100 protein-coding genes and 2 pseudogenes (2 of these 102 only partly in view) are annotated in these 113,161 nt (G+C 66.6%); 48 read left to right on the top strand and 54 right to left on the bottom strand.

Translation table 11 applies throughout. The annotated features are described in order from the left end of the window. On the bottom strand, positions 1-732 hold the 5' portion of the coding sequence (locus AC3WVS_RS03140) for a LysR family transcriptional regulator (RefSeq protein ID WP_492317440.1). 288 nt of this gene lie to the left of the window's left edge; 732 of the gene's 1,020 nt are visible here — the first part of the coding sequence; it begins with the start codon at positions 730-732; the stop codon falls past the left edge of the window. Positions 733-1,103: 371 nt separating this feature from the next. On the opposite strand from AC3WVS_RS03140, the gene AC3WVS_RS03135 reads away from it, so the two are divergent. The 3 genes from AC3WVS_RS03135 to AC3WVS_RS03125 all read left to right on the top strand — a co-directional run bounded on the left by AC3WVS_RS03135 (position 1,104) and on the right by AC3WVS_RS03125 (position 3,541). Next, positions 1,104-2,120 carry a GlxA family transcriptional regulator gene (locus AC3WVS_RS03135; RefSeq protein WP_492317337.1) on the top strand — a complete coding sequence of 339 codons (1,017 nt, stop codon included), beginning with the start codon at positions 1,104-1,106 and terminating at the stop codon, positions 2,118-2,120. Between the two features lie 144 nt (positions 2,121-2,264). Then, on the top strand, positions 2,265-3,023 hold the full coding sequence (locus AC3WVS_RS03130; protein WP_492317439.1) for an SDR family oxidoreductase: 759 nt from the start codon (positions 2,265-2,267) through the stop codon (positions 3,021-3,023). Between the two features lie 17 nt (positions 3,024-3,040). After that, a complete protein-coding gene (locus AC3WVS_RS03125; protein WP_492317336.1) occupies positions 3,041-3,541 on the top strand; it encodes an Ohr family peroxiredoxin in 501 nt (166 codons plus the stop codon). A 72-nt stretch (positions 3,542-3,613) separates the two neighbouring features. On the opposite strand, the gene AC3WVS_RS03120 is transcribed toward AC3WVS_RS03125, so the two are convergent. After that, positions 3,614-4,024 carry a cupin domain-containing protein gene (locus AC3WVS_RS03120; protein WP_492317335.1) on the bottom strand — a complete coding sequence of 137 codons (411 nt, stop codon included), beginning with the start codon at positions 4,022-4,024 and terminating at the stop codon, positions 3,614-3,616. Between the two features lie 4 nt (positions 4,025-4,028). Next, complete coding sequence (locus AC3WVS_RS03115) at positions 4,029-4,508, bottom strand: carboxymuconolactone decarboxylase family protein (protein WP_035820952.1); 480 nt, start codon at positions 4,506-4,508, stop codon at positions 4,029-4,031. A 364-nt stretch (positions 4,509-4,872) separates the two neighbouring features. Here AC3WVS_RS03115 and AC3WVS_RS03110 point away from each other — a divergent pair, with 364 nt between their 5' ends. Beyond that, entirely contained in the window at positions 4,873-5,364 is a 492-nt protein-coding gene (locus tag AC3WVS_RS03110; RefSeq protein ID WP_492317334.1) for a polyhydroxyalkanoate granule-associated phasin, read from the top strand. A gap of 132 nt (positions 5,365-5,496) precedes the next feature. Here the strand turns inward: AC3WVS_RS03110 and AC3WVS_RS03105 are convergent, their stop codons facing one another. Then, positions 5,497-5,799 carry a DUF1330 domain-containing protein gene (locus AC3WVS_RS03105; RefSeq protein ID WP_492317333.1) on the bottom strand — a complete coding sequence of 101 codons (303 nt, stop codon included), beginning with the start codon at positions 5,797-5,799 and terminating at the stop codon, positions 5,497-5,499. 65 nt (positions 5,800-5,864) lie between these two features. Here AC3WVS_RS03105 and AC3WVS_RS03100 point away from each other — a divergent pair. From AC3WVS_RS03100 to AC3WVS_RS03050, 11 genes and pseudogenes are all read left to right on the top strand, one after another. Further along, positions 5,865-6,932 (top strand): annotated as a pseudogene (locus AC3WVS_RS03100) (CaiB/BaiF CoA transferase family protein); the annotation flags it as partial. Next, positions 6,929-7,939: an NADPH:quinone oxidoreductase family protein gene (locus AC3WVS_RS03095; RefSeq protein ID WP_492317332.1), complete on the top strand. Its 1,011-nt coding sequence runs from the start codon at positions 6,929-6,931 to the stop codon at positions 7,937-7,939. The pseudogene AC3WVS_RS03100 and the gene AC3WVS_RS03095, both read left to right, overlap by 4 nt. Positions 7,940-7,992: 53 nt before the next feature. Next, positions 7,993-8,940 carry a tripartite tricarboxylate transporter substrate binding protein gene (locus AC3WVS_RS03090; protein WP_492317438.1) on the top strand — a complete coding sequence of 316 codons (948 nt, stop codon included), beginning with the start codon at positions 7,993-7,995 and terminating at the stop codon, positions 8,938-8,940. A 433-nt stretch (positions 8,941-9,373) separates the two neighbouring features. Next, positions 9,374-10,549, top strand: a complete 1,176-nt coding sequence (locus AC3WVS_RS03085; protein WP_492317331.1) for a branched-chain amino acid ABC transporter substrate-binding protein — start codon at positions 9,374-9,376, stop codon at positions 10,547-10,549. Between the two features lie 81 nt (positions 10,550-10,630). Next, positions 10,631-11,560 (top strand): branched-chain amino acid ABC transporter permease, encoded by a 930-nt coding sequence (locus AC3WVS_RS03080; protein ID WP_013953596.1) that lies wholly within the window; start codon positions 10,631-10,633, stop codon positions 11,558-11,560. Next, positions 11,547-12,758 carry a branched-chain amino acid ABC transporter permease gene (locus AC3WVS_RS03075; RefSeq protein ID WP_492317330.1) on the top strand — a complete coding sequence of 404 codons (1,212 nt, stop codon included), beginning with the start codon at positions 11,547-11,549 and terminating at the stop codon, positions 12,756-12,758. Before AC3WVS_RS03080 ends, AC3WVS_RS03075 begins: the two co-directional genes overlap by 14 nt. Continuing rightward, complete coding sequence (locus tag AC3WVS_RS03070) at positions 12,755-13,537, top strand: ABC transporter ATP-binding protein (RefSeq protein ID WP_492317329.1); 783 nt, start codon at positions 12,755-12,757, stop codon at positions 13,535-13,537. The genes AC3WVS_RS03075 and AC3WVS_RS03070 overlap by 4 nt, the downstream gene beginning before the upstream one ends. Continuing rightward, positions 13,534-14,247 (top strand): ABC transporter ATP-binding protein, encoded by a 714-nt coding sequence (locus tag AC3WVS_RS03065; protein WP_492317328.1) that lies wholly within the window; start codon positions 13,534-13,536, stop codon positions 14,245-14,247. The genes AC3WVS_RS03070 and AC3WVS_RS03065 overlap by 4 nt, the downstream gene beginning before the upstream one ends. Positions 14,248-14,262: 15 nt before the next feature. Next, positions 14,263-15,567 carry an amidase gene (locus AC3WVS_RS03060; RefSeq protein WP_492317327.1) on the top strand — a complete coding sequence of 435 codons (1,305 nt, stop codon included), beginning with the start codon at positions 14,263-14,265 and terminating at the stop codon, positions 15,565-15,567. 15 nt (positions 15,568-15,582) lie between these two features. Next, positions 15,583-16,899: a M20 family metallo-hydrolase gene (locus AC3WVS_RS03055; RefSeq protein WP_492317326.1), complete on the top strand. Its 1,317-nt coding sequence runs from the start codon at positions 15,583-15,585 to the stop codon at positions 16,897-16,899. Between the two features lie 57 nt (positions 16,900-16,956). After that, positions 16,957-17,547, top strand: coding sequence for a helix-turn-helix domain-containing protein (locus AC3WVS_RS03050; RefSeq protein ID WP_492317325.1), 591 nt, complete (start codon positions 16,957-16,959; stop codon positions 17,545-17,547). Between the two features lie 75 nt (positions 17,548-17,622). Here the strand turns inward: AC3WVS_RS03050 and AC3WVS_RS03045 are convergent, their stop codons facing one another. Beyond that, entirely contained in the window at positions 17,623-17,826 is a 204-nt protein-coding gene (locus AC3WVS_RS03045; RefSeq protein ID WP_010812739.1) for a hypothetical protein, read from the bottom strand. 142 nt (positions 17,827-17,968) lie between these two features. On the opposite strand from AC3WVS_RS03045, the gene AC3WVS_RS03040 reads away from it, so the two are divergent. Further along, a complete protein-coding gene (locus tag AC3WVS_RS03040) occupies positions 17,969-18,277 on the top strand; it encodes an EthD family reductase (RefSeq protein WP_492317324.1) in 309 nt (102 codons plus the stop codon). A 75-nt stretch (positions 18,278-18,352) separates the two neighbouring features. Here AC3WVS_RS03040 and AC3WVS_RS03035 read toward each other — a convergent pair whose 3' ends face one another. Beyond that, positions 18,353-18,922: a phasin family protein gene (locus AC3WVS_RS03035; protein ID WP_492317323.1), complete on the bottom strand. Its 570-nt coding sequence runs from the start codon at positions 18,920-18,922 to the stop codon at positions 18,353-18,355. A gap of 1,020 nt (positions 18,923-19,942) precedes the next feature. Here AC3WVS_RS03035 and AC3WVS_RS03030 point away from each other — a divergent pair. The 3 genes from AC3WVS_RS03030 (at position 19,943) to AC3WVS_RS03020 (ending at position 21,388) form a co-directional block, all read left to right on the top strand. Then, positions 19,943-20,317 (top strand): PHA-granule associated protein 4, encoded by a 375-nt coding sequence (locus AC3WVS_RS03030; protein WP_492317322.1) that lies wholly within the window; start codon positions 19,943-19,945, stop codon positions 20,315-20,317. A 249-nt stretch (positions 20,318-20,566) separates the two neighbouring features. After that, positions 20,567-20,770 (top strand): cold-shock protein, encoded by a 204-nt coding sequence (locus tag AC3WVS_RS03025; protein WP_010812734.1) that lies wholly within the window; start codon positions 20,567-20,569, stop codon positions 20,768-20,770. Positions 20,771-20,947: 177 nt separating this feature from the next. Then, on the top strand, positions 20,948-21,388 hold the full coding sequence (locus AC3WVS_RS03020) for a hypothetical protein (RefSeq protein ID WP_492317321.1): 441 nt from the start codon (positions 20,948-20,950) through the stop codon (positions 21,386-21,388). Positions 21,389-21,484: 96 nt separating this feature from the next. Here the strand turns inward: AC3WVS_RS03020 and AC3WVS_RS03015 are convergent, their stop codons facing one another. Together AC3WVS_RS03015 and AC3WVS_RS03010 are read right to left on the bottom strand one after the other, a co-directional pair. After that, positions 21,485-21,823: a penicillin-binding protein gene (locus AC3WVS_RS03015; protein ID WP_492317320.1), complete on the bottom strand. Its 339-nt coding sequence runs from the start codon at positions 21,821-21,823 to the stop codon at positions 21,485-21,487. A gap of 167 nt (positions 21,824-21,990) precedes the next feature. Then, a complete protein-coding gene (locus AC3WVS_RS03010) occupies positions 21,991-22,938 on the bottom strand; it encodes a pseudouridine-5'-phosphate glycosidase (RefSeq protein WP_492317319.1) in 948 nt (315 codons plus the stop codon). Between the two features lie 255 nt (positions 22,939-23,193). Here AC3WVS_RS03010 and AC3WVS_RS03005 point away from each other — a divergent pair, with 255 nt between their 5' ends. The 7 genes from AC3WVS_RS03005 to AC3WVS_RS02975 all read left to right on the top strand — a co-directional run bounded on the left by AC3WVS_RS03005 (position 23,194) and on the right by AC3WVS_RS02975 (position 31,656). After that, positions 23,194-23,961 (top strand): ParA family protein, encoded by a 768-nt coding sequence (locus tag AC3WVS_RS03005; RefSeq protein ID WP_492317437.1) that lies wholly within the window; start codon positions 23,194-23,196, stop codon positions 23,959-23,961. A 212-nt stretch (positions 23,962-24,173) separates the two neighbouring features. Continuing rightward, a complete protein-coding gene (locus AC3WVS_RS03000) occupies positions 24,174-26,162 on the top strand; it encodes a thioredoxin domain-containing protein (protein ID WP_492317318.1) in 1,989 nt (662 codons plus the stop codon). A gap of 847 nt (positions 26,163-27,009) precedes the next feature. After that, positions 27,010-27,873 carry a branched-chain amino acid ABC transporter permease gene (locus AC3WVS_RS02995; RefSeq protein WP_492317317.1) on the top strand — a complete coding sequence of 288 codons (864 nt, stop codon included), beginning with the start codon at positions 27,010-27,012 and terminating at the stop codon, positions 27,871-27,873. Positions 27,874-27,886: 13 nt separating this feature from the next. After that, positions 27,887-28,918, top strand: coding sequence for a branched-chain amino acid ABC transporter permease (locus AC3WVS_RS02990; RefSeq protein WP_492317316.1), 1,032 nt, complete (start codon positions 27,887-27,889; stop codon positions 28,916-28,918). Continuing rightward, a complete protein-coding gene (locus AC3WVS_RS02985) occupies positions 28,911-29,675 on the top strand; it encodes an ABC transporter ATP-binding protein (RefSeq protein ID WP_492317315.1) in 765 nt (254 codons plus the stop codon). Before AC3WVS_RS02990 ends, AC3WVS_RS02985 begins: the two co-directional genes overlap by 8 nt. Further along, entirely contained in the window at positions 29,662-30,369 is a 708-nt protein-coding gene (locus tag AC3WVS_RS02980; protein ID WP_492317314.1) for an ABC transporter ATP-binding protein, read from the top strand. Before AC3WVS_RS02985 ends, AC3WVS_RS02980 begins: the two co-directional genes overlap by 14 nt. A 114-nt stretch (positions 30,370-30,483) precedes the next feature. Continuing rightward, positions 30,484-31,656, top strand: a complete 1,173-nt coding sequence (locus AC3WVS_RS02975) for an ABC transporter substrate-binding protein (RefSeq protein WP_035824303.1) — start codon at positions 30,484-30,486, stop codon at positions 31,654-31,656. A 103-nt stretch (positions 31,657-31,759) separates the two neighbouring features. Here AC3WVS_RS02975 and AC3WVS_RS02970 read toward each other — a convergent pair whose 3' ends face one another. Then, a complete protein-coding gene (locus tag AC3WVS_RS02970; RefSeq protein ID WP_492317313.1) occupies positions 31,760-34,615 on the bottom strand; it encodes a DUF6600 domain-containing protein in 2,856 nt (951 codons plus the stop codon). Positions 34,616-34,903: 288 nt separating this feature from the next. Further along, on the bottom strand, positions 34,904-36,232 hold the full coding sequence (locus tag AC3WVS_RS02965; protein ID WP_011617609.1) for a putative bifunctional diguanylate cyclase/phosphodiesterase: 1,329 nt from the start codon (positions 36,230-36,232) through the stop codon (positions 34,904-34,906). A 245-nt stretch (positions 36,233-36,477) separates the two neighbouring features. On the opposite strand from AC3WVS_RS02965, the gene AC3WVS_RS02960 reads away from it, so the two are divergent. From AC3WVS_RS02960 to AC3WVS_RS02925, 8 genes are all read left to right on the top strand, one after another. Then, positions 36,478-38,133 (top strand): methyl-accepting chemotaxis protein, encoded by a 1,656-nt coding sequence (locus tag AC3WVS_RS02960; RefSeq protein WP_492317312.1) that lies wholly within the window; start codon positions 36,478-36,480, stop codon positions 38,131-38,133. Between the two features lie 18 nt (positions 38,134-38,151). After that, on the top strand, positions 38,152-38,628 hold the full coding sequence (locus tag AC3WVS_RS02955; RefSeq protein ID WP_492317311.1) for a chemotaxis protein CheW: 477 nt from the start codon (positions 38,152-38,154) through the stop codon (positions 38,626-38,628). Further along, entirely contained in the window at positions 38,625-39,896 is a 1,272-nt protein-coding gene (locus tag AC3WVS_RS02950; RefSeq protein ID WP_492317310.1) for a CheR family methyltransferase, read from the top strand. The genes AC3WVS_RS02955 and AC3WVS_RS02950 overlap by 4 nt, the downstream gene beginning before the upstream one ends. Continuing rightward, positions 39,889-40,575, top strand: a complete 687-nt coding sequence (locus AC3WVS_RS02945) for a chemotaxis protein CheW (RefSeq protein ID WP_492317309.1) — start codon at positions 39,889-39,891, stop codon at positions 40,573-40,575. Before AC3WVS_RS02950 ends, AC3WVS_RS02945 begins: the two co-directional genes overlap by 8 nt. Then, the gene (locus AC3WVS_RS02940; RefSeq protein ID WP_492317308.1) at positions 40,572-42,827 is read left to right on the top strand and encodes a hybrid sensor histidine kinase/response regulator; all 2,256 of its coding nucleotides are present in this window, start codon (positions 40,572-40,574) and stop codon (positions 42,825-42,827) included. The genes AC3WVS_RS02945 and AC3WVS_RS02940 overlap by 4 nt, the downstream gene beginning before the upstream one ends. Next, positions 42,824-43,843, top strand: a complete 1,020-nt coding sequence (locus AC3WVS_RS02935) for a chemotaxis response regulator protein-glutamate methylesterase (RefSeq protein WP_492317307.1) — start codon at positions 42,824-42,826, stop codon at positions 43,841-43,843. The genes AC3WVS_RS02940 and AC3WVS_RS02935 overlap by 4 nt, the downstream gene beginning before the upstream one ends. Positions 43,844-43,897: 54 nt before the next feature. Continuing rightward, on the top strand, positions 43,898-44,917 hold the full coding sequence (locus tag AC3WVS_RS02930; protein ID WP_492317306.1) for a diguanylate cyclase domain-containing protein: 1,020 nt from the start codon (positions 43,898-43,900) through the stop codon (positions 44,915-44,917). A gap of 331 nt (positions 44,918-45,248) precedes the next feature. Continuing rightward, a complete protein-coding gene (locus tag AC3WVS_RS02925) occupies positions 45,249-46,028 on the top strand; it encodes a DUF4397 domain-containing protein (RefSeq protein ID WP_492317305.1) in 780 nt (259 codons plus the stop codon). A gap of 97 nt (positions 46,029-46,125) precedes the next feature. Here AC3WVS_RS02925 and AC3WVS_RS02920 read toward each other — a convergent pair whose 3' ends face one another. From AC3WVS_RS02920 to AC3WVS_RS02905, 4 genes are all read right to left on the bottom strand, one after another. Continuing rightward, entirely contained in the window at positions 46,126-46,428 is a 303-nt protein-coding gene (locus AC3WVS_RS02920) for a helix-turn-helix transcriptional regulator (protein WP_035824204.1), read from the bottom strand. 224 nt (positions 46,429-46,652) lie between these two features. Continuing rightward, on the bottom strand, positions 46,653-48,155 hold the full coding sequence (locus tag AC3WVS_RS02915) for a tripartite tricarboxylate transporter permease (RefSeq protein ID WP_010811082.1): 1,503 nt from the start codon (positions 48,153-48,155) through the stop codon (positions 46,653-46,655). 12 nt (positions 48,156-48,167) lie between these two features. Continuing rightward, entirely contained in the window at positions 48,168-48,629 is a 462-nt protein-coding gene (locus tag AC3WVS_RS02910; protein WP_010811081.1) for a tripartite tricarboxylate transporter TctB family protein, read from the bottom strand. Positions 48,630-49,079: 450 nt separating this feature from the next. Next, entirely contained in the window at positions 49,080-50,570 is a 1,491-nt protein-coding gene (locus tag AC3WVS_RS02905; protein ID WP_492317304.1) for an MATE family efflux transporter, read from the bottom strand. A 228-nt stretch (positions 50,571-50,798) separates the two neighbouring features. Here AC3WVS_RS02905 and AC3WVS_RS02900 point away from each other — a divergent pair, with 228 nt between their 5' ends. Both AC3WVS_RS02900 and AC3WVS_RS02895 read left to right on the top strand, forming a co-directional pair. Next, complete coding sequence (locus tag AC3WVS_RS02900) at positions 50,799-51,587, top strand: MHYT domain-containing protein (protein ID WP_492317303.1); 789 nt, start codon at positions 50,799-50,801, stop codon at positions 51,585-51,587. A 132-nt stretch (positions 51,588-51,719) separates the two neighbouring features. Further along, entirely contained in the window at positions 51,720-53,147 is a 1,428-nt protein-coding gene (locus AC3WVS_RS02895) for an NAD-dependent succinate-semialdehyde dehydrogenase (protein ID WP_492317302.1), read from the top strand. Positions 53,148-53,213: 66 nt separating this feature from the next. Here the strand turns inward: AC3WVS_RS02895 and AC3WVS_RS02890 are convergent, their stop codons facing one another. The 6 genes from AC3WVS_RS02890 to AC3WVS_RS02865 form a co-directional block, all read right to left on the bottom strand. After that, on the bottom strand, positions 53,214-53,597 hold the full coding sequence (locus AC3WVS_RS02890) for a cytochrome C oxidase subunit IV family protein (protein WP_010811077.1): 384 nt from the start codon (positions 53,595-53,597) through the stop codon (positions 53,214-53,216). Positions 53,598-53,602: 5 nt separating this feature from the next. Next, positions 53,603-54,310, bottom strand: coding sequence for a heme-copper oxidase subunit III family protein (locus tag AC3WVS_RS02885; RefSeq protein WP_492317301.1), 708 nt, complete (start codon positions 54,308-54,310; stop codon positions 53,603-53,605). A 26-nt stretch (positions 54,311-54,336) separates the two neighbouring features. After that, positions 54,337-54,984, bottom strand: a complete 648-nt coding sequence (locus AC3WVS_RS02880; RefSeq protein ID WP_492317300.1) for a bb3-type cytochrome oxidase subunit III — start codon at positions 54,982-54,984, stop codon at positions 54,337-54,339. Beyond that, positions 54,981-56,738, bottom strand: coding sequence for a cytochrome c oxidase subunit I (ctaD, locus tag AC3WVS_RS02875; RefSeq protein ID WP_010811074.1), 1,758 nt, complete (start codon positions 56,736-56,738; stop codon positions 54,981-54,983). Before ctaD ends, AC3WVS_RS02880 begins: the two co-directional genes overlap by 4 nt. A 10-nt stretch (positions 56,739-56,748) precedes the next feature. Further along, positions 56,749-58,107: a cytochrome c oxidase subunit II gene (locus AC3WVS_RS02870; protein WP_492317299.1), complete on the bottom strand. Its 1,359-nt coding sequence runs from the start codon at positions 58,105-58,107 to the stop codon at positions 56,749-56,751. Between the two features lie 263 nt (positions 58,108-58,370). Next, complete coding sequence (locus tag AC3WVS_RS02865; protein WP_011617622.1) at positions 58,371-58,874, bottom strand: membrane protein; 504 nt, start codon at positions 58,872-58,874, stop codon at positions 58,371-58,373. A 283-nt stretch (positions 58,875-59,157) separates the two neighbouring features. On the opposite strand from AC3WVS_RS02865, the gene AC3WVS_RS02860 reads away from it, so the two are divergent. Next, positions 59,158-59,337: a hypothetical protein gene (locus AC3WVS_RS02860; RefSeq protein WP_010811071.1), complete on the top strand. Its 180-nt coding sequence runs from the start codon at positions 59,158-59,160 to the stop codon at positions 59,335-59,337. 43 nt (positions 59,338-59,380) lie between these two features. Continuing rightward, positions 59,381-59,545, top strand: a complete 165-nt coding sequence (locus AC3WVS_RS02855; RefSeq protein WP_010811070.1) for a hypothetical protein — start codon at positions 59,381-59,383, stop codon at positions 59,543-59,545. Positions 59,546-59,601: 56 nt separating this feature from the next. Here the strand turns inward: AC3WVS_RS02855 and AC3WVS_RS02850 are convergent, their stop codons facing one another. Then, the gene (locus tag AC3WVS_RS02850; protein ID WP_492317298.1) at positions 59,602-60,618 is read right to left on the bottom strand and encodes a LysR family transcriptional regulator; all 1,017 of its coding nucleotides are present in this window, start codon (positions 60,616-60,618) and stop codon (positions 59,602-59,604) included. A 131-nt stretch (positions 60,619-60,749) separates the two neighbouring features. Here AC3WVS_RS02850 and AC3WVS_RS02845 point away from each other — a divergent pair, with 131 nt between their 5' ends. Genes AC3WVS_RS02845 through AC3WVS_RS02835 form a run of 3 tightly spaced genes read left to right on the top strand, consistent with a single transcriptional unit; the run spans position 60,750 to position 64,357 of the window. Beyond that, positions 60,750-62,060: an MFS transporter gene (locus AC3WVS_RS02845; protein WP_492317297.1), complete on the top strand. Its 1,311-nt coding sequence runs from the start codon at positions 60,750-60,752 to the stop codon at positions 62,058-62,060. 27 nt (positions 62,061-62,087) lie between these two features. Further along, positions 62,088-63,119, top strand: coding sequence for a histone deacetylase family protein (locus AC3WVS_RS02840; protein WP_492317296.1), 1,032 nt, complete (start codon positions 62,088-62,090; stop codon positions 63,117-63,119). Beyond that, the gene (locus tag AC3WVS_RS02835; protein WP_492317295.1) at positions 63,116-64,357 is read left to right on the top strand and encodes a Zn-dependent hydrolase; all 1,242 of its coding nucleotides are present in this window, start codon (positions 63,116-63,118) and stop codon (positions 64,355-64,357) included. Before AC3WVS_RS02840 ends, AC3WVS_RS02835 begins: the two co-directional genes overlap by 4 nt. 39 nt (positions 64,358-64,396) lie before the next feature. On the opposite strand, the gene AC3WVS_RS02830 is transcribed toward AC3WVS_RS02835, so the two are convergent. Next, entirely contained in the window at positions 64,397-64,579 is a 183-nt protein-coding gene (locus AC3WVS_RS02830) for a rubredoxin (protein ID WP_010811065.1), read from the bottom strand. 121 nt (positions 64,580-64,700) lie between these two features. After that, positions 64,701-68,714: a DUF748 domain-containing protein gene (locus tag AC3WVS_RS02825; protein ID WP_492317294.1), complete on the bottom strand. Its 4,014-nt coding sequence runs from the start codon at positions 68,712-68,714 to the stop codon at positions 64,701-64,703. A 271-nt stretch (positions 68,715-68,985) separates the two neighbouring features. Here AC3WVS_RS02825 and AC3WVS_RS02820 point away from each other — a divergent pair, with 271 nt between their 5' ends. Continuing rightward, the gene (locus AC3WVS_RS02820) at positions 68,986-70,296 is read left to right on the top strand and encodes an MFS transporter (RefSeq protein ID WP_492317293.1); all 1,311 of its coding nucleotides are present in this window, start codon (positions 68,986-68,988) and stop codon (positions 70,294-70,296) included. An 81-nt stretch (positions 70,297-70,377) separates the two neighbouring features. Here the strand turns inward: AC3WVS_RS02820 and AC3WVS_RS02815 are convergent, their stop codons facing one another. Continuing rightward, a complete protein-coding gene (locus tag AC3WVS_RS02815) occupies positions 70,378-71,466 on the bottom strand; it encodes an extracellular catalytic domain type 1 short-chain-length polyhydroxyalkanoate depolymerase (RefSeq protein WP_492317292.1) in 1,089 nt (362 codons plus the stop codon). Positions 71,467-71,706: 240 nt separating this feature from the next. On the opposite strand from AC3WVS_RS02815, the gene AC3WVS_RS02810 reads away from it, so the two are divergent. After that, the gene (locus AC3WVS_RS02810; protein ID WP_492317291.1) at positions 71,707-72,486 is read left to right on the top strand and encodes a Crp/Fnr family transcriptional regulator; all 780 of its coding nucleotides are present in this window, start codon (positions 71,707-71,709) and stop codon (positions 72,484-72,486) included. 30 nt (positions 72,487-72,516) lie between these two features. On the opposite strand, the gene AC3WVS_RS02805 is transcribed toward AC3WVS_RS02810, so the two are convergent. The 4 genes from AC3WVS_RS02805 to AC3WVS_RS02790 all read right to left on the bottom strand — a co-directional run bounded on the left by AC3WVS_RS02805 (position 72,517) and on the right by AC3WVS_RS02790 (position 75,520). After that, positions 72,517-73,386 carry a DUF2950 domain-containing protein gene (locus AC3WVS_RS02805; RefSeq protein ID WP_492317290.1) on the bottom strand — a complete coding sequence of 290 codons (870 nt, stop codon included), beginning with the start codon at positions 73,384-73,386 and terminating at the stop codon, positions 72,517-72,519. Between the two features lie 3 nt (positions 73,387-73,389). After that, the gene (locus AC3WVS_RS02800; protein ID WP_492317289.1) at positions 73,390-74,736 is read right to left on the bottom strand and encodes a DUF3300 domain-containing protein; all 1,347 of its coding nucleotides are present in this window, start codon (positions 74,734-74,736) and stop codon (positions 73,390-73,392) included. A 49-nt stretch (positions 74,737-74,785) separates the two neighbouring features. Continuing rightward, positions 74,786-75,160 (bottom strand): hypothetical protein, encoded by a 375-nt coding sequence (locus tag AC3WVS_RS02795; RefSeq protein WP_492317288.1) that lies wholly within the window; start codon positions 75,158-75,160, stop codon positions 74,786-74,788. A 69-nt stretch (positions 75,161-75,229) separates the two neighbouring features. After that, a complete protein-coding gene (locus tag AC3WVS_RS02790) occupies positions 75,230-75,520 on the bottom strand; it encodes a transposase (RefSeq protein WP_492317287.1) in 291 nt (96 codons plus the stop codon). An 828-nt stretch (positions 75,521-76,348) separates the two neighbouring features. Here AC3WVS_RS02790 and AC3WVS_RS02785 point away from each other — a divergent pair. Both AC3WVS_RS02785 and AC3WVS_RS02780 read left to right on the top strand, forming a co-directional pair. Continuing rightward, entirely contained in the window at positions 76,349-77,308 is a 960-nt protein-coding gene (locus tag AC3WVS_RS02785; protein WP_492317286.1) for a LysR substrate-binding domain-containing protein, read from the top strand. A gap of 400 nt (positions 77,309-77,708) precedes the next feature. After that, complete coding sequence (locus tag AC3WVS_RS02780) at positions 77,709-78,374, top strand: response regulator (protein ID WP_010811055.1); 666 nt, start codon at positions 77,709-77,711, stop codon at positions 78,372-78,374. Between the two features lie 26 nt (positions 78,375-78,400). Here the strand turns inward: AC3WVS_RS02780 and AC3WVS_RS02775 are convergent, their stop codons facing one another. After that, a complete protein-coding gene (locus AC3WVS_RS02775; protein ID WP_492317285.1) occupies positions 78,401-78,862 on the bottom strand; it encodes a MarR family winged helix-turn-helix transcriptional regulator in 462 nt (153 codons plus the stop codon). A 34-nt stretch (positions 78,863-78,896) separates the two neighbouring features. Then, on the bottom strand, positions 78,897-80,492 hold the full coding sequence (locus AC3WVS_RS02770) for an MDR family MFS transporter (protein WP_492317284.1): 1,596 nt from the start codon (positions 80,490-80,492) through the stop codon (positions 78,897-78,899). A gap of 108 nt (positions 80,493-80,600) precedes the next feature. Between AC3WVS_RS02770 and AC3WVS_RS02765 the strand changes: the two are divergent. Beyond that, positions 80,601-80,756, top strand: a pseudogene (locus tag AC3WVS_RS02765) (DHA2 family efflux MFS transporter permease subunit); the annotation flags it as partial. 98 nt (positions 80,757-80,854) lie between these two features. Here AC3WVS_RS02765 and AC3WVS_RS02760 read toward each other — a convergent pair. The 20 genes from AC3WVS_RS02760 to AC3WVS_RS02665 all read right to left on the bottom strand — a co-directional run bounded on the left by AC3WVS_RS02760 (position 80,855) and on the right by AC3WVS_RS02665 (position 104,990). Beyond that, complete coding sequence (locus tag AC3WVS_RS02760) at positions 80,855-81,862, bottom strand: bestrophin family protein (protein ID WP_035824225.1); 1,008 nt, start codon at positions 81,860-81,862, stop codon at positions 80,855-80,857. A 275-nt stretch (positions 81,863-82,137) separates the two neighbouring features. Then, a complete protein-coding gene (locus AC3WVS_RS02755; RefSeq protein ID WP_035824145.1) occupies positions 82,138-82,542 on the bottom strand; it encodes a cupin domain-containing protein in 405 nt (134 codons plus the stop codon). A gap of 4 nt (positions 82,543-82,546) precedes the next feature. Next, complete coding sequence (locus AC3WVS_RS02750; RefSeq protein ID WP_035824143.1) at positions 82,547-83,026, bottom strand: carboxymuconolactone decarboxylase family protein; 480 nt, start codon at positions 83,024-83,026, stop codon at positions 82,547-82,549. A 73-nt stretch (positions 83,027-83,099) separates the two neighbouring features. After that, positions 83,100-83,852, bottom strand: coding sequence for an SDR family oxidoreductase (locus AC3WVS_RS02745; RefSeq protein WP_492317283.1), 753 nt, complete (start codon positions 83,850-83,852; stop codon positions 83,100-83,102). Next, positions 83,849-83,995 (bottom strand): hypothetical protein, encoded by a 147-nt coding sequence (locus AC3WVS_RS02740; protein ID WP_161786873.1) that lies wholly within the window; start codon positions 83,993-83,995, stop codon positions 83,849-83,851. The genes AC3WVS_RS02745 and AC3WVS_RS02740 overlap by 4 nt, the downstream gene beginning before the upstream one ends. After that, complete coding sequence (locus AC3WVS_RS02735; RefSeq protein WP_492317282.1) at positions 83,992-84,429, bottom strand: GNAT family N-acetyltransferase; 438 nt, start codon at positions 84,427-84,429, stop codon at positions 83,992-83,994. Before AC3WVS_RS02735 ends, AC3WVS_RS02740 begins: the two co-directional genes overlap by 4 nt. Positions 84,430-84,547: 118 nt before the next feature. Continuing rightward, positions 84,548-84,778 carry a DUF2798 domain-containing protein gene (locus tag AC3WVS_RS02730; RefSeq protein ID WP_035824137.1) on the bottom strand — a complete coding sequence of 77 codons (231 nt, stop codon included), beginning with the start codon at positions 84,776-84,778 and terminating at the stop codon, positions 84,548-84,550. Positions 84,779-84,868: 90 nt separating this feature from the next. Next, entirely contained in the window at positions 84,869-85,594 is a 726-nt protein-coding gene (locus tag AC3WVS_RS02725; protein WP_492317281.1) for a cysteine hydrolase family protein, read from the bottom strand. 68 nt (positions 85,595-85,662) lie between these two features. Beyond that, entirely contained in the window at positions 85,663-86,652 is a 990-nt protein-coding gene (locus tag AC3WVS_RS02720; protein ID WP_035824135.1) for an alpha/beta fold hydrolase, read from the bottom strand. A gap of 209 nt (positions 86,653-86,861) precedes the next feature. Then, positions 86,862-87,452 carry a TetR/AcrR family transcriptional regulator gene (locus tag AC3WVS_RS02715; protein WP_492317280.1) on the bottom strand — a complete coding sequence of 197 codons (591 nt, stop codon included), beginning with the start codon at positions 87,450-87,452 and terminating at the stop codon, positions 86,862-86,864. Between the two features lie 78 nt (positions 87,453-87,530). Next, positions 87,531-88,964: a MocR-like pyridoxine biosynthesis transcription factor PdxR gene (gene pdxR / locus AC3WVS_RS02710; RefSeq protein WP_492317279.1), complete on the bottom strand. Its 1,434-nt coding sequence runs from the start codon at positions 88,962-88,964 to the stop codon at positions 87,531-87,533. A gap of 462 nt (positions 88,965-89,426) precedes the next feature. After that, positions 89,427-92,747 (bottom strand): hybrid sensor histidine kinase/response regulator, encoded by a 3,321-nt coding sequence (locus AC3WVS_RS02705; protein WP_492317278.1) that lies wholly within the window; start codon positions 92,745-92,747, stop codon positions 89,427-89,429. Between the two features lie 90 nt (positions 92,748-92,837). Beyond that, positions 92,838-93,449: a LuxR C-terminal-related transcriptional regulator gene (locus AC3WVS_RS02700; RefSeq protein WP_492317277.1), complete on the bottom strand. Its 612-nt coding sequence runs from the start codon at positions 93,447-93,449 to the stop codon at positions 92,838-92,840. 279 nt (positions 93,450-93,728) lie between these two features. Next, positions 93,729-94,370, bottom strand: a complete 642-nt coding sequence (locus AC3WVS_RS02695; protein ID WP_492317276.1) for a response regulator — start codon at positions 94,368-94,370, stop codon at positions 93,729-93,731. Positions 94,371-94,506: 136 nt separating this feature from the next. Continuing rightward, the gene (locus tag AC3WVS_RS02690) at positions 94,507-97,836 is read right to left on the bottom strand and encodes a hybrid sensor histidine kinase/response regulator (protein WP_492317275.1); all 3,330 of its coding nucleotides are present in this window, start codon (positions 97,834-97,836) and stop codon (positions 94,507-94,509) included. Between the two features lie 466 nt (positions 97,837-98,302). Then, a complete protein-coding gene (locus AC3WVS_RS02685; protein ID WP_492317274.1) occupies positions 98,303-100,867 on the bottom strand; it encodes a fimbria/pilus outer membrane usher protein in 2,565 nt (854 codons plus the stop codon). A gap of 116 nt (positions 100,868-100,983) precedes the next feature. Beyond that, positions 100,984-101,754: a fimbrial chaperone gene (locus AC3WVS_RS02680; protein ID WP_492317273.1), complete on the bottom strand. Its 771-nt coding sequence runs from the start codon at positions 101,752-101,754 to the stop codon at positions 100,984-100,986. A 102-nt stretch (positions 101,755-101,856) separates the two neighbouring features. After that, the gene (locus tag AC3WVS_RS02675; RefSeq protein ID WP_492317272.1) at positions 101,857-102,405 is read right to left on the bottom strand and encodes a fimbrial protein; all 549 of its coding nucleotides are present in this window, start codon (positions 102,403-102,405) and stop codon (positions 101,857-101,859) included. Between the two features lie 417 nt (positions 102,406-102,822). Next, complete coding sequence (locus tag AC3WVS_RS02670) at positions 102,823-104,271, bottom strand: sensor histidine kinase (protein ID WP_492317271.1); 1,449 nt, start codon at positions 104,269-104,271, stop codon at positions 102,823-102,825. Beyond that, positions 104,268-104,990 (bottom strand): response regulator transcription factor, encoded by a 723-nt coding sequence (locus tag AC3WVS_RS02665; RefSeq protein ID WP_492317270.1) that lies wholly within the window; start codon positions 104,988-104,990, stop codon positions 104,268-104,270. Before AC3WVS_RS02665 ends, AC3WVS_RS02670 begins: the two co-directional genes overlap by 4 nt. 250 nt (positions 104,991-105,240) lie before the next feature. On the opposite strand from AC3WVS_RS02665, the gene AC3WVS_RS02660 reads away from it, so the two are divergent. Then, positions 105,241-107,211 (top strand): ligand-gated channel protein, encoded by a 1,971-nt coding sequence (locus AC3WVS_RS02660; protein WP_492317436.1) that lies wholly within the window; start codon positions 105,241-105,243, stop codon positions 107,209-107,211. Positions 107,212-107,636: 425 nt separating this feature from the next. On the opposite strand, the gene treF is transcribed toward AC3WVS_RS02660, so the two are convergent. From treF to AC3WVS_RS02640, 4 genes are all read right to left on the bottom strand, one after another. Then, the gene (gene treF / locus AC3WVS_RS02655; protein ID WP_492317269.1) at positions 107,637-109,424 is read right to left on the bottom strand and encodes an alpha,alpha-trehalase TreF; all 1,788 of its coding nucleotides are present in this window, start codon (positions 109,422-109,424) and stop codon (positions 107,637-107,639) included. A gap of 123 nt (positions 109,425-109,547) precedes the next feature. Next, positions 109,548-110,972: a multidrug transporter subunit MdtD gene (gene mdtD / locus AC3WVS_RS02650; RefSeq protein WP_492317268.1), complete on the bottom strand. Its 1,425-nt coding sequence runs from the start codon at positions 110,970-110,972 to the stop codon at positions 109,548-109,550. 117 nt (positions 110,973-111,089) lie between these two features. Further along, positions 111,090-112,193 carry a metal-dependent hydrolase gene (locus AC3WVS_RS02645; protein WP_492317267.1) on the bottom strand — a complete coding sequence of 368 codons (1,104 nt, stop codon included), beginning with the start codon at positions 112,191-112,193 and terminating at the stop codon, positions 111,090-111,092. Further along, positions 112,169-112,792, bottom strand: a complete 624-nt coding sequence (locus AC3WVS_RS02640) for a hypothetical protein (protein ID WP_492317266.1) — start codon at positions 112,790-112,792, stop codon at positions 112,169-112,171. The genes AC3WVS_RS02645 and AC3WVS_RS02640 overlap by 25 nt, the downstream gene beginning before the upstream one ends. Before the next feature lie 278 nt (positions 112,793-113,070). Between AC3WVS_RS02640 and AC3WVS_RS02635 the strand changes: the two genes are divergently transcribed. Next, on the top strand, positions 113,071-113,161 hold the start of the coding sequence (locus AC3WVS_RS02635; RefSeq protein WP_492317265.1) for an AMP-binding protein. Its footprint extends 2,756 nt past the window's final position; the window shows 91 of its 2,847 coding nt (coding positions 1-91); its start codon is at positions 113,071-113,073; its stop codon lies off the right edge, out of view.

The raw sequence follows: 113,161 nt of genomic DNA, 5'->3' as shown, positions 1-113,161 counted from the left end.
ATTGAACGTCAGCCTTGCGGCAGGCACAACCTTGCGCACATGCCCCTCGACCTTGAATTCCCATTCAAGGATGCGCGCGCCGGCGATGCGGGTGTTGATGCATTCGTGCCGGGCGAGATCCTCCAGCGTCGACGGTAGTCCATGCCGCGCCGCGTAGGCAGGAGACGCGCACACAGCCATCTGCATCGGGATCAGCTGCTTCGCAACGATGCTTGAATCCTCGATGCGGCCATTGCGGAACGCGACGTCGATGCTCCCGGCCGCGAAGTCCGTTGGCCGGTCATCGAGCACCAGGTCCAGGGAAATGTCCGGATAAGCCGCCGAGAACCTCGACAGCAGCGGCGCCACCACCTTGCGCCCGAAGCCGGCCGTCGCGCTGATGCGAAGCAGGCCGCTTGGCGGCCCAAGGCGCAGTTCCAGCATGTCGTTCATGGCCTCGACGATATGCGCCACGCCCTGGTGGCAGTTCTCGAAGAAGCGCTCGCCCTCGCGGGTCAGTTGGGTGGTGCGCGTGGTGCGCAGGAACAACCGGGTGCTCAGCTGCGTTTCCAGCTTCAGGACATTGCGGCTGACCGCTGAGCGGCCGATGCCCAGCCGCTCTCCGGCCTTGGAGAAGCTGCCCTCGGTGGCGACCGCCATGAAGGCGATGATGCCGGCGTAGCTTGCCGCGAAACTGGCGGACAATCCGTCCGCGCGATCCGGCGGGCCGGGGCGAAAGCCCCGCTGCGGCATACCGGTTACGTCTCTATCCGCCCCCCCGCGGTTGACAGGGGACGCCGGGCGAACGTCTGGAACGACGATGTCCATGTCAATGCCTTTCGGAGCGGCGCAACGAATGAGAGTCCACGCTGTGCGGTGCACAACCATGGCATGATCGTAGTGACACGCCATGCCCGGGTAAATGACAGATGCCCCTGGTTTTCTGCCAGCCGGCCCGGCGCGAACGGCGACAATGCAGACATGAGGAGCGGAACGAGCCGGCCCACAAAGCCTTCGGGTGCGATCCGTGGCGATGGCGTCGCACCGCGGGTGCCTGCCGGCAACATGCCTTGCGCGGAATCGCGCCAGCGGCATAACATCCACCGACTTTCAAGATCCCTGCCATGGTTCCCTCTGCGCCTGCGCCCTCTTCCCGGACAATTGACGACCCGCCGCGCAATCTTCTGTTCGTGGCCTTCCCGGACATGAGCCTGCTGGATCTCACCGGACCGCAAACCGTGTTCTGGGCTGCCTCCCGGTACGCACGCGAGCGGGGATTCGCCGGCTACCGGAGCCATCTGGCAAGCGAGCACGGCGGCCTGGTTGCCTCGGCCGAAGGCACCGCCGTGCAGGCCATCGCGCTCTCGGAAATCGATCTGCAGCACATCGATACGATCATCCTCCCCGGTGCCCCCGAGATGGTCAGGGTGCTCGACAGCGCCTCCTCGCTGGTCGCCTGGCTGCAGCAGGCCGCCGGACAGGTACGCCGCGTTGCCTCGGTCTGCAGCGGGGCCTTCCTGCTTGCGCAAGCGGGCTTGCTTGACGGCAGGCGCGCTGCCACGCACTGGGCGATGCATGCGCAGTTCCGCGCGCGCTTTGCCGCGGTCGAACTGGACCGGGACGCCATTTTCGTCCGCCAGGACCGCATCTGGACCTCGGCCGGCGTGACCACCGGCATCGACATGGCGCTTGCGCTGGTCGAGGACGACTATGGCCACGATATCTCGCTGAGCGCGGCCAGGGAGCTGGCGGTCTTCATCAAGCGGCCGGGCACGCAGCCACAGATCAGCGAGATCCTGCTGGCGCAGAGCCGGCACGTGCCGCTGTTCGAGGCGCTCCATCTATGGATCATCGAAAACCTGTCGCGGGAAGGGCTGTCAGTGGAACAGCTCGCCGAACAGGTCGGAATGAGCCCCCGCAACTTTGCCCGGGTGTACAAGCAGAAGACCGGGCGCACCCCGGCCAAGGGGGTTGAGCATTTCCGGCTGGAAGCCGCACGCCGGCTGCTCCAGGACCTGCATCTGCCGGTGGAGCAGATCGCAAGGCAGTGCGGCTTCGGCAGCGAGGAACGGATGCGCCTTACGTTCCAGCGCAACCTGGGCTTCTCGCCCAGCGAGTATCGGTCGAGGGTGACCGGCTGAGAAAACGCCACAACCCGGCCGCACCATTGGTGCCGAACGGGAAACACCATGCGTCCGCCGCCGGCGCTACCGTCACTGCACCCCTTCGCCTAGCATGGGACATGGGTTGAATGCCCATCCCTTCCACCAGAATCGAGGTGCATGATGAAGATCGTTGTGATTGGAGGTACTGGCCTGATCGGCAGCAAGGTCGTCGCCCGGCTTGCCGGGCAAGGCCATGAAGTCGTTGCCGCGTCTCCGCAGACCGGCGTGAATGCGCTGACAGGCGAAGGCCTGAGCCAGGCACTTGCCGGGGCGCAGGTTGTCGTGGACGTGGCCAACTCGCCATCGTTCGCGGATGATGCCGTCCTGCATTTCTTCGAGACGTCGGGCCGCAACCTTGCGGCGGCGGAGAAGGCAGCCGGTGTCGCGCACCATGTGGCGCTGTCAGTGGTCGGCACGGACAAGCTCTCACAAAGCGGCTACTTCCGCGGCAAGATTGCGCAGGAAGCGCTGATCCGGAACGCCGGCATCCCTTACACCATTGTCCGCTCCACGCAGTTCCTCGAATTCCTTGGCGGCATCGTCCAGTCGGGCGCCGATGGCGATTCCGTGCGCCTGTCATCCGCATCGATCCAGCCGATTGCCTCGGATGACGTGGCCGAAGCCGTGGCCGACCACGCCCTTGCCGATCCCGTCAACGGCATCGTCGATATCGCCGGGCCGGAACGCTTCCACCTGAGCGACCTCGTGCAACGCTATCTCGATGCCACCAAGGATCCGCGCAAGGTTGTCGTCGATGGCAAGGGCCGTTATTTCGGCGCCGAACTGCAAGACGATACGCTGGTACCGGAAGGCCCGGCACGCCTGGGCAAGACCGGTTTCGAAGCGTGGCTGCGACAGAGCCAGAAGCCGAAGGCCTGACAACGCGGGCGGGCCATATGGACAACAAGGGGCTGCAAGCCCCCCCGCTGAGCCTGCTCGACAAGTATCGCGGGCAGGGCTTCCACGCCCTCTACACCACCACCGTCACCGTCTCGGGCGGGGAAACCGGACACGGCCGCGCCTCGGGCGTGGCGCGTTCCGATGACGGCAATCTTGTCGTCGACCTGCGGCTGCCGGCGGCGCTGGGCGGCCCCGGCCACGGCACCAATCCCGAGCAGTTGTTCGCCGCGGGCTACGCCGCCTGCTTTCATGGGGCGCTGTACCTGCTGGCCCAGCGATCCAATGTCAGCGTCGACAACCTCGCAGTGGAAGTGGAGATAGCGTTCGGCCGCGATCCCGTTGACGGCGGCTTCGCGCTGGCCGCGGACATCCGGGTCAGGATGCCTGGCGTGCAACGACAGGTGGCGGAAGAACTGGTGCGCAATACCGAGCGCTTCTGCCCCTATGTGAAGATGGCCAGGCAGGGCATCGTCAGCGTCGTGGCGGTGGTTGACTGAGCTGCGCGCAACGACGGGCCCGAGGATGCGATCCCTGAACCTTAGGGGTCGCATCCGCAGCCGGCCAATGTGCTACTTCGTTGGCGTCAGGATCGGAGCGCCCTTGTTCTTCAGCAACAGCACCATGAACTTCGCGGGCCTGGTGTTGCTGGCGTTGCGCCCGACAGTATGAATATCGTCAGGGCCTTCGTGGAAGGTCTGCCCGGCAGTGAGCGTGACTTCCTTGCCGCCCCGGACACCCATCACGATACTGCCCTCAAGGACATAGACGAATCCGTGCGCGTCATGGCGGTGCACCGGGTCGGCGCCGCCGGGCGGGTATTCCACCACGATCATCTGCACCTCCTTGCCGGGATATTCCGGAAGCGCCTCTGTCGACAGCAGCGTCACCTTGGGCTCTGGCGGCGCAGCCATGGCCGGTCGCGCCGCCAGCAGGACGGAAAGCAGCAGCGGGGCCATGCCCAGCGTTCTGGTGATCTTCATGATGTCACTCCAGCTTTGCCTTATCTAGGCCATAGGCCTTGTCGGCCGAGCCCGGCACGGTCCGGAAGGCCACGTTCAGCCGGTTCCAGCCATTGATGGCCATGACCAGAAAGGTCAGGTCCGAGAGTTCCTTTTCCGACAGATGCGCGCGCACGCGCTCGTACAGGTCATCCGGCACACCGTGCGCCGGGATGTTGGTCAGCACCTCGGTCCACGCCAGCGCGGCACGTTCGCGCGGCTGGAACAGCGTCGATTCGCGCCAGATCGCGACATGGTGAAGGCGGAGCTCTCGCTCGCCATGGATGCGCGACTGCTTGACGTGCATGTCCAGGCAGAAGGCACAGCCGTTGAGTTGCGAAGCGCGAATCTCGACCAGGTCACGGATGGTTGGTTCGATCGCGCTGTCCTGCAGCAGGGTGCTGAACTCCAGGTACTTCTTGAAGAGTTCGGGGGACTGCTTCAAGGCATTCACGCGTTGGGTCATGACGGCTCCTGAGGAAGGAGAATATTGAAGGGATGACGGGGCACTCACCACCGCGTGCCGCGGCATGGAGCAAATCGTAGACCGCAGCGGCGCAACGCGGTAGGCGCGCCAAGGTACCCACACTGTTGAGGCTTCGACACCAATCAGCGCTTTGGCGTGGCGCGGCTCGGAGGAAGCCGGGTCCTGTCGTGTCGTGCCCGATCCAGCGCAGAAAACCAAAAGAAATGGTGCAATGCAACATAAATGCACCTATGCTTGGAGGAATGCCGGCCGGCCACGCCTTCGAAAAGCGACCCGGACGCCGCTCGCCTCCCAAGAATTTGCCAGGTGTCCGTTTTTCAGCGGATGCCGAAGGAAAACCCGCGTGCCCTCCTCCGTTATTCCGCAGCCTGTCCTCGACGTTTCCGCAAACGCCTCCCGCCTCTTTAGTGACATGTGCGAACTGCTCCAGGCAGCAATGCATGTCGTCAGCATTCGCACCACGCGCATGGCGATCGCCGGTCCGGCGCCTGACGAGCAGGACCAGCGCGAATTCAGCCTGATGAGCATTGAGAAGGGAGAGGCCGCGTCTGAATCGTTGCTTGCGATGGGTTCGGGATGGATCAACCTGACCATGACCCTCGCAAAGGACACCAGCGATCATCTTTGGGCGACCTCCGCGGCCGCGGCGACGCTGGCGTCCAGTCGATCCGCCGCGCAATGGTTCGAACGCCACGCCGACCTTCTGCAATTGGCCGCCGGGTTCCCCGGCAACCCGCTGCAGCTGGCAGACCTGGCGACAAACCTGATGCAGCAGATCCTCGCGCCGATCCACGGCCGTGCGATGGCGAATGCGAAGCGCCTGAGTGCAGCGTGAAGGGCGCCAGGCCCGCGGTTGCATCGCCACGGAACGAATCAGACAGCACCCGCACGCGGGCGCGCGAACAGGAAACCGCCGACCAGGCCGACCCGGTCGAGGCCAGACCCCGGCAACGCTTGCGCCGATTTCCTAGACGGTGACGGCCGCGACCCCTTCCAGCGCGATAATCCTTGTTGTCGCACACCTTTCCCGTATCGCCTTGAGGCGCGCGTACTCTGGCGAGTCATACCAGGCTATCAAGGCATCCATGTCCGGGAACTCGACAATGACGAGACGATGCGGCTGCCAGTCTCCTTCGAGCACTTTGGTTGCACCGCCACGGCCCAGATATTTCCCACCATAGCGCACCTCGGTAGCGGGTACGTCTCGTTTGTACTCTTCAAAAACGGCGGGGTCCGTGACGTCAACATCGGCAATCAGGTATGCAGCCATGGCACGCTCCTATCTGCGGTCGTTCCCCGCTTGATTGTAGTTGCCACAATCGCCAGTACAGGCCGGGACGCGAGGTCGGGGTCGTGCGCGGCGATACCAGCGCGCTGGCGATCGCCTATAACGCCGGCAAGCGCAGCGTCTGCGTCGACGCCACCACTGACGCGGGCAAGGAAGTGCTGCTCGGGCTTGCGCTGCAGGCCGACATCGTCGTGCAGAACTTCCGCCCCCAGGTGGCGGAACGGCTGGGCGTGGGCTATGCGGCACTGGCCGCGCGACGGCCCGCGCTGGTCTATGTGTCGATCAGCGGCTATGGCCCGGATGGTCCCTATGCCGACTATCCCGCTTCGGACTCGGTGATGCAGGCCGACTCCGGGCTGATGTTCGCCAACCGTGGCGCCGACGGTGGCGCGCGCCGCATCGGCATGCTGCTGGCCGACGCCGCCACCGGCCTCTATGCCGCCCAGGCCTGCGCCGCGGCGCTGTGCCGGCGCTTTCGCGGCGGGCGCGGCGGCCACGTCGAGCTGAACCTGTTCGATGCCTGTTGTGCGCTGCAGGCCAACAACCTGCTCGAGCATGCCATCGGTGGCCCGGCGGCCGCCGGGCCGGTGAGCGCGCCCAATGGCGTCTATGCCAGCAGCGACGGCAGCGTGACGCTGCTGGCGCTGAACAACGCGCAGTTCGCCAAGCTATGTCATGCGCTGGACCGCACCGACTGGCTGGAAGACCCGCGCTTTGCCGACAATGCGGCGCGCATGGCCCACGCCGCGCTGCTGAACCAGCACATGGCCGAGCAGATCGCCACGCGCACGACCGCGCAATGGCAAGACATCCTCAGCCGGCACGACGTGCTGCATGCCCCGGTGCGCAGCTATGACGACGTGCTGGCGCACCCGCAGGCGGCACACCGGCAGACCTTCCAGACAATCACGCAGCCGGGGCTCGGACCGCTGCCCTTCGCCGGCATCCCGGCGCGCGACATGCGCCGGCCAGCCGGCCCGGCGCCGGCCAACGGCGAACATACCGTGCAGGTCCTGCACGAGGCCGGCTTCGGCCAGCAGGCCATCGACGCATGGCTGCAGCAGGGTGTGGTGCGACAGGCGGCGGCCCCGGCGGCCAAGGCAGGTGCGCAATGAAGGCGCTTGTCTGCAAGCAGTTCGGCGGCGTGCAGGACGTGGCGCTGCAGGCCATTCCGGAACCGGCGCTGGCCGACCCGCATGCGGTCACGATTGCCGTCGAGTACGCCAGCGTCAGCCATGCCACCGGCCTGATGATCGCCGGCCAGTACCAGCGCCGCCCCCCGTTGCCCTTCGTGCCCGGCACCGAAGCGGTCGGCCGCGTGGTGGCCTGCGGTGACGCGGTCACGCGGCTGCGTCCCGGCGACCGGGTGGTGGCGATCGCGGACTGGGGCTGCTTTGCCGAGCAGGTCATCGTGCCCGAGTACACCGTCTACCGCGTCCCTGACGCGCTGCCGTCAAAGACTGCGCTGCCGATCCCAATTTCCTATGGCACGGCGTATTGCGGGCTGGTGTGGCGCTGCGCGCTGCGCCCGGGCGACACGGTGCTGGTGCTTGGCGCCGGGGCCGGGGTCGGCCTGGCTGCCGTGGAGATTGCGCGCCAGCTCGGCGCCACGGTCATCGCCTGCGCCAGCACCGAGGCCAAGCGTGCCGACGCGCTACGGCGCGGCGCCACGCACGCGCTGGCCCCGGCGGACCTGGCGGCATCGGTCAAGGCGCTGACGGACGGCCGTGGCGCGGACGTGGTGGTGGACCCGGTCGGCGGCGACCTGTTCAGCCAGGCGCTGCGCGCGGCGGCGGCGAACGCACGCATCCTCAGCATCGGCTTTGCCAGCGGCACCATCCCGCAGGCCCCGGTCAACCTGCTGCTGGTCAAGAACCTCACGCTGCACGGGTTCTTCTTTGGCCGCTACATCGGCTGGACGCCCGCCAACGAGCGGGCCGAGCATGCGGCGGCGCTGCAGGAGGTCATGGCGACGCTGTTCGATTGGGCCGCGCAGGGCAAGCTGGATCCGACCGTATCCGCGGTCTATCCGATCACCGGCCTGGGCGACGCCCTGGCCGCGCTGGAATCCCGCCAGGTGGTGGGCAAGGTAGCGATAAAAATCAAGGAGACAGAGACGTGAACACCCGATACCAGAAACGACTTCCTGCGTGGCCGCGGCTGCGCGCCGCACTGATGCTGGCGGCAGCCGCTGCCGCGCTGCCGGCCGCCGCGGGCGCGCAGGACTTTCCGCAGCATCCCGTGCGCATGGTGCTGCCCTACCCCGCCGGCGGCCCCACCGACCTGCTCGCGCGCGTGGTCGCGGTCAAGATGGGCGAGAGCCTGGGCCAGAGCGTGGTGGTCGACAACAAACCCGGCGCCAGCGGCATGATCGGCGCCGAAGCCGTGGCGCGCGCGCCCGCCGACGGCTACACCATCCTGGCCAATGCCTCGCTGCATGTGATCAACCCCAGCATCCAGCCGAAGATGCGCTATGACTCATTCAGGGACTTCGTGCCGATCACGCAGCTGGCCGACGTGCCGCTGGTGCTGGTGGTCAACAACGCATCGCCGGTGAAGACCGTGCAGGACCTGATCGCCTACGCCAATAGCCAGGGCGGTGCGCTCAATTTCGGCTCGGCGGGCAATGCCTCGGCCCAGCACCTGGCCGGCGAATCGTTCAAGCTGGCGGCAAAAGTGCCGATGCAGCATGTGCCGTACAAGGGCAGCGCGCCGGCGCTGACGGACCTGATGGGCGGCCAGATCCAGCTGATGTTTGATTCCATGCCGTCGGCGATGCCCTTCATCAAGTCCGGCAAGCTGCGTGCCGTTGCCGTGACCACCGAGCGCCGCGCGAGCGCGCTGCCAAACGTGCCCACTGTCGCCGAGTCCGGCCTGCCCGGCTTCGACATCAGCACCTGGTACGGCCTGTGGGCGCCGCGCGGCACGCCGGCCCCGGTCGTGGAAAAGCTGGCCGCGCATGCGGCCAGCGCGCTGAAACGGCCCGATGTGCGGCAGCAATATGCCGACATGGGCGCCGAGCCGGTCGGCTCTTCACCCGGCGACTTTGCCCGCTACAACGCTTCCGAAGGCAGGAAATGGGCGGAAATCGTGCGGCGGTCGGGGGCGAAGGCAGACCAGTAGCGCACGGCGGTTGCCGCAGGGCTGGCCGATGCCGGGTGTCGGCCAGACGCGCGGTTGGCGGCCATCACTACCTACCGCTACCTGCATCTGTGTGGGTGCCTGCGAGATGCAATGAAAGTGCCCCAAACAGCACCTACGTACGGCCCTATGTTTCTTCCCTTGTTTTGCTCCCCGGCGCACCGCAACCGTGCGCCCATGCGCCCAGATTGAGCATGGGGTCCCCCTCATTTCCCCAGACCCCCATGCAAGCTACGGGTTTTCGCTCGTTGAAAGGTGGCATGGCTGTTGCATAGTATTCAAGTGACTTGAATATGGTGCAGGCAGCTTTCCAAGAGCTTTCCCGGGCGTCCGCGGGCGCCTTGCATCGGTTCGGGTCCGTGACGCCGCGCCAGCGGTTCGTCCAATTTGTCCATGCAACCCAGGGGGAAAGAGAGTGCGCAAGAAACACACTGCAGTAGCCGCCGCCATGGCAGCCGCGGCGACCGGAATGGTCCTGACGGCAGCACCGGCGCAGGCCAAGGATGTCGTCAAGATTGCCTTTGTCGGTCCGCTGACCGGTGGCGTGTCGTCGATCGGCCTGGGCGGACGCAATTCCGCGGACCTGGCCGTGCGCTTGCGCAATGCGGACCCGAAGGCCAGGTACACCTATGAACTGGTGGTGCAGGACGACGAATGCCGGCCGAACGTCGGCGTGCAGGTGGCGACCAAGATCGCGGCGGACAAGTCCATTGTTGCCGGCGTGACGCACTTCTGCTCGGCCGTGGCCATGGGCACAGTGGGCGTCTACAGCCGCTTCGGCATGCCCGCCGTGGTGTGGGGCGCCGTGCTGCCCGAGGTCACCTACGGCAACAAGTTCAAGGAGATCCATCGCGTCAACGGCACGATGATCAACCAGAGCGAAGTGGCGGCCAAATTCATGACCGGGCTGGGCTACAGGAAGTGGGCGATCATCCATGACACCACCGACTACGGCAAGGGCCACAACAAGTATTTCAGCGAGTTCCTGAAGAAGGACGGCGGCACCATCGTCGGCACGTTCGGCGTCACAGCCGATCAGCAGGACTTCACCACGGAGCTGACCAAGATCCGCGAACTGAAGCCCGACGTGGTGTATTTCGGCGGCCTCACGCCGCTGGGCGTGCGCATCCGCACGCAGATGGACAAGCTCGGCATCAAGGCCCAGTTCGAGGGCACGTCGGGTATCAAGTCCGATGCCTATATCGAAGGCGTGGGCAAGTCGCTGTCGGAGGGTTCGCTGGCGTTCATCGAAGGCGCGCCGGTAGAGAAGCTGGCGGGCGGCCAGTTCTTCATGGAACGCTACACGCAGCAGAAATACGGTGAACCGCCCGAAGCGTACGGACCGTTTGCGTTTGCCGCGGCCAACCTGATCATGGACGCCGTGGAAAAGGTGGGCCCGGACCGCAAGAAGGTGCGTGATGTGCTGAACGGCACCAGGGACGTGAACACCATCATCGGCAAGGTCACCTTCGACGACCACGGCCAGAACGTGGTGCCGCTGATCACCAAGTATGTGGTGGAAGACGGCAAGTGGGTGATCTGGGAAGACAGCACCTACGGCAAGGGCAAGAAGAAGCTGACCGGCCTGTAAGCATGGCGGCCGGGTTCGGGGCGCTCCTGCCCCCCGCCCGGCCCCGCGCCCGCCTGGGCATCCGGAATTCGGGGGATACCGATGAGTGTATTAGGGCAGTATGTCTTTAACGGGCTGATGCTCGGGATGATCTACGCAATGGTGGCGGTAGGGTTCACGCTGTTCTTCGGCGTGCTCGACGTGATCAAGTTTTCTCATGGCGATGTGCTGATGGTGGGCGCGTTTGCCGGGCTGGCGGCATCAGCCGGCGTGGTGGCGATGCACGTGGATTCCCCGTGGCTGCAGCTGCTGGCCATCGTGGTGTGCGCGGTGACGGTGACCGGCCTGCTGGGCGCCGGCATCGCCCGCGTCCTGATCCTGCCGCTGCGCCGTGCGCCGCCGCTGAACACGCTGCTGGCCACGCTGATGCTGGGCACGGTGCTGCGTGAGGCGGTCCGGCTGTTCTACCCGGACGGCTCGAACCCGAAGCCGTTTCCCGCGCTGCTGCCCGCTGGCGAGTTCACCATCGGCGCGCTCTCCATCCGCGCGGACAACCTGATCCTGCTGGCCGCCGGCGTGGCCATCATCCTCGGCGTGCATCTGCTGATCACCCGCACGCGCTTTGGCATGGCCATTCGTGCCGTGGCCCAGGATGGCGAAACGGCCCGGCTGATGGGCATCAACTTCGAGGTGGTGGTACTGGTCACGTTTGCGCTGGGTTCCGCCATGGCGGCACTGGCGGGCGTGATGAACGGCCTCTACTACAACGAGATCAACTTCAACGTCGGGCTGCTGCTCGGGGTGATCGGCTTTGCCGCTGCCATCCTGGGCGGGCTCGGCAATATCTACGGCGCCATCCTCGGCGGCTTCCTGTTTGCGGCGCTGCAGGTACTGGGCAGTGCCATGCTGCCGGCCCTGGTGCCCGACATCCCGAGCGCCTACAAGGACGTATTTGCCTTTGCCGTGGTCATCGTGCTGATGGCCTGGAAGCCGACCGGACTCATCGCGGAGAAAGCCAGTGAACGTGTCTGACAACGTCTCGAAGCCGCTGCCGGCGGCCTCCGCCGCCACGGCCGAGGGCCCGCAGCGGCGCCCGGCCATGGTGCTGGCCATCTCGGCCATCGCCATGGTGGCCTATCTCTACTTCTTCCTGCATGCGGAATCGCAACTGGCGGTAGCCGTGCTGCTGGCGCTGGCCGGGGCCGCGGTGTTCGCGGCGGGCCGGCTGGGCCTGACGCAGGCCGTGGAGCAGGCAGCAGCGCGGCGGCCAGGCCAGTCCAGGCTATGGGCGCTGGCCGGCACGCTGGCACTGGTCGCGCTGTTCCATGAGAGCCATTTCGTCCTGCTGATGCTGTGCGCGGTGCTGCTCTACACCACCGCCTGCCTGGGGCTGACCGTCCAGTTCGGGTTTTCCGGCGTGTCCAATTTCGCGGGCGCGGCGTTCTTTGGCATCGGCGCCTACACCACGGCCGTGCTGGCCACGCACACGGGCATTCCCCACGTGCTGGTGATCGTGCTGTCCGGCCTGGCAGCGGCCGTGATCGGCTCGGTGCTGGTTGCGCCCGTGCTGCGCACGCGCGGCCACTATGCGGCGCTGGTGACCATCGCGTTCGGCATCCTGTTCAAGACCTTCCTTGAGGTCAACGACGTGCTGGGCGGGCCGCAGGGGCTGCAGGTTCCCGGGATGACGCTGTTCGGCTTCGCGTTCAATGAGGGCGTGACACTGTTCGGCGTGGACGTGTCGTTCTACGCCAGCTATGCGCTGCTGAGCCTGCTGATCTGCGCGGGCACCTTTGCCGTGGTCAAGGCGCTGGAGCGCTCGTGGGTAGGCCTGGCGATGGACGTGGTGCGCACCGACGAGACCGCCGCCGCCGCGTTCGGCCTGCACATCGCCCGGTGGAAGGTGATTGCGTTCATGCTCGGCAACTTCTTTGCCGGCATCGCCGGCAGTGTCTACGGCATGGTCACTGCGTTCGTGGCGCCCAACAACTTCACCTTCGCCGACTCGCTGCTGATGCTGTCGATCGTGATCCTGGGCGGCCTCGGCAACGTGGTGGGCCTGGTGCCGGCGGCCATCATCGTGCTGGTGCTGCCCGAAAAGCTGCAGTTCATCCAGGAATACCGCTTCCTGTTCTATGCGGCGCTGGTCATCGCCATCCTGCTGTTCCGCCCGGACGGCCTGATGCCGCGCAAGACCCGCCTGTTCTTTCCCCGGGAGGATGCGCAATGAGCGACGCAATGATCCAGGTGCGCGGCCTGACCATGCGCTTTGGCGGCCTGACCGCGCTGGACAACCTCCAGCTCGAGATCCGCCGTGGCGAGATCCTGGGCCTGCTGGGCCCCAACGGCTCCGGCAAGACCACGTTCTTCAACGTGCTGACGGGACTGTACAAGGCCAGCGCCGGAACCATTACCTATGACAGCAACAACGTCATCGGCAAGACGCCGCAGCAGATCTACCGCAGCGGCGTGGCGCGGACGTTCCAGCGTTCGCGCTTGTCGCTGCCGCTGACGGTGTTCGACAACATCGTGATCGGCGATTACCAGAACATGCGGCACGGGCTGGTCTTCAACCTGTTCCGGCGCAAGGCGTTCCGCGCCGAGTACGAACGCTACGTGGAATCGGTGCGCGAGCTGCTGGGCATCTTCAGCCCGCCGCTGGTGGCGCGGCTGTTCGAGCCGGTGGAAACGTTCACGATGATCGACCGCCGCCGCATCGAGGTGTGCCGGGCCCTGATGAGCCGCCCTCGCCTGCTGCTGCTCGACGAGCCTTCGGCGGGTATGACGCATGACGAGACCCACGAGCTGATGGACGACATCCTGCAGGTGCGCGGCAAGCTGCAGGACCTGTCGGTGGTGCTGATCGAGCACGAAATGAACGTGATCGAGCGCATCACCGACCGCTGCATCGTGCTGAATTACGGCAAGAAGATTGCCGAGGGAACCTACGCCGAGATTACCGCCGATCCCGACGTGCAGACCGCCTATCTGGGGGAGGAAGCCGCATGAGCGACAGCACACTGCGCGTGGAAGGGCTGACCACGGGCTATGACAAGGTCAACGTCCTGCACGATGTCTCGATCGAGGTGCCGCCGGGCAAGATCACCTGCATCCTTGGCGCCAACGGCGCCGGCAAGAGCACGCTGATCCGCTCGATCCTGGGCCTGACGCCGCCGCGCCAGGGGCGCATCCTGTGGGACGGCACGGACATCGCGGGAGAGAAGACCCACAACATCATCGCACGCGGCATCTCCTGCATTCCCGAAGGCCGCAAGGTGTTCCCGCGCATGACGGTGGCTGAAAACCTTGCGCTGGGCGCCTTCCTTGAGGCGGACCCGGCCAGGGTGCGCGAGCGCATCGAGCGCGTGTACACGATCTTCCCCCGGCTGCGCGAGCGCGCGGGCCAGCTCGCCGGCACCATGTCCGGCGGCGAACAGGCGATGGTGTCGATCGGGCGCGGACTGATGGCGCAGCCGCGGCTGCTGGTCATCGACGAGCCGTCGCTGGGCCTGTCGCCGCTCTATGTGAAGGAGAATTTCAAGGTCATCCAGCAGATCAACGAACTGGGCATGACGGTGCTGCTGGTGGAACAGAACGCGCGCCAGACGCTGGCCATCTCACACCAGGGCTATGTGCTGAGCCAGGGCCGTGTCGTGGCCCAGGGCACCGCGCAGGCGCTGCGCGAGAACGATGAGGTTCGCGCGGCCTATTTCGGCTGACCTGGAGAACAGGCGATGGACGACTTCCTCGATCTTCCGGTCCGCACCCTGGCGCAGATGGTGTCCCGGCGCGAACTGAGCGCCGAAGCGGTGGTCCGTGCGGCACTGGCCCGCATTGCGGCGCAAGACTCAGGCATTCTGGCCTGGCAGCATGTGGGTGCCGACACCGCCCTGGCGCAGGCGCGGCGGCTGGATGCCGGCGGCGCGTCAGGCGCGTTGCCGGGCGTCCCGCTTGGCGTCAAGGACCTGATGGATACCGCCGACATGCCGACCACTTATGGTTCGCCGATATACGCCGGACATCGGCCGGGCGTGGATGCGGCGGCGGTGGCACTGGCCCGGTCGGCGGGCGCGGTCGTGGTCGGCAAGACCGTCACCACCGAATTCGCCACGTTTCAGCCGGGGCCGACCCGCAACCCGCGCGCGCCGGCGGACAGGCCCCGCACCCCCGGCGGTTCGTCGAGCGGATCGGCCGCCGCCGTCGCCGCAGGCATGGTGCCGCTGGCCTTCGGCACACAGACCGCGGGCTCGATCATCCGGCCGGCCGCCTATTGCGGCGTGGTGGGCTACAAGCCCACCCATGGCACGCTGCCGCTGGCCGGCATCAAGCCACTGGCACCGAGCCTGGATACGGTGGGCGTGCTGGCCCGCCGCGTGGACGACGCGGCCCTCTTCATCGGCACCCTGGCGCGCGATGCCGCGGTAGCGGACGCGTCCACGCTACACCACGCGCCGCTGCGCATTGGCATTTGCCGCACGCCGCATTGGGAACGCGCCAGTGCCGATACCCAAGCCGCGCTGGACACCGCGATCCGTGCGCTCGAATGCATCGGTGGCACGGTGCGCGACTTCGACCTGCCTCAGGCTTGCCACGGGCTGACTGAAGCCCAAATGGACATCATGGCATTCGAGGCACTCGCCGCATTCGCGCCGGAAGCACGCGAGCACGCAGAAGGCTTCAGCGCGGCTTTCGCGCGCCAGCTCGAAGCGGGCCGCGCCGTCACCGGCCAGCGCTTCCACTTCGCGCTGGCCCACGCGGAAGCGGCGCGCACGGCGTTCAACATGGCGATGGCCGGATTCGACGTCGTGCTGGCCCCGAGCGCCGAAGGCGAAGCGCCAGCTGGCCTGGGCGCCACCGGCGATCCAATCTTCTGCCGCATGTGGTCGCTGCTGGGCACCCCGTGCGTCCATGTGCCGACGGGCACCGGCGCCACCGGCATGCCGGTTGGCGTGACCGTGACCGGGCCGCGCCATGCCGATGCCCGCGTGCTCGGCGTGGCTCATCGCCTTGAGCAGGCGCTTGGCACCAGCCTTGCCTGATATCTGGAGACCAAATTGACCGTATCGAACCCGCCCACCCTCGTCAACGCACAAGCCATTGCCGAACGCGCGCAGGATCATGTGGGCGCCGGGCGCCTGGCCGCATCGCTGGCAGCCCTGGCCCGCTTTGGCCTGCGCCACGACGGCGGCGTTTCCCGCGAAACGCTGACCGCGACCGACCTGGCCGCCCGGCGCCACCTGATCGACCAGGCACGCGCGCTGGGCTGCACCGTCGGCATCGACGATTGCGGCAACCTGTTCTTCCGCCGCCCCGGCCGCGAAGACCTGCCGCCGGTGCTGACCGGCAGCCACGCCGATACCCAGCCGGTGGGCGGCAAGTACGACGGCGCGTACGGCGTGCTGGCCGGCCTGGAAGTGATTGCTGCGCTCAACGCGGCCGGCATCGAGACCTTGCGCCCCATCGAGGTCGTGTCCTGGACCAACGAGGAAGGCAGCCGCTTCGGTCCCGGCGCGATGGGTTCGAGCGCCTTCGTCGAACCGGCCCGGCTGGCAGGCTATCGCGACGTGGCCGACGCGGCCGGCATCCGCTTCGGCGAGGCGCTCGATGCCGCGCTGGCGCAAAGCCACGACGTGAACAGGGTGCCGATGGCGCGGCCCATGGCGGCATGCGTCGAACTGCACATCGAACAGGGGCCGGTGCTGGAAGGCGCAAATGTGCCGCTGGGCGTGGTCACCGGCATCCAGGCGGTGCGCTGGTTCCGCGTGGAATGCACGGGTACGATGGCCCATGCCGGCACCACGCCGATGGCGGTACGATGCGATGCGATGGCCGCGGCCGTGGCCATCGCGCAAGACCTGTACGCGCTGGCGCCGCGCCATGCGGCCGCCCCCGGCACTCCCGAACTGCGCCTGACGCTGGGCCGCTGGAGCGTGGCGCCAAACTCGGTCAACACCATTCCCGGCCACGTCACGTTCACGGTCGATATGCGCTGCCTTGACGACGCCGCGCTGGACCGCGCCGAAGCGGCACTGCGCGCGGCGTGCGTCAGGCATGCGCATGCGCCCGAAGCGGTTACGGTCACGCGCTTCTTCCATCGCGAGCCGACGCATTTCCCCGAGGCCATGCTGGGCACCATCGAACGCGCCTGCGCGCGTGCCAGCGGCAACGCCGGCCGCGCGCTGCCGATGCGGCTGACCTCCGGCGCGTTCCACGACGCCATGTACCTGGCCGACCATTGCCCCACGGCGATGATCTTCGTGCCGAGCAAAGGGGGCATCAGCCACAATGCCGCCGAAGATACGGCAGGTGCCGACCTGTTCCTTGGGGCCCAGGCACTGGCTTACACTGTCGCCGAACTGGCCAGCCGCTGAACACATTGACGTACGGCGCCTGGCGGCCGATCCAAGTCCAATCAATTCCGAGCCTGCATGGCAAAGACCGAGCAACCCACACCTGAAGCGGCCGACAGCAAGTCGGCCACCCTGACGCTTGGCGTCAAGCTGCGCCACGCCCGGCTGGTGGCCGGCTACACGCTGCTGCAGCTCGCCGGGAAGGCGGGCTGCTCGGAAAGCCTGATTTCAAAGATTGAGCGCGGGCTGGCCACCCCGTCGTTTGCCACGCTGCACCGGCTGGCCGTGGCGCTGGACACCAATATCGGCGCGCTGACCAGCGACGGGGAGCCAAACCAGTCGCCGATCCTGCGGCATGGTGAACGCCCTGTGATCCGGGCCGGCGGCGTCGCGCTCGAACGCGTGGTGCTGCCCAAACGTGGCGGCCTGCTCCAAGCCAACATCCACATCGTCTGGCCTGGCGAGGCCAGCGACGGGCAGATCGAGCACCAGGGCGAGGAAGTGGGCTACGTGCTCGAAGGACAGCTCGAACTGATGCTCGGCGACGACGTCTACCTGATCGGCCCGGGCGATGCTTTCACGTTCTCCAGCCAGGTGCCGCATGGCTACCGCAATGTGGGCGACGTGGTGGCCAGGGTGCTGTGGGTGAACTCGCCAGCCACCTTCTGAGACAGGTGGGACGATCGAAACGATTTGGCCTAGCCGCAAAAGGCTGCAAGCCGGCCTTGGTGAGTTCGGAAGGGTTCAGCCGTGATCATCTACCCACGCTTTCGCCCAGGCAATGCCGGCTGCCGCAGCACGCTCAAACGAGGGGTAGTACCCCAACGGATCCGATCCCTCCTCGATGCGGCCGTCCTTCTCAACCGCACCGGATGCCTCGAACGATCCATCGCCAAGCTGCTTGGCAAAGCCGCGGACGATGTAGCCCTGGTAGCTTTCGATTGTCATGACGACCTCCGCTTCAGATAGGAAAATCGTAGCATGAAGAAACTGGCCAGCCCGATCCTCTGACAGAAATGGGTTCACCCGCTATAGGGACGATACACTTGCAAGCTTGCGCTATATCAAACCCACGTTTTGAGGAACAACGATGGCAAAGCTAATGGTGCTTTACAAGAAGCCTGCGGACACGGCGGCGTTTGATTCATACTACTTCTCGACCCATATTCCGATCGCAAAGAAGATCACCGGCCTGCGACGCTACGAGGTCAGCAGCGGCCCGGTTGCAAGCCCGGCCGGTGCTTCGCCGTTTCACCTGGTTGCGGTGCTGAGCTTCGATTCGCTGCCGGCGCTCCAGCAGGCGATGGCTTCGCCTGAGGGCGCCGCAGCAGCAGCTGACCTGGCCAATTTTGCCCAGGCCGGCGTTGACATGCTTATATTCGACACGAAGGAAGTTTAGGCCGGCGGCGGTGCAAAGCACATGACCGCCCCCAGCGCTCCACCTCGTCTGGCTCCCTCAGGAGCCAAGGCCGACTTAGTTCGCAGCTGCCTTTGAGGCGTGGGATGCACGACGTTGCATGCCTTTCGAGGCCACCTGCGCAGCAGTATTGAAACTGCTCTCGGCCACTTGCGCGGCCTGTTTTACCGTCGTTTGCATCGACTCATAGAGCGTCGTGGTCGCGTTGACGGCCTCCTGCCAGGCAGCAAATGGCGCCGCCGCCGTGCCGGCAGGTGTTTGGTTCACCACGCTGCCAAGGAAGTCGTTCAGACCCTGCTTGCCTGCCGTGTATTGAACCTCGGCGACTTTCTCGAACTCCGCCCGGGTGGCGGCGAGGATTTCGTACAGTTGACGGCGATACGCCAATACATTGGCGGCCGCGGGTTGGAATAGCTCGATTTGCAGTTCGACCAGTTCTTGCGGGTCCTTGACTGAAAGCGCCTTCTTTGCGCCTTCTCGTGAATCAGCCAGCGCCGTCTTCATCGTCTGCAGATTCAACTCCAGCAGTTTTTCGAAGCCCTCAAAGGCCTTGCCGGTCAGCCCGGTCAAGGCTTCGATACCTGCCATCTGGACCTTCATGAATTGCTCGGGGGACCACTGAGTCATGTTGCGTCTCCTAAGTGCGACCCGCCACCTGAGCCATCCGATGGAGCTCCGACGGGACGGAAATCGAGTGGATAACGATTGCTGCATCGCGACTCTGGCAGGCCACGCCGATCAGGCGAAAGCGCACCAACGCCGGCAGGCGCTACCAGCTAAGGCATACGCTCATAAGGAGGCTTGGCGAGCTCGACCTTCCCTTGCGCGAACTTGGTCGACGGCCTTCAGAAAAGCGTAGCCCTGGATTGTCACCCGAGGGCGGCTGTGGTTTGGCCCGAGGCGCTCAAGCGTAACCAGTTGATGCGCGAGCAGCGCGTCCATATCCGCGCGGTCAAGCTCCATTGGGTCGGAGCTGCCGCTTACCAGCACAAGCGTGGCGAATTCATGATGACTCAGCACAGTCGTCTCCCAAGCTGTAGGTGTACTTTTGCTACGGGACTTCACTACCGTCCGTGACAGTCGGCCTGAGTTGCACAGGCCGCTTGTTTCGCCTCGGACGCGAGGTTCTGGCTGGCGGGTGCTTGGTCTCGCACCCGGAACGTTCATCTTAGTTGCTCGCCACCTTGTGTTCAATACGATTGGAAGCATGTCTGCCGTAATCCCCGGCATTTTTTCCTTTGCCAAAACGTGCGCGGCGGCGGCTCAACGAATATCGCAACATGATATGCATCCAGGTTCAGGAGCAGCCATTCGCCGACCGGCCGGACGGCTTGCATTAGCACCACTCGCCGAGGTCTGCTACCAATATGTCGCTACTGGGGAAAAGGCGTTGAGCTTCAGGCCGAATGGGGACCGCTCGGTGTCAAAAAAAGAACCCGCGTCGCCGGAGCGGTTGCGCGGGTGGTAGCAGGACTACAGGGCGATTCTATATTGACTTAGATTTTTCTTACGTCAGAATTAAGCTGGATCTTGACTCCAAATCTGAAGCCAAGAGTCAAGGTGAGCGGGGCGACGTTGAGTTGAGTTCAGTAGCACGTTGAACCAGACCGGCGACCCGCGCGCGGGAAGGTGTGAGTGGAGGCAGAAATGACAACGGCTCGGGCTGGAACCAAAGGGGAAGCCATCAGGCTCCTGGAGGCAGAGGGGGTCGCGCTGGTCGAGCTCGACTATGAGTCAGGTTGGCAGGATGCGATTGAGCTCGGGCGCCTTGGTAACAAGGTAGGGATACGGGTGGAATATCGCGGACACGAGAGCATTGCCGTGAAGTCCCTCGCGGCGCTCATTGCCGGCCTCAGCCGGCCGAAGGTGTCCTTCCGGCAACGGAACCTTTACTGCCAGTTTGCATTGGACCAGCTCGCAGCCAACGAGCTGGTTGCCCTGGAGACCAAGGCCATGAAGGCCGGCGACTACATCCTGGCCGGGCACCTGCTGCGGGACGTCGATGCCGTTTGGTCTGAGTAAGGCTGGATCGAGGGGATTTTCCCGGATTCCGCGGTCGGAAATTTGCGCACTCAGCCCATACCGCGACTCGCCCGCCTCATCATCTGCGCTCCGACCCAGAGGTTAACCCGCAGATGCTGCCCGCCCTCCTCTTCGGTATGCTAGGGTTTCGGCGCGCCGTACCGCGTTCAACCATATTTTGGCGACGCGGCGATTCCGGGGCGGGGTTTCTCAACACGCAACCTGTGTGCACCAAATTTCGAGGACGAGATGGCGACTGGCATCGTGAAATGGTTTAACAGTGAAAAGGGCTATGGGTTCATCACGCCGGATGATGGCGGCAAGGACTTGTTTGCGCATCACAGCGAAATCCAGGGCACCGGGTTCAAATCGCTGGAGGAAGGTGCGAGAGTGGAATTTGAAGTGACGCAAGGTCAGAAAGGCCCACAAGCGTCAAAGATTCGCCCGCTATAGTCGCCCTGCGCCGCATGACGGCCTGAATTGAAAAAGCCCTCCACGAATTGTGAAGGGCTTTTCTGTTTTCCGGCTCGTGGCGGCTCCATCCCGGGGGTCGCTGTTTCCTGCGCCACGGACCGCTCCGTGTAAACTCCCCCATCGGCGGATCGCCAACCATCCCCCTTGAGGAAAAACATGACTCGACAACCACTTCGTGCGCTGTGCCTGACCCTGCTGCTGACCGCTGCCACCACACCGGCGCTGGCCGATGACCTGAAGAACGCCGTTGGCGGCGGCTTGGGCGGCGCCGCGGGCGCGGCCGTCGGTGGCGCACTGGGCGGCAGCACAGGTGCCGTGGTCGGCGGCGCGGTGGGCGGCGGCGCGGGCGGCGCGGTGACTGCCAACAAGAAGGAACGAACCGGCGCCATCGTGGGTGGCGCGCTGGGCGGTGGTGCCGGCGCGGCGGCAGGCAATGCCGTGGGCGGCCGAACCGGCGGCATCGTCGGTGCCGCGGCCGGTGGTGCAGCGGGCTCGGCGCTGGGCGGCAATGTGTCGCGCAACAACTATGCCGATGACCACAAGAACGGCAATCGCGGCAAGCACAAGGGCCACAAGAAGCATCGCCACCACGACTGAGCGCGGCGACGCGCGATGGCGCCCGTCATTTGGGCGTCCATCCCGTCGCGCCCTTGACGGCATCGCACGGCGGATTCTGGACGCCTCTGACGCCCTTCAGCGGCCCATGCGGCGGTTGTAGCTGCGCGAAATGCGCGCCATCAACGCCGGATCGTGTGCAGCCATGCCGTCGAATTCCACGCGCACGTGGCCGTCTGCCTGCTGGTGAACCCCGGCCATCACCGTCCTGGTATCCAGGCTGCCGACAACCACGCCATTGACCGGGTCCTCGACGCTGATCGCCAGGCCTTGGTCACGCATGGCCCCGGCAGCCGCCGTGAAGGTGCGATCGAAGCTGGCCGGCCCCATGACGGTAAAGGCGCCTGTTCCGGCCGGTTCCAATGTACATGCCGAAAGCGCCAGCATGGCGCCGCTGACTATTAGTGAGAGTCGCATGATGATGACTCCTGCCGTCAGCCCCGGATCGAAAGTGTACGCGCTGCGACTTCAGGCGAGTCTTCCACTCGCTGATCGCTAAGACACAAGATTAGGCGACATTGGCGCACAGACACAGCTTGCCAGGTGCGCGCCCGCACCCTGCGGATGCCGGCCTGCTCACCTGGCTAGGCTGCGTCCGCCCCGCGCCCCGCGCGTGCCAATGCCAGCGCCAGCCTTGCCCCTACCTCGGCATTGTGTTTCACGAGTGCGATGTTTGCCGCCAGGCTGCGTCCGCTCGTCAGCGCCTTGATGCGAGCCAGCAGGAAAGGCGTCACGGCCTTGCCGGTGATTCCCTGCGCCCTGGCCTCGGCAAGCGCCTGCTGGGTCAGCGCGTCGATCTCCCCGGACGCCATCGCTGCCGCTTGCGGCACCGGTGTGCTCAACACCACGCCGCCCGCCAGGCCCAGGTCCCACTTGGTGCGGATGAAGCGTGCCTGCTCCGCCGCGTCGTCCAGCCTGAAGTCAGCACGAAAGCCGCTGTCGCGCGTGTAGAACGCAGCAACATTGTCTTGCTCGCAACTGAGCACCGGCACGCCGTGTGTTTCCAGGTATTCCAGCGTGAGTCCGATGTCCAGGATGGACTTCGCCCCGGCACAGACCACCGCCACCGAGGTCCTGGCCAGTTCCTGCAGGTCGGCCGAGATGTCGAAGGTCTCCTGCGCACCGCGGTGCACACCGCCAATCCCGCCGGTGACGAAGACCTCGATGCCCGCCAGCGCGGCACATATCATCGTGCCGGCCACGGTCGTGGCGCCGAGCCCGCCGCCGGCCAGCACGGCTGGCAGGTCGCGGCGGCTCACCTTGTGCACCCGCTCCGAGCGCCCGAGCAGCTCCAGCTCGTCGTTCGAAAGCCCGATGCGGATTCGCCCGCCAATCAGCGCGATCGTCGCGGGCTCGGCGCCCAGGTCGCGGATCAGGGCCTCCACTTCGCGCGCCGTGCGAACGTTCTCCGGGTAGGGCATGCCGTGGGCGATGATGGTGGATTCGAGCGCCACGAGCGGGCGGCCGGCAGCCTGTGCAGCGGCCACGGGCGCACTGAAGGTCAACCAGGAGCGGGCAAGGTCGGCAACCATGTCGATGCTTTCGGTGGCGTGAGCCGCATGGTGTGCAGCTCACGGCTGGTCCACGAGGTGCCCAAGCGCGGGACCACCTCAACGCGCCAATGGTACAGCGAGCAGGAATCGGACGGCTGACTCTGGCACCCGCCTGCCCGCAGGCGCCACCTCATCGCGGCCCCGGAATCGTTGTCATAGCCAGGCGGGGTGCTGCCGAGAACCTCACGCTAAGGTATGCTGCCGCCTTCGGATCGATTCTCTCCAGAGGGGCATATGCGGCGCGTCGTGTTCAATCAGAAGGGTGGGGTCGGAAAATCGACCATTGTATGCAATCTCGCGGCGATCAGCGCCAGCGAGGGCTTGCGCACCCTGGTCATTGACCTGGATGCACAAGGCAACTCCACCCAGTACCTGCTTGGCGCGCAAGCCGCGGAGGCAAGTCCGACCGCGGCGAATTTTTTCGAGACCTCCCTGACCTACAACTTCAGGCCGGTGGAATTTACGTCCTTTATCCACCCGACGCCGTTCGAGAACCTCGATGTGATGCCCGCGCATCCTGACCTGGATTCCCTCCACGGCAAGCTCGAATCGCGCTACAAGATCTACAAGCTACGCGACGCCCTGCTCGAGCTGGAGGCAGTCTATGACGCCATTTACATCGACACGCCACCGGCCCTGAATTTCTATACCCGCTCGGCACTGATCGCCGTGGAGCGCTGCCTGATCCCGTTCGATTGCGATGACTTCTCGCGCCGTGCCCTCTACACGCTGCTCGATAACGTGAAGGAAATCCAGCAGGACCACAACGACGGGCTGCAGGTCGAGGGGATCGTGATCAACCAGTTCCAGCCGCGAGCGAGCTTGCCGCAGAAACTGGTCGACGAACTGGTAAGCGAGGGCCTGCCAGTACTTGAATCGCGGCTGTCTGCATCGGTGAAGATCCGCGAATCGCACCAGCATGCCACCCCCATGATCCATCTGGATCCGCGCCACAAGCTGGCGCAGGAATACGTGGCGTTGCACCGCGAGCTGGCTGGCTGAAGAGTCGCCAAGACGCGCTGAAATCGGTTTCCCCACGCAATGGCACTGCCGGCGTGAGCCAGCGACATGCGCGCCCAGGCTATGCGGACATTGAACGACGGAATGCCTGATCCGGCACTCCCGGGCGCCGGCGTGGCAGTGGCGCGCTGATCGCTTGCCGGGGGCCTTGTTCTGCGCCACAGTTGTCCTACCGCACCAGGCTGGAGACTGTGATGGGAAACCGGCTCGCCTCAGAAACGTCACCCTACCTCCGACAACACGCAGAGAATCCGGTCGACTGGTATCCCTGGTGCGAAGAGGCCTTTCTCCGCGCCCGCGACGACGACAAACCGGTTCTGCTTTCCGTCGGCTACGCCGCATGCCATTGGTGCCATGTCATGGCGCACGAATCGTTCGAGAATCCCCGGATCGCCGGCCTGATGAACGAGCGCTTCATCAGCATCAAGGTCGATCGGCAGGAGCGTCCCGACCTCGACGACATTTACCAGAAGGTCCCGCAGATGATGGGACAGGGCGGCGGCTGGCCGCTCACGGTGTTCCTGACGCCGCAAGCAGAACCATTCTTCGGTGGCACCTACTTTCCGCCGGATGATCGCTACGGTCGCCCAGGGTTCGAGCGTGTGCTGCTGAGCCTGAGCGAAGCCTGGAGGCATCGCCGCCAGGAGCTGAGCAAAACTGTCGAGCAGTTTCGGCAGGGGTTCCGACAGCTAGACGAAGCGGACCCGGGCCGTGCCGCCACCGAGGTCGAGGACCTGCCCGCGCAAGCAGCCCGCGCCATGGCACGGAATACGGACCCGACCCATGGCGGGTTGGGCGGAGCGCCGAAGTTTCCCAACGCAAGCGCCTACGACCTCGTGTTGCGCATCCATCAACGTACCGGTGAACCCACCTTGCTTGAAGCGCTGGAGCGCACGCTCGACGGCATGGCGGCCGGTGGCATCCATGACCAGCTCGGCGGTGGGTTCGCCCGCTACAGCGTCGACGAACGCTGGGCGGTGCCCCACTTCGAAAAGATGCTTTACGACAACGGCCAGCTCGTCGCGCTGTACGCCAACGCCTACAGGCTGAGCGGCAAGCAAGCCTGGCGCCGTGTATTCGAGGGAACCATCGCGTACATCCTGCGCGACATGACGCACCCCGATGGCAGCTTCTATGCCGGCGAAGATGCCGACAGCGAAGGCGAGGAAGGCCGCTTCTATGTCTGGACACCGGCCGAGGTGAAGGCGGTGCTGGGCGAATCCGAGGGCGCCCTCGCGTGTCGCGCCTACGGCGTGACCGACAGCGGGAACTTTGAAGCCGGCAGATCGGTGCTCCACCGGGCGGTCACGCTGACTCCCCAGGAGGAGGCGCGACTCGAACGCTGGCGCGAGCGGCTATTTGCAGCACGTGCCCAACGCGTGCGCCCCAGCCGCGACGACAACATCCTCGCCGGCTGGAACGGTCTGATGATCCAGGGACTTTGTGCGGCTTACCAGGCGACCGGCAACGGAGCACACCTCGCCGCCGCAAGGCGTGCCGCCAGCTTTATCCAGGACCAACTCACCATGCCGGACGGCGGCTTGTACCGGTCCTGGAAGGACGGCACAGCCAGGGTGCCGGGGTTCCTTGAAGACTATGCCTTCCTGGCCAACGCTCTGCTTGACCTCTACGAGTCCTGCTTCGACAAGCGATACCTCGATCGCGCGGTCGAACTCGTGGCGCTTATCCTCGACAAGTTCTGGGACGACGGACTGTACTTTACGCCCCATGATGGCGAGCCATTGGTGCACAGGCCCCGGGCGCCGTACGACAGCGCCTGGCCGTCCGGCATGTCAGCCAGCGTCTTTGCCTGCTTGCGCTTGCATGAACTGACCGGCCAGGATCGCTACCACGAGCTTGCCGAGCACGAATTCCAGCACTACCGGACTGCCGCCACCGCGGCCCCGGCCGGCTTCGTGCACCTCCTGGCCGCCAGGGATTTCGCACAGCGCGGCCCGTTCGGGATCATTCTTGCCGGCGATAAGGCGGCTGCCGCCGCGCTTGTCGAGAGCGTTCACCGCACGTACCTCCCGGCACGCGTCCTCGCATTTGCCGAAGACGTTCCAGTCGGCCAGGGGCGGCACCCGGTCAACGGCCTGCCGGCGGCCTACGTGTGCCGGCATCGCACCTGTGCTGCACCGGTAACCAGCGGCCAGGCGCTCCTTGAGCGCTGCGTGGGGTAACTGTCGCGATGCTGCAGAGAGCGGCCGCCAGCAGCGTCCCGTCAAGACTCGGAATTTAGGAAGCACGACATTGCTGCAGCGGGCACCCAGCGTAATGGCCGATCGAAAACATCGTTCGCCACCAGCGGCGAAGGGTGGCCTCTTTACAGAGCTGTCCTTCCTCTTGATTTTAAGGATTTTCTACACCAGCGCCCACGCGATAAAGGAAGCCGACCAGGCAACCGCCACGGCAGACGGAAGCCTGCGCGATGCTCTCAAAAAGAACGCAGGACGTGCTGGGCACGCAATCCGCAGTCGCATCAATGAAGTCAGCAACCAAGGAATGGCGGGCTGCTCTCCATGCAGGGAACGCATAGGGGTCATCGGCCTTGTCGATGGATGGCGGGGCAAGCCTCCGGGCTTACCCGGAGACGCGCCAACTGCTATTTCGCGGTGCGGAATACTCCGCCGCTTTCCTTGACGATGCCGCGACGCCTATGCAAAAGTCGGTGAAAACGAACGATCGTGCGGGAATACTCCCGACACCTCGTCACCGGGTCGCAACGCCGCCGTCCACGCCGACGCGGCCAAGTGCCCCGGCTTGCCGGGCGGCCAGCGTGCCGCATCGCACAGGAGACAACCATGCAGTACCTGCAACACGCATCTGCACACCCGCACCGTGACCGCCACGGCGCGCCCTGGGCCAGGCCATCCCGCCCGCGCATCACCGCGCGCGAGCCGGCGCTGCCGCCCGCCTGAGTTCCACCCCCGACTTCCTGACCGTGGCCGCGCCTGGCGCCGCCGCGACGGAACACGCACGGCCTTTGCCGCTGCGTGCCTGGTTTCCCGAACCGCACGAGGTACCCCTGTGGCATTGTTCCTTCAACAGTTCCTGAACGGCCTGACGCTGGGAGGCGTCTACAGCCTGGTGGCACTTGGCCTGACGCTGGTCTATGGCATCCTGCACGTGCCCAACTTCGCGCATGGCGCCTTCTACATGGCTGGCGCCTATGTGTCGTACTTCCTGATGACATCGCTGGGCGTGAACTACTGGCTGGCGATGCTGGGCGCGGCGCTGGTGGTGGCCGTATTGTCGATGGCTGCCGACCGGCTGGTGTTCCACCCGCTGCGCAACTCGCCCGAGCTGCACGACATGATCGCCGCGATCGGCATCCTGCTGTTCCTGGAAGCCGGCGCGCAGGCGCTGTGGGGCGCGGACTTCCACCGCATGCCCACGCCCTATGGCCAGATCGTCGACGTGTTCGGGCTGACCGCACCGCTGCAGCGCCTGCTGATCATCGGCGCCGCCTTTGCGCTGATGGTGATGCTGCACCTGTTCCTGACGCGCACCATGACCGGCGCCACCATCATGGCCATGGCGCAGAACCGCGAAGGCGCCGCGCTGGTCGGCATCGACGCCACCCGCGTGACCCTGCTGGTGTTTGCCATCTCCGGCGCGCTGGCCGCAATCGCGGCCACGCTCTACGCCCCGATCAACCTGGTCTACCCCAGCATGGGCAACCTGGTGATCACCAAGGCCTTCGTCATCATCATCCTGGGCGGCATGGGCAGCATCCCCGGCGCCATCGTCGGCGGGCTGATCATCGGCATGGCCGAGAGCTTCGGCGGCTTCTACGTTTCCACCGACTACAAGGACATCATCGCCTTCGTGCTGCTGGTGGTGATCCTGTCGATCCGGCCGCAGGGCCTGTTTGCCGGCAAGACGGCCTGAGGAGCACAACACAATGAAAGCACTGCAAGGAAAAACCGGCTGGACGCTGCTGCTGGCGCTGGCCATCGCCTTCCCGCTGATCACGCCCAACAGCTACTACCTGACCGTGATGACGCTGGCCTTCATCTATGCCATCGCCACGCTCGGGCTGAACCTGATCACCGGCTACACCGGCCAGCTCAACCTGGCCCATGGCGGCTTCATGGCCATCGGCGCCTATACGCTGGGCATCCTGACGGTGGACCACCAGGTGCCGTTCTGGCTGGCCTTCGTGCTGGCCGGCGTGATCTGCATGGTGCTGGGCTATGTGATCGGCGTGGTGTCGCTGCGCCTGAAGGGCCATTACTTCTCGATCTTCACCATGTGCGTGGGCTACATCATCTACCTGCTGATCGAGAAGTGGGAAAGCCTGACGCATGGCACGGTGGGCCTGATCGGCATCCCGGTGCCGGCGGCGATCGGGCCGCTCAGCTTTGACAGCGTGCAGGCGCAGTACTACCTGGTGCTGTTCTTCCTGGCGGCCGGCACCTTCCTGATGCACCGCATCGTCACCTCGCTGCTGGGCCGCAGTTTCATGGCGGTGCGCAACAGCGACGCCCTGGCCGAGGCGCTGGGCATCAACCTGATGCGCACCAAGGTGCTGTCGTTCGTGCTGTCGGTGGGCTACGCCGGCTTTGCCGGTGCGCTGTACGCCGGGCAGGTGCGCTTCCTGGGACCGGACATCGCGCGCACCGACCTGACCTTCGACATGGTGATGTCGATGCTGGTGGGCGGCATCGGCACCATCTTCGGGCCGCTGCTGGGCGCGGTGCTGGTGCCGTGGATCACGCAGTCGCTGCAGTTCATGCAGGACTACCGCATGCTGGTGTTCGGCCCGGTGCTGATCCTGCTGATCATCTTCGTGCCGGACGGCATCGTGGGTTCCTGGCTGAAGAAGCAGGCACGCAAGGCCGCGGCCGAACGGCGCGGCAAGCTGGCGGCGCAGCCCGCTGCACAACCCGCCACCGCTGTCCCGACCACCCGCGCCGGAGCCGACCATGCTTGAGATCCGCAACCTGACCAAGAAATTCGGCGGCCTGACCGCGGTGCACGATGTCTCGGTGACCCTCGAACAAGGCCATATCAACGCCATCATCGGCCCCAACGGCGCCGGCAAGACCACCTTCTTCAACCTGGTGGCTGGCACGCATGCGCCCAGCTCCGGCCAGATCCTGTTCAAGGGCCAGGACGTGGCCGGCCTGCGCGCCGACCAGATCGCGCGCCTGGGCGTGGCCCGCACCTTCCAGGCAACGGCGCTGTTCGACCGCGCCACGGTGCTCGACAACCTGATCGTCGGCCACCGCCTGCGCATCCACTCGGGCCTGCGCGACGTGCTGTTCAACACGCGCCGCCTGCGTGAAGAAGAGCGCCTGTGCCGCGACAAGGCCGAAGCCGCGCTGGACTTCGTCGGCCTGTCGCACCTGGCGCACGAGGTCGCCGCCGATATCACGCAAGAGGCGCGCAAGCGCGTGGCCTTTGCGCTGGCGCTGGCGACCGACCCGGAACTGCTGCTGCTCGACGAACCTGCCGGCGGCGTGAACCCGGAAGAGACCGTGGGCCTGGCCGAGCTGATCCGCAAGATGGTGCGCCATGGCAAGACCGTCTGCCTGATCGAACACAAGATGGACATGATCATGCGCCTGGCAGACAAGATCATGGTGCTGAACTACGGCGAGAAGATCGCCGAAGGCACGCCCGCGCAGATCCAGCAGGATCCGCATGTCATCGAGGCCTACCTGGGAGCCGACCATGTTGCAGCTTGAACGCGTCTCGCTGTCGTACGGCAGCTTCCGCGCCCTCGACAACATCACCCTGCACGCCAGCGCCGGCGAACTGGTGGTGCTGCTGGGCGCCAACGGTGCCGGCAAGAGCTCGATCTTCCTGGCGATGAGCGCGATCCACCGCATCAGCGGCGGCAGCATGCGCTTCGACGGGCACGAGCTGTCGGGCATGAAGCCATCGCAGATCGTGCAGGCCGGGCTGGTGCATTGCCCGGAGGGCCGCAAGCTGTTCCCGGCGATGAGCGTGGAGAAGAACCTGGTGCTCGGTGCGTATGTGCATCGGCGCGACGGCGCGGGCATCCGCAAGACGCTGGAAGAAGTCTATGAACTGTTCCCGATCCTGCGGCAGAAGAAGGACGACCCGGCCGGCTCGCTGTCCGGCGGGCAGCAGCAGATGGTGGCGCTGGGCCGCGCACTGATGAGCCGCCCGCGCGCGCTGCTGCTCGACGAACCGTCGCTGGGCCTGGCACCGCTGGTGGTCAAGCAGATGTTCGAGATCATCCAGCGCATCAACCGCGCCGGCACCACCGTGCTGCTGGCCGAGCAGAACGCCTACGCGGCGCTGGGGATCGCCCACCGCGCCTATGTGATCGAGAGCGGGCGCATCGTCATGGAAGGGGACCGGGATACGTTGCTGAAGGATGAGGGGATTCGGAAGGCGTATATCGGGGGGTAGCACCGGAATCACCGACTGTGTGCCCCCTCTCCCGCTTGCGGGAGAGGGGAGCAAGCCGAGCGGTCGTCAACGGATAGCAGACATAACAAGCGCAGTACTTTCAGGAGACAACACATGCAACACAACATCATGCGCCGTATCTTCCCGCTGGCCGCCACTGCAATGGCCGCCATGCTCGCCTCTGGCACCGCGCTGGCACAGGAAGTGGTCAAGATCGGCTATACCGGCCCGCTGTCCGGCGGTGCCGCGCTGTATGGCAAGAACGTGCTGTCGGGCGTGCAGATGGCGGTGGACGAGATCAATGCGTCCGGCCTGGAAGTCAAGGGCAAGAAGGTCAAGCTGGAGGTGGTGGCGCTGGATGATAAGTACTCGCCCGCCGAGGCCGCCATCAACGGCCGCCGCCTGGTGCAGCAGCACAAGACCCCGGCGGTGTTCGTCCCGCATTCGGGCGGCATCTTCGCCCTGCAGGCCTTCAATGAGCAGGAGAAGTTCCTGGTGATGGCCTACTCCAGCGTGCCGCGCATCACCGACGCCGGCAACAAGCTGACCATCCGCATCCCGCCCGCGTACACCGGCTATATCGAGCCCTTCGTCAAGGCGCAGATGAAGCGCTACGGCAAGAACGTTGCGCTGGCCCCGGCCGACCACGACTACGCCAAGGCCTGGGTGCAGGCCTTCGTGCCGGCGTGGGAATCGGCCGGCGGCAAGGTGGTGGCCAACAACCCGATGTCATACACCAAGGCCACCGACTTCTACAGCGGCGTGTCGCGCGCGATGAGCGAGAAGCCGGACGTGATGTTCGTCGGCGGCCCGTCGGAGCCGACCGCACTGGTGGTCAAGCAGGCGCGCGAGCTGGGCTTCAAGGGCGGCTTTATCGTGATGGACCAGGCCAAGATGGATGAAATGGCCAAGGTCACCAACGGCCTGGGCATGCTGGAGGGCTCCATCGGCGTGCTGCCGCTGGTCAATGACAGCCGCCCCGCCGCGCAGAACTTCAACGCCAAGTACAAGAAGCTGCATGACGGGCGCGATGCCACCACCGAGATGTCGCTGAACTACACCATGGTGTACGCGCTGGCCGGTGCGATGAAGCTGGCCGGCACCACCAGCGACGCGGCCGCGATCCGGGCGAAAATGCCCGACGCGGTCAAGGGCCTGGCCAAGGAGGTCAACCCCAACGAAGTCGACGGCATCGACGCCAAGGGCGGGTCGATGGCCGACACCATCGTCGGCTGGGTGCAGAACGGCAAGATCTCGCAGGTCCGGTTGTCGGAACTGGCGAAGTAAGCCAGGCCGCGGCGCCGCGCGCGGCACCGCGCAAGAACAAACCCCGGCAGGCCGCGAGGCCTGCCGGGGTTTTTGCCTTCCGCGCTCCGTCAAGCGGGCCGTGCTACTGCCGGCGATCGCCGTCGCGCCCGTTGCGCGCCTCCATCTGGCCGCGCTCTTGCTGGGCGCGCTGTTGCTGTTGCTGTTGCTGTTGCTGCTGCTGTTGCTGCTGGCGCTGCTGCTCCATCTGCTGCCGCTGGCGCTCCTGCATCTGCCGTTGCTGGTCCTGCTGGTGCCGCTGCTGCTCCTGCATCGCACGCTGCTGCTCCTGCGCGGCACGTTGCTGCTCCTGCATGTGACGCTGCTGCTGTTCCGCCTGCTGGCGCTGCATGGCCTGCTGCCGTTGCTGCTCCTGCACCTGGCGTTGCTGCTCCTGCATCTGCCGCTGCTGTGCCATCTGCTGGCGCTGGGCCGCCTCGGCCTGCCGCTGCTGCGCCTCCTGCATTTGCCGCTGCTGCTCGAAACGCTGGCGCTGCATCTCCTGGCCCTGCCGCTGCTGCTCGGCCATCTGGCGCTGGCGCTCCACCTGCTGGCGCTGCTGGTCGGCGGCCTGGCGTTGCTGGGCTTCGGACTGGCGCTGCTGCTCCATCTGCTGGCGCTGGATGTCCTGCGCCTGGCGTTGCCGCGATTCCTGCATCTGCCGTTGCTGCTGGGCTTCGGACTGGCGCTGCTGCTCCATCTGCTGGCGCTGGGCGTCTTGCGCCTGGCGCTGCCGCGACTCCTGCATCTGACGTTGCTGCTGGCCTTCCTGCATCTGGCGCTGTTGCTGGGCTTCCTGCATCTGCCGTTGCTGCTCGAAGCGCTGCCGCTGCATTTCCTGCGATTGCCGCGCCGGATCGGGACGGTCCTGTCCATCCGCCCACTGGCGCTGCTGCATGCGCTGCTGATCCTGCTGGCGTTGCTGGTCGCGGGCCTGGTCCTGCCACTGCCGTTGCTGGGCGTCGCGTTGCCGCGCCTCCTCCTGCTGTTGCCGCTGCAGATCAGGCCCCTGCCGCTGCTGCTCGCGCAGCGCGCGCTGCTGTTCCCGCTGCTGTTCCATCTGCTGGCGCTGCAAAGCCTGCTGCTGTTCGCGCTGCATGCCCTGCGCCTGCCGTTGCGGGTCGGCCGGTCCGCCCGGCTGGCCAGGCTGGCCAACAAAGCCGCGGGCTTCGTCGGGCCGGCTGCTCTGGCCGCGGCCGTTGCCGCGCCAGGGTTCGCCCGGGGCGTTCGAATAGTTGCGATCGCCGCGATCGCCACGCGCGGGACCATCGGCATCGCCGCGGCCGGCGCGCGGCTGCGGAGATGCCTGGTCGCGCGCGGCGATGGCTGCCTGGCTCATGCGCACATCGGGCGCGCGCTGCACCTCGCGCCCGGGCCGCCGTTCATTGCCGCCACGCCAGGCCGGGCCGGCGCCGGGCACCACCCCGCCCTCGCGCGCGAAGCGGCGGGCCAGGTCGTCCGTGGCGGGCCGCCCCGGCGGGCGGGCGGCGATGGCCTGGCGCTCGAAGCCAGGGCGGGCCTGCGGCGGCAGCGGCCGCATCGGGGCCGATCCCACCAGGCTGCCCTTGACCGGTGCCACCGGCGGCGCCCCCCTGGCCTCGCCTGCCGGCAGGTTGCGCCATTCGTCGCGATGCATGCCGCGCACCGGGCGGCCTTCGACGAAATTGCGTGCGGGCATGCCGGTGATGGCGCCGGGCACGTTGCGGTTGGCGTAAGGCGGCGGCCGGCGGTCGCCCATCACGATGTTGTTGACGGTGACGCGGTTGATGCGGGCGACATAGGTCGGGCTGGCGCGATAGACCGGCCGGTACGCGTCGCGCGGCCCCAGCGGATACCAGGCCACGCCCGGCCCGCTGCCAATGCGCACGCTCCAGTTCGGCCCGCTGGCGCCGACGAAGGCCACCACCGCGGGGGCGTAGCACGGGCGCACGCGCGGGCCCGGCACCCAGCCCCAGCGCGAGCCCACATAGGCCCAGCGGCCGTAGTGCGAGGGCGCGAAGCCCCAGGGCGCGTCATCGATCCAGGTCCAGCCCCACGGCGCGATCCAGGCCCAGTGCCCGACGCTGTAGGGCGCCCAGCCGGCGCTGACCACGCGCGGGAACCAGACCGCGCCGTAGCCGGGGTCTTCCTGCCAGTCGCCGTAGCCGTCCAGCGCGGCGTAGCCCGGCATCTCGCGCGGCACATAGCGGGCGGACTGCGAGGCGTCTTCGCGCGCGTCGCGGGCCGCGGTCCAGCGGTCGAAGGCGTCTTCCGGCGCGCCGCCGCCACCGGCGTCGGCCAGGTCGGTGCCGGCAAAGCGCATGCGGTCGCCGCGCTGCAGCTCGATCGAGCGGCTGTCACCGTAGACCACGGCGCTGCCGTGGCGCATGGTCACGGTGGTGGTGCTGCCGTCAGGCGCCACGTCCAGCCGGTAGTCGCCCGGCTCGCGCGGCACGAAGGCCAGGTTGGGGGTGTCGACCTCGACCGTCTGGCCCGGCGGCAGCGCGCGCACGCGCAGCTGCAGCGTGCCCTGGGTCAGCTTGACCTGCGTGGCGCTGTCGTCCAGGTTCAGGATGCTGGCCGCGGTGGCGCCGCCCAGCCGGACCGCCACCGTGCCGGCATGCAGCTCGGCACGGCCGCCGTAGTCCAGCCAGAGCCGGTCGCCGGTGGTGAAGGGCCGGTTCAGGCCTGCGGCAGCCCAGTCATCCGAGCCTGCCGGCGCAAAGCTGAGGTTGCCGTCGACGGCGGTCAGCGTGGCAATGCGCGAGGAAGGATCGGCTTGCTGGTACTGGCCGTCAGTCGCCGGCGCATCAAGATAGGCCTCGCCGGGGGGGCCGGCCGGCACCTGGGCCAGTGCAGCAGCCGCCACCGCCAGGCCGGCGGCGGCGGCCAGGGCCGTCAGCGCCAGCCTGCCACGGAATTGGCCACGAGCAGGGGGGACAGATTGGGAAGGATCGAACATGGAAGTCAGGACCAGGACAAAACGCATAACGCACCGGAGCGGCCGGCCGATGTCAGCGGCAACCCTAATGTCACCATACATTGCCCCGGAAGCCGCGGCACGCCCGGCGCGGCAGACTTTGTAAGTTCGTATTTCGCCATGCGGCCATGCCGCGCAGGCAGGACCGCTATCCCAGGCAGGCTGCGGGCGGGCGGGGGGTCAGCGGGTGCCCGGGACGGGCAGGCTCGCCGTCAAAGGTGGAAACAACTTCCCTGACAGGGCGGGGGGCAAAACGGGGGCGGAAGCGGCTCAGCGGCCGGACTGCTGGCGCAGCATTTCGGTCAGGCGCTCGGCCGGCATCGGGCGGCCGTACAGGTAGCCCTGCGCCTCATGACAGCCGTTGGCCAGCAGGAAGTCGCGCTGCTCGGGCGTTTCCACGCCTTCGGCGACCACGCCAATGTGCAGGCTTGCGCCCACGTTGATCACCGAGCGCACGATTGCGGCATCGACCGGGTCTTCGGTCACGTTGCGGATAAAGGACTGGTCGATCTTGAGCCGGTCCACCGGGAACGACTTCAGGAAGCTGAGCGAGGCATAGCCGGTGCCGAAGTCATCGCAGGTCAGCGTCACGCCGTCGCGGCGCAGCGCCTGCAGCTGGTCCGCGACCTCGTCGCCCTGCTGCAGCGCGATGGTTTCGGTGATCTCGATCTCCAGGCAGTCCGGGGCCAGTTCCAGCGCGCGCAGCACGTGGCGCACCTCGGTCAGCAGCCGGCTTTCGGACAGCTGGGCCGCGAACAGGTTGATCGCCACCCGCGGCGGCTGGGGAAAGGCCAGCGACCACGCGCGCGCCTGGGCGCAGGCGGTCTGCAGCAGCCACATGCCGACATCGCTGGCGATGCTGCTGCCGGCCAGGGCGTCGATGAAGGCGGCCGGCGCCAGCAGCCCGCGGGTCGGATGGCGCCAGCGCATCAGCGCCTCGGCACCGTGCACGCGGCCGTCGCGCAGGTCGACCTGCGGCTGGTACAGCAGCTCGAACTGGCGCTGGGCATAGGCTTCGTGCAATGCCTGCACCAGCGACAGCCGCGTGGTCACGTCCGAGCGCATCTGCGGCTTGAAGAAGCGGATGGTGCGGCCGCCGTCGTGCTTGGCGCGGGCCAGCGCCAGGCTGGCCGCGGCCAGCACGTCTGACCCCTGTTCGCCGGCGGCGGGGATCACGCAGGCGCCGATGCTGGCCAGCACATGGTGGCGGCCACCCGCGTTCTCATGCGGGGAGGACAGCATCGAGAGGATCGCCGCACCGACATGGCGCACCAGCGTGGGATCGGCAATGGAGGGGAGCAGCACACCGAACTCGTCGCTGCCAATGCGGCCGATGGCGGCGTCGCGCGGCGAGGCGTCGCGCAGGCGGCGGGCCACGCGCTGCAGGATCAGGTCGCCTTCGGCATGCCCGTGCATGTCGTTGAAGGCGCGGAAATCGTCAATGCCGATCAACAGCAAAGCACAGCGGGGCACCGCCTCGCTCTGCAGGCGTGCCTCCAGCCGCTTCAGAAATCCCTGGCGATTGTCAACGCCGGTCAGCGGATCGAGATCCGAGCCTGGCGAGGCGCCAGTCGCCTTCGCCCCCGACTTGGCCACCATCCCTGCCCCATCTGTAATTGTCGACATTGTTACCCGCTAGCAATTTAGCAAGTGTGACGAAAACTTGGAAAAAATCAAGCAGTTCCGATTGTGGCGGGAATGGCTATGCGCCCGCGCAACGGCGCCGCATTGCGCGTTGAATCGGCTCCCGGCTTACAGTACCCTACCGCGCATCGAGGCCGCCCGCCGCCGCCGCGCTGCCCCTTGCTACCCCGAGAGGCGCCCCTGAGGCGGCTTTGCGGGGAATGGCCGCTCCTGAACAAGAACATCACCGGGACCACACCGTGAACGAATGGACCATCCGCACGCGCATCCTGGCAAGCTTCTCGCTGATCCTGCTTGTCATGGCACTGATGGGCGTTGTCTCCTACACCCGCCTGAGCGCCATTGAGCGCGAAACCACGCTGATGCTGAAGGACGCGCTGCCCGGACTGAACCACAGCACCGGCATCCGCGGCATCTGGGGCGAGCGGTACGTGCTGGCGTGGCAGACCATCAATGCCGCCGACGAGGCCGAGCGGCGCAGTTTCCAGCAACAGGGCCAGGACGCGGCAAGCCGGCTCGACAAGGTCGAGCAGCAGTACGAGACCTCGATCACGCGCGACGAAGACCGCGCCGCCTTCAGGGCCTATCGGGACGTGCGCGCGCGCTACGAACAGGCCGCCCAGGCGCTGTCCCGCCAGGGCGAGTGGAACGGCGCCGCAGCCGCGGCAGCGCTGCGCGGCGAAGCGCATGACCGCTGGGTCGAGGCGCGCAAGGCGGCCCAGCACCTGGTGGACGACAACAGCGCGGTCAATGCGCGGGCGGCGCGCGGCATCGACGACGCCGTCAATGCGGCCAAGATCGGCATCGAAGCGGCACTGATCGTGGCCCTGGTGGTCGCCATCGTCTGCGGCTACCTGCTGCTGCGCGCGATCACGGTGCCGATGCAGTCGATCGTCAGCCTGCTGTCCGGCATCCGCGGCGGCGACCTGCGCCTGCGCATGGCGCTGCGCCGCAAGGACGAATTCCAGGAAGTGGAGGCAGGTTTCAACCAGATGACGGGCGAGCTGACCTCGCTGGTGGGCCAGGCCCAGCGTACCGCGATCCAGGTCACCACCTCGGTCAACGAGATCGCCGCGACGGCGCGCCAGCAGCAGGCCACCGCCACCGAAACCGCCGCCACCACGACCCAGATCGGCGCGACCTCGCGCGAGATCTCGGCCACCGCGCGCGACCTGGTGCGCACCATCCATGAAGTCTCCAGCGCCGCCGAGCAGGCGGCCGGGCTGGCCGGCACCGGCCAGGTCGGGCTGTCGCGCATGGAAGGCACCATGCAGCATGTGATGGACGCCGCCGGCTCGGTCAATGCCAAGCTGGCCACGCTCAACGAAAAGGCCGGCAATATCAACCAGGTCGTGACCACCATCGCCAAGGTGGCCGACCAGACCAACCTGCTGTCGCTGAACGCCGCGATCGAGGCCGAGAAGGCCGGCGAATACGGCCGCGGCTTTGCCGTGGTGGCGACCGAGATCCGCCGCCTGGCCGACCAGACCGCGGTGGCCACCTACGATATCGAGCAGATGGTGCGCGAGATCCAGTCGGCGGTGTCGGCGGGCGTGATGGGCATGGACAAGTTCTCGGAGGAAGTGCGCCGCGGCATGTCCGAGGTCACGCAGGTGGGCGACCAGCTGTCGCAGATCATCGCGCAGGTGCAGTCGCTGGCGCCGCGCGTGCTGATGGTCAATGAAGGCATGCAGGCCCAGGCCGGCGGCGCCGAGCAGATCAACCAGGCGCTGATGCAGCTGTCCGAGGCCGCGCAGCAGACCGTGGAGTCGCTGCGCCAGTCGAGCCAGGCGATCGACGAACTGACGCTGGTGGCCAACGACCTGCGCAGCGGCGTCTCGCGCTTCAAGGTCTAGGGCCTGCGCCCCGCCGCCATGAAACTCTTCCTGCTGTTCCGCCTCGGCGCTGACCACTATGCGCTCGATGCCGCCGAGGTGGCCGAGGTGCTGCCGCTCACGCGGCTCAAGCAGATCCCCGGCACGCCGGCCTGGGTGGCGGGCCTGATGGAGCGCCGCGGCCAGCCGGTGCCGGTGATCGACCTGCCGGCGCTGGCCACCGGCGTGCCGGCGGCGCTGCGCACCAGCACGCGCACGGTGCTGGTCCACTACCGCCGCCATGGCGGCGAGGCCGGCCGGCTGCTGGGCCTGCGCCTGGAATCGGCCACCCAGACGCTGCGCTGCCCGGTGGAATCGTTTGTCGACGGCGGCATCGCCGGAGCCAGCCCGCGCTACCTTGGGCCGGTGCGGCACGACGCGCGCGGCCTGCTGCAGTGGGTGCGGGTCGATGCCCTGCTGCCGGACGACGTCCATGCCATGCTGTTTGCCGACACCTCCGGGGAGGCCGCGGCATGAGCACTGCCACGCACATCGAGGCCCTGCTCAAGGCCCGCATCGGCCTGGATGCGGGCGCCATCGGCACTGGCGCGGTGGCACGCGCCGTGCGTGAGCGCCAGCAGGCACGGCAGGCGCCGGACACCCAGGCCTACTGGGACCTGCTGCACGGCACCGCCGATGAATTCCAGGCCCTGATCGAGGCCGTGGTGGTGCCCGAGACCTGGTTCTTCCGGCATCGCGAAGCGCTGCTGGCGCTGGGCCGCCTTGCCGCCGAGCGCGCCTTTGCCGACGGCAGGCGCACCCTGCGCGTGCTGAGCCTGCCCTGCTCCACCGGCGAAGAGCCCTACTCGATCGCCATGGCCATGCTCGATGCGGGCGTGCCGGCGGGCCGCTTTGCCATCGATGCGGTGGACATCAGCGCCCGCGCGCTGGCCCGCGCACGCCAGGGCGAATACGGCGCAAACGCCTTTCGCAGCGCGCCGCTGGATTTCCGCGACCGCTATTTCACGGCCACGCCCAGCGGCTATGTGCTGGATGCACGCGTGCGCGCGCAGGTGCGGCTGCTGCAGGGCAACCTGGTCGATCCCGGCCTGCTGGCCGGCGAGCCGCCCTATGACTTCGTGTTCTGCCGCAACCTGCTGATCTACTTCGACGCGCCGGGGCAGCGGCATGCGGTGCAGACGCTGGCGCGGCTGGCCGCTGCCGACGGCATTCTCTTTGTCGGGCCGGCCGAGGCCAGCGTGCTGAGCGCGCAGGGCCTGGAGCCAGTCGGCCTGCCGCTGACCTTTGCCTTCCGCAAGCCGTCCGCCGTGCCCGCCGCCAGGGCGGCGCCGCGTGCGCCCGTGCACGCGGCCCAGCCGCCGCGCATGGCCGCACCGCCACGGCTGCCGCGGCCGCCTGCCTCGATGCGGCCCGTCCCGGTCACGCCCCCGCCCCTGCGGCCCGCAGCGCCCGCGCCTGGCAACGATCAGCGCGCCGCGCTGGCTGCCATTGCCGCCCAGGCCGACCGCGGCGAGCTGGAGGCTGCCACCGCAGCCTGCCTGGCGCTGCTCGAGCGCACCGCGGATGCCAACGCCGACGCCTATTGCATGCTGGGTGTGCTGCACGACGCCGCGGGCCGCGCCGCGCAGGCCCATGCCGCCTACCGCAAGGCGCTGTACCTGGACCCGGCGCACCAGGAATGCCTGTACCACCTGGCCGCGCTGCTCGATACCGAAGGCGATCACGATGGCGCCATGCGCCTGCGCCAGCGCGCGCAACGCCACACCCGCAAGCACCATGGCTGAGCCCCCAGGCATTCTCCTGCGCACCGAAAACGTCGACGACTGCTGGCGGCGCATCGGCGTGCGCGGCGACGGCTCGTGCCCCGCGCTGGCCGAGCACGCGCACTGCCGCAACTGCCCCACCTACGCCCAGGCCGCGGCCATGCTGCTGGACGCGCAACGGCTGGACGTAATGCCGGATGCACTGCCCGACGCCGCCACATTCGCCGACGATGACGGGGCCTTGCCGGCCGAACGCGGCACCGCGCTGGCCTGCCTGGTGTTCCGCATCGGCGATGAATGGCTGGCCCTGCCGACCGCCGCGCTGGGCGAAGTCACCGCGCCCTGCCCGATCCATTCGCTGCCGCACCGGCGCGATGCCGCCGTGCTGGGACTGGCCGCGGTGCGCGGCAACCTGCTGGCCTGCCTGTCGCTGGCCCGGCTGTTCGACGCGGGCGCCGGTGAAAGTGCCAGCGGCAGCCGCTTCCTGATCCTCGGGCAGGGCCGCGCCGCGATCGCGCTGCCGGTGGCCGAGGTGTCCGGCATCGCCCGCGTGCCGCAGCCCGCGCTGCAGCCGCTGCCCGCCACCCTTGCGCGGGCCTCGGCACGCTACACGCAGGCGCTCTTCCTCGACCAGGGCCGCAGCGTCGGGCTGCTCGATGCCGCACTGGTGCGCCAGGCGCTGGCCAGGAGCCTGGCATGAATTCCGAGCAACTGCGCGACGCCTCGCTGCTGGAACTGTTCGCGCTCGAAGCCGATGCCCAGGCCGAAGTCCTCAATGCCGGCCTGCTGGCGCTGGAGCGCAACCCGGCAGCCGCCGAGCAGCTCGAAGCCTGCATGCGCGCCGCCCACTCGCTCAAGGGCGCGGCCCGCATCGTCGGGCTCGATGGCGGCGTGCGCGTGGCACACGCCATGGAAGACTGCCTGGTCGCCGCTCAGGGCGGCATGCCGCTGACCGCCGCGCATATCGACGCGCTGCTGCAAGGCACCGACCTGCTGCTACGCATCGGCCATCCGCCCGGCGGCGATCCGGGCTGGGCCGAGCACGCCGGCCGCGCCGAGATCGATGCAGTGGTGCAGCGGCTGGGCACGGTCGATGGCGGTGCCGCGGCGCCGGTCGTGCAGGCACAGCCAGCGCCGGACCCGTTACCGGAACCAGCGCCCGCGATACCGGCGCCGGCGGCACCGGCAGATGACACGCAGGAGCGCATGCTGCGCGTGAATGCCGACGCGCTTGACCAGTTGCTGGCGCTGTCCGGCGAGGCCATGGTCGAGTCTCACTGGCTGCGCCCCTTCGGCACCTCGCTGCAGAAGGCAAGGCGGCAACAGGCGCGCGCACTGCGCGCCGTCGATGCGCTGCAGGAAGCCTTGCAGGACGGCAACGCGGGCGCGGCTGCGCACACCGCGCTGGCCGAACTGCGCCAGCTGCTGGACGAAAGCCACGATCAGCTGGCCGCGCGGCTGGAAGAGTTCGAACAGTACGATCACCGCGCCACGCGGCTGGCGCGCCGGCTCTATGACAGCGCGCTGGCCTCGCGCATGCGCCCGCTGGCGGACGCGCTGACCGGCTACGCGCGCATGGTGCGCGACCTCGGGCGCACGCTCGGCAAGCCGGTGCACCTGGAACTGATCGGCGCCGGCACGCAGGTGGACCGCGATATCCTGGAAGCACTGGACGCGCCGCTGGCGCACCTGCTGCGCAACGCGGTGGACCACGGCATCGAAGCGCCCGAGGTACGCGCGGCGCAGGGCAAGCCGGCGGAAGGCCGCGTCACGCTGCAGGCCCGCCACAACGCGGGCCGCCTGGTGATCGAGATCTTCGACGACGGCGCCGGCGTCGACCTGGAAGCCCTGCGCCACGCCATCGCGCGGCGGCGGCTGGCGTCCGAAGAGACCGCGGCACGGCTGTCGCAGGCAGAGCTGCTTGACTTCCTGCTGCTGCCGGGCTTCAGCATGCGCGACACGGTCTCCGAGGTCTCCGGCCGCGGCGTGGGCCTGGATGCGGTGCAGGAGATGGTGCGCCGCGTGCGCGGCAGCCTGCGCCTGACGCAGCAGCCGGGCCAGGGCCTGCACTTCCGGATGGAGCTGCCGCTGACACTGTCGGTGGTGCGCACGCTGCTGGTGGAGGTCGCGGGCGAAGCCTATGCCTTCCCGCTGGGCCGCGTGCTGCGCGCGGCCTCGGTGGCGCGCAGCGAGATCGAGCAGACCGAAGGGCACCAGCATTTCCGCCACGAAGGTCGCGCCATCGGGCTGGTCAGCGCGACGCAGATGCTGCAACGCCCCGACGCTGACGCTGCCAATGCGCACGCGCAAGTGCCGGTGGTGGTCATCGGCGAGGCCGAGCGCATCTATGGCATTGCCGTCGACCGCATGCTGGGCGAGCGCCTGCTGGTGGTGCAGCCGCTGCCGGCGGCACTGGGCAAGGTCCGCGACATCGCCGCCGGCAGCCTCACCGACGACGGCACGCCGGTGCTGATCTTCGATGTCGAGGACGTGATCCGCTCGGTCGAGAAGCTGGTCTCCGAGGGCCGCATCGAAGGCGTGCGGCAGGCGGCCGTGGCCAGCGTCCAGGCGCGCGCGCGGCGCGTGCTGGTGGTGGACGACTCGCTCACTGTGCGCGAGCTGCAGCGCAAGCTGCTGGCCGGGCGCGGCTATGACGTGGCGGTGGCGGTCGACGGCATGGACGGCTGGAACGTGCTGCGCGCCGAGCCCTTCGACCTGGTCATCACCGATATCGACATGCCGCGCATGGACGGCATCGAACTGGTGCGCCGGATCCGGCAGGACGCCGCGCTGCGGCAGCTGCCGGTGATGGTGGTGTCGTACAAGGACCGCGAACAGGATCGCCAGCGCGGGCTCGAGGCCGGCGCGGACTATTATCTGGCCAAGGGCAGTTTCCACGACGCCGCGTTGCTCGACGCGGTCCATGACCTGATCGGCGAGGCACGCCCATGAAGATCGGCATCGTCAATGACTCGGCGCTTGCGGTAGCCGCGCTGCGCCGCGCGCTTGCGCTGGATCCGTCGTTCGAGATCGCCTGGGTCGCCGGCGACGGCGAGCAGGCGGTGCAGATGGCCGCGCGCCAGACCCCGGACCTGATCCTGATGGACCTGCTGATGCCGGTCATGGACGGCGTCGAGGCGACCCGGCGCATCATGTCCGCCACCCCCTGCGCCATCGTGGTGGTGACCATGGACCTGGGCCGCAACGCCTCGCAGGTGTTCGACGCGATGGGCCACGGCGCCATCGACGCGGTCGACACCCCCACGCTGGCCGAGCCCGACGCCCAGCTTGCCGCCGGGCCGCTGCTGCGCAAGCTGCGCAATATCGGCCGCCTGCTGGCCGGCCGCGTGGCCCCGCAGCATACGCTGACGGCGGCGCCACGCGCAGTGGCCGCACCACGGCTGGTGGCGATCGGCGCCTCGGCCGGCGGCCCGGCCGCGCTGGCCACGCTGCTGGGCGCGCTGCCGGCGGACTTCGGCGCCGCGGTGGTCACCGTGCAGCATGTGGACGAAGCCTTTGCCGCCGGCATGGCCGACTGGCTCGACGGACAGTGCAAGCTGCCGGTGCGCATTGCCCGCGCCGGCGACGCGCCCCAGGCCGGCACGGTGCTGCTGGCCGGCACCAACGACCACCTGCGCCTGGCCAGTCCCACGCGCATGGCCTACACCGAACAGCCCTGCGACTACCTGTACCGCCCCTCCATCGATGTGTTCTTCGAAAGCGTGGTGGAGCACTGGCGCGGCGACGTGATCGGCGTGCTGCTCACCGGCATGGGCCGCGACGGCGCGCTGGGGCTGAAGGCGATGCGCGAGCGCGGCTTCCTGACCATCGCCCAGGACCGCGCCACCAGCGCCGTGTACGGCATGCCCAAGGCCGCCGCGGCCATGGGCGCGGCCGCGGAGATCCTGCCGCTGCCGCGCATTGCGCCGCGGCTGGTGCAGGCATGCGGCGGCACCGTACCGCTTTGACCCAATGCAATACGTCGCGACCGGCACCGGGACCGTGACACCCAGGAACTGAACATGCAACCCGAATTACCCAACCGACCCGCAGCGCCTGCGGCCGACAAGGACTACCTTGCCATGGTGCTGCTGGTGGACGACCAGGCCATGGTCGGCGAAGCGGTGCGCCGCGCGCTCTCCACCGAGCCCGACATCGACTTCCACTACTGCGCGCAGCCTGACGAGGCCGTGGCGGTGGCGCAACGCACCAAGCCCACCGCGATCCTGCAGGACCTGGTGATGCCGGGCGTGGACGGCCTGACGCTGGTGCAGCGCTATCGCGAGAACCCCGCCACGCGCGACATCCCCATCATCGTGCTGTCGACCAAGGAAGAAGCCGCGACCAAAGGCGCGGCGTTTGCCGCAGGCGCCAACGACTACCTGGTCAAGCTGCCCGACAGCATCGAGCTGATTGCGCGCATCCGCTACCACTCGCGCTCCTACCTGAACCAGCTGCAGCGCGACGAAGCCTATCGCGCGCTGCGGCAAAGCCAGCAACAGCTGCTGGAAACCAACCTGGAGCTGCAGCGGCTGACCAATTCAGACGGCCTGACCGGCTTGTCCAACCGGCGCTATTTCGATGAATACCTCGGCGCGGAATGGCGCCGCGCGCTGCGCGAGCAAACCCAGGTGGCGCTGCTGATGATCGACGTCGACGCGTTCAAGGCCTACAACGACACCTACGGCCACGTCGCCGGTGACGAGGTGCTGCGCCGCGTGGCCGCGGTGATCCGCGACAATTGCGTGCGCCCCACCGACCTGCCCGCGCGCTTTGGCGGCGAGGAATTCGCCATGGTGCTGCCGGCGACCTCGCCGGGCGGCGTGCGGCTGCTGGCCGAAAAGGTGCGGCGCGCGGTGCAGGGGCTGGCCATTGCCCACAGCGGCTCCCCCACCGCCGACTGCGTCACCGTCAGTATCGGCGGCGCCGTGCTGGTGCCCCAGCCTGACCAGGCGCCGAACCAGGTAGTGGAAGCCGCCGATGCAGGCCTCTACCAGGCCAAGCGCAATGGCCGCAACCAGGTGATGATGGCGCAAGGCTGAGTCACTGCAGCAGCACAACTGCAACAACCAGTTACACACTGGCGGCCACCGGCCAACCGGGGCACCAGCCCCGCCCACGTCCGCCAGGCCCCGCGCCTGCGGGCCTGGCCGGCCCCGCCACGCACGCACGCGTCACCGCTTGTCGGAATTGTCCGACATGCGATTCGGAGCCCCGCGCCTGTCTCGCCGTTGCGTTGATACCTATCGTTGCATCACGACAGGTGCAATCACTGCGCCTGCAACGAAAGACAGCCAACTGGCCACGCGACCGGCGCGCCCCCGCGCGGGCATGGGCCAGATCGTCTCTGACTCCAACAGCAAGAGGTGACCCATGTTCCGATCCAAGACCCTGTTCATCGGCCTCGCGTTAGCAGCAACCGCAGTCCTGACCGCCTGCGGCGGCGGTGATGACGGCATCGACGACCGCGTCGGGCTAAGCAAGCCGAGCATCCGCGTGATCCACGCCATCACCGGCGGCCCGAACGTCGACGTGCTGCAGAACGGCACCCTGACCAGCTTCGTGAACAAGCCTTACAAGTTCGTCTCGACCTACTTCAACGTGGAGACCGGCAACCAGCTGATCTCGTTCAACCGCACCGGCACGCAGACGGAAATCGGCCGCGCCACCATCGTCGCCGCCACTGGCCACAAGTACACGGTAGTGGCACTGCCCGGCGCGACCGCCGCGGAAACGCTGACCATCGACGACCCGTTCGAAAAGGGCCTGCTGTCGCACAAGGCGCGCGTGCGCAGCCTGAACGCCTCGTTCAATGCGCAGAACGTTGACATCTACCTGACCTTGCCGGCCATCGACCTGAATTCGGTGGGCCCGACCTTCGCCAACGTGGGCTACAAGCAGGCTGTGCCAGCCTCGGGCGCCGACTCGATCGACGTGGATGGCAACACCACCTACCGCCTGCGCATCACCACCGCGGGGACCAAGACCGTGATCTTCGATTCCGGCGCGCTGACGCTGGCCAACAACGCCGACTGGCTGATCACCACGATCCCGGTCGACGGCATCGGCGCGACCGTGCCGAACAAGATCAAGGTGCTGGTCGCACGCGGCGATGATGAGTCGCAAGCTGGTCTTGAACTCGTAACGCAGTAACAGCGTGCTTGCAGCTGCCTGCGGCAGGCGGGCAGCATGCAGGAGGCCGGTCCGCAGGACCGGCCTTTTTTGTCTGACGGGTGGCGGCTGACCGCCCTTACTGTTCTGCCCCCGGCTCCAGCTCCGCCTTCAGCACCGCCAGGTGCGACATATAAGCCTCCAGTTCCGCCCGCCCCTGTTCGGTGATGCAATAGACGCGGCCACTGCCTTCAACCAGTTCGGCAGTAATGGCCCGCGCCATCATCAGGCTGCGCAGGATCGGCCGCAACGAGCGGATATTCTTGTCGATGCCGCGCTCGCGCAGCCGGTCGACCAGGCTCAGGACCGTGGACGGGCTCGACTGGACGAGCTTGAGCACATAGATGCGTGAGAAAAACCGGTCAAAAATAGGCGGTTTCATGGGCGCTGTCGGCGCACCCGATGGTGCGGCAATCCTGATCATCATGCGCAGCCCATGACTGCTGCCGCAGTCGGGCACTCTCTGGGTTCTTGATGCGGGCGGACGCGAACGCGCGATCGGCCCGCGAAAGCAAACGGGGTGCGCTCAGGCACCCCGTTTGCTTGCGTAGCGGGCGCCGTCCGGCATGAGCCCGGCCGGCGCCATTCCGGGGAGCGCGCGTGTCGCTATTCTTCCTGGAACGCTTCTTCGCGCTTGGCCTTGATCGACGGCAGCGCCACCACTGCAACCAGGGCAGCGGCTGCGATCAGCAGTCCGACCGACAGCGGCCGGGTCACGAACACGGTGAAGTCACCGCGCGAGAGCAGCAGCGTGCGGCGGAAGTTTTCTTCCATCATCGGTCCCAGCACGAAGCCCAGCAGCAGCGGAGCGGGTTCGCAGCGCAGCTTCAGGAACAGGTAGCCGATGATGCCGAAGCCGGCGGCCATGAACACGTCGAAGGTCTGGTTGTTGACCGAGTACACGCCAATGCCGCAGAACACCAGGATCGCCGGGTACAGGAAGCGGTACGGCACGGTCAGCAGCTTCACCCAGATGCCGATCATCGGCAGGTTCAGGATGATCAGCATCAGGTTGCCGATCCACATCGAGGCGATCAGGCCCCAGAACAGCGCCGGGTTGCTGGTCATCACCTGCGGGCCGGGCTGGATGTTGTGGATGGTCATCGCCCCCACCATCAGCGCCATCACCGCGTTGGGCGGAATGCCCAGCGTCAGCAGCGGGATGAACGAGGTCTGCGCCGCGGCGTTGTTGGCCGACTCCGGACCGGCCACGCCTTCGATCGCGCCCTTGCCGAACTCATGTGCATACTTGGAGGTCTTCTTCTCCAGCGAGTACGCCGCGAACGAGGCCAGCGCCGCGCCGCCACCGGGCAGGATGCCAAGCGCCGAGCCCAGTGCGGTGCCGCGCAGCACGGCCGGGATCATGCGCCTGAAGTCTTCCCTGGTCGGGAACAGGTTGGTCACGCGGTTGGTGAAGGTCTCGCGCGCTTCCTTCTGCTCCAGGTTGGCGATGATCTCGGCAAAGCCGAACATGCCCATGGCCAGCGCCACGAAGTCGATGCCGTCGGTCAGTTCCGGCACGTCGAACGAGAAGCGCGCCGCGCCCGAGTTCACGTCGGTGCCGATCAGGCCCAGCAACAGGCCCAGCACGATCATCGAGATCGCCTTGGGCAGCGACCCCGAGGCCAGCACCACGGCGCCGATCAGGCCCAGCACCATCAGCGAGAAGTATTCGGCGGGGCCGAACTTGAACGCCAGCTCGGACAGCGGCGTGGCAAAGGCTGCCAGGATCAGGGTGGCCACGCAGCCGGCGAAGAACGAGCCCAGGCCGGCGGTGGCCAGCGCCACCCCTGCCCGTCCGCGCCTTGCCATCTGGTAGCCGTCGATGGTGGTCACCACCGATGACGATTCGCCAGGCAGGTTGACCAGGATGGCGGTGGTCGAACCGCCGTACTGGGCGCCGTAGTAGATGCCGGCCAGCATGATCAGCGCGGCCACCGGCGGCAGCGTGTAGGTGATCGGCAGCAGCATGGCGATGGTGGCCAGCGGCCCCAGGCCCGGCAGCACGCCGATCAGGGTACCCAGCACGCAGCCCAGGAAGGCGTAGGCCAGGTTCTGCAGCGACAGGGCCGTGGAAAAGCCCAGCGCAAGGTGATCAAACAATTCCATGGTCGGCGCTCCTTAACCGGTGATGAAGGCCGGCCACACCGGCATCTGCAGGTTGATGCCGTAGACGAATGCGCCAAGGCTGATCAGCACCAGCACCACCGCGTTGAGCAGCGCGCCCTTCCAGCTGAATTCATGGCTGGCCATCGACGACACCATCACCAGCACGAACACCGACAGCACCATGCCCAGCGGCTTGAGCAGCAGGCCGAACAGCACCACCGAACCGAGGATCCACAGCAGCGTCTTCAGGTCCCAGCGCGCCAGATGGTCTTCCTCGCCCTTGGGCGACAGCGAGGACAGCAGCACCACCGCCCCCAGCACTGCCAGCACCAGTCCCAGCAGGAATGGGAAATATCCGGGTCCCATCTTCGCGGCCGTTCCCATGGAATAGCCGCGGGCGACCCAGGAAAAGCCCAGACCGACCAGAACGAACATCAGGCCGGAGGCAAAGTCCTTTTGGCTGCGTATGCGCAAAACGATTCTCCTCAAAGTTCACGAAATGCCGTGCCGGGGACGCACTGGCTCGGGCGGCAAGGCATGCGGCGCGCATGCTCCCCGACTGTGACCCGAACCTTAGAGACGTGATCTTTCAGGTGCCTTTCATTTGTCTTGGTTTAGGGGTATTCACCGATACCCCTTGAAAACAAGGCAAATCCAGCCGAAGCGCGCAAAAAAATACATCACAACGTGATGTATTTTCTGGTGAATGATCCGGAAGAAAAGTCGACGGGAATGTCAGGCGAACAAGACGGCACGCGCGCTTGCGTCAAGGCAAGGTGCGGCCGGAAGGACGTGCGCCTGCTCTGGCCAGGCAGGCGACGCGTGCGCTGGGAGGGAGTGCCAGCGATGACACGATGACACGATGACACACCGATCTTTCGAATGGCTTTCAAAGCCGGCGGCACGATCACGGGCCGCTGCAGCTCAGCGCACGCCTGCGGGCTCGGGCGTTGCCGAGGCGGCCTCCTCGACGACCTCGCCCGCGTCTTCGCAGGGCGTTCCCATGCTGGTATCGGGCGCCTGCCCCACGGCTTGCGCCGGGTGCGGCATGGTGGGCAGGATATGGCTGCGGCGCCAGTTGCCGAAGCGGTAGTAGCCGGCCGCCAGCACCAGCGACACCACCGAGCCCAGCGGAAAGCTCCACCAGATCGCTTCGGCGCCGATGCGCGGCCCCAGCAACCACGCGAACGGCAGCCGGATCACCCACATCGACAGGAACAGGATCACCAGCGGCGCCATCACCGCGCCGGTGGCGCGCACCGTGCCGAAGATGACGATGGTGAAGCCAAACAGGATGAACGACCACAGCACCACCACGTTGATATGCTGCGCGATACCGATGGCCACGCCGTCAGTGCCCAGGAACAGCCCCAGCGAATGCCGGTTGAACAGATAGATCAGCGCGACCAGCGCACCGGTCATCACCACATTGATCAGCAGCCCCACGCGCGTGATGCGCGACACCCGCTGCCACAGTCCGGCGCCGACGTTCTGCGCCACCATCGACGACACGCTCGCGCCTACCGCCAGCGCGGGCATCTGCACATAGGTCCACAGCTGCGAGGCCACGCCGTAGGCGGCGGTGGTCTGCGAGCCATAGGCATTGACCAGCGCCATCATCACGATCGCCGACGACGAGATCACCACCATCTGCAGGCCCATCGGCAAGCCCTTGACCACCAGTGCCCGCAGGATTGCCGGATCGGGCCGCAGCAGCGCAAGCTGGCCACGGTGCAGCAGCAGGAAATGGCGGCGCCGGTACAGCAGCACCATCATCGCCGCCAGGCTCGCCAGCTGCGCGATCAGCGTGGCCAGCGCCGAGCCCGCGATGCCCAGCGGCGGGACCGGGCCCATACCGAAGATCAGCACCGGGTTGAGCGCCACGTCCAGCACCACCGACAACAGCATGAACCAGAACGGCGTGCGCGAATCACCCGCGCCGCGCAGCGTCATCATCACGAAGTTGTAGAAGTACATGAACGGCAGCGCCAGGAAGATGATGCGCAGGTAGCTCACCGCCAGCGGCGCGGCGTCTTCCGGCGTGTGCATCGCCGCCAGGATGGCCGGCGTATAGAAATAGCCCAGCGCCGAGGCCAGCACCGACAGCGCGACAAAGAAGGTGGTACTGGTGCCGACCACGCGGCGTGCCTCGTCCAGGTCGCGCGCGCCCACGGCCTGTCCGATCATGATGGTGTTGGCCATGCTGATGCCGAACACCACGCCCAGCAGGAAGAACAGGATGATGTTGGCGTTGGAGGTTGCCGTCAGCGCGGCCTCGCCCAGGAAGCGGCCGACCCAGACCGAATTGATCGAGGCGTTCAGCGACTGCAGGATGTTGCTGCCGAGCACCGGCAGCGAGAACAGCAGCAGGGTGCGGCCGATCGGGCCGGTGGTCAGTCTGGCGTCAGGCTTCATGGGCGTCGCGCATGGGGAAATCCGCCCAGTCTATTCCTGCCCGGAGGCGGCTACAAGGACACACGGCCGGCACGGCGCCATGCTTTTTACCTGTATGAGTTATTCCCCTCCGGTTGCGGCCCCCTGCATACTCGGCACGGGACCACCGCGTCCCAGGCCGGCTGCCGGAAGCAATGCCCGGCATGCGCGTGCGCCCTTCAGTCGCAGTCAAATCGAGGAGGTGGGGTCATGTTTGTCGGTTTCCAGCCTGTTTCCGGCGCCCTGGTGCCGTTTGCCTATGACTGGCCGATGGTGGGCCTGTCGTTCCTGATCTCTGTCTGCGGCGCCTACGTGGGCCTGCGCTGGTCGCGGCGCGTGCGCATGCCCGACGGCCGCCTGGACGTGGACCGGCTGTTGTGCGCCAGCGTGGCGCTGGGCGGCGGCGCGGTCTGGTCGATGCATTTCATCGGCATGGTGGCCTACCAGACCCCGACGCACCGCGAGTTCGGGCTGTTCATGACGCTGGCTTCGCTGGTGGTCGTGATGGTGCTGGCCGGCGCCGGGCTGGCGATCGCCTCGCGCCCGCGCGGCAGCCGTACCGACAACGTGGTCAAGGGCGGCGTGCTGACCGGGCTGGGCGTGGTGGCGATGCACTACACCGGCATGGCCGCGATCCGCTCCAACACCCGCTTCGACTGGGACCTGGCCATCATCGGGCTGTCGGTGGTGATCGCGGTGGTGGTGTCGGTGGTGGCGCTGTGGCTGGCCACCACGGTGAAGACCCGCGGCAAGCAGCTGGCAGCTGCAGTGGTCATGGGCGTTGCCGTCTGCGGCATGCACTACACCGGCATGTCGGCGGGCACCATGATCTGCACCAGCCCGACCTACGCGCCCAGCCTGTTCGCCATCGAGGGCGACAGCATCGGCTATGCGGTGTTCGGCCTGACGCTGATCACGCTGCTCGTGATCCTGGTGGTGGAAGCCACCCGCACCGGGGCTGAAGTCGTGCCGGTGGCGCGCACGCGCGACACCGCCTGATATCGGCTGATATCGGCTGAACCGGCCGCGGGGACATTCCCGCACTTTCCTCCTGGAAACACACCCGGCGCGCTGCATGAACGCGGCCGCCGGGTTAAGCTTGCGGTTTCACCGCCCACCAGGAGAACACGCATGTACCAGGATCTCGCCCTCTATATCGACGGAGAATTCATCAAGGGAGGCGACCGGCGCGAGCAGGATGTCATCAACCCGGCCACACAGGAAGTGCTGGGCAAGCTGCCGCACGCCAGCCGCGCCGACCTGGACCGCGCGCTGGCCGCTGCGCAGCGCGCCTTTGAAACCTGGAAGAAGACCTCGCCGCTGGAGCGCGCCAAGATCCTGCGCCGCGTGGGCGAGCTCACCCGCGAGCGCGCCAGGGAGATCGGCCGCAATATCACGCTGGACCAGGGCAAGCCGCTGGCCGAAGCCGTCGGCGAAGTGATGGTCTGCGCCGAGCACGCCGACTGGCACGCCGAGGAATGCCGCCGCATCTATGGCCGCGTGATCCCCCCGCGCCAGCCCAATGTGCGCCAGATCGTGGTGCGCGAGCCGATCGGCGTGTGCGCCGCCTTCACGCCGTGGAACTTCCCGTTCAACCAGGCCATCCGCAAGATCGTGTCGGCGCTGGGCGCGGGCTGCACGCTGATCCTGAAGGGGCCGGAAGACTCGCCCAGCGCGGTGGTGGCGCTGGCGCAGCTGTTCCATGATGCGGGCCTGCCCCCGGGCGTGCTCAACATTGTCTGGGGCGTGCCCGGCGAGATCTCGACCTACCTGATCGAATCGCCGATCGTGCGCAAGATTTCGTTCACCGGCTCGGTGCCGGTGGGCAAGCAGCTGGCGGCGCTGGCCGGCGCGCATATGAAGCGCGTGACCATGGAGCTGGGCGGCCATTCGCCGGTGCTGGTGTTCGACGACGCCGACATCGACCCCGCCGCCGAGATGCTGGCGCGCTTCAAGCTGCGCAATGCCGGCCAGGTATGCGTATCGCCGACGCGCTTCTACGTCCAGGAGAAGGCCTATGACCGCTTCCTGGCGCGCTTTACCGAGGTGATCGGCTCGATCAAGGTCGGCAACGGCCTGGAAGACGGCACCCAGATGGGGCCGCTGGCGCATGAGCGCCGCGTGCTGTCGATGGAGCAGTTCCTGGACGATGCCAGCCAGCGTGGCGGCAAGGTGGTGGCCGGTGGCTCGCGCCTGGGGGACAAGGGCTATTTCTTCGCGCCCACCGTGGTCACCGACCTGCCCGACGACTCGCGCCTGATGACCGACGAGCCGTTCGGCCCGGTGGCGCCGGTGACGCGCTTCAAGGACACGGCCGAGGTGCTGCGCCGCGCCAACAGCCTGCCTTTTGGCCTGGCCTCGTATGTGTTCACCAACTCGCTGAAGACGGCGACCGAAGTGTCCAACGGCCTGGAAGCCGGCATGGTCAACATCAACCACTTCGGCATGGCGCTGGCCGAGACCCCGTTCGGGGGCATCAAGGATTCGGGCATCGGCAGCGAAGGCGGCCAGGAGACCTTCGATGGCTACCTGGTGACCAAGTTCATCACCCAGGCCTGAGCGCCCGGGCGCGGTGCAAGGCGGCTTGCCGCCGGCTCCCTCCCCGGGGCCGGCGGCGCCTCCCCGTCAGCGGAAGAAGATGCCGCGCGTCAGGAACGTATGATTCGCTTCTTCCGCCATCAGCCAGACCAGCACCAGCAAGCACAGCGGCGGTACCAGGATGGCGCAGATCAGCGCCATGCGCTCCCATGCCATGTGCATGAACACTGCCACGATCAGCCCCGCCTTCAGCCCCATGAACACCAGGATCAGCGTCCAGCGCAGGTAGCCGGTGACATGGAAATAGTCGACCAGGTACGACAGCGTCGACAGCACGAACAGCAGCAGCCAGATCTTCAGGTACAGCCCGATGGGATGCTGCTGGCCGGAGTGCGCGGCATGCCCGGCATCGTTGCCGGAGCCATGCGCTGGCGTCACCGGGGTTGCGGGAGTTGCCGGATTCGATGCCATGGCAGTCACCAGAGATAGAACAACGCAAAGATAAAGACCCAGACCAGGTCAACGAAGTGCCAGTACAGGCCCGCGATCTCCACGATCTGGTAGTTGCCGGTGGCCTCGTAGCGCCCGCGCAGCACGCGCGTGGCCACGATCAGCAGGTACACCACGCCGCACGACACATGCAGCCCGTGGAAGCCCGTGATCATGAAGAAGGTCGAGCCGAACTGCGCCGCCCCCATCGGGTTGGTCCACGGACGCACGCCCTCGTCCACGATCAGCTTGGTCCATTCGAAGGCCTGCATGCCGACGAACATGACGCCGAACAGCGCGGTGACGAACATCAGGATGGCGCACTCGCGGCGCGCGCGCCGGTAGGCAAAGTTGACCGCCATCGCCATGGTGCCGCTGCTGGTGATCAGCACGAAGGTCATGATGGCGATCAGCAGCAACGGGATGTCGGCGCCACCCACGTGCAGCGCGAACACCTCGCTGGGATTGGGCCACGGCACCGTGGTCGACATGCGCACGGTCATGTAGCCGGTCAGGAAGCAGCTGAAGACGAAGGTGTCGGACAGCAGGAAGATCCACATCATGGCCTTGCCCCACGACACCTTGAAGGCCTGCTGGTCCGACGACCAGTCGGCCAGCAGGCCGCGCACGCCGCCCACCGGGGGCGCGGGCGCCACGCCGGGTGGGCCCGATGGCGAAGACAGTTGCGTTGACATGCCGGTCCTCCTTGCTGCCGCCGCCGCTAGGCCGTGCCGCAGATATAGCGCACCAGTTCGGGCGTGAGCCACCCCAGCGCCGCCAGCAGCACCACCCATACCGCCAGCAGGAAATGCCAGTAGCGCGCGCACAGCCGCATGCGCAGCACCGCGGCCTCGCCGCTGCCGCGTGACGACATGGCAAAGCCCCAGCCGGCCAGGCCGCCCAGCACGTGCAGGCCGTGCATCGCGGTCAGCAGGTAGAAGAAGCTGCCGGCCGGGTTGCCGGCAGGCATCACCTGCATCGCGCCCAGTGCCTGCCAGGCCCACAGCTGCGAGGCGACGAAGCCGGCCGCGCCCAGACCGCCCAGGCGCAGCGCCTGCCTGGCCACGGCCATCTCGCCCCGGCCCGCGGCGCGCGACGACACCGCCATCGCCACGCTGCCCGCGGCCAGCAGCGCGGTGGACAGCCACACCTGCCAGGGCAGCCCGATGCGGTGCCAGTCCGGGCTGTCCATGCGCAGCGCATAGGCGGTCAGGAACAGCGCAAACAGCGAGGTCACCACGCCCATGAACACCCACAGGCCGATGCTTGCGGGAGCGCGCCCTTGCGGCCGGTGGTTGGCGGCATTCTCGTCGGACGGGTTGCCGCCGAAATCGTCGCGGCTGACCTTGTACAGGGCTTCGGCGTTCATGCGACGGCTCCGCGGCTGGCATGCGGTTCAGGCTCGGCGCCGCCCTCTTCCGGCGGCGCGTTCTGCGCGATAAAGTCCTCGCGCGCGCCCGGCACGCTGTAGGCATAGGCCCAGCGGTACACCACCGGCAGGTGCGGCCCCCAGTTGCCGTGCGCGGGCGGCGTCTGCGGCGTCTGCCATTCCAGCGAGGCCGCGCGCCACGGGTTGGCGTCGGCCTTGCGGCCATGCCACAGGCTCCACACCAGGTTGAAGACAAAGAGCAGCTGCGCCGTGGCGACGATGAAGGCGGCCACCGAGATGTACATGTTCATCACATGCGCCGACTCCGGGATAAAGGCGTAGTTCTCGTAGGCGTAGTAGCGGCGCGGCATGCCCAGCACGCCCAGGTAGTGCATCGGGAAGAAGATGGCGTAGGTGCCGACGAAGGTGACCCAGAAATGGATCCGGCCCATGCTGTCGTCCAGCATCCGGCCAGTGACCTTCGGGTACCAGTGGTAGAGGCCGCCGAACACCACCAGGATCGGCGACACGCCCATCACCATATGGAAGTGCGCCACCACGAAGTAGGTGTTGGACAGCGGGATATCCACGCTGACATTGCCCAGGAACAGCCCGGTCAGGCCACCGATGACGAAGGTGCTGATGAAAGCAATCGCGAACAGCATCGGCACGGTGAAATGAATATCGCCGCGCCATAGCGTGATGACCCAGTTGTAGACCTTGATCGCGGTGGGGATGGCGATGATCAGCGTGGTGGTGGCAAAGAAGAAGCCGAAGTATGGGTTCATGCCGCTGACGAACATGTGGTGGGCCCACACCACCACCGACAGCACCCCGATCGCCAGGATTGCCCACACCATGGTGCGGTAGCCGAAGATGCTCTTGCGCGAATGCACGCTGACCAGGTCCGAGACGATGCCGAAGGCCGGCAGCGCGACGATATACACCTCGGGGTGGCCGAAGAACCAGAACAGGTGCTGGAACAGCAGCGGGCTGCCGCCCTTGTACTGCAGCTGCTGCCCCATCGACACCATCGCCGGCATGAAGAAGCTGGTGCCGAGGGTCTTGTCCAGCAGCATCATCACCGCCGACACGAACAGCGCCGGGAACGCCAGCAGCGCCAGGATGGTGGCCATGAAGATGCCCCATACCGACAGCGGCATGCGCAGCAGCGTCATCCCTTCCGTGCGCGCCTGCAGCACGGTGGTGACGTAGTTGAGGCCGCCCATGGTGGCCGCGACGATAAAGATCGCCAGCGACACCAGCATCAGGATGATGCCCCAGTCATGGCCCGGGGTGCCGGGCAGGATGGCCTGCGGCGGGTATAGCGTCCAGCCCGCGCCGGTGGGCCCGCCGGGCACGAAGAAGCTGGCCAGCAGCACGATCACCGACAGCAGGTAGACCCAGAAGCTGAGCATGTTGAGGAAGGGGAACACCATGTCGCGCGCCCCCACCATCAGCGGGATCAGGTAGTTGCCGAAGCCGCCCAGGAACAGCGCGGTCAGCAGGTAGATCACCATGATCATGCCGTGCATGGTGACGAACTGGTAGTAGCGGTTGGCGTCGATGAACTCGAAGCGCCCCGGGAAGCCAAGCTGCATGCGCATCAGGTTGGACAGCGCCACGCCCACCAGGCCCACCACGATCGCCACGATGGTGTACTGCACGGCGATCACCTTGTGGTCCTGGCTCCAGACATAGCGGGTCCAGAAGCTCTGCGGCGCGTGATGGGCGGCATCGTCGGCATAAGCCATGCGGGTCTCCTCACTTCCTGGCGGGCGCGGGTGCCGCCGAGGGCGGCACGGCCACGGCCGTCGAAGTCGTATAGGTGCCGGACGCGGCCCCGGGCGTGGCAGCGGGCGCCCCAGAGCCAGCGGTTGCCGTGGTGGCGGCGCTGGTCGCGGCAGCCGGGCCGGCGGGCACGTCCGCGGGCGCCACCGGCGCCACCGTGCCGGCTTCCGCCGCGCCGCTGCCGGCCGACTTGATATAGGCGGTCAGCGCCGCGACCTCATCCTCGCTCATCGGCAACTTCGGCATCACCGGGCCGAAGCCCTTGACCAGCCGCGCATTGGGGTCGGTGATCTCCTTGTGCAGGAAGGCATCGTCCACCTTGGCGCTGCTGCCATCGACAAAGGTCTCGGTCTTGCCGTACAGGCCCTTCCAGGTCGGCCCCACGCCCGGATTGCCGTCGATGCTGTGGCAGCCGACGCAGCCCTTGCTCTGCGCCAGCGCGCGTCCCTTCTCGACGGTGCCGGCGTCGCCCGCGGCGCCGGGTGCGGCAGCGGCCATTGCCGCCGGCGGTGCCGCGGCCTTCGCCAGCGTCATGGCAAAGGTCTGCTGCCTGGCCAGCCATGCCTCGTACGCAGCCGGTTCTTCCACCACCACCGTGCCGCGCATGTTGTAGTGCCCCACGCCGCACAGCTGCGCGCACAGGATATCGAAGCGCCCCGCCTGCGTCGGCGTGAACCAGAACGACGTCACCATGCCCGGCACCATGTTCATGCGCGCGCGGAACGGCGGCACGTAGAAGTCATGCAGCACGTCCTTGGAGCGCAACAGCACCTTGACCGGCTTGTTCAGCGGCAGGTGCACCTCCGGTCCGACGATCACGATATTGTCCAGGCCGCGCGGATCGTCGGGGTCCAGCCCGAGCGGATTCGCACCGGTGACAAAGCGCGCATCGGAAGCACCCAGCTGGCCGCTCTTGCCGGGAAAGCGGAAGGCCCAGGACCACTGCTGCCCCACCACTTCCATCACCATCGCTTCGCGCGGCGGGCGCACGTAGTCGGCATAGACGAACAGGCCCGGCGCCAGCAGCAGCACCACGCCCAGCGTGGTGCCGCCGATCAGCCACAGTTCGAGCTTGCTGTTCTCCGGGTGGTAGGACGCGCGGTGGCCGGTGCCGCCATTGGGATGCGGCGCCTCATGCCGGAAGCGCCAGACGATGTAGCCGACAAACAAGTTGATGCCGATGAAGAAAATGCCGGTGATGACCAGGGTAATGGTCAGCGTGTCGTCCATCTGCTGCCAGTTGGACGCCAGCGGGGTCGCCCACCACGGGCTCATGAAATGGAAGAGCACCGAAGCGACGACCATGACTACGAGTGCGATGGCCAACGCCATATCCACCCTCCTCCTCGCGCGCGGCGAGGGATGCGCAAGTCACGCAGGTAGACATAAGACTAGTGCATGCCGTCAGGTCACTGCAAGGCGACATGCCAATGCATTGGTGTCGCACTGCACAAGCGCGCAGTGCGAGAAAAAGCGGCGGCGGGAACCCCTGGTTCCGGCCGCCGCAGGCCTTGCGCGCGTACCCGCCCAAGGGCTGGCGCGCGCAACGCAACCGTCATGAGCCGGCGCTCGCCGCGCCCTGCCCCGAAGCGCTGTCAGTGCGATACGTCCTTGCTCTCCAGCTTCCAGTAGCATGCCGCCGCGGCCATCCCGAAGATCAGATGCCCGATGAAGGTATGCCACCCGCGCACCTCGACAAACCAGTGGAAGGCCAGCGTCATCACATAGAAATTGAAGAAGTACACCACCATGCCAAACACGGCACCCGCCAGCATTGCCATGCCCAGGCTCGAATCCAGCGTGAATGGCGCGATGATGGCCGCCAGGATCATGCCCAGCACGGCGCCCAGCACGAAATGGATCACCAGCGCCGCGGCCACCGTGCCGACGGTAAACGTTGCGCTCTGCAGCACGTCCTGGCCCATCAGGATCCCGGCGATCATGCGCGTGGCGATCCACGGGTTCACGCCCGACACCATCGACGACCAGAACAGCTCCAGCACCAGCAGCAACGCCCCGGCCGCCAGCCCCGAGACCGCTGCCGCGGTCCAGTCCGGCTGCCGCCGCACGTAGTGGTGCGATTGCATGTGAAGTTCCATAGCCACCTCCGTCTCTCTCGGTCCGCGGGGCATTGGACTTGAATGGGAACGGGGCCCCGCGTCTCTGATCAGCATAGGACACGTGTTTCCCGCTTCGGGGTTCGCATGGCGAAAAACGTGGGGCATGCGTACGCAGCGCAACGCCTGAACCGTCATAAGTGCGCGCATCGGTACCTGGGTGGCATCCGCATCTCGCGGGTTCGGGACAATCCCGATGCGCGCAGCCATGCATCGGGCACACACTGCCTATACTGGAATCACAAAAGAGAGACAGGAGACCGCCATGCACTTCACCGCGCATGATCTTGTATTCCTGATTCCGATGGCGCTGGTAGGCGTGATCGCCATGGGTTCGATTCCGGTGACCGCCAAATACCTGCGCATCAGTTGCCGGACCATGGGCGCCCTGATCGGCGCACTGGTTGCGGTGTTGGTGCTAGAGGCATTACCGCTGCTGATCTGACCCCCAGAGGTCGGACAGACGGTTTTTGGGGAGGAGGGCCGTTATGTCGATCGGCCTGCTTGCTGCCGTCATGGCGGCGCTGCTGTTCATTACCGTCTTGCGGGCCATCTGGCGCTGCAGCCATCCGTACCGGATGCGCTACCGGCGTTGCGCTGCACAACGGCAACGCGCCGGGCTGTGCCGGCATACGCTGCGACGGCACGGCTAGGCCCCAACAAGCCTTCTCTTGCACATTGCCTGGTACGCGAACCGGGCCGTAGTCCGTCACGCCGTCGGCGCGCGCAACGCCGCCAGCGGCGCGTTCACTGACTCTCCCAGCCGCTCCATCAGCGAATAGCGCGCCACGTAGTGGCGGAAGTGCTCGATGAACGCGGCCTCGGCCGGCGTCTGGCGCCGCTCCGGATTCCACAGCAGGTACATGTCGATATCGGCCACGCCCTCTTCGGGCGGCAGGCGCCACAGCCGTTGCTGGGCGACATCGTCGGCAACGATATGTTCGGGCAGGCAGCCAATGCCATAGCCCGCGAACACCAGCCGCCGGATTTCATCGAGGCTGGGCGAGGTCGCGACGATCTGGCCGGAAAAGCCGTGCTGGTCGCGGAATACGGCCAATGGCGCCAGCACGTCGCCAAGCTGGTCGCTGCTGAACGAGACGAAGTTCTCGGCCAGCAGGTCGGCAATGGCCAGCCCGGTGCGCCCGAACAGCCGGTGATGGCGCCCGCAGAAGATGGCATAGCGCTGGCGCAGGAACAGCATGTGCTCAAGCCCGTCGCCCGACTGCCGGCCCGGCTGCCGGTACAGGCTCAGGCCCACGCCGCCAGCCTTCTGCGCGAGCGCGTCCGCAATTTCGGTGCTGCGCATCACGTCCACCTGCAGCGTGACGCGCGGGTGCTGCCGATGGAACGCGGCCAGGCATTCGTCATAGACGCCGGAATGGATCCGGCTCACGGTCAGCAGCCGCAGCAGGCCGCTGATTTCGTCCTGCTGCTCCGCCAGTTCAGCCCCCAGCCGCGCCACGCTGCCATAGACGTCGGTGGCGATGCGCAGCACTTCTTCGCCGGCCCGGGTCAGGCGGAAATTGCTGCCGCGCCGCTCGATCAGCGTGTGTCCCAGGTGCTCTTCGAGCCGGCGCAAGGCCAGGCTCACCGCCGGCTGGGTGATATGCAGCCGCACCGCGGCGCGGCTCAGGCTGCGCTCGTGGACGATGGTCAGGAAGGTGCGCAGCAGGTTCCAGTCGAGCCGGTCGGTCAGCAGGGCCCGGTCCAGGGCAGAACGCTCCATCACGCCACCATATAAATTAAAATTATATGAAAAATAAATAATAGAAATTTGACTGATATTTGTCAACGCGCGATAACTCCTCCCACAGCTGCCCCTGATGCAGCGGCACAAACATAGTGAGGAGCCAGTCCATGCAAGTGTCCCCTTCCGGCACGCGCCAGCCCGTGCGCGCCGCCACCGCCGCCTTTGTCGGCACCATGATCGAGTGGTACGACTTCTACATCTACGCCACCGCCGCCGCGCTGGTGTTCGGCCCGTTGTTCTTTCCCGGCGGCGATCCCTTCCTGAGCACGCTGGCGTCATTCGGCACCTTCGCGGTCGGCTTCTTTGCCCGTCCGCTCGGCGGCATCGTGTTCGGCCATTGGGGCGACCGCATCGGCCGCAAGCAGGCGCTGATGATCACGCTCATGATGATGGGCGTGGCCACCATCGGCATCGGCCTGCTGCCGACCTACGCCACCGCGGGCGCGGTCGCGCCGGTGTTGCTGGTGCTGCTGCGCGTGGTGCAGGGCATCGCCGTGGGCGGCGAATGGGGCGGCGCGGTGCTGATGGCGGGCGAGCATGCCCCCAAGGGCCGCCGCACCTTCTTCGCCTCGTTCGCGCAGCTCGGCAGCCCGGCCGGCCTGATCCTGTCGCTGCTGGCTTTCCGCGCGGTCACGTCGATGGAGCACGACGTGTTCATGGACTGGGGCTGGCGCCTGCCATTCCTGGCCAGCGCGGCGCTGCTGCTGGTGGGCGTGGCGATCCGGCTGGGCGTGAATGAATCGCCCGAGTTCGCGCAGGTGCAGGCGCAGCGCAAGACCGCCAGGCTGCCGCTTGCCGAGGTCTGGCGCACGGCCCGCGTGCCGGTGCTGCTGTGCATCGGCGCCAATACCATCGGCATTGCGGGGGTGTACTTCACCAACACCTTCATGATTGCCTACACCACGCAATACCTGTCGCTGCCCAGGACGCTGATCCTCGACTGCCTGTTCGCCGTCGCCATCATCCAGTTCCTGGCGCAGCCGCTGGCCGCCTGGCTGGCAGAGAAGCTTGGCGGCGCGCGCTTCCTCAAGCTGGCCGCGCTGCTGGCGATGGCTTCACCCTATCCGATGTTCCTGCTGGTGCAGACGCGCCAGGCGCCGGCCATCGTGCTCGGCATCGCGCTGGCGGTGGTGTGCATGGCGAGCTTCTATTCGGTGATCGCGGGCTTTGTCAGCGGTGTCTTCGAAACGCGCGTGCGCTACTCGGCGATCTCGTTGTCCTACCAGGTCTGCGGCGCGGTGGCGGGCGGGCTGACACCGCTGGTGGGGACCATCCTCGCGCAGCGCTTCCAGGGCCAATGGTGGCCGCTGGCGGTGTTCTACACCTTGCTGGCCGGCGTGTCGCTGCTGTGCATCGCCGGCATCGATGCACGCCAGCGCCAGCAACCACAACCGGCCGCGCAAGCCGCGCAGGCCTGACGCCTTTCCACGGACATTGCAAACCCCATGCTGACGTTTTTCCATCCCGAGCAATTGCTGCACCATCCGCAGAGCTACTACTCGCGCGGCAGGATGCGCTCGCCGCAGGAGCTGCCCGCGCGGGCGCAGCGGCTGGTGCAGGCGGCAGAGGCGCTTGGCTTCGCGCTGCACGCCCCCGCCGACCACGGCCTCGCGCCGCTCGCCGCGGTGCACGACCAGCCTTACCTGCAGTTCCTGCAGGACGCCCATGCCAGCTGGCGCGAGCTGCCGGAGGACTGGGGCGACGAGGTCATGTCCAATATCTTCGTGCGCGAGCCCAACGCCCTGCGCGGCGTGCTGGCGCAGGCCGCGCGCTATCTCGCCGACGGCAGCTGCCCGGTGGGCCTGAACACCTGGCGCTCGGCCTACTGGTCGGCGCAGAGCGCGCTGGCCGGCGCCCGCGCGCTGCTGGACGGCGCACGCCGCGCCTACGCCTTGTGCCGGCCGCCAGGCCATCATGCCCGACGCGACGCGGCGGGCGGCTTCTGCTACCTGAACAATGCCGCGATCGCCGCCCAGGCCCTGCGCGCGCGCTTTGGCCGCGTGGCCATCCTCGATACCGACATGCACCACGGCCAGGGCATCCAGGAGATCTTCTACGACCGGGCCGATGTGCTCTACGTGTCGATCCACGGCGACCCGACCAATTTCTATCCGGTGGTCGCGGGCTTCGACGATGAGCACGGCCGCGGCGCCGGCACCGGCCACAACCTCAACCTGCCGATGCCGCACCGTTCGCCCGAGTCCGTCTTCTTCGACAAGCTGGACACGGCGCGCGGCGCCATCAAACGCTTCCAGGCGGACGCGCTGGTGCTGTCGCTCGGCTTCGACATCTACCGCGAGGATCCGCAGTCGCTGGTGGACGTGTCCACCGCCGGCTTCGGCCGCCTCGGCCGCGCCGTTGCGGCACTGGGCCTGCCCACGCTGATCGTGCAGGAAGGCGGCTACCACCTCGATTCGCTCGCCGCCAATGCAACGGCCTTCTTCGGCGGCATCCAACAGCCAGGGACGGGCGTATGAACGCAATCACGATCAATGGCGAACGCCTGTGGCAAGCGCTGATGGACCTGGCGCGGATCGGCGCCACGCCCAGGGGCGGCAATGCGCGCCTGGCCCTGACCGCGCTGGACGGGCAGGCGCGCGACCTCGTCACCGGCTGGATGCGAGATGCCGGACTGACAGTGCGCATCGACCGCGTGGGCAATATCTTCGGGCGCCGGGCGGGCCGCAACGACGCGCTTGCCCCGGTCATGACCGGCAGCCATATCGACACCCAGCCCACCGGCGGCAAGTTCGACGGATGCTATGGCGTGATGGCCGGGCTGGAAGTCATGCGCACGCTCAACCAGCACGGCGTGACCACCGAGGCGCCGCTGGAGCTGGCGATCTGGACCAATGAGGAAGGCGCGCGCTTCGTGCCGGTGATGATGGGATCGGGCGTGTTCGCCGGCGTTTTCCCCGAAGCCACCGCTTTGACGGCAACCGACAACGCCGGCAAGTCCGTTGCCGGCGAACTCGCGGCGATCGGCTATGCGGGCACCGCGCCGGTCGGCAACAAGGTTGGCGCGTACTTCGAGGCGCATATCGAGCAAGGCCCGATCCTCGAGGCCGAGGACAAGGTCATCGGCGTGGTGACGGGGTCGCTTGGCCTGCGCTGGTATGACGTCACGGTGACGGGCATGGAGGCGCATGCCGGCCCCACCCCCATGCCGCTGCGCCGGGACGCCCTGCATGGCGCGTCGTTCCTGTTCCAGGAAGTGGCGAAGATCGCGAACGACTTTGCGCCCCATGGCCGGGGGACGGTCGGGGTGGTCAATGTCCACCCGTCTTCACGCAACGTCATCCCGGGGCGGGTGCAGTTCAGCGTCGACCTTCGCCATCTCGATGGCGGCCAGCTCGACCGGATGGAAGCAAGGCTGCGCGCAGCGTGCGCGGCGCTGGCCAGCGGCAGCACCACAGGTGCCGCGCTGGCGGTGGAAGTCGAAGCGATCCAGCGCTTCGAGCCGACGCCCTTCGCGCCCGAGCTTGTGGCGCATGTCCGGCACGCGGCCGCGGCGCGTGGCTACACGCATTGCGACATCGTCACCGGCGCTGGCCACGACGCGGTCTACCTGGCCAGGGTGGCGCCGACGGCGATGATCTTCGTGCCGTGCAAGGACGGCATCAGCCATAACGAGATCGAGGACGCCAGGCCCGAGCATCTCGAGGCGGGCGCCAATGTGCTGCTTGCCGCCATGCTGGCGCAAGCCCGGGGCTGAGCCCGCATGGGTCGGCCGGACAGGAAAGTGCGTGCGGCGTTACAGCTCGATCATGGCGAATTCGGCCTTGCCGACATCGCATTCCGGGCAGCGCCAGTCCTCGGGGATGTCTTCCCAGCGCGTGCCGGGGGCGATGCCGTCTTCCGGCCAGCCCTGTTCTTCGTCGTAGACCCAGCCGCAGATCACGCACACCCAGGTCTTGTAGGCGACGGCGGCTTCCAATTGATCCTGCTGCAAAACACACTCCTGAATCGGCTATGGAACGGATTGTCCGGGCCGAATCATACCGGTTTTCCGGGCCGGGCCCGTGGCGGCGCCGCACCGTGCGGCGCCGCCGCCCCGGCTAGCCGCGAATGGAGAAGTCCACGCGGTTGGGCGCGCCCTTGTCCTTGATGCCCTCGGCGCTGAGCTTGGGCGCGGTCAGGAACAGCCGGCTCTCCGGCACCTTGCCCTCGCGTTCGAGCGACTGCTTGACCACCAGTGCGCGTTGCTCGGCCAGGCGCTTCAGGTCGGCCTCGGTGACCGTGGCATTGGCCATCAGCAGCTTTTCCATTTCCTCGGGCGGCAGGGATTTGGTGAAGCCGACGAAGTTGCGCGGCTTCTTCATGGACGTGCGCTTGTAGACCTGCTCCAGGTACTTCGGGTACTCCTGTTTCGAGACCTTGATCTCGGCGCCCTGCTCGCCGGCTTCGTCGTTGCCGGCCTCGCCGCCCGCCTGGGCGCTGTCGCGCTGGTCGCGCCGCTTCTGCTCGGCCACGCGCGCATCCAGCCACGCGCGGCGCGCGCCGGCCTCGTCGGTGGCCGGGTCGATGCGGCCGCTGATTTCCAGCCGCAGCGCGGGCCTGTCGTTGAGCGCCTGGCCCAGCTTGGTGATCTTGTCCCTGGCCGCCGGCGTCAGCGCCGCGGTGCCGGGCGCGAACTCGACATAGCCCAGCTCCTCGCCCCCGCCGCCGCCAAAGGCCGAGGCGATCAGCGAGAACGGCGACGTGATCGCCTTGGTCAGCAGGTTGACGATCACGCGCACGATCACGCCGCCGATGCTGAACTCCGGATCCGACAACGAGCCCGACACCGGCAGGTTCACGTCGATCACGCCGTTGCGGTCCTTCAGCAGCGACACCGCCAGCAGCACCGGCAGCTTGGTCGCATCCGGGCTGTCGACGCGCTCGCCGAAGGTGAGCTGGTCCAGGAACAGGTGGTTGCTCGCATCGAGCTTGCCGTTCTCGATCTTGTAGGCCACGTCCACCGTCAGCTTGCCCTTGGTGATCGGGTAGCCGGCGTACTTGGCCGCATACGGCGTGAGCCGCGTCAGTTCCACGCCCGAGGCCTTGGCGGCAATGTCCAGGAACAGCTGCTCACCCAGCGGATTGAGCTTGCCGCTGATATTGACCGGCGCATCGTCGTCGATGCGGCCATCCAGCACCAGGTCGGCCGGCGTGGGGTCGCCCGACGACACCTTGGACACCTTGCCCTTCATGCCGGTCAGGTTGGCCGTGTAGTTGGGCTTGACGAAGAAGTCCGAGAAATTGATATTGCCCTTCTCGACCGAGACCCCGCCGATGCGCACCTGCGGCTTGGGCCCGCCCGGCTTCTGCTCGACCTGGGCCGTGCGCGTATCACCGGTCTGCACCGGCGGCGTTGCCGGCGCCGAGGCCGGGTTGGCCTGCGTCAGGCTGGTGGATGGCGCCGCCTCGCCCTTCTCGGCGCCGCCGGCCATCACGTCCTGCAGGTTCAGGCGGCCGTTGGCATTCAGGATCACGCGGGCATAGAAGTCAGACAGCGCGACATTGCCCAGGCTCACGCGCATCGGGCCCTTGCTCTCGTCCATGGCGAAGTCGATGCCCGACACCGCCAGTGAACGCCAGCGCAGGAAGTCTTCGCCGCTGACGCGGTCCACCGTGCGCACGTTGCCGGTTTGCACGTTGCCGCTGAACTGCGCGGCGATGGGCTTGCCGGTTGGCGCATCGACATTGAGCTTGCCCTTTGCCGTCAGCGTGCCGGTGCGCAGGGCGGCGTTGAAGCGGTCAGCCATGTAGGGCTGGAGCGGGCTCACCTCGACCTCGCGCAGGTCCAGCTGCAGCCGGCTGGCGGGGACGGTCGGCAACACCGTGCCATCGACGCCGATCACGCCGCGGCGACCGGATTCGGCATGCAGCTTGAGCGGCACCGCCGCCGGCGTCAGCGGCCAGGCGACCGCGCCGGTGCTCAGCGCGATATTGCGGAACTGGTGGATCACCGGGCGGCCGCGGTTGGCCCCGGCCGGCTGGTAGTCGGCCAGGCGGGCGCTGCCGCCTTCCACCGTGACCTTGCCGATGTCTGCCTTCCAGCCGCCACCCGCTGGCTTGCCGTTGGTGGCGGGTGCGGCCGCCGCTCCATTCCGGCGCGGCGTGGCGCGCACCTGCTGCGCCGATTCGGTAGCCCACAGGCGCGCCATCTCGATCAGCTCGCCGCTGTGGTCGCGCGTGGCAGCGAGCTGCGGCCTGGCCAGGGTGACCTGGCTGGTGGCGAAGGTCTGCTTGGCCAGGTCGAACTGGATATCGTCCAGCACCAGTTTTTCAGCCTGCAGCAGCGGCAGGTTGGCGCCCTCGCGGTCGGCGGCGCGCTCACGCGCGCGGCGTGCGCCGCGCGGGGCGGCATTGTCGTTGCCGGCGGGTCTTGCACTGGCATCGGCATCGCGTGCGGCGGCCGCCGGCATCGTCACCGGATCGCGCGTGGCCACGTAGAGCGGCGCCAGTTCCAGCCGCGATTTTTCCAGCACGAACTGGAACTGCGGCGTGCCCCACGACATGCGGTAGTTCAGTTCGGCATTGACCGCGGTAGTGCCGAACTGGCTGCGCAGCTCGCGCGGCCACCATGCGGCAAACCCCTGCGGCCGCAGGCCGGTGGTTTCCAGCGTGCCGGCCATCGAGCCGTCGCGCAGCAGCAGGTCGCCGGCATGGTGCAGGGTCTGGCCATCGGCCACGGTCAGCGTGGCCTCGATCCTGGCCGGCTTGTCGCCGTCGGTGCCGGCAAAGCCCTTGACCTCGGCATCGAGCGGGCCGAGTGCAAGCTTGCCCGGGCCCGACGGTGCCAGTGCATCTTCAAAGCCCAGCCGGGCCTGCCTGACGACGATGCGTTCGACCGCATAGCGCCACGGCACGTCTTTTGGCGCCGCCTTGGCCGGCGCCGCCTGCACCCCCGAGGCGGCGGCCGCTGCGGGCGCCGAAGCAGGCGCCGGTGCGGCGGCAGGGGCAGCCGCCGGCGCGGGCGCCACGCCATCCGTGGATTTGCTGACCGCCTGCGGCAGGAACGCCGTGGCCAGGTTCAGCGAGCCATCCGCGCGCCGCGCGGCTTCCACGCCCAGCCCCTCGATCTCCACGCTGCGCAGCTGCGCGCGGTGGGCCAGCGGCTCGAGCTTGCCGATATCCACCGCCAGGCGGCCGCTCTTGACCAGCGGCTGGCCGGCGCGCGTGACGACCTCGGCATCGCGCAACGCGGCCGTGCCCATCACCAGCATCTCCTGCGTGTCCTTCTGCTGGCGGAAGGCCACGGTCAGGCGCGTATCGAGCTTGCCGGACCTGACCTCGGCATCGCGCAGCGGCGGCGCGAACGCCATCAGCCGCGCGATCTCCAGGCCGTCAAGGTTGACCTTGAGCCGGGTCTGGCGCGAATCGGCAAACGGCAGCACTTCGCCGTCCAGCGCCAGCGGCGTGCCGTTGACCCGTGCGCTCAGCGTGGGCCGCGTCACGATCTCGACGTCATGCGGCAGGTTCGACAGGAACGGCAGCGTCAGCGTCAGGTTGTCGACGCGCAGGCTGGAACCGAGCTGCTTGTCGTCATAGCCGAAGCTGCTGCCGGTAACCGCGATGTTGTTGACTGAAAAGCGCGCCGGCTTGGCATCGGGCGGCTTGGGCGGCAGGGCCGCAAGCTTCTCCTGGACATCGGCAAAGCTCATGCGGCCGTCGGCGCCGCGCACCACGTGCACGGCCAGCCGGTCGACGTGGAGGTTGTCCACCACCGGCGCCAGGTGCCAGACCGAGGCCAGCGAGGTATTGGCCTCGGCCTCGCCCAGCGTCAGCGCGGGGGTCTTGCCATCGCGCTCATAGATAGTGAGATCGGTCAGCGTGGCCGCCAGCTCGAACGGGCGCACGTGGACCTTGCCCAGCGTGACCTTGCGCCCCAGCGCCTCGGTCGCGTTCTTTTCAACCAGGTATTTGAGCAGCGGCGGGCCGCCAAAATACCCGGCCAGCCCAAACACCGCGAGCGCCGCGACCACGCCGCCGGCGACGCGCGTCGCCAGCCGCCCGCGTGGCGTGGCAGCCACTGCCTGGATGGATTGCTTGAAAGCCATGTCGTTCCAGAAGATCTGACCCCGCATTCCGGCGCTGCACGATGGTTTGTGCCCCGGATTTCACATTTTTCGACATTATGGCAACGGTTTCGGACAAAGCAAAGAAATCAGAATTGACCTCTCAACGCCGCATGGGCCGATCTGGTATCTTTACGTCCTTTGCGAAGCGTTTCGTCGCAAGCCTGCGGCTTACCCGCCACATCATGCCTGCCTCCCCTGCGCTGTACCCTCCGGCCACACCCATCACGTATTCCGTGCTGCACGCTTCGCATGCGATCTCTTCCATGCGAGTCCATTCATGTCTACCACCAGCAGTACCGCCGCAGGTGTCGGCGCGCCGCGAGCCAGCGCGCGCCCGCTGACCGGCCAGGATTACAAGACCCTTGCCCTTGCCGCGCTCGGCGGCGCCCTTGAGTTCTACGACTTCATCATCTTCGTTTTTTTCGCGACGGTCATCGGGCAGCTGTTCTTCCCGCCGTCGGTGCCGGACTGGCTGCGCCAGTTGCAAACCTTCGGCATTTTCGCGGCCGGCTACCTGGCCCGGCCGCTGGGCGGCATCATCATGGCGCACTTCGGCGACCTGCTCGGCCGCAAGAAGATGTTCACGCTGTCGATCCTGCTGATGTCGGTGCCCACGCTGCTGATGGGCCTGATGCCCACCTACCAGTCGATCGGCCTGGCCGCGCCGGTGCTGCTGCTGGTGCTGCGCATCCTGCAAGGCGCGGCCGTCGGCGGCGAAGTGCCCGGCGCCTGGGTGTTCGTATCGGAGCACGTGCCGGCGCGCCATGTCGGCTATGCCTGCGGCACACTGACCGCGGGGCTGACTGCCGGCATCCTGCTGGGTTCGCTGGTCGCCACCGGCATCAACAGCGTCTTCACCCCGTCCGAGCTGGCCGACCACGGCTGGCGCGTGCCGTTCCTGATCGGCGGCGCGTTCGGCATCGCCTCGATGTACCTGCGGCGCTGGCTGCATGAGACACCGGTCTTCGCCGAACTGCAGAAGCGCAAGGCGCTGGCCGCGGAAATGCCGCTGAAGTCGGTGGTGCGCAACCACCGCGGCAGCGTCGCGGTGTCGATGCTGCTGACCTGGATGCTGTCGGCCGGCATCGTGGTGGTGATCCTGATGACGCCCACCTTCCTGCAGAAGCTGTACGGCTTTGACGCGCGCACGGCGCTGGTCGCCAACAGCGTCGCCACGCTGTGCCTGACGGTCGGCTGTGTCGTCTCCGGCGCACTGGCCGACCGCATCGGCGCGCGCCGCACGCTGTTCGTCGGCGGCCTGCTGCTGGCCATCTGCGCCTACATGTTCTACACCACGCTCTTCACCCGCCCCGACCTGCTGCTGCCGCTCTATGCGCTGACCGGCTTCCTTGTCGGCACCATCGGCGCGGTGCCGTTCGTGCTGGTCAATGCGTTCCCGGCGCAGGTGCGCTTCTCGGGCCTGTCATTCTCGTACAACGTGTCGTATGCGATCTTCGGCGGGCTGACGCCGATGGTCGTCACGCTGATGCTGAAGCAGGATTCGCTGGCGCCGGCCCACTATGTGGTCGCGCTGTGCGTGCTGGGCATGGTGACTGCGCTGTTCGTCAAGGACCGCTCGCGCGGCTGACGCGGCTGCGGCAACGAAAAAGGGAGGGCAGGCGCCCTCCCTTTTTTGTGCGCGCTTGATGCGCATTGGTGCTGCCCGGCTTCAACGCCGGTGCTGGCTGAAAAACTGCCACATCAGCGTGCTGGCATCCGGGCCGATATCGCTGTGGTAGCCATAGCTGGCATCGCCGCCGCTCCAGGCGTGGCCCAGGCCCTCCACTTCCACCAGCGTGACCAGGTCGCGGCGCCAGCGCCCGAAGCGGTATTCATGGGACCGGCCCGGCGCTTCGTCTTCCGGGTCGGACTGCGCGGGCGTACCGGCGAGCCGGTCTTCCAGGCCGTTGTAAGCCAGGAACTGCCGGGCCAGCAGACGGCCATTGACCGGATGGACTGCGTCGTCGGCCAGGCCGTGGACCACCAGCGCGGGCATCTCGGGACCGCCCGGTGTCACGCCGGCGGCATCCAGCAGCCATGACGGATCGGCCGCCGAGCCTTGCTGCATGGCCCGCAGGCCGGCGCGCGGGTTGTCGGCCGCGCCGATGACCACGCCGGAATGCAGCGCCGCGGCCGCCACCTTGCCCGGGTAGCGCAACGCCACCACCGCGGCCATGGCCGCGCCGGCGGACATGCCGGCCAGGTAGATCTCGCGCTCGCGCACGTCGTGGCGCGCAGCCAGCGCATCGATCAGCGCGGCTACCGCCTGCGCCTCGCGTCCGCCCTCGGCGGCGCCCAGGTCGAACCACTGCCAGCAGCGCTGCACCTGGCGCCGCAAGGGCTGTTGCGGGTAGGCCACGATAAATCCCTCGCGCTCGGCCAGCGCATTCATGCGGGTGCCGGCCGACAGGTCATCCGGCGTCTGGCGGCAGCCATGCAGCACCACCACCACCGGCAACGGGCCGCGATGGGCCTTGGACGGTATGTAGAGGTGATACGACAGTTGCGGCACCAGTTCGCCCGGCAGCGGCGCCAGGCGCAGCCTGTGCGCCTGCCAGGTACCGGGCAGGAAACCCGGCGCGGGTGCTGGCCGGGCGGGCCGGAGCTTGCCCGGCGGGCGGTCAGGCCGAGCCGGCGTGAGCGGATTAAGCGAATCCACGCGGTCCAGCCAGGACTTCACCTGGGCTTCCGTGCGGGCTTGCGCACGGCTCAGTCGCCGGATCTGCGTGTGCCAGTCAGCGGCAAAGCTTTTGGTCATGAGGACTCCTGATCGTGTGACGCGATCTCCTCCTGTGCCTTTATTGTTGCATTGCAGCATATCACAATCAGCATTACGCCCGCCGGCGTACTCCCGCGCTTATGGCACAAACGCAACGAGCCTCGCGCCCGCAATGCGAAATTTTTAAACTAGCCACACGAAAGAATGCAGATCGCAGCGAGATGGCTTGCGTTGCCGACGTTTTATACTTGGCCATCGTCACCGGAGGACAATGACACCATGCCGGACAACGGCGCCCCAGCCTGCCTGCTCTGCCTCTTTCGCCACGTTTGCCACAATGCGGGGGCGCAAGCTCCCCTGCCGCACGTGCCGATGGCGCTGCAGCCGGAGCGGGTAGAAGTGCGCACCGGCGAGCATGTGTTCCGCCAGGGCCGCCCTGCGCTGACGGTCTACCCGCTGCGCCATGGCAGCGCCAAGCAGGTCTATGAATCGCCGCTGGGCTGGCGGCAGGTAACGGGTTTTTCGCTGCCCGGCGATGTGCTGGGGCTTGAGCCGCACGAAGGTCCGGTCCATGGGACTGGTGTAATCGCGCTGCAGGATGCAGTGGTTTGTGCGGTCTCGGTCGAATCCCTGCGCACCCTCATGCAGTCCGCCCCATTCCGTGAAACGGTGCTGGAAGCGATGCGCCGCAACGCCGAGCGCGAACGCGTGCTGCTGGTGGCGGTGGGGTCGATGAGGGCGCCACAGCGCCTGGCCATGCTGCTGCTCGACCTCGCCGGCGAGCAGGCGCGCCGCGACGGCAACCGCGACGGCGCGCTGACGCTGGCCATGTCGCGCACGGACATCGCCAGCCTGCTTGGGCTGACCCTGGAAACGGTGTCGCGGCTGCTGTCGCGCTTTGCCTCGGTCGGGCTGATCTCGGTGCGCCAGCGGCACCTGCGCATCATCGACCGCGACGGGCTGGCCGCGGTCTATGCCGACCTGGATCCGGTCCCGCGGCCGGCGGCGGCCAGATCAGAAGCCTACGGCGGGGAGTTCGGCGAACCCCGGCTGGCCTAGGCGGCTGGCCGGGGCTCTGGGGCCAAGGGCTCAGCGGTCCGCCACGCGCTGCCAGCCGGCAGGCGAAAAACTGCGGATGGTCTTGGCGCGCGATGCCGTGCCGGGCCCGAGGTCGCGCTCATAGAAGACGCGGTCGCTGCCGAGCATGAAGGTATGCACGCCGGTATCGCCATAGCGGGCCGGCCAGGCAATCAGGCCGTACTTGGCGTCGCTGCCCTTGGCCGGCGGCAGGATCCGGTAATGGTAGCCGTAGAAAGCATCCGCGGCGGGCGTATCCGGGCCCATGGCAAGCGCATCGGGGCCGATCGGGCTCGCGTCCTGCTCGCTGGCCGCGGGCCAGTACAGGCCGTTGGTCTTGCCCGGCGCGCTGATCAACTGGGTCGCGTAGCGCCCCTGCCCCACCTGCTCCGCGTAGCGCTGCTGGGCATCGGCCAGCTGCAGCAGCGTTTCCATCGTCACCAGTTCATTGCGCCCGAGCCGGCGGCGGCGCACTTCCTGCTGGCCGGCACGCAAGTCGAACTGCCAGCCGTCCTTCTGCTTCGCCAGCGGCACGGGGAAGGTCCATCCGCTCTGCCCGACCGCGATCAGCGCGCGGCGCTCGCCATCGGGCTGCACGGCATGGTGGCGCGCCCAGGCGCCAAGGAATTCGTAGACGTCGTCGCGGTTGATGGAGCCCTCCGGCACCAGCGACTGGTATTGCTTGCCCAGCACGCGCTGCAATGCGTCGCCGTCGCTGCGCGCGATGGCATCACCCAGCGCCTCGGCGGCAGCGTCAGGGCTGGGGAAGACCTGCTGGGCCATCGCCGGCAGGGACAGGGACAGGGCCGCGGCCGCCGCGAGCGTGCGCAGCGCGCGCGCTCCGGCTGCGGCAGAGAAGGGATTAGCGGTCATGTGCATCATGATTTACCTCCGACCATGGCCGAAATGTTCGCCGCCGCCGAGCCGGCCTCCACCGCCGCCGCCCAGTCCACCGCCCTGGTGCACGCCGCCCTGGTGGAGCCCGGCCGGGCGCGCTTGCGGCGCTTCCCGGTGCGGCATCGCCGCGCGCTGGGTCTGCTGGCGCATGCGGTCGCCGTTGCCGGCATCGCGCAGCGCGCTGTCCCGGTTGGCATTGCGGGCACGGTCGCGGGCCTGGGCCTGGTCTGCGCGCTGGCGGTCAGCACCGGCCGGCCGCGGATTCTGCACGCCAGCGCCGGCGGCACCCGGGCGCGAGCGGTCTGCCACCCCGCCCGCATGGCCCGGTATGGATTGTCCGGTACGGCCCTCGAACGACTGCGCGGCGCGCTCTCGCGCCTGGTCGCGCTGGGAAGGCTGGCGTTGCACCCCGCCGCCGGCGGCCCCTACGCGCTGGCCGGGTTGAACACCCTGCTGGCGGCTGGCGAGGCCAGACTGGCGCTGCTGGTCATAGCGACCGCGCACCGCCGCATTGTTGTAGGGAACGTTGCCGCGGTTGGCGGGGTTGTGCTGCCAGTTCACGTTGGCACGGTTGACGTCCAGGCGCTGGTTGACGTTGATGTTGTTGTAGCGGTTCACATTGATGTTGACGTCGTGGCTATTCCAGTTGAACCCGCCCCACATCGCATCGACCGCCGCCACGCCAAGCCCGAAGCCGATGCCCGTTACCAGTGCCGTGGCAAACACGGAGCCGGGCGGCGGCGGGTAATAGGCCGGCGGATACGCGGGGTACGCCCAGGTGCCGTAGACCGTGGTTGGGTTGTAGGTCGGCACGTAGACCACCTGCGGATTGGCCGGCTCGATCTGCACGATCGTGGTGCCGCCGGTGGTCTGCGTCACGACCTTCTGCTGCTCGGTCGTCTTCAGCGTGCCAGCTTTCTGCGCCTGCACCCGCAGCCGCTGCACGGAATCCATCACGTCGTTGGGCTGGGCCAGGAACGCGTCGCCGACCGACTGCACCCACTGCGGCTGGCGGCCCATCATGTCGAGCACGGAGGGGAACGCGGCCAGCGACTGCACGCTGGGGTCCCAGGCCTGGCTGGCGACCGCCTTGGTCGCGGCATCGCCAGACAGGCTGGGATTGGCCTTGGACCATTGCGCCGCAGCTGCGACGTCGGCGGGATAGGTGGCAGCCATCAACACCTGCGACAGCAGCGCATCGGGATACAGGGCAATCGGCGCGGTCAGCTGGTCAAGCTGGGCATTGCTCAGCTTGGACTGCGCCATCGCTGGCCCGAGCGGCGCCATCAGCATCAGCGCCAGGCACCATGCGAAGAGGTGTTTGAAACGGTGCATGTCGGCTCTCCACAAATACGCAGGTGACGGCCTGCTGCCGGGGGGCGCCTCAGCGGCGCTGCTGCGTGCATTCCTGGCGATACGCCTCTTCCAGGCGCTTGCGGTCTGCCTGGCGTTCCAGTGTCGGATATGTGCGCCCGTCGGCAGTGGTTACCGACGACTTGCCGGTGGACCACTGCGGCCCGCCGGGCAGCGCGTTGATCTGGTCCAGCAATGACTGGCAGTGCTGCCGCTGCGACGCAGACACCTTGCCATCAGGTCCTTCCACCACGGCCGTGGCTTCGTCCAGCATCCGTGGCGGCGGCGGGGCCACCATCGGAGTGCCGGCGGCCGCGGCCGCCGATGCAGCACTGGCCGCCCACGCGGGGACGACCACCATGGCGGCGCATGCCAGCACGCCCGCCTTGATCAGAAACTTCGTCAAACCAATACTCCAGAACCCTCCGCGGCACGTGGAAGCGACACCGCGGCGCATTGCAAGAACCGTCCGCCGCTAGCGATCCTTGCCAGTGCCATTGCGGCGGCCGGTACGGTTGCGCATCAGCTCAAGCTTGAGCAGCGCATCCGCAAGCATACTCTTGAGCCGGGCATTCTCTTCCTGCAGCTCGCGCAGCTTGCGGCCGTCACGTACATCACCCTGGCTGGGCTGGCCGTAACGGGCACGCCATCCGTAGAACGAAGCATCGCTGAAACCATAGCGCGCGCACAGCTCACGCACTGGCACGCCGCTGGCCGCCTCGGCCAGGTAGCTGCGGATCTGCTCTTCCGAATACCGTCTGTTCACGAATCTCTCCGCATCACAACGGCGGGCGACAAGCGGCGCCAGCCGCGCCGCCAACTGTGCCGACTCTAGCCCTACGTTAGCCCACGGCCGCGCCAAAAAGCAATTCAGTGTCTTCGCTGCGCGAGTTAAGAAAATTATCTCTGCGCAAGCTGCCGCCGGCGCTGGCGCGCATTGCCAAATTTCGTTAAGCCAATTTGGAATCCAGTTAGATCATTCTCACTGCGCATCGCGGAAACGAAGATGCCGGCCGCCATAACACATGGGCATGACGACCTTCTGCACGGCTGTAATCGTGCATGAATCGCCCGGTGGCCCCGATTTCAAGCCATGTATTGATGTACAGACAAAGAGGTACTAAACAAAATTAGAAGACTGTCATCAATTCAAGTTTCTATGACTTTTGCTGAGCATGTATTAAGATTCCTCGGCACAACTAAATTTCGCACGCCTTCGCGCGGCGCCCTGGCGGCGCCGGCAGAAGAGCGGCCAGGCAGCCCGCACCACCCAGACTGGTGCGCGTTCACGCTGCCAACAGTACCGGGCCTGAAGGATCGAATCGTCACTGCGCCATTTGTCGACGCAAGTCGGACATTTAGGAGTCGTGCCATGCGTTTTCGCAGCATCCTGCCCGGGCTTTTGCCCACCTTTTTTTCATCCGGACATGCCCGCAGCGCGCGCCGTGCATGTCGCTTGCGCCTGTCACTGTCAGGGACCGGATCATTGCCCTGACACCAGGCCGCGCTTGCGCCCTTTGTCCGACCCAGCGCTGTAGGTGTCGGACCAACAAGAAAATAAAGAAAACAAAGTCATGGATCGGGAGAAGTCGGAATGCGTCACGTCAGCACGAAGTTGTTGCATGTCTTTGTCCTGGTCATGGAATACCGGGACCTCAGCGCCGTTGCGGCCTGCACGCAGGGACGCGTGCCGACGGTGGCCTATAGCCTCGCGCGCTTGCGCGAAATCACCGGCGATCCGCTGTTCGTCAAGCGCAACGGGATGCTCGAACCCACACCGCATGCGCTGCGCCTGGAGCAGACGGCGCGGCAGATCCTGGCCAAATGGAACCAGCTGGTGCGCCCCGGCGAGCCTGGCCTGAGCAAGCGCCGTGCCGACGGCAGGCGCGTTTCGATCGGCTTTTCATCGTCGATCGGCGACCCGGTCATCACCGAGATCCTGACCGCACTGTGCGAGCAGTTTCCGCGAGACAGCTTTATCACGCGCCCGGTGATCGCCGACGCCACCCTTGCCGGCCATCTCGGCAGCGGCGAACTGGACTGCGCCTTCATCGTCGACAGCGGCCACGACCCCGAACGCGTGCGCCAGCACAACATCATGGCCACGCCGCGCCGGCTGGTCAGCGCCACGCGCGGCGGCAGCCATGACGAAGGCGAAAGCGACTGGATCCTGCTGCAGGAAGACTGCGAGGCCGGCAGCCCGCTGCGAGCCTTCCTGAGCCGCCAGGCCAGCACTCCGGGGCATCGCGAGACCGTGGTCCCGTCATGGCATACCCAGATCACGCTGCTGCATTCGGCCGGGGGCATCTGCCCGGTGCTGGACTTCAACGTGCCGCTGGTCACGCGCGAGCGCAAGACGCGCCTGCTGGCACCGCCGAGCAGCTTCCCGGAATGGGCGGCACTGCATTTCTGGGCACCGGAGCGCAGCGGCGACAAGGGCGTGCTGCGCGACATCATGGATGTCGGCAGCGCCGTGCTGCGCGACCCGCTCAAGGCCATCGACAGCCGCCGCAACGGGCGCGCCGCAGCCCACGCGCAATCCGCGCTGGCCTGACGCAACGCCCGCAGCACCGGCGCCCGCAAGGCGCTGGCAGCCCGATGGCGCCAGCGCCTTTTGCTTTGGCTGCGCAGCGGCGGCGGCGTTCTTATTACAGTCTTGAGACATTTTTCCGAGCGCTGACCCTGCGCTACACTCGCGCCACTTTGCCCGGTGCAGGCCGCTGCGCCACGGCGGCGCTTTGCGAATCCTCCTAGTTTCGCCAGACCGCGCGGCCGATATCCTGCAATGGCATTGCTGCGGTCCGGCCGTCTCCCGTTTGGCCCGGTCCCGGGGCAATGCACGCAGTTGTCTGGCGTCGTATTGTTTGGCGTCGTTTTTGCGCCGCACGTCTCGCTGACGTGCGGCGTTTTCTTGATGCCGGCGCTGCCACGAACAAGAATCGAGGAGCAACCAGATGACATTGAGGATCCTGCTTGCCGACGACCACCCCCTGGTCAGCGCGGCCGTCGCGGACCGCCTGCATACCCAGACCGGGTGGGAGGTGTGCGGCTGCGTGACCAGCGCGACGGCCTTGCTGAACAGCGTGGAAAGCCTGCGTCCCGATGTCGTGATCACCGACTACCACATGCCCGCGCACGGCGAGGGCAACAGCGACGGCCTGCGCCTGCTTGCCAGCCTGCGGCGGCGGCATCCGTCGCTGGCCGTGATCGTGCTGACCATGATCACCAATCCGCTGGTGCTGCGCTCCATCCTCGACACCCAGGTGCACGGCCTGCTGCTCAAGGACTCGCCCCTGTCAGAACTGGTAACCGTGGTTTGCCGTATCCAGCGGGGCTTCCACTACATCGGCAAATCCGCGCTTGAAGTGCTGTCGCAGGCCGATCCCGGCAACCCGGCCACACCAGGCCAGGCCGGCGCGGAGCGCCTGTCCCGGCGTGAAATGGAAGTATTGCGGCTGTACCTGACCGGACGGTCCGTGAGCGAGATCGCCGTCCTGCTCTGCCGCAGCGTCAAGACCATCAGCCGGCAGAAGAACTGCGCCATGCAGAAGCTCGGCGTCACCAACGACCGGGAACTGTTTGAATTTGCGGCGCTTAACGGCATGCTGCTGACTGCCTGAGCGCCGGCGGCACGGCCGCGGCCGTATCAGGCGGCGTCGGCTGCCTGTGCCGCGTGGGCCTGCGCGTATGCGATGCCGGCCTCCAGCCGCGCCAGGCCGCGCGACAGCTCGCGCATGGTCGACGGCGACACCTCGGCAAGCACATCCTCCAGAAAGGCTGAGCGCAGCGGCATGGCGTGCGCCACCACCTGCTCGCCGGTCCGTGACAGCGTGACATGGGTCACGCGGTTGTCGCGTTCCGAGGTGCTGCGCTCCACCCAGCCAAGTTCCTGCATGGCCTTGAGCTGGCGCGTCAGCGCGCCGGGGTCCATGCCGACCAGGTCAGCCAGCGCCTTCTGGCCGATCGCGCCCTCCTGGTGATGCAGCGCATGCAGGATGCGCCAGCGGGGCAGCGGCAGCCCCAGGCGCTGTTCGAACGCAGCCGCGTAGGCGCGGTAGGTGCGGCCGAACTGCTGCAGTACGGCCACGCTTTGTCGCTCCAGTTCCATCCATTTTCCTCAGGTTACGTTGCAGGCCGGCGCTTCAGTCGGCGGCCATGGCGGGCGCCGGCGCCCGGGTCAGCTTGATCGACGGCACCCGGCGGGCGCACCACACGCCCAGCGCGGCGGCCACCGCAGCCACCACCAGGCCAAGGTGGATGGCAGTGACCAGCGACACGCGCGCCTGTTCCAGCAACAGTGCGCCATTGTGCCCGGCTTGCTCGAGCTGGCCGAGCAACGCGACTTGCGACGCCTTGTCGATCAGCACCTGCGGATCCGCCATGCGCGCCGTCCATTGTCCGGCATTGGCGGCGGACAGCGCATGTTCCACACCGCCGGTATAGCTGCGCGTGACCAGCGTGCCCACGATCGCGGTGCCCACCATGCCGCCTACCATGCGCAGCGATTGCAGCATGGCTGTGGCAATGCCAAGGTGTTCGCGCCCTGCCGTCTGCTGCGCAAACACCGTCAGGTTCGGCATGATAAAGCCGAGCCCGAACCCGCCGATCAGCATGATCGTCAGCAAGACGCCGTGCGGCATGCTGCGCGTCGCCTGCGACAGGCCCAGGCAGGACACCGCCAGCATGCCAAAGCCGGCATAGAGCATGGTATTCGGGCGACGGATGCGCGTAACGATGCGCCCGTTGAGAATGCTGCCAGCGGTGATGCAGACCACCAGCGGCGTGATCAGGATGCCCGCCTCCTTCGGCGAATAGCCAAAGCCGCCCTGGAACAGCAGCGGCGCATAGAGCAGCAGCGCGAACATGGTGAAGCCCGTGAACACCGCCAGCCGGAACAACGGCGCCAGCCCCGGGTTGCGGAACATCTCCACCGGCAGGATCGGGTTGGCACAACGCTGCTCCCACTGCCACAGCGCCACCAGTGCCACCGCCGCCAGCACCAGCAAGCCGCCCGTATAGGCATCGAAGCCGCGTGCCGGCAGCAGTTCAACGCTCAGCTGCACGCACCCCAGCCCGGCTGCGATCAGCAAGGCACCGAGCCAGTCCACGCGGATCGGCCCGCTGTGCGCCTGCTGGCGCAGGTGCGGCAGGTAGCGCCACGCAAACCACAGCCCCAGCACGCCAATCGGCAGGTTGACATAGAACACCGCGCGCCAGCCGTACCACTCCGTCAGCAGCCCGCCCAGCGACGGCCCCACCGCATTGGCAATGCCGAATGCCGCGCTCATCATCACCTGCCAGCGCAGCCGCACATGCGTATCCGGAAACAGGTCGGCAATGCATGCAAAGGCGGTGCCGACCAGCATGCCGCCGCCAATCCCCTGCAGCGCGCGCGCCAGCACCAGGAACGGCATGCTCGGCGCCATGCCGCACAGCGCCGAGGCCACCGAGAAGACCACGATCGATGCCAGCACGAACGGCTTGCGCCCGTAATAGTCCCCCAGCCGCCCGAACACCGGCACGGTAATCACCGATGTCAGCAGGTAGGCCGTGGCTACCCAGGCGTAGTACTCGAAGCCTTGCAGCTCGGCCACCACGGTCGGCAGCGCCGTGCCGACCACGGTCTGGTCCAGCGCCACCAGCATCACCACAAAGGCCACGCCCAGCATGGCCAGCAGGGACTCGCGAAACGGCAGCACCTGGCCGTTGGCCTCAGACTTATCTGGCTGTGGGGTCATTTTATTGCTCGATCAATCGTTGCATTATCAAGCATTATAGGGGCAGATCGGTCAGCCGCGTCATGGCCTTGTGATCGCGAGAAATAAAGTCGGTCGTATGGAAATTTCGGCCCCATCGCCAACCCGGCGCTGGGCGGCTGGCTAACCGACGGCTACGCGTGGTCGTGGATCTTCTACATCAACGTGCCGGTCGGCCCGGTCGCCGCCGCCGTTACCTGGGCGATCTACCGCGACCGCGAAACGCCGACTCGCAAGCTGTCGATCGCGGCTGCGCACTGAGCGATAAGACGACGCACGGCCCGCAGACATGACAGGATGCCTGACTAAGTGGTCGGAGGTGGGAAAGCGATAACCTTGAGTGGTCAGAGGACAATACCGTGCCCGGCCGTTGGCGCGGGGATATCGCACTTCTCGCCAAGCATGTCCATGAGTTCGTGTTCGATCTTCCGGCAGATCTGTGCCATGGGCACATCATTGGCGTTTCCTTCGAACGGGTTCTCCGTGCTTTCGCCCACTTGCTCCAGCGCGAGGTACATCCAGGAGATCATCGTGCTAAATGGAATGACCAGCCAGATCATGTTGCCATGCATGACGCCTGAAACGCTGGCATTGAGCTTTTCGAACTCTGTAAGAATGCCAAAAGGCAGTAGCAGACAAAACGTACGGACAAAGAGCTTGTTGACGACCGCATATTGCCTGGGATACGGATAGTCCTTGATACGCTCCGCCCGTCCTTGCTGCGCGAAGAAGCCTCTGATCGATCCTACCAACTCCAGATAGAAGGTATTGCCGATCTCGCCAGCGTCAAGGAACCGCCTGATCGTCGCTGACTGCGTTCCCAGCAACCGGCTTGTCTTGCTCTCGACGTGCGCAAGCGAGTCGAGTTCGGCCTGTGGCAGATAACGCGCAAGCGCCTCGTCCAATGGAGTCTCCCACTCTGGAACCCGGTAGTACTTCCGGTACTCCACGTTGGATGCCTTGCCCGCGCTTTCCCAGATCCTTGGGGTTCTCAGTTGATAGCGGAGCGCCGTCAGCCATGCGCAATGCCGGAGAACCAGATCCCGCCCGGCCGCCTGCCCTGCCAGAAAGTCCCGGCTCATCACACCCAGACACCGGCTGCCGTTCAAGATCTCAGTCCAGATCTGCTGTGCCTCCAGGGCCCTGCTGTAGGTCTGCACGTTCCGGAAGCCCACGATGAATGACGTGGCGGTGCCCAGCAGCACCACAACCGAGACCGGGATTGACAGCCATTTCAGCCCGAAGAACTGATAAAGGACTACGGGCAGCGAACCGCATGCTAGCGAGGCATAAAGTTGCCGTCTCGACCAGAACGTGAACTCGGATATTGTGTACGATTTTCCCAGGTGCATGGTGCGCATCTCGCGGCGGGGCGGCAGGTCGCGGGTCCGAGGTCCGAACTGCCGGCAGGCAGCACGGCCAACCGCCCTCACCACCGACCAGATCGCTGCCCGGGACCTGATTTTGTGATGGTGATATTGCCAAGAAACGGACGTAGTATCAATTTCCGTCCCACAACCCTTCACGCCACCCTGGAAAACAGCGGCACGGCAAGAGCATGCGGTAGCGCCGCTCTTGCCGGCCGGACAGTGCGCACCGGCATTGCCGGTGCCAAATTGGACGACGACTACTTCACCGGCGTCAGGATCGGCGCGCCCTTGTTCTTGATCAGGAACACGACAAACTTTGCTGGCTGCGTCTTGCTGGCATTGCGTCCGACGGTGTGGATATCGTTGGGACCTTCGTGGAAGGTATCGCCCGCTTTGAGCGTTACCTCTTTTCCGCCCTTGAGGCCCATGACGATGCTGCCCTCGAGCACGTAGACGAAGGCGTGGGCGTCATGGCGATGCACGGGATCGGCACTGCCCGGCGGATACTCCACGATGATCATCTCGGCTTCCTTCCCCGGATATTCGGGCAACGCTTCCTTGACCAGGGGCGTGACACTCGCCTCCGGCGCGGCGGCGGCCGGCTTTGCAACCGTCAGGCACGACAACACAAGTGCTGCCGCAACGGAAGTGACCGTCTTCATGGCATCACTCCAGGTTGGCCTTGTCGAGCCCGAACGCCTTGTCCGACGACCCAGGCACCATGCGGAATGCCACGTTCAGGCGGTTCCAGGTATTGATCGCCCCCACGAGGAAGGTGAGGTCAGACAGTTCCTTCTCGCTGTACTGGGTGCGCACGCGCTCATAGATATCGTCGGGCACGCCTTCGGCGGGAAGCCTGGTCAGCACCTCGGTCCAGGCCAGCGCGGCGCGTTCGCGCGGCGAGAACAGCGTCGACTCGCGCCAGATCGCCACATGATGCAGGCGCAATTCGCGCTCGCCGTGGATCTTCGCCATCTTGATATGCATGTCGACGCAGAACGCGCAGCCATTGAGCTGCGATGCGCGAATCTCGACAAGCTCGCGAATGGGCTGTTCGATCGTGGTCTTCTGGAACAGCGCGCCGAACTCCATGAGCTTCTTGGAAAGTTCCGGGGATTGCTGGAAGTAATTCGTACGTTGGGTCATGTTTGCTCCTGGTGATCTGCTCAATGTGGGACTGACGAACCGGTGCTGCTTACGTGGGCATGCGCCCTGCGGACTATCGTTGCTGCGATTGACGCAGCCATTCCTCTAAGCCGATGCGCCCGAGGCGCGCCTCGCCCAACGGCACCAGCGAATGTTCCTCGACCCGGCCGCCGAAGTAGCGGGCCTCGGGGTCGCGCACGACTTCACGCGGGTCGCCCACCGCCTTGAGATAGCGGGCGACGATCTCGTTGAACGGGGCTCGTTCCGGGCCGGCGATCTCGACGATGCCGTTTCGCGGTGGTGCGAGCGCTACATCGGCAGCGAGTCCGGCGACGTCGTCCGCAGCAATCGGCTGGAACAGCCCAGGCGAAAGGCGGACGACATTTCCTTGCGCACTGGAATCGGCGATGCCGCCGATGAATTCCATGAACTGGGTCGAGCGGATGATGGTGTAGGGGATGCCCGAGGCCTCTATCAGTTTTTCTTGCGCGACCTTGGCGCGGAAATAGCCGTTTTCGGGCGTCCGGTCGGTGCCGACGATGGACAGCGCGACATGGTGCTGAACGCCCGCTGCGGTCTCCGCCGCGTGAAGGTTGCGCCCGGAAGTCTCGAAGAATGCCAGTACCGCCTTGTCTTCAAACGATGGGGAATTGGCAAGGTCGATCACCACCTGGGCGCCGGTCAGGGCCTCCTGGAGCCCCTCGCCAGTGATGCTGTTGACACCGCTCCTGGGCGAGGCGGCCATGACCTCGTGGCCGCCCTGGCGCAGAATGGCGACGGTCTTCGAGCCGATCAGGCCAGTCCCGCCAATGATGACAATCTTCATGATGCTTCTCCGTGCTGAGGAAGGTGGAACGATTCCATGTTAGGGAGCGCGGCATCCCCGCGCCAGATCGACTCGGAGCGCCGGCTCGTGGAATAGTCACGGCGCGGGCAGCAATCGAGCAGCAGCAGGTTGAGGAGCTTCATTGCAGCTCCATGCAGAAGTGGAGGCCCTTGGCGAGCAGGCCGGAACGGAAATAGAAGCGCTGGGCCAGCGCGTTCGCGAGTGCGGTATCCAGGACAAGTCGCTGGCAGCCTTCTGTGCGTCCAAGCTCGCAAAGCGCTTGCAGCAGACGCTCGCCGTGACCCTGCCCCCGGCCCTCGGCATCGGTAATCAGGTCGTCGACGTACAGAAAGCGCCCGTGGATCAGGTTTTCAAGACGCCGATATCCGGCCAGCGCAACAGGTTTGCCGTCGTCCCAGAGCGCGAGCAGCCGGTACCCTTGTCCACTTTGCACCATGACGGTGTCGAGAAAGTCTTCCGGCATTTGCAGCTTGGGGCGCAGTTGCCGCATGACAGGGAAGCAGGCGCGGATCTGGGCCTCCGTTTCCGCATGTCCGAGCGTCAGGTTCTTGGTCATGGTGCCGATGCGTGCTGGTTTGTGCAGCCTTCAATGTAGTTGAGCGATGACACAGTCAACAGGCACATGTTTATCGATTTCAACTAGGCCATCGACCATCGACATATGACGGTATGACCTAAGAGTGGTTTGTCATGCGATCGACCAGGCAGCGAATGATGGGCGTGGCCGACACGACAACCGGCAGCATGGTCAGCCAGGAAACGCTCCAGGACCTTAGCCAGTGCTGAAAGAACAGGCCTTCTTCTGCAAATGGAAGGCTTGCGATGGCAGCAGCGATGGAGCAGGTCAATCCGGCCTGGATAACACCATAGGCGAAATAGCTGTAGCGCGAAGGAATCTTAGGCATGTGAGTCGCCTCTATGCATTCTTTGAACTAGACAGTCATGCACCCTGCCATTGCCGCGCCAGGGGCTGGCGCCCTGGCGCACGACAGGCGCTACGCGGCTGCTCCAACCTTTCCTGCCAACCGCTGCACGGTTTCGTTGGTATCCCACAGCGCGTTTGCGATGAAGCGGAAGTTGACCAGTGCCGCGTGATATCCGTCCCCTTCGGGTAGCTTCGGCCCTGCAACGGCGTCGCGCACGACAGCAACTTCGAAACCTTGCTCCAGCAGATCCCGCAGATGGGATTCGACGCACAGATTGGCGGCCATGCCAGCAAGGATCACCTGGTCGACGCGCTGCTTGCGCAATTGCAGGACAAGGTCGTTGGCCTGCGGGCCGTACAGCTTGTGCGTGGAGCAGATGATGGTCTTGCCATCCTCGATATACGGCTTGAGTTCCGGCATGAAGTCCGCGCCCGAGTCACGGAATCCGTCCAGGTTCAGCGCGCCCGGACGGTCGAACATGCCGATGGCATGCTGGAACATTTCGGCGGGGCCTTGCACTTTCCATGTGTGGTCATGGGGAAAGTAATAGTGGGGAGAGATGGCGACCGTGATGCCCGCCTGTTTTGCGGCCTCGAACAGACGGACTAGGTTGGCCACGAGGTTCTGCTCCGTCACGCTTTCTCCGACCACGCCCCAGCTGCGGCCTTCGGGGCTCATGAAGTCGATCTGCGGGTCAATCACGACGAGCGCGGTGCGTGGCAGGTCCAGCGTAATGCCGGACTTCGGCAGAGCCGGATCAACGGGATCTGCATAGAGGGTGTGGTGGTTGCACATGGGAAGTACCTCTTATGGTGAGCCGATCTGCCGGCGCCTTCGTGGGGTCCGGCAGATGCGGCGTCGTTTCAACTACGGATGAATGCCAACAGGTCGGCGTTGAATCTATCTTTGTGGGTGTCGGTGAGCCCATGCGGCGCACCGGGGTAGACGATCAGCTTCGCGTTCCTGACGAGCTTTGCCGATGCGCGTCCAGCGGCGTCGATCGGCACGATCTGATCGTCGTCGCCGTGGATGATCAGGGTCGGCACATCGATCTTCCTGAGATCCTCGGTGAAATCGGTCTCGGAGAATGCCTTGATCGAGTCGTACGTACTCTTGTGTCCACCCTGCATGCCCTGCGCCCACCATGCGTCGATCAACCCCTGCGACGGCTTTGCACCGGGTCGGTTGAAGCCATAGAACGGCCCCGCCGGCACGTCCTTGTAGAACTGGGACCGATTGGCAAGTTGTGCGGCACGCAGGCCGTCGAATACTTCGATTGGCAGTCCGCGCGGATTGGCGGCGGTCTTCACCATCAAAGGCGGCACGGCTGAAACCAGCACCACCTTTGAAACGCGTCGCGTACCGTGCCGGCCGATGTATCGGGCCACCTCGCCACCACCCGTGGAGAAGCCCACCAGGATAGCGTCCCGCAGGTCGAGCGTCTCGAACACCGTGGCCAGATCGTCGGCATAGGTGTTCATCTCATTGCCATTCCATGGCTGACTTGAACGGCCGTGGCCACGACGGTCATGTGCAACGGCACGGTGCCCTTCCGAAGCAACAAGGATCATCTGGGATTCCCAACTGTCCGAGCTCAGTGGCCAGCCATGACTGAATACAACGGGGCGACCGGCGCCCCAGTCCTTGAAATAGAGCTGGGTGCCGTCCTTTGCCGTGATGTAGCTGCCTGAAGCCTTGCCGCTTGCCTTTGCGGTGTTCGCCTTTTCTGCCGACGGTGCTGCCGCCGCAGGTCCGGGCAAGCCGGAAGCCACCAGCGCGCCGGCTGCGGCCGCGCTGCCCAACAGCAGGTTACGTCGCGATAGGCCTTGGTCGAGGCTGCGATCTGAAGACATGGTGAGACTCCTTTATTGGCGCGTGCGCGCGTTGCCTTGAATAGGTCTGAGCGTCAGGTGCCTGGTCATGGTGCCGATGCGTGCTGGTTTGAGCAGGCTTCAATGTAGTTGGGCGATGACACAGTCAATAGACACATGTTTATCGTTTTCAACTAGGCCATGCCCTGAATATATATGACCAGTCGTCTATTTAAAATCGCAAAAAAATCTCAGTACAACAAGCGCTTGAGGGTGACTTGCAGAAATCGTCGGCAGGCGTCGCCATTGCGCTCGACCTTGCTGCGCAGGACCGCCCCTTCCCAGGCTTCGATAATGATGGACGCGAGCTGCGCGGAATCAACGTCCGCTGGCAGTTCCTGGCGCAGCCTGGCCTCATCAAGGCAGGCTGTGATGATACCTTCCCAGCGCGCCAGAATGCGCTCCAGAGCCGTTCGGACTTCACCGCTGGTATTGGACAATTCGAGAGAAAGGTTGCCCACCAGGCACCCGAGCCTGAAATCTTGTGCCGCGTGGTCCGCCACCAGCAACTCGAACAACTTTTCGATCCTGGCCAACGGCGTGATGCGCGCGTCATACATCACTTTGCCATGGCGTTGCTCAATGGCATCCCAATAGGCTTCGAGCACTTCGGCGGCAAAGGCTTCCTTGCTGTCGAAATAGCTGTAAAAGGAACCCTTGGGAACATCGGCGGCAGCGACGATGTCCTGCACGCCGGACCCGTTGAAACCGGCGCTGTGAATCACACGACCACCGTCGATAAGCAGCCGGCTACGGATTTCGGGGTTGGGGAGTCTTGGCACGTCGCAATAGTTAGTGAGCAGATGGGAAGGACAATAGACGACTGGTTGACTATTTGTCAAGCGCCCGATGGCGATCGTCTATGCTTTCAGCGCGCGCATCAGCTCGGCAACCAGGCGATCGGCTTCAGTCTGAGTGCGCAGATTGGTAAACCCCATCATCAAGCCACGCCGCCCTGGCGCACCGTACCGCCAGGCGGTCAGCGAATGGACGGCGAATCCTGCCTTGCGCGCACGACGGGCCATCGCCAGATCGTCAAGATCGTCCCTGACGTCGATCAGAAGGTGCATGCCGCCATCCTGCAGGCAAACAGTGAAGCCGTCCGTCTTGTATGGCGCCAGCGCCTCGGCCAGCATTGCGCGTCGTCGCGCGTAAAGCGTGCGCATGCGTTTGATATGCCGGGCGAAGTGCCCCTGCGCAATAAACTCCGCCACCACGGCTTGCAAGAGTTCGGGGCAGCCGCCATGCACCGTGCGCCTGCAGGCCAGATCCATGGTCGGCACCAGACTTTGTGGCACGACCACGTAAGCGAGCCGTAGCCCCGGGTACAGCACCTTGCTAAGCGTGCCGCAATAGATCACCCGGTCGCATGTGTCCAGGCTCTTCAAGGCCGGCAACGGGTGGCCGCGGTAACGAAACTCGCCGTCGTAGTCGTCCTCGATGATCCATGCGCCGCGCTCACCGGCCCAGTCGAGCAGTTCGACGCGACGTTGCAGTGTCAGTGCCACGCCAGTCGGGCTCTGGTGCGATGGCGTCACTACGGCCAGGCGCGCCTCTGGAAAATGCTGACGCCCAAATTCGACGTCGAGGCCATGATCATCCACTGGCACATTCCGGACCTGCAGGTTCAGGCGCCTGAGTGACTGGGCAGTCGGAGGGTAGCTGGGATCCTCAACCCAGGCGCTTTCGCCCGCCAGCCTGAGCGCATCCGCAATCAGCGCAAGGCTGGCCGTATAAGCCGGCACGACGAACACCTGGTGCGGCTGGGCGTCGATGCCCCGTGAGCGCTGCAGGTAAGCGGCCAGCGCTTCTCGCAGCGGGCCAAATCCGGCTGACGCCGGCCTGGTCAGCGAGCCGGCGCTGCGTATTTGCCGCGCCATCAACCTCGTCCATAGTTTTCGCGGGAACTCATCCAGCGCGGGAAGCCCCAGTTGCAACGGCGCGGGGATTCCACCATCCGTTTCGAGTGAAACCTCGGCAAGTTCCTGGTCCGGTGGCGTGCGGCTGGATCCAGCCGCGGCGGCCACGCGGTGGGGGCGCGATGGCGCAATTTGCTCGGAAACGAACGTTCCCGCAGGGCCTCTGGCGATGAGGTAACCTTCACCCAGGAGCCGCTCATAGGCGACCTGAACGGTCCCGCGCGCCACGCCGAGCTCGCCTGCAAACGCACGCAAGGATGGCACCCGCTGCCCGGGTTTCAGTTGCCCTTGCTGGATCGAGGCACGAATCCGAGCGTAGATCTGCTCATGCAGCGGCGCTGCGTTGGATGGGTCCTGAGCCGGTGACTTCGTCATAGCCTGGCAGACGTATCCGGGCAGTGCCGCAACGCCGATGCATGGGAACGCGAATCATTGCCGGCGATGGCAACGGATCGGATGTGGGTGTGATCTTGACCTCCGATCATACCCCAGGGCGCGCATCCGCCGGGACCCGGCCCGTGACGGCCTGAGAAAGCAAATGGGCGGAGATTCAGAGTCTCCGCCCATGCCCCTGAAGGCATGGGCGATGATGCGCTGCGCGTGATGTGCATCGATGAGGCCGCCTTCCGCGAAATCCTGAGCCGTCTCGTGAAGTGTCTTCAGCAGTTTGCTAGCCATGGTTCGCCACCTCGATCAGTTTGCCCTGCGCAAAAAAACGCCTGCTGGGCAAGCAGGCGGCAGGGAAGTTTCTCGCGACGGGACGCACCCGGGAGAATGCGGAGCGATCGGGAAGACGCTCCACGGATGCAGTATCGCGCCCGGCGCGTGACCGCTCCATCAGGCATGCCTTAAATCGGCCGTGTAGTTGGCACCCTGCGTGCCGCCTTGCGACTCCAGCCCGTCTGCCAGCTGTTCCAGTTCAGCATGGAAAACCTGCCAGTCCGGACCAATGGCAACCAGCCCCGAGCGCCGGACCGCCTGCTCCAGCCAGCGGCACGCCTGGCTCTGCAGCGCATGGCCCATTACCGACAGCGCCCCGGCCAAGCCGTGCAACCGTTGGGCAAACGCTTCGGCGTCGCCCGCCAGCAGCGCCTCGGCCAGTGCGCGCTGGTCGCGCCGCAGCGCGTCGGCATGCAGCAGTGTGTCGCCGCCTGCATGCTGGCCCGGCGTTGCCCGCGCGGCCATATGGGCGCCGGACAGGTCTTCCAGCAGTAAGCGCAGCGTGCCCAGCCCCACCGGCTTGGTCAGGCATCGGTCGATGCCGGCCTGCTGGCATCGCTCGGCCACATCGGGCCCCACGCTGGCGGTGACGGCAACGATCGGCGTGGCCAGGCCGGCATCGCGCAGGCGCCGCGCCAGCGTGAAGCCGTCCATGCCAGGCATCTGCAGATCGGTCAGGACCAGGTCGTAGTGCCGGCCCGATGCCATCAACAGGGCCTCGGGCCCGTCACTGGCCAGATCGACCTTATGCCCCAGGTTTTCAAGCTGCTCCCGCATCACCACCTGGTTGATCGGATGGTCTTCCACCAGCAGCAGCGCCAGCTGCGCGGCAGGCGCATGCTCGCGCGCCGACAGCGGCGCCTGCGTTTCCGTCACCTCCACGCCTGCCGCTGCCGCGATCGCCGCGAGCAAGCCGCGCCATGCATAGGGCGATGCCACCACCGGCGTCTGCGTCAGGTCCGGCACTGCCGGCGCCATGGCCGACACCACCACATCGGCGTCATTGCAGCGCGGCATGGCCTGCTCGTCGCACACCAGGACATCGACCGGCGTGGCCGGCGGCGCGGCGGGGTCATACTTGACCGCCCGTGCGCCATAGAACTGCAGCAACTGCTCCACGCCCTGGTAGAGCTCGCGCAAGGTGACATTGAGGCCGACCGTCAGTCCACGCAGCGCGGTCCGCGGCCAGGCGTCGGCCGACGCCGCGGCACCGGCGCTGGCCAGCGGCAGGCTGACGGTAAAGCAGCTGCCCAGGCCGGGCTCGCTGACCACCCGTATCTCGCCAGACATCAGTTCGACCAGCCGGCGGCAGATCGACAAACCAAGGCCAGTGCCGCCGTAGTGGCGCGTGTCCGGCTGCTCGGCCTGGACGAAAGGCTCGAACAGCCGGATCTGGTCTCGCCCGGCGATGCCGATGCCTGTGTCGATGACGCGGATTTCCACGCTGCCGCCCGCCTTGCGCATGGCCGTGACGATCACCTTGCCTTGCTCGGTGAATTTCACCGCATTGCTGATCAGGTTGGTCAGGATCTGTTCGAGCTTGACCACGTCAGCCATCACCGGCTCTACCAGCGAAGGATCATTGATGCAGAGCAGGCGCAGCTGCTTGCGCGCCGCTTCCGCGGCAAAGCGCCGGGTCACCTCCTCGACGACTTCCTCGACGCGGCACGGTCGCAGCTGCAATGACATCTGCCCGGCCTCGATCTTGCTGAAGTCCAGCACGTCATTGATGATGTAGATCAGCGACTGCGACGCGTGCTGCATCACCGCCAGCTGATCACGCTGGCGCAAATCGAGCCGGGTCATGCCGAGCAGCTCGATGCTGCCCAGCATGCCATTGAGCGGCGTGCGGATTTCGTGGCTCATGGTGGCCAGGAACGACGATTTGGCATGGTTGGCGGTATCCGCCGCGCGGATCGCCTCGCGCAAGCGCGCTTCGCTGCGCCGCGCCTCGGTGACGTCGTTGAGTGCGTACAGCACGGCGGCACGACCTTCGTAGGTAATTTCTACCAGCCGCACCTCCAGGGACCGCATCTCGCCGTTGCGTCCGGCCATGTCCACCTCGAAACGGGGCAGTACCTGCGGCGGGCCTTCAGCATTGGCATGGCCGCCGCTCAGGCGCGCGTCGCAGGCATCTTGCAGCTGCGTCAGCCCGGCGGCAGTGGCCTGCTCGATGATGGCCTTGGCGGCGGTATTGGCCAGCAGCACTTGCCGCGTGCTGCGCTCGACGATCATCAGGCCCACCCCGGCCACTTCAATCACGAAGCGCCCGAGCGCATCGCTTTCCTGCAGGCGCAAGGACTGGCGCTGCGCCGGGCGCATGATGCGGCGGTCGATCAGCCAGATCCACGCCAGGATCAGCATCGACAGCGAGCCGCTCAGGCCCAGCATCCACAAGGCGTTCCTCCGGAACTGGTGCCATACATGGCCCAGTTCGACCACGCCGACCGTGCGCCAGCCCCACGCGTCAAGCTGGTATTCCAGCACGACGACATGATCCAGCAGCCCTTGCCATACCAGCGCCGATCGCACCCTGCCCGGGTGCGCGCCCTGCGCTGCCAGCGATGCCGCGACCGGCTGGCCGAGGGCGCCGGCCGGCATGCCGTCCGCGCTCAGCACCATGCCGCCATCGGTCACCAGCATGAAATCGCCATCGATGGTCTGCCCGTCCGGCAGCATCGGCGACAGCGGGAACTCCATGGCCAGGATCGCGGCCGGCTCGCCGCCGGCTTGCACCAGGGTGGCGAAGGTCACGGTGCGCATGCCGCTGACCCAGTCCTGCGCCGGCGGCAGCACCACCGCCTGGCCCGGGTGGGCGCGCAGGCGTGCGACCAGCGCGTCATTGCGCAGGCGCGCGAGCGTCTCGCGCAGGAAGGTCCGGGGCACGCCATCGCGCTGCATGAGCGCGCGTGCCGGGTCCAGCCGGCGCGGGATGACATAGAGCTGGTCGGCCTGCAGGTCTACCAGGTAGGCGTTCTGCACCTCGCGGTATTGCTGGTTGTTGACGCGGAAAGTGAACGTCATCATGTCGGCCAGGCTTTTCAGCCTGGCGGCCGGCGCCCTGGCGGGGGCAGGCGGGACCAGCAGCGGGCTGTACTGGCGGTCGCCCCGGCGCCGCAGGCGGTCGGTCCATTGCTCATCGCTGACGGCAGCCAGTTCATCGGCCAGGCCGATATCGGAAAGCCGCGTCAGCGATCCCTGCGCGCGCACCGTCAGCGCCTCGGCCCAATGCAGCTTTGCCTGCAATTGCTCGGACTGCGACTGCAGCACCATCTCCTGACGCTCGACCGCCTCGTGCAGGCGATAGCGCAGCAGCACCCCCCAGGACAGTACGGTCAGTCCCAGCACGCAGGCCGAGAACAGGTAGACCAGATAACGGATCTGGCGAATGCTCAACGGCAACGCGGAGCTGCTGTCGATCGACATCAGCCGTTTCATTGAATACCTCGTCTTAACATCGAGACTGTCCGCAGCGTCCGGCCAGTGCATGGGTCGTAGTGCACGCTGCGGCAAGCGGCGTGCCGGGCCTCACAACATGCCGCGCCGGATGGCAAAGGCGGCAAGCTCCACGTCGTTCTCGGCGCCGATCTTGCGCATGACGCTCTGCTTTTGCGTACTGATCGTCTTGACGGTCCGGCCGGTGCGCAAGGCGATCCCGGTAACGGACATGCCCGACAGGTAGAGGCGCAGCACTTCGCTTTCACGCCTGGTCAGCAACTCCGCCCAATCGCCGTCCGGCGGACCGCTGCAGGACCTGCCCCAGATCAGCGTGCAAGCGATTTCCGATACGGAAGCCAGCCCCAGGTATGCCATCCAGACCGCCTTCATGATCTCGTCGACGCCGTCCCTGGCGGTCACGACATTGCGGCAGCCGTCCTTGAGCAACTGCAGTACGGTGGCGCGGTCGGCGACGTTGGCGATCGCGACCACGCGCTGCCCGCCCAGTTCGGCGAGCCGCGTGCCAATTCGCGCATAGCCGGAAGGCTCGCGGTCTTCGGTGTCCCACAGCGGGTAACGCAGTGTCACGACATCACACGAGCCTTGCCGCAGCGCTTGCACCAGGCTCGGTTCGTCGCCCACCACGCCGGCCAGTTCGATGCAGGCGCTGGCCGCGAGCCGCCGGCCCAGCAAGCGACGCATGACAGGTTGCGAGTCCGCGATGATCACCCGGATTTTTTCCATGGCGCCTTAGGCTCCAGCGTTGTCATTCCTGCGTTCAGGATGAACCATGCGCCTGGCTTTCGAAATCAGCCAAGCCTGAAAAAAGCGGGGATATTTCCGAGGGGAGGAATAGCGCACTCGCCGTCGCACGGCAGGAGCCGGCCGGCATCGGCACAGTCAGGAGTGCTGTTCAGCGGAGGGAGGGGAAATGCGACGCGGCCCGGGGACCGGCCCGCAAGGGAGGGGACGATGCCAGGATCAGGGGCCGCCCAGCAGGCCGTTTGTCCTGGCGTACTCGTAGAGTTCGTAGTCGTTGGTCAGGCCCAGCTTCTTCATGGCGATGCTCTTCTGCGCGCTGATGGTCTTGCTGCTGCGGTTGGCCTGGCGCGCAATCTCGATGACCGGGACACCAGCTGCACACTGCCGTATCACTTCCAGTTCGCGGCGCGTCAGGACCGGCCGCTGCGACGGCTCATCCAGGCCACCCGAGGCCAGGATCGCACGCACCGATGCCGGCTGGTAGCTCAGCCCGCTGAACGCGGCACGTACCGCCGGCACCAGCTCCTGGACCGGATCGGTCTTGTTCAGGATCACGGAAATGCCGACCTTCTGGATATTGCGAATCAGCGCCGGATTATCCAGCATGGTCATCACCACGATCCGGGTGGTGGGATAACGGCGGCGCAGCATCTGCAGCATCGGCAGGCCGTCGCCAAACTGGCCGCCCGGCATGGAGTAATCGGTCACGATAACGTCGCAATCCGTGCTTTCAAGCAACTCCACCAATTGGGTGGAATTTGCGGCACTTCCGACGATTTGCGTGCCCACTTCGTTCGCCAGCACCCGGCTCATCCCGTCAAGCACGACGGGGTGGTCGTCTGCGATGATTACCTTGATCATTTACGATCCCCCTTGTTTTAATCGGCTCTGCGGCCGCCTACCGGTGCGCCGCCGAACCGTGCCGGCATTCAATGCCGGTCATTTTCGCTGATCTGAATATTAGGAGTCTTCCGAAAAACCCAAATTAAGGCATTCCTTAAATAGTATCCGGCCAATCGCGTCGGGCCGCATGCTGGCTGCCCTCATGGTTTTCATGATCGTCAAAGTATGCGGCAAGATACAACGCCAGGTTGTCGACATGGGCTTGCACGGCTGCCAGCGCCTGGGCGGCATCCAGCTCCAGTTCCCGGCACAGTTCGACGATCTCCTCGCCATCTTCGGCATGCGCCATGGCCCCCCTCATACGATGGGCATGATGGCGGATTGCCTTCAGTTCCCCGCTGGCTGCCGCGGCGGATAGTTGCTTGAAATCCTCGCGCATGGTGCGCTCCAGCAACGCCATGCTGGCAACGTTATCCTCCACGCGGGCGGAGCCAGCCGTGCCCGCGGCCCCTTGTGCCAGGCCAGGCACATGCGCCGGCAGCACGTCGCGCAGACACTCGGCCAGGTCGCCCAGCAGGATCGGCTTGGACAGGTAGCGATTCATGCCGGCCTCCAGGCAGCGCTCGGCCTCACCCTGCGCGATGCTCGCGGTAAGCCCGACGATGGGCAGCGTTGCCCCCTGCGCGCGCAGCCTGCGGCTCAGTTCGTAGCCGTCCATGCCGGGCATGTGGACATCCGTCAGCATCACGTCAAACTTGTGCTGGCGCAACACGGCAAGCCCTTCTTCGCCACTGGCCGCAAGCGTCGGCCGGCAGCCAAGGCGCTCAAGCTGCTGCTGCATCAGCAGCCGGTTGTAGGGATGGTCGTCGACCACCAGTATCTCCAGCCCAAGCTGCGGCGTGGGGTCGACAGGCGCAGCCAGCGGCGGCGCACTGACCGGCGTCATGCCGGCCGCCTTGCAAAACGCCCGCAGGATGCCCGCCTGATGATAGGCATTGACCAGCCAGCTGCCGGCGATCAGCTGTGGTTCCGCCGGGCCATCGGCGCGCAAAAAGACCAAGCCGGCATAGCCTTCGGGAATGGCCTCGATGTGGCGGGTGGCAACAAGCAACACCATCCCCGGTTCCGGCGCCGGCCCACGGCAAGCGACCGCCCTGCAGCCCATGGCGCGCAGATTGTCGATGGCATGGTTGCGAATCTCGTCATTTTCCGACAGCACGGCCACCGGCGGCAACACCGGCTCCACCTGTTCGCGCGGCCCGGCTTCCGGCAACCTCAGCAATACTCGGAAGACGCTGCCCTTGCCCGGTTCGCTCTGCACGGAAATACTGCCGCCCATCAGGGCGGCCAGGCGTCTGCAGATCGACAAGCCCAGGCCCGACCCGCCAAAGCGCCTTGCGGTCGAAGCATCTGCCTGCACGAAAGGCTCAAACAGCCGCGCCTGGACCTCTGGCGCAATGCCTGGCCCGGTATCCGCCACCTCAAGCCGGATGCCGATCCTGCCGTCCGCATCGGGCGCTTCGCTCTGGGGCGCGCGCTGCAGGCGCACGATGACATGGCCCTCTGCCGTGAATTTCAGCGCGTTGGCGAGCAGGTTGCCGATAATCTGGCGCACCCGCACCGGATCCCCGATCAGGCAAGGCAAGCCGGGCTGTGGATAGAACGGCAGCGCAATGCCTTTTTGCAGCGCGATCGGCGCCTGCGCGCGAACCGTCGATTCCAGCAGGTCGACCGGATCGAACGGCACGGCGTCCAGTTCGATCTGGCCGGCTTCCGCGCGGGAGTAGTCAAGCAGGTCATCCAGTATCTGCAGCAAGACTTGCGACGAGGACTGGATGGTCGACAGCATCTCGCGCTGGCTGTGTGCCAGCTTTGTCAGGGACAGCAGCTCCAGCGTGCCCAGCATCCCGTACAGCGGCGTCCGGATTTCGTGACTCATGGCGGCCAGGAACTGCGATTTGGCGGCGCTTGCCTCATCCGCCAGCTGGCGTGCGCGCGAGAGCGCGCGGTGCGCTTCGCGTTCGTCGGTGACATCATGGATCGCACACAGCAGTACGTCTTCACCCTCGAAGCGGGTGTGGCGGCCGACAACCAGCAAGTCGCGTGCCCCCCCGTGGTCGGATGGCACCTGCAGCTCCAGCCGCGCGGGCTGGTCACCCCGCCGCGCCAGCATCTCGTCCAGCCATGGCCGGCCCGCCGTGCGCGTGTCGAGCGGCAGCCATTGCGCGGCCAGCGCGTTCTCGACCCGTACATGCGCATCGGCTGTGCGCACCACCCGCAGGCCGACCGGCGCGGCCTGCATCACGGTACGGTTGAAGCGTTCGCTATCCTCGATCCGTTCAGCGTTTTGCTGCATCGGCACCAACACCCGGCGCCGCAGCGTGCCGGCACCGGTCAGCACCGCGAGCACACCAAAGCCGTAGAGCAGAAGCGCAGCCGCCAGCGCCGGGCCATGATCCGCCAGCGCCTGAGACAGCGGATAAGCGTAGGCCGCGCGCCAGCCACGGTCGCGTGCCATGAGGCCAATCATCAGGCTGCCCTGCTCGAACCAGTAGGCGACGTTTTGCCGGCTGCTGCCCAACTCACGCGCCACCCGCTCACCCAGAGCTTGCGGGCGCAGCCAGCCGGCGTCGCTGCCCTGGTACAGCAGTCGCCCTTGCTCATCGAAGAACATTGCCCGCCTGCCTGACGCGGGGTGCGTGGCATCCGGGATGCTGACGTCGTCCATCAGCGCGCGTGCAGGAATGGCCGTCGCGCCATACGCCACGAGATTTCCGCTGGCGTCGCGGACTGGCAGGAAGCAGCTCAGGATCGGGCCCCGCTCGATGGTGCCCTGGTATGGCCCGGTCCACAGCGGTGAGGCGACCGGCGTCTCAGGTTGCGCTTCGCGCGACCGGTTCGCCAGCGCTTTGGCCCAGTTGCTGACAACATCAGCGACCAGCGGCCCGCTCAACGCCAGCGCACCCGGAAGCGCCGGTGTCACGAATGCCTGGCTCCCGTCAGCAGACAGGAAAACCGAGCGCATCCCCTGCGGCGCCTTACCCCAGTATGCGCGCTCGAAGATGGCGAATCGAACGATGTGCGAAATCGTGTCGGGACGCCCCGCCGCTGGCGCGGGCGCGCCCGTCAGCATGGTGGCCTGATTGGTCAGGCCAGGCACTTCGACGGTACGGGCACTGCCTGGAGGCACGCCCGTCAGCATGGCTTCGAGCTGGCCAGCCAGGCGGTCGCTGCGCGCCAGCCGATACTCCGGCCCGGAGATTTCTGCCATGCGCCGGATGAAATACTCGTGCGTAGACTTTACCTCCAGAACCGCGCCGAAATGCAGGCGGTTGGCCGACGCCTGTTCCCAGAGGATGCGCTCAAACAGGCTATGGAGGAACAGGGCAAGGAAGCTGCTGATCACGACGATCAGCAGGGCAACGACAACGGTGAGCAGGCGTCCGTGCACCTGCGTGTTCGCGCGAGACAGCCAGTTGACCATTGGCGACCCTCCTTCTCGGCAACCTGCCTGAGGCCGGTCCGGGCACCGGGCATCAGCAAGTGCCCACGATGGATATGGCAATGCCTCCGGATTATGCATCAACATTGCGGATCGTCGGGGCCGCCATGCCCAGGATGCAGGTGGCCGGCGTGCGCCGGGGAGGCAGAGCCGAAGCTGGCCAGGGGGCATATGCCCCGGCATAAGCGGGGCATGTCAAATCAGGACATGGCGAGTGACGCTGGTGCTGCCTGGCGGCAGCACCAGGCTTCTTGCCGCGCGTGCTTGCGCACGGCAAAAGATCGGACGGAGTCTTTCCGGGCGCCCCGCTTCACAGACCGGTCATGGTGGACGTCATCGCCGCTGTCCCCGCCATTTGATGCGAAGCTGTCATGCCCGGGAGTCAATACGTCATTGGGAGCAATGTCGGTACGCAGCCGGCGGTCGGACAAGATTGTTTCAGGCTCGATCAACGGCACCCCGCGTCCACGATCTGGTAAGTCGTGCCCGCTTCGCTGCCAGCCTTCGGCAAGACATAGTCCAAAGTGCAGCGCTGTGCAGCGCCCTTGCCCCAGCTCACCATCAACTGGCCGGAATCTGCCTTGAGACCGCGCGCAATGACACGACCACCCTGAGCGACGGTACCAATGCTCTGCCCTTGCGCGCCCGTCACCTCCGCGCCAAACGGCAGCGGCTTCCCATCCGGCCCATTGGCACGCAGAATCGCCGCCCGCCCTGGGTTGTCCGTCTCGAACTTCATCTTCACGATCGCACCCGCGGTCGGCGCCACGTTCTGCTGCGTGGTCTTCAGCTCCACGCTCATCGGCAGCCCTTTCGGGTCGATCTCGATCTGGTTGGTGGCGAACGGCGTCAGGGTCGGCACCAAGGCGTGGCCCCAGGGGTCCACGCGCAGGCCGCTGCCGTTGGCCAGGCGCGCGCCCGCGGCATCCTTGGCCTCGATGATGGCCATGGTGTCGCCCATCGTCGGGGTGAACGCCACGCCGCCCGCATAGGCCACGATGCCGCCGCTGATGCCCAGGCCTGCCTGCGAGAAGTTGCGGCCCGTGCTGGCGCTGGCCGTCATGGTAGCCATCGGCGACACATAGCCGACGTTGGCGCCGACAGAAGCAGCATCCCTGGTGTTGCGGCCACCGGTGTAGCCGGCGTTCACGCCATAGGTGAAGGCGTTGTCCTGGCCCAGGGTGCCCGTCACTGTTTCCTGCAGCGACGTGCCGCCCGTGGAATCGTGGCTCAGGCTGGTCATCGAGTACGGCGCGTGCTGGCCCTTGCCCAGCGGGATACCCACGTTGAGCATCACCCGGGTGTCCCACTTGCCTGAGCCGACGTTGAACTGGCGCGACGCTGAGACGCCATAGTTGATGCGCTTGTAGCTGTTGTTATAGCCCGCCTGGAACTGGGTATCGGAACCGCCGCGGTTCCAGTAGTTCTGGGTGGAACCGGACAGGTAGAACGAACCATAGCCTTGCGGCAGCATCTGGTTGATGGTCATCTGCAGGCGTCCGCGCTGGATGCCGCCCAGGAACATGCCAGGGCTCAGGCCGCGCTGGTCCAGGTCGCGCAGCGCCATGGCATCGGTCATGCTCAGGTAGCCGCTGCTGGAATAGCGGTAGGCGGCCACCGTCAGGTTCGTATTGGTCGGTGCCACCCGCTTGCTGTACGACAGCCGCATGCTCTGGCCGCTCCGGTTGGGTGCATTCTGCAGGTTGGTCCAGGCCTGGGTCACGTCGGCGCCGAAGGCACCGAAGTCCGTGTTCAGCGCCCCGCCGCCCATCACCGCGGTGTAGTCCTGCGCCGCGATGACGCCGCCGTAGCCGGTCACCATATTGCTGATGCCGTGCTGCACGGTTGCCTGCATCAGCATCGGCTTGCTCTGGATCGACGTATTGCGGTACTGGCCGACGGTCACGCTGTAGCGCGTGACGCCCGGGCGCAGCGCATTGACGGCTGCGGCGTAGGGCACGCGCGAGGTATGCACGCTGCCATCGGCCTCGGTGACCACCACCTCGAGATCGCCGCCGTAGCCGGTCGGATACAGGTCATTGATCTCGAATGCGCCGGGGGCCACCGTGGTTTCGTAGATGATGTTGCCGCCCTGGCGGATCTGCACGCGGGCGTTGCTGTTGGCAATGCCATGGACCACCGGCGCATAGCCGCGCTGAGATTCCGGGTACATCCGGTCGTCGCTGGCAATCTGCACGCCACGGAAGCCGAAACTGTCGAACATGGTGCCATCGGTGAAGGCATCACCGATGATCAGCTGGCTCCTGATCGGCGCAATCGAGCGCTGCAGGCTGGTCTGCACGCTCTGGTAGCGCGTGCCCTCGACGTCGCCGTGCGTCAGGTTGCCCAGATGGCGGAAGCGCCAGCCACCGAAGTTGAGTCCGGCGTTCACCCCGACATAGCCCTGCGTGGTCGATATCCCGCTCGAATCGGAGTGGTAGACGTTGGCGTTGTACTGCAGGCGCGCCGCGGTCACGCCTTCGTCCCAGTACTTGGGATCGACATAGCCGCGCGCCGAGCGCGACATGGCAATCTGCGGCACCGAGACGTCCAGGCGCTGCTCGCCGTTGTCGAAGCTGGCCGTGGCATCGGGGATCAGGTCGGGCAGCGATACGCAGCCCGTGTCCAGCCGCGCCGACGTCTCCGGTGCCAACCTGGTCAGGTCCACCCCCACGCGCTGGATCGCGGCACGGTCAAAGCACGGCTGCACATTGCGGCTGTCTTCGCCCACCTGGCGCATCGTCACTTCGGCACGGCCCAGCCAGACTTCGTTGACGTACAGCTCTGCGCGATAGTTGCCCGGCAAGGCCACGTTGCCCTTGTTGAAGCGGCTCACGTCGATGCGGGCACCGCCGGGCTGCTGCAGAAAGGTGTCGTTGAATTCCACTTCCGCCACCAGCGTCGGCGCGCCGGTGGGCGCCGCCCACGCGCCTACGCCAGCGAACAAGGACAACACCACCGCACTGGCCGGACGCAGCCGGGACGGGAAGGAAGAGGTCTTCTGGGTTTTCATGGGTTTATGCCGGAGTTCTGGCCATGCGCGGGCAAGACTTGCCCCTGCCGCTTGTTGCGGCATCGTCAATCGGAGACATCAGCTTGGAAATACGCCGGGCGCGGCCCGGCGTGTGGTCAGCGCGAAGCGGCCTGGGCGGCGCTGCTGCCCAGTGCGGCTTCGCCGCTTACGGCGCCGCCGTAGTCATTGATGGCGTTGTAGCGAACCTTGGCCTCGGTGCCTTGCGCAACATCGCCGGTCAGCGGGAACGTCCTGGTTTCGCCCGGGCCGATCATGCCGCCTTCTTCAAACTTCGCGGTCTTGCCGCCGCCAGCCAATTCGAGCTTGGCGAAAGAAACGTGATACTTGCTGGGGTTGCTCGCTTCAAGCGCCGGCTTGCCGCCTGCCTGGGTAACGCGCCAGCGGATGCTGCCAGGGGCGTCGTCGGCGTTGCCCTTCAGGCCCGCGGGGCGGAAGAACAGCTTGATGCGCGAGCGGAAAGCCAGCTGCAGCTTGTTGACATCAGCTTCTTCGGCGGTGGGCTTTGGCGGGATCTCCAGCACATTGAGCCAGAACACGGATTCGCGGTCCTGCGGCAGTGGCTCGCCGGTGTAGAGGATGCGCAGCGTCTGGCCCTTCTTCGGGTCGATGCGCGAAACCGGCGGCGTCACGGTGAACGGGACTTCGATGGATGATGGGGCAGCCCTCGGGTCGCCCTTGTCGATCCACGCCTGCGTCAACGCCGGCGACTGGCCTTCATTGGTCAGCTTGATCGTGGTCTCGGTGTCTTTTGCGTTGTAGATGACCCGCGTCCCCGCTATGACCACGGAAGCTTGCGCGTGCAGCGCGCTCATGAGCCCCAGCGCGATCACGCCGGCGGAAATCAGGGACTTGATGGACGTTTTCATGATGGTTGCGGCGGACTTGACCGGGTGAAGCGGCACACACTTCCATGTTCCGAAGGCGCGGAGCGCGCCGGTAACACGCTCCGCGCCCCGTGGTGCCAGGGCTTACTGGTAAGCGATCGAGTACATCACGGTCGAGTTGGCGGCACCGGCCGTTGCTGCGCCAGTTGCGTAGTACTGTGCGTAGTACGGCAGCGTGGCCGAGCCGCTGTTGATGGCGACGACGCCGGAATTCTGCGACGCATCGGTAAAGCCGGCCTTGATCGGGCTGTTATTGGTGCCGCCGTTCAGCAGGCGGATCTGCACGTTGGTGGCGCCGCCGGCGGCCACGATCAGGTTGCCGGTGGTGGTGTCGGTGGTCGGGCCTGCCTCGAAGAAGGTATGCACATTGCCTGTGTCTGGCGTGCAGTTGGTCAGGGCGATATAGAACGGCGTCTGGCCAGCGGTGTCACCAGCCTGGGCCAGGGTGGAGGCCGAAACGGTCGGCAGTGTCACGGTAAAGTTCTTGCTGCCCGTGCCGTTGCCGTTGATCGTGCAGGTCTGTGCGGTGATCTGGCCGTTGAAGGTGATCTGGCCGTCGGCAGCGTGTGCAAACTGCGCGCCCATGGCGGTACCGGCGATGATCAGAGCAGCGAGGAGCTTGGTATGGGTCATGTTGGGGTGATTCAAATATGTTGATAGGTAGATGGCTTTCGGATCCAACGGATCCCGCCCTGCCCCGTGCCGCCATTGAACCGCCAGATTTGCGCTGCAGTTGCCGGTTGCCCCGGGGACAGCTGAACTATATGTATGGCACTTAATGCCACCAATCAGGCAAGCCTTAGATCGTGCTCGGAATTTTTTCCCTTGCTGCGAAGAGGCGTCGCCGTGGTTCTTATGCGTCATGGCGCATATGTCCGGCTTGCCGGCGCAGGGCAAATGTGCCTGCGAAAAGCTTGGACGGTGAAGGGACAGGCGCCGGATCGATCTGCATCATGGCAGCCGCCTTGAAGCGCAGCATCTGGCCAAAGGGTACACGCCACTTGCAGCGGCTGCATGGCGCAAAGGCCATCTCCGCAGCATCCGTCGCCCCTAATTTGTCTGGGTCTCGGCCACGCCAACAGCGCCGCCACACGTCCTGCGCGGCAGGCAGACCTGCAGCGCCAGCCCGCGCGGCGCCACATTGCGCGCCGACACCGTGCCGCCATGCGCGGCAATGCCCGCTTGCGCAATGCTGAGCCCCAGTCCCGCCCCGGTCGGATGCCCCGGACCGCTGCGCACGCGGTAGAAGGGCTCGAACAGGCTCGCCAGCGCGTCTTGCGGCACGCCGGGCCCGCCGTCGACGATATCGAGCCGGATCGCCGTCTCATCAGCCTGCAGCGTCACGGTCACGGGCGCAGCGGGATCGGTGTACCGGATCGCATTGCGCAGGATGTTCTCGATGGCGCTGCCCAGCCCCGCGGCATCGGCCTCGACGATCAGTGCATCCGGGGGAGTCCAGCGGATCGCCACGCCCCGGGCCGCGGCTTCGAAGCGGGCATCGGTGACGATGACGTCGACCAGTTCCGCCAGATCGATCGGGCCGCGCACTGGTGCCTTCGCATGCAGCCGCGCCAGCTGCAGCGTGCGTTCGACCAGCGCATCGAGCCGCTCCGCCTCGCGCTCGATGCGCGCGAACTGCAGGTCGAGCGTGGCGTCGCGCCGCCGCGCCAGCTCCAGCGACAGGCGCAGCCGCCCCAGCGGCGACCGCAGTTCATGCGCAATATTGCGCAATAGCTGCTCGCGCCAGTCCATCAGGCGCTGCAGGCGATCGGCCATGGCATCGAAATCGCGCGCGAGCAGACCCAGCTCGTCGGCGCGGCGGGCCAGCACGGGCGGCGTGCGCGTGGCCAGCTCGCCGTCGGCAAGCGCATGCGTGGCTTCGCGCAGGCGCCGCACGGGGCCGGTTACATGCCGCGTCAGCGCCCAGCACAGGGGCGCCGACAGGCCCAGCGCGCACAGGCCGAGCGCGAGCACCACGGGCGACAGGTGCAGCACCTCCCAGCGCGACGAATCGAACGGCAGGAACAGCATCAGGAGCTCGCCGCCTTCCGGCAGCGCGATGGGTTGCGGGTCCCACCATGACACGCGCGCGCCGGGCCTGGGCTCATGCGCGACAGCATGGCCGATCAACCCCGCGCGCCACATCGGCACCAGCCGGTCGGCCAGGCGGTTGCGCAGCCGCGCCGGCAACGGGCGGCCCAGCAGTTCCTGCAGCGTGTCGTCGACAATGTAGATGTCCAGCGCCGAGGCGTGCGAATCCATCGCCCGCAGCCAGCGCTCGAGTCCGGGGCGCCCCTGGGTCTGGGCGACCTCGAGCGCATCCTCGGTCAGCGCCGCGGGGCTCAGGCCATCGAGCGTGTCGAAGCGGTACCAGGCCACCGCGGCCGTCAGCGCCATGCCGATGCCAACGATCGCGGCCATGCCCAGCCAGAAGGTCAGGAAGTTGCGCCAGAACAGCGGCAGCGGAAACAGCGCGCGCACGCGGCGGCGCCAGTTCACGGCGCCTGCACCAGCATATAACCCTGCCCGCGCAGGTTGCGGATCAGCAGCGGCGAAGTGATGCCGTCCAGCGCCAGCTTGCGGCGCAGCGCGCTGATATGCGTGTCGAGGCTGCGGTCGTAGCGTTCCGGCACGCGGCCCAGCGCGAACCGGCCGATCTCGGCGCGCGCGACCACCCGGCCCGGCGCCCGCATCAGGATTTCCAGCACGCGCTGCTCGGCCCCGGTCAGCGGCGCCTCGGCGTTGCCGTGGATGGCCAGGCCGGATGCCAGGTTCAGGCGCAGCGCGCCAGCCTCCAGCCACGAGGCCTGTGCGGGCGCGGCAGGCGCGGCGCCGTGGAAACGGCGCAGCACCGCATGCATGCGCGCCTTGAGCTCGCGCGGGCTGAACGGCTTGCTCAGGTAGTCGTCGGCGCCCAGTTCCAGCCCCAGCACGCGGTCGGTTTCATCGCCGTGCGCGGTGAACATGATCACCGGGCGCTGCGAGCGCGCGCGATGCAGCCGGAGCAGGTCCAGGCCGTTGCCGTCAGGGAGCATCAGGTCCAGCAGGGCGACGTCGTACTCGTTGCGGGCCAGCAGGGTCTCGCCCTGCTGGCGGGTGTGCGCCAGCGTGACGGTGCAGTGATCGGGCTCCAGGTACTCGCGCAGCATTTGCGCCAGTTCCTGGTCGTCGTCGATCAGCAGCACGCGCGCGAGCGGCGTGTGGAAGCACATCAGCATGCAGCTTGCCGGGAGCCTTGCGGGCGTGGACGTGGCCGCCGGTCCCCGGTTCCGTCAAGAAACGTCAAGAAAACAAAAGCTATCCAAAGTGACTGGTAGGCACCTTCATTTCGAATTTTAATATGAGAATGATTGTTATTTACAGAAGACGGGGAAAATGATGAAGTTCAGGCAGGTCGCCGGGATCGGGTCGGCAACAACGGCGGCGGCAGGATTGGCAGCACCGGCGGGCGTACAACAGGGTCAATGGATGCGGATGCTGGCGGCAGTATGCGCCGCCTCCGGCATGACGGGAGCCTGGGCCCAGGCGCAGGCGCCGAAGACGGAAGCTACCCTCGCCACCGTGGTGGTGACGGCGGCCGGCAGTGAGCAGGACATCCGCGACGCGCCCGCGTCGATCAGCGTGGTCACGCGCAAAGACCTGGAGAACAAGGCCTATCGCGACATCAACGATGCGCTGGTGGAAGTGCCGGGCGTGATCGTCAGCGGCGGCGGCGACCGGACCGACATCAGCCTGCGCGGCATGGGCGCCAAATACACCCAGATCCTGATCGACGGCAAGCGCCAGAGCTCGCGCGAGACCCGCACCAACTCCGACTCGTCCGGCGTGGAAAGCAGCTGGACGCCACCGCTGTCCGCGATCGAGCGCATCGAGGTGGTGCGCGGCCCGATGTCGTCGCTGTACGGCTCCGATGCCATGGGCGGCGTGGTCAACATCATCACGCGCAAGGTGCCGAGGACATGGACGGGCGAGCTGCGCGGCGACGCCACGCTGCAGGAGAACAGCGACTCCGGCAATCTCTACCAGGGCAACTTCTACCTGGCCGGCCCGCTCAAGAGCGACCTGCTGGGCCTGCAGCTGTACGGCCAGAGCACGCACCGCATCGAGGACGATATCGACTACGGCTTCCGCGGCCGCCGCGCCGAGAGCCTGACCGCCAAGCTGGCGCTAACGCCCACGCGCAACCATGACATCGTGTTCGAGGCCACCGGCATGCGCCAGCTGCGCAGCGAGACCGTGGGCAAGACCGTGCCGCCGCTGCCGCCCGGCACCGCCTGCCCGCGCAGCGGCTGCCCCACCTCCTCCGAGACCGACTACCGCAGCGAGAAATACGCGCTGTCGCATACCGGCCGCTGGGGCTTCGGCGTCTCCGACAGCTATATCCAGCAGGAGGAATTCGACAACCGCAGCCGCCGGATGAAGATCAAGAACCTGGACCTGCGCACCAGCTGGGCCATGCCGCTGGGCAACCATATGCTGTCGGTCGGCGGCGAATACCTGAACCAGCGCCTGAACGACCAGACCGGCAACCAGATCGCCGGCGGCCCGAACCAGGTCGAGCGCTACCAGTGGGCGCTGTTTGCCGAGGACGAGTGGCGCCTGGCGCAGAGCTTTGCCCTGACCGGCGGCGTGCGCATGGACCATGACCAGAACTTCGGCCAGCACTACAGCCCGCGCTTGTACGGCGTGTGGCATGCGGCCGAGCGCTGGACGGTCAAGGGCGGGGTCTCGACCGGCTTCCGTGCGCCGGACCTGCGCCAGACCGTGGCCGGCTGGGGCCAGACCAGCCGCGGCGGCAATATGTACGGCAACCCGGACCTGAAGCCCGAGACGATGTTGTCGCAGGAACTGGGCCTGCTCTATGACAAGGGCAACGGCCTGCAGGCGGGCGTGACGCTGTTCAACAACGACTTCAAGGACAAGATCACGCGCGTCGCCTGCCCGGCCACGCAGTGCACCGACGGACCCAACCGGTTCGGCGCCAACCCGACCACCTACATGAACGTGGACCGCGCCTACTCGCGCGGGGTGGAAGCCAGCCTGCGCTGGCCGATCGCGCAAGCGTGGTCGCTGACCGGCAGCTATACCTATACCAAGTCGGAACAGAAGAGCGGCCAGTACCAGGGTCAGCCGCTGAACCAGTTGCCGATGCACCTGCTGGTGGCCACGCTGAACTGGCGGCCGAGCGAGAAGGTCAATGCCTGGGCGCGCGTCAACTACCGCGGCAAGGAAAGCCAGCCGATCACGGGGCCGTCTTCCAGCACCGTGGTGGCGCCGTCATACACCTTTGTCGACCTGGGGGCGACCTATGCGGTTACCAAGAACGTGTCGGTGTTTGCCGGGATCTACAACCTCTTCGACAAGCAGGTGAACTACACCGACTATGGGCATGTAGAGGATGGCCGGCGGTACTGGATGAGTGTGGCGGTGAAGTTTTGAATGGTGGCTGCATCAACGCCTTCGGCTGCGCTCCGCGCAAGCCCTCAATGACCGTCAACGCATTTGAGCCTGCGCAGCAGCCGTAGGCGTCCCCGCGATGCGGCTGGCAGCAGGCGGCCTACGCCCTGCATGGGGATCGTTCAATAGCGGGTTAACGCAGGCACTATCCCTGACTCACATGGCGTAGCAGGGTCGAACGGCCAACCACGCCGAACGGCAAGCACCACCGTGCGAACCACCAACGCCGTGGAATTGATTGCCAGCCGCATAGGCGACGCGTTTCTTGGCTACTTCTTGTCGCTCGGACAAGAAGTGACTCGCCGGCTACGCCGGCGAAACAGCCCACGCTAGTCAAGAGCGAAAACCGACCGCATTGAGCAGCAATGCCAAATCCCCCAACGCGATCCGACCGCAGTGTGCCCACCTCAGGTCACCACATCATCCCCCCGGCACGTTGCCGGCACTTCCCCATAGAGAGCCATCAACGCCCCCGCAACCGCATTGGTCCAGCCAAAGCCATCCTGCAACGGATACTCGCCCCCACCCCCGCCCCGGGCCGCCCCTTCGATATGCCGGATGCGATATTTCTCCACCAGCTTGCATTCATGGGTGTAGAGACTGGCCACGGTCGCCAGCCAGCGCTGCGCGATCTCGCGCGCCAGGTCGTCGTGGCCATAGCGCACCAGCCCGCGCACGGCCAGCCATTGCAACGGCGCCCAGCCATTGGGATGGTCCCATTGCTGGCCCGAAGCACATTCCGTGGTGGCCAGCCCGCCGTCAACCAGCAGCCGGTCCTTCACCGCCTGTGCCACGGCTTGCGCCTGCGGCGGCAGCGCAAGACCGAGATAGAGCGGCATCACCGTTGCCGCGGTCAGGCACAAGCGCGGCGCGCCGCGGCACCAGTCGTAGTCGACAAAGGCGCCGGCGGGGTCGTTCCACATGTATTGCAGGATGGCTGCCTCGCGCCGCCGCGCCGCTACGCGATAAGCCTCTGCCGCGGCATCGCCCGCCTGCTCGCACAGCGCGGCGAGGCGCGTTTCCAGGTGCCAGAGCAGTGCGTTGAGGTCGACCGGCAGCATCGCCGTGGTCCGGATGGTGGCAAGGTCCGCGGGCTGGCCGGTGGGCGTGGATGGCGAATCGAGCCAGCGCGAGCTGAAGTCCCAGCCCGATTCCGCCGCGGCGCGCAGGTCGCGGAACACCAGGTGATGCGGCCGGCCGCTGCGCATCGCGGTCTCCATGTCTTCCAGGAAGGCTTCCTCGCGTGGCCACGGGCGGTCGTCCCAGTAGCGGTTCAGCACCGCGCCGTCGGGCAGGCACACCACCCGCCGGTGCGCATGGCCCGGCCGCACGCAGTCGGCACCGTCCATCCAGAAGGCGTATTCCCGGCGCAGCTGCGGCAGGAAGTCGATGGCGCTGGCCAACTGCTCGCGCTCGAGCAGGTCCACCATCAGCGCAAACACCGGCGGCTGCGAGCGGCTCAGGTAGTAGTTGCGCGTGCCGTTCGGCACCAGGCCATAGGTGTCGATCAGGTAGGCGAAGTTCCGCGCCATCTCCACCATCAGGTCGCCGCGCCCGCTGCCGGCCAGCCCCTCCATGGTGAAGTAGGAGTCCCAGTAATACAGCTCGCCGAAGCGCCCACCCGGCACCACATAGCGGTGCGGCAGCGGCAACAGCGACGACAGCGGCGGATGGGCCACGGGCTCGCGCGTCAGCACCGGCCACAGGCCATCGATATGTTCGCGCAGGGTGCTGGCCGGGTCTGACACGTAGTGGCTCTCCGGCACGGTGGCGCGGGTGAAATGCGCCTGCACGAAATCAGCCAGACAGAATCCCGGCGTGTCGCGCGTTTCGCGGTAGCGCGCCACGATCAGGTCCGGGTCGCAGTTGGGAATGCAGTCAGGGAAGGTCTTGCTGTCGGCAAACAGGCCGCTGTGCTGGACGTCGACGAACAGCTCGCAGTAGCGCGCCGCGGGCGACAGCATATCGGCGCAGGCGCAGCCGGGCAGCGTGTGCGGCGGCGGGCAGTCCCGGTCCGTGACCAGCGCCGGCTGCGCCGCCGCATGGACCTTGCCGGGCGCCGCCGATGGCCCCGGCACCGCGCCGGCGCCGTCAGGGGTGGCCGGGGCCGTGCGCGGCACCGTGCTGCCGCCGGCAGTGGCACCTGACGACGGAGGAATGGCGGGTTCGGTCTCGGGCTTGCCTGTCGGCTGCATGGGCGCCTCCTTGCACCGGGCGCTGCCGGCTCATTTGGATAGGAGCCGCGAAGTGCCGGGTAAGTTCGCGGCCGCCCCCCGCAAAGCGGCCCATGTGTCACGCAGGCGCGAGGGCGCAGGCGTTCACACCTCCTTCTCGCCATGCTGCACCGGTATCGCCGGCGCAGCTTCGCGCACCCCCAGCTGCATGAAGATCCAGGCCGACGCGCACGTGATCAGCCCCATGCAGACAAAGGTGGCATGAAACGCCGGCAGCACCGCCGCGGTATCGCCGCCGAAGCGGTGCTGGAAGGTCGCCAGCAAGGCGCCCGCCGCGGTCACCGCCAGGCTCATCGACAGCATCTGCACCATCGACAACATGCTGTTGCCGCTGCTGGCGCCGGCCCCGCTCAGGTCCTTCAGCGTGACCGTGTTCATGGCCGTGAACTGGATCGAATTGACCATGCCGAACAGCGCCAGCAGCGGGACCAGCAGCCACAGCGGCAACTGCGGCGTGATCAGCGCAAAGGCGGCCATCACCAGCCCCACCACGAAGGTATTGGCCACCAGCACGCGGCGGTAGCCGTGGCGCTGGATCAGGCGCGTGGCCAGGCGCTTGGAGGCCATGCCTGCGGCGGTGACGGGCAACATCATCAGGCCGGCATCGAACGGCGAATAGCCCAGGCTGATCTGCAGCGTCAGCGGGATCAGGAACGGCATCGAGCCGTTGCCGATCCGTGCGAACAGGTTGCCCAGCAGCCCCACGCTGAAGCTGTGGATGCGGAACAGCCGCAGCGGGAACAGCGGCTGCTTGCGCCGGTTGGCGTGCAGCCCGTAGGCGGTCAGCGCGGCCATGCTGGCGATCAGCAGCATCAGCACGGTGGCGTGCTGGAAGCCCAGCCCGGCCAGCCCGTCGAGCGAGAACGACAGCGACAGCATGGCGATGGCCAGCAGCAGGTAGCCGGCGATGTCGAAGGGCCCGATGCCGGTCAGCCGCGCGTTGGGCATATAGCGCACCGTGGCCAGTGCGCCCAGCAGCCCGACCGGCACGTTGATCAGGAAGATCCAGTGCCACGACAGCACCTGCGTCAGCCAGCCGCCCAGCGTCGGCCCGATCAGCGGGCCGATCATGCCGGGGATGGCGACGAAGCTCAGCGCCTGCAGGTACTGCTCGCGCGGGAAGGTGCGCAGCACCGAGAGCCGCCCCACCGGCAGCAGCATGGCCCCGCCCACGCCCTGCACCACGCGCGCGCCGATCAGGAAGTTCAGCGTCGGCGCGTAGGCGCACAGCAGCGAACCCACCACGAACAGCCCGATGGCGGTCTGGAAGATGGTGCGGGTGCCGAAGCGGTCAGCCAGCCAGCCCGAGGCCGGGATGACCACCGCCATGGTCAACGAGTAGGCAATCACCACCGACTGCATCCGCAGCGGACTCTCGCCCAGGCTGTGCGCCATTGATGGCAGCGCGGTGTTGACGATGGTCGAGTCCAGCGTCTGCATGAAGAAGCCGACCGCCACCACCCACAGCATGATGCGGCGGGTGCGGTCGTCGGGCTGGGGTGTGGTCATGTGGCGGGCTCCGGGCCGGCCGGGCCCCGGAATCCCGGTATGCGCCGGCCAAAGCCGACACCTTAAAGGTCTATCGCGGAACAGGCAAATCGATGCGTGGCCAAGCGCCGCGCTGCCCTAGTCCAGGCGCTGGCGCTGGTCCTGGCTGAAATAGGCAAGCCGGTACAGCCGCCACGGTGCCTGCGCACTGTCGCGGCAAAAGCCATAGCGGAAAGTGTCTTCCAGCGCGGGCAGGTCGTAGCGCAGGTCGGTGAACCAGACGCAGGCGACCGCTGCGCCCGGCGGCACGGATGGTGATGCCCGCATCGACGTGATGGCGGACAAGGCCGGATAGACCGCGAACTGCCTGAAATCGGCAAAGTCCGGCCGCACCCAGAGCTGCCATGCCAGCGCCTGCTCAGCCGGCGCCTCCGGCAGCCGCGGCCGCTGGGTCCAGGCCATGCGCCCGGGCGGCTCGTAGGCCCTGGCCATGGCCGGCAGGCGGCCCAGCACCTGCCATTGCGGCACCCAGGCCGGATGCCCGGCCAGGTTGACGTGGGCGACGCGGTAGTCCGTCTCCGCGCGGGCAATCAGTTTCCAGTTGAACGGAGAGAACGGCTGGGGCAGCGCATCCACGCGCTGCGCGTGGATGCCGGCGGCACGCAAGGATTCGTTGCCCAGTTCCAGCGCCCGTTGCCTGAGCACAGCCTGGACGCCGACATAGGCGCACAGCAGCGCCATGCCCGCCAGTGCCGCCCGACCGCGCCACTGCAGCGCTAGCAACAGTGTCAGGACCAGTCCGGACACGACAATGCCGCTCAGCAGCGGATCGATCAGGAAGCTGGTACCAAGGCTGAAGCGCCGTTCGGAGCCGGGATAGAAGATGCGGGTGCCATAAACGGTGATCAGGTCCAGCGCGATGTGGCTGGCCACGCCAAGGCAACTGACGGCGAACGCTTCCCTCCAGGCCTCGCGCCGGCGCGCCGCCAGGCAGAACAGGCCGGCAAGCAGCGCGCCCCAGGCAGGGAGCAGCAGCAGCGAATGGGTCGGCCCCTGGTGCCACTGCGCCAGGAAACGCAGCGGATGGACCAAAAAGCCCAGGAAATCGATATCCGGAAAGGCACCGGCGGCAGCGCCAAGCAGCAGGCGTTCGCGCGTGCTGAGTCGCCGGCCGGGGACCTCGGCCATGGGGATGGCAAACGCTGCCTGCGCCCCCATCAAGGCATGGGTGATCGTGTCCATCCGGACCGGGCTTCCTTGTCGACAGGGCGGCGCCAGGCCAGGCGCTCGGCGCAGCGCAGTTGGCGTTCGAGCCACGCCTGCGTGCGGCCGGAATCCGGCGAACGGTCGCGCAGCCAACAGCCAAAGGTGGAAAGGAAGATTCCGGTCAGCACGACCTCGCCCAATTCGCGGCGCCAGCCGGATTCGGGCAGGCGCGCCGATTCCCGCAGCCATTGCACGGTGCGGCTGATATGCTGCAGGCCCTGCACCTGCAGATGCACGTGCTCCGGCTGCAGCTTGTAGCGCAGCATCTGGGCGGTGAGCTGCCGGTGCGGGGCCAGCGCCTCGAGCCAGGCGAGGATGGCCTGCTCCAGGCGCTCGCGGTGGGACAGGGCGGCCCAGCCTTCACGCGTGGAAGCACGCACGAGCGCAAGGTCGGCCCGTTCGAACCAGGCCTCGGCCAGGTCGTCTTTCTGCCGGTAATGCCGATGGATCTGGTCCAGGCCAATGCCCATGTCGTCGGCGACGTCATGCAGGTGCAGGGCATCCCAGCCGCTGCGCTCGCCCAGCATCAGGGCAACCTCCAGGATCCGGCCGGCCAGGGCTGCATCATCGTTCATGGCTTTGCCATCCTCGGGAATGCGCGTCCGCGCTCTACCTTCCAGCATAGAAAGGCAGCCCGCACGCGGGCGCGGATTTCATTGTCATGTGCACGATGCTGCCGGATCGGCGTGCAGTCGGGGGCCTGCCCGCCTGTGCCCGGTTCGGCACCTGCCTCGACAATTTCCCCACGCAGCCTATCTTTAGGGTGTCAGTCCAGGCGTCATCGGCAAGGGCCGCCGTGCCAGCCAGCACTCGGCGGCGGCCGCGGTGTCGCGTGGACAGAGGCCGTACGCGCATGAAAGCGGATTCTCCCCCGAGGCAGAACTACGAAGATGCCCTGCTCGGCATCGTGCGGGAGATGTCTTCGGCCATGCGCCCGCCGGCAG

The sequence above is a fragment of the Cupriavidus sp. CPT47-8839-RL05A genome (assembly GCF_058792255.1).
This window is presented reverse-complemented; position numbering and strand designations above follow the sequence as displayed.

Excerpts from the sequence above, each read along its gene's own strand:
- AC3WVS_RS02785 (WP_492317286.1), top strand. The coding sequence starts at position 76,349 with ATGCGTCACGTCAGCACGAAGTTGTTGCATGTCTTTGTCCTGGTCATG.
- AC3WVS_RS03005 (WP_492317437.1), top strand. The coding sequence starts at position 23,194 with ATGCGGCGCGTCGTGTTCAATCAGAAGGGTGGGGTCGGAAAATCGACC.
- AC3WVS_RS02770 (WP_492317284.1), bottom strand. The coding sequence starts at position 80,492 with ATGACCCCACAGCCAGATAAGTCTGAGGCCAACGGCCAGGTGCTGCCG.
- AC3WVS_RS02970 (WP_492317313.1), bottom strand. The coding sequence starts at position 34,615 with ATGTTCGATCCTTCCCAATCTGTCCCCCCTGCTCGTGGCCAATTCCGT.
- AC3WVS_RS03070 (WP_492317329.1), top strand. The coding sequence starts at position 12,755 with ATGAGCGACGCAATGATCCAGGTGCGCGGCCTGACCATGCGCTTTGGC.
- AC3WVS_RS02835 (WP_492317295.1), top strand. The coding sequence starts at position 63,116 with ATGAACGCAATCACGATCAATGGCGAACGCCTGTGGCAAGCGCTGATG.
- AC3WVS_RS02980 (WP_492317314.1), top strand. The coding sequence starts at position 29,662 with ATGTTGCAGCTTGAACGCGTCTCGCTGTCGTACGGCAGCTTCCGCGCC.
- AC3WVS_RS02860 (WP_010811071.1), top strand. The coding sequence starts at position 59,158 with ATGCACTTCACCGCGCATGATCTTGTATTCCTGATTCCGATGGCGCTG.
- AC3WVS_RS02885 (WP_492317301.1), bottom strand. The coding sequence starts at position 54,310 with ATGTCAACGCAACTGTCTTCGCCATCGGGCCCACCCGGCGTGGCGCCC.
- AC3WVS_RS02960 (WP_492317312.1), top strand. The coding sequence starts at position 36,478 with ATGGCCGCTCCTGAACAAGAACATCACCGGGACCACACCGTGAACGAA.
- AC3WVS_RS02695 (WP_492317276.1), bottom strand. The coding sequence starts at position 94,370 with ATGATCAAGGTAATCATCGCAGACGACCACCCCGTCGTGCTTGACGGG.
- AC3WVS_RS03080 (WP_013953596.1), top strand. The coding sequence starts at position 10,631 with ATGAGTGTATTAGGGCAGTATGTCTTTAACGGGCTGATGCTCGGGATG.
- AC3WVS_RS02915 (WP_010811082.1), bottom strand. The coding sequence starts at position 48,155 with ATGGAATTGTTTGATCACCTTGCGCTGGGCTTTTCCACGGCCCTGTCG.
- AC3WVS_RS02920 (WP_035824204.1), bottom strand. The coding sequence starts at position 46,428 with ATGAAACCGCCTATTTTTGACCGGTTTTTCTCACGCATCTATGTGCTC.
- AC3WVS_RS02930 (WP_492317306.1), top strand. The coding sequence starts at position 43,898 with ATGCAACCCGAATTACCCAACCGACCCGCAGCGCCTGCGGCCGACAAG.
- AC3WVS_RS02740 (WP_161786873.1), bottom strand. The coding sequence starts at position 83,995 with ATGAAGCTCCTCAACCTGCTGCTGCTCGATTGCTGCCCGCGCCGTGAC.
- AC3WVS_RS03010 (WP_492317319.1), bottom strand. The coding sequence starts at position 22,938 with ATGGTTGCCGACCTTGCCCGCTCCTGGTTGACCTTCAGTGCGCCCGTG.
- AC3WVS_RS02845 (WP_492317297.1), top strand. The coding sequence starts at position 60,750 with ATGCAAGTGTCCCCTTCCGGCACGCGCCAGCCCGTGCGCGCCGCCACC.
- AC3WVS_RS02690 (WP_492317275.1), bottom strand. The coding sequence starts at position 97,836 with ATGGTCAACTGGCTGTCTCGCGCGAACACGCAGGTGCACGGACGCCTG.
- AC3WVS_RS02760 (WP_035824225.1), bottom strand. The coding sequence starts at position 81,862 with ATGCACCTGGGAAAATCGTACACAATATCCGAGTTCACGTTCTGGTCG.
- AC3WVS_RS02900 (WP_492317303.1), top strand. The coding sequence starts at position 50,799 with ATGTTTGTCGGTTTCCAGCCTGTTTCCGGCGCCCTGGTGCCGTTTGCC.
- AC3WVS_RS02895 (WP_492317302.1), top strand. The coding sequence starts at position 51,720 with ATGTACCAGGATCTCGCCCTCTATATCGACGGAGAATTCATCAAGGGA.
- AC3WVS_RS02665 (WP_492317270.1), bottom strand. The coding sequence starts at position 104,990 with ATGCTGATGTGCTTCCACACGCCGCTCGCGCGCGTGCTGCTGATCGAC.
- AC3WVS_RS02975 (WP_035824303.1), top strand. The coding sequence starts at position 30,484 with ATGCAACACAACATCATGCGCCGTATCTTCCCGCTGGCCGCCACTGCA.
- AC3WVS_RS02780 (WP_010811055.1), top strand. The coding sequence starts at position 77,709 with ATGACATTGAGGATCCTGCTTGCCGACGACCACCCCCTGGTCAGCGCG.
- AC3WVS_RS03035 (WP_492317323.1), bottom strand. The coding sequence starts at position 18,922 with ATGACTCAGTGGTCCCCCGAGCAATTCATGAAGGTCCAGATGGCAGGT.
- treF (WP_492317269.1), bottom strand. The coding sequence starts at position 109,424 with ATGCAGCCGACAGGCAAGCCCGAGACCGAACCCGCCATTCCTCCGTCG.
- AC3WVS_RS03025 (WP_010812734.1), top strand. The coding sequence starts at position 20,567 with ATGGCGACTGGCATCGTGAAATGGTTTAACAGTGAAAAGGGCTATGGG.
- AC3WVS_RS02640 (WP_492317266.1), bottom strand. The coding sequence starts at position 112,792 with ATGAACGATGATGCAGCCCTGGCCGGCCGGATCCTGGAGGTTGCCCTG.
- AC3WVS_RS02775 (WP_492317285.1), bottom strand. The coding sequence starts at position 78,862 with ATGGAACTGGAGCGACAAAGCGTGGCCGTACTGCAGCAGTTCGGCCGC.
- AC3WVS_RS03130 (WP_492317439.1), top strand. The coding sequence starts at position 2,265 with ATGAAGATCGTTGTGATTGGAGGTACTGGCCTGATCGGCAGCAAGGTC.
- AC3WVS_RS02645 (WP_492317267.1), bottom strand. The coding sequence starts at position 112,193 with ATGGACACGATCACCCATGCCTTGATGGGGGCGCAGGCAGCGTTTGCC.
- AC3WVS_RS02925 (WP_492317305.1), top strand. The coding sequence starts at position 45,249 with ATGTTCCGATCCAAGACCCTGTTCATCGGCCTCGCGTTAGCAGCAACC.
- AC3WVS_RS03105 (WP_492317333.1), bottom strand. The coding sequence starts at position 5,799 with ATGGCTGCATACCTGATTGCCGATGTTGACGTCACGGACCCCGCCGTT.
- AC3WVS_RS02725 (WP_492317281.1), bottom strand. The coding sequence starts at position 85,594 with ATGTGCAACCACCACACCCTCTATGCAGATCCCGTTGATCCGGCTCTG.
- AC3WVS_RS02965 (WP_011617609.1), bottom strand. The coding sequence starts at position 36,232 with ATGGTGGCCAAGTCGGGGGCGAAGGCGACTGGCGCCTCGCCAGGCTCG.
- AC3WVS_RS02985 (WP_492317315.1), top strand. The coding sequence starts at position 28,911 with ATGCTTGAGATCCGCAACCTGACCAAGAAATTCGGCGGCCTGACCGCG.
- AC3WVS_RS02735 (WP_492317282.1), bottom strand. The coding sequence starts at position 84,429 with ATGACCAAGAACCTGACGCTCGGACATGCGGAAACGGAGGCCCAGATC.
- AC3WVS_RS03115 (WP_035820952.1), bottom strand. The coding sequence starts at position 4,508 with ATGACCCAACGCGTGAATGCCTTGAAGCAGTCCCCCGAACTCTTCAAG.
- AC3WVS_RS02745 (WP_492317283.1), bottom strand. The coding sequence starts at position 83,852 with ATGAAGATTGTCATCATTGGCGGGACTGGCCTGATCGGCTCGAAGACC.
- AC3WVS_RS03065 (WP_492317328.1), top strand. The coding sequence starts at position 13,534 with ATGAGCGACAGCACACTGCGCGTGGAAGGGCTGACCACGGGCTATGAC.
- AC3WVS_RS02850 (WP_492317298.1), bottom strand. The coding sequence starts at position 60,618 with ATGGAGCGTTCTGCCCTGGACCGGGCCCTGCTGACCGACCGGCTCGAC.
- AC3WVS_RS03015 (WP_492317320.1), bottom strand. The coding sequence starts at position 21,823 with ATGCGACTCTCACTAATAGTCAGCGGCGCCATGCTGGCGCTTTCGGCA.
- AC3WVS_RS03030 (WP_492317322.1), top strand. The coding sequence starts at position 19,943 with ATGACAACGGCTCGGGCTGGAACCAAAGGGGAAGCCATCAGGCTCCTG.
- AC3WVS_RS02730 (WP_035824137.1), bottom strand. The coding sequence starts at position 84,778 with ATGCCTAAGATTCCTTCGCGCTACAGCTATTTCGCCTATGGTGTTATC.
- AC3WVS_RS02685 (WP_492317274.1), bottom strand. The coding sequence starts at position 100,867 with ATGAAAACCCAGAAGACCTCTTCCTTCCCGTCCCGGCTGCGTCCGGCC.
- AC3WVS_RS02680 (WP_492317273.1), bottom strand. The coding sequence starts at position 101,754 with ATGAAAACGTCCATCAAGTCCCTGATTTCCGCCGGCGTGATCGCGCTG.
- AC3WVS_RS03120 (WP_492317335.1), bottom strand. The coding sequence starts at position 4,024 with ATGAAGATCACCAGAACGCTGGGCATGGCCCCGCTGCTGCTTTCCGTC.
- AC3WVS_RS02940 (WP_492317308.1), top strand. The coding sequence starts at position 40,572 with ATGAATTCCGAGCAACTGCGCGACGCCTCGCTGCTGGAACTGTTCGCG.
- AC3WVS_RS03020 (WP_492317321.1), top strand. The coding sequence starts at position 20,948 with ATGACTCGACAACCACTTCGTGCGCTGTGCCTGACCCTGCTGCTGACC.
- AC3WVS_RS02990 (WP_492317316.1), top strand. The coding sequence starts at position 27,887 with ATGAAAGCACTGCAAGGAAAAACCGGCTGGACGCTGCTGCTGGCGCTG.
- AC3WVS_RS03000 (WP_492317318.1), top strand. The coding sequence starts at position 24,174 with ATGGGAAACCGGCTCGCCTCAGAAACGTCACCCTACCTCCGACAACAC.
- AC3WVS_RS03060 (WP_492317327.1), top strand. The coding sequence starts at position 14,263 with ATGGACGACTTCCTCGATCTTCCGGTCCGCACCCTGGCGCAGATGGTG.
- AC3WVS_RS02945 (WP_492317309.1), top strand. The coding sequence starts at position 39,889 with ATGGCTGAGCCCCCAGGCATTCTCCTGCGCACCGAAAACGTCGACGAC.
- AC3WVS_RS03045 (WP_010812739.1), bottom strand. The coding sequence starts at position 17,826 with ATGACAATCGAAAGCTACCAGGGCTACATCGTCCGCGGCTTTGCCAAG.
- AC3WVS_RS02720 (WP_035824135.1), bottom strand. The coding sequence starts at position 86,652 with ATGTCTTCAGATCGCAGCCTCGACCAAGGCCTATCGCGACGTAACCTG.
- AC3WVS_RS03135 (WP_492317337.1), top strand. The coding sequence starts at position 1,104 with ATGGTTCCCTCTGCGCCTGCGCCCTCTTCCCGGACAATTGACGACCCG.
- AC3WVS_RS02805 (WP_492317290.1), bottom strand. The coding sequence starts at position 73,386 with ATGATGCACATGACCGCTAATCCCTTCTCTGCCGCAGCCGGAGCGCGC.
- AC3WVS_RS02880 (WP_492317300.1), bottom strand. The coding sequence starts at position 54,984 with ATGAACGCCGAAGCCCTGTACAAGGTCAGCCGCGACGATTTCGGCGGC.
- AC3WVS_RS02755 (WP_035824145.1), bottom strand. The coding sequence starts at position 82,542 with ATGAAGACGGTCACTTCCGTTGCGGCAGCACTTGTGTTGTCGTGCCTG.
- AC3WVS_RS02700 (WP_492317277.1), bottom strand. The coding sequence starts at position 93,449 with ATGCGTCGCTTGCTGGGCCGGCGGCTCGCGGCCAGCGCCTGCATCGAA.
- AC3WVS_RS03090 (WP_492317438.1), top strand. The coding sequence starts at position 7,993 with ATGCTGGCGGCAGCCGCTGCCGCGCTGCCGGCCGCCGCGGGCGCGCAG.
- AC3WVS_RS02840 (WP_492317296.1), top strand. The coding sequence starts at position 62,088 with ATGCTGACGTTTTTCCATCCCGAGCAATTGCTGCACCATCCGCAGAGC.
- AC3WVS_RS02820 (WP_492317293.1), top strand. The coding sequence starts at position 68,986 with ATGTCTACCACCAGCAGTACCGCCGCAGGTGTCGGCGCGCCGCGAGCC.
- pdxR (WP_492317279.1), bottom strand. The coding sequence starts at position 88,964 with ATGACGAAGTCACCGGCTCAGGACCCATCCAACGCAGCGCCGCTGCAT.
- AC3WVS_RS02810 (WP_492317291.1), top strand. The coding sequence starts at position 71,707 with ATGCCGGACAACGGCGCCCCAGCCTGCCTGCTCTGCCTCTTTCGCCAC.
- mdtD (WP_492317268.1), bottom strand. The coding sequence starts at position 110,972 with ATGACCACACCCCAGCCCGACGACCGCACCCGCCGCATCATGCTGTGG.
- AC3WVS_RS02815 (WP_492317292.1), bottom strand. The coding sequence starts at position 71,466 with ATGACCAAAAGCTTTGCCGCTGACTGGCACACGCAGATCCGGCGACTG.
- AC3WVS_RS02950 (WP_492317310.1), top strand. The coding sequence starts at position 38,625 with ATGAGCACTGCCACGCACATCGAGGCCCTGCTCAAGGCCCGCATCGGC.
- AC3WVS_RS02800 (WP_492317289.1), bottom strand. The coding sequence starts at position 74,736 with ATGCACCGTTTCAAACACCTCTTCGCATGGTGCCTGGCGCTGATGCTG.
- AC3WVS_RS02825 (WP_492317294.1), bottom strand. The coding sequence starts at position 68,714 with ATGCGGGGTCAGATCTTCTGGAACGACATGGCTTTCAAGCAATCCATC.
- AC3WVS_RS02890 (WP_010811077.1), bottom strand. The coding sequence starts at position 53,597 with ATGGCATCGAATCCGGCAACTCCCGCAACCCCGGTGACGCCAGCGCAT.
- AC3WVS_RS03125 (WP_492317336.1), top strand. The coding sequence starts at position 3,041 with ATGGACAACAAGGGGCTGCAAGCCCCCCCGCTGAGCCTGCTCGACAAG.
- AC3WVS_RS02865 (WP_011617622.1), bottom strand. The coding sequence starts at position 58,874 with ATGGAACTTCACATGCAATCGCACCACTACGTGCGGCGGCAGCCGGAC.
- AC3WVS_RS02855 (WP_010811070.1), top strand. The coding sequence starts at position 59,381 with ATGTCGATCGGCCTGCTTGCTGCCGTCATGGCGGCGCTGCTGTTCATT.
- AC3WVS_RS02870 (WP_492317299.1), bottom strand. The coding sequence starts at position 58,107 with ATGGCGTTGGCCATCGCACTCGTAGTCATGGTCGTCGCTTCGGTGCTC.
- AC3WVS_RS03050 (WP_492317325.1), top strand. The coding sequence starts at position 16,957 with ATGGCAAAGACCGAGCAACCCACACCTGAAGCGGCCGACAGCAAGTCG.
- AC3WVS_RS02935 (WP_492317307.1), top strand. The coding sequence starts at position 42,824 with ATGAAGATCGGCATCGTCAATGACTCGGCGCTTGCGGTAGCCGCGCTG.
- ctaD (WP_010811074.1), bottom strand. The coding sequence starts at position 56,738 with ATGGCTTATGCCGACGATGCCGCCCATCACGCGCCGCAGAGCTTCTGG.
- AC3WVS_RS02660 (WP_492317436.1), top strand. The coding sequence starts at position 105,241 with ATGCGGATGCTGGCGGCAGTATGCGCCGCCTCCGGCATGACGGGAGCC.
- AC3WVS_RS02705 (WP_492317278.1), bottom strand. The coding sequence starts at position 92,747 with ATGAAACGGCTGATGTCGATCGACAGCAGCTCCGCGTTGCCGTTGAGC.
- AC3WVS_RS03095 (WP_492317332.1), top strand. The coding sequence starts at position 6,929 with ATGAAGGCGCTTGTCTGCAAGCAGTTCGGCGGCGTGCAGGACGTGGCG.
- AC3WVS_RS02750 (WP_035824143.1), bottom strand. The coding sequence starts at position 83,026 with ATGACCCAACGTACGAATTACTTCCAGCAATCCCCGGAACTTTCCAAG.
- AC3WVS_RS02675 (WP_492317272.1), bottom strand. The coding sequence starts at position 102,405 with ATGACCCATACCAAGCTCCTCGCTGCTCTGATCATCGCCGGTACCGCC.
- AC3WVS_RS02905 (WP_492317304.1), bottom strand. The coding sequence starts at position 50,570 with ATGAAGCCTGACGCCAGACTGACCACCGGCCCGATCGGCCGCACCCTG.
- AC3WVS_RS02955 (WP_492317311.1), top strand. The coding sequence starts at position 38,152 with ATGAAACTCTTCCTGCTGTTCCGCCTCGGCGCTGACCACTATGCGCTC.
- AC3WVS_RS03040 (WP_492317324.1), top strand. The coding sequence starts at position 17,969 with ATGGCAAAGCTAATGGTGCTTTACAAGAAGCCTGCGGACACGGCGGCG.